At 58.7% G+C, this 115,343-nt stretch carries 104 protein-coding genes and 4 pseudogenes (1 of these 108 running past the window's edge); 29 read left to right on the top strand and 79 right to left on the bottom strand.

All coding sequences use genetic code 11. The features are described 5' to 3' along the window. From panC to K5E40_RS02105, 14 genes are all read right to left on the bottom strand, one after another. Nucleotides 1-481: the 5' portion of a pantoate--beta-alanine ligase gene (gene panC / locus K5E40_RS02170; RefSeq protein ID WP_032904506.1), read on the bottom strand. It extends 404 nt beyond the left edge of the window; the window shows 481 of its 885 coding nt (coding positions 1-481); the start codon lies at nt 479-481; the stop codon falls past the left edge of the window. Between the two features lie 4 nt (nt 482-485). After that, nucleotides 486-1,037, bottom strand: coding sequence for a glutathione peroxidase (locus K5E40_RS02165; RefSeq protein WP_020300770.1), 552 nt, complete (start codon nt 1,035-1,037; stop codon nt 486-488). Between the two features lie 24 nt (nt 1,038-1,061). Next, nucleotides 1,062-2,186, bottom strand: a complete 1,125-nt coding sequence (locus tag K5E40_RS02160) for an acyl-CoA dehydrogenase family protein (protein WP_221729438.1) — start codon at nt 2,184-2,186, stop codon at nt 1,062-1,064. Between the two features lie 42 nt (nt 2,187-2,228). Beyond that, nucleotides 2,229-3,029, bottom strand: a complete 801-nt coding sequence (locus K5E40_RS02155; protein WP_020300772.1) for a crotonase/enoyl-CoA hydratase family protein — start codon at nt 3,027-3,029, stop codon at nt 2,229-2,231. After that, a complete protein-coding gene (locus K5E40_RS02150) occupies nt 3,026-4,099 on the bottom strand; it encodes an acyl-CoA dehydrogenase family protein (RefSeq protein WP_221729437.1) in 1,074 nt (357 codons plus the stop codon). The genes K5E40_RS02155 and K5E40_RS02150 overlap by 4 nt, the downstream gene beginning before the upstream one ends. Next, nucleotides 4,099-5,247: an acyl-CoA dehydrogenase family protein gene (locus tag K5E40_RS02145; protein ID WP_020300774.1), complete on the bottom strand. Its 1,149-nt coding sequence runs from the start codon at nt 5,245-5,247 to the stop codon at nt 4,099-4,101. The genes K5E40_RS02150 and K5E40_RS02145 overlap by 1 nt, the downstream gene beginning before the upstream one ends. A 110-nt stretch (nt 5,248-5,357) precedes the next feature. After that, nucleotides 5,358-6,665: an amidohydrolase family protein gene (locus K5E40_RS02140; RefSeq protein WP_020300775.1), complete on the bottom strand. Its 1,308-nt coding sequence runs from the start codon at nt 6,663-6,665 to the stop codon at nt 5,358-5,360. 113 nt (nt 6,666-6,778) lie between these two features. After that, nucleotides 6,779-8,056 carry a cytochrome P450 gene (locus tag K5E40_RS02135; protein WP_020300776.1) on the bottom strand — a complete coding sequence of 426 codons (1,278 nt, stop codon included), beginning with the start codon at nt 8,054-8,056 and terminating at the stop codon, nt 6,779-6,781. Nucleotides 8,057-8,195: 139 nt separating this feature from the next. Next, entirely contained in the window at nt 8,196-8,699 is a 504-nt protein-coding gene (locus K5E40_RS02130) for a carboxymuconolactone decarboxylase family protein (RefSeq protein WP_221729436.1), read from the bottom strand. A gap of 1 nt (nt 8,700) precedes the next feature. Continuing rightward, entirely contained in the window at nt 8,701-9,876 is a 1,176-nt protein-coding gene (locus K5E40_RS02125) for a thiolase family protein (RefSeq protein WP_020300778.1), read from the bottom strand. Next, nucleotides 9,873-10,775, bottom strand: coding sequence for a 3-hydroxyacyl-CoA dehydrogenase (locus K5E40_RS02120; RefSeq protein WP_020300779.1), 903 nt, complete (start codon nt 10,773-10,775; stop codon nt 9,873-9,875). Before K5E40_RS02120 ends, K5E40_RS02125 begins: the two co-directional genes overlap by 4 nt. A gap of 13 nt (nt 10,776-10,788) precedes the next feature. After that, a complete protein-coding gene (locus K5E40_RS02115) occupies nt 10,789-11,640 on the bottom strand; it encodes a fumarylacetoacetate hydrolase family protein (protein ID WP_020300780.1) in 852 nt (283 codons plus the stop codon). Next, nucleotides 11,640-12,704 (bottom strand): amidohydrolase family protein, encoded by a 1,065-nt coding sequence (locus K5E40_RS02110; protein ID WP_020300781.1) that lies wholly within the window; start codon nt 12,702-12,704, stop codon nt 11,640-11,642. The genes K5E40_RS02115 and K5E40_RS02110 overlap by 1 nt, the downstream gene beginning before the upstream one ends. Nucleotides 12,705-13,050: 346 nt before the next feature. After that, nucleotides 13,051-13,782 carry a TetR/AcrR family transcriptional regulator gene (locus K5E40_RS02105; protein ID WP_221729435.1) on the bottom strand — a complete coding sequence of 244 codons (732 nt, stop codon included), beginning with the start codon at nt 13,780-13,782 and terminating at the stop codon, nt 13,051-13,053. 184 nt (nt 13,783-13,966) lie between these two features. On the opposite strand from K5E40_RS02105, the gene K5E40_RS02100 reads away from it, so the two are divergent. Continuing rightward, on the top strand, nt 13,967-15,598 hold the full coding sequence (locus K5E40_RS02100) for an ATP-dependent acyl-CoA ligase (protein WP_032904478.1): 1,632 nt from the start codon (nt 13,967-13,969) through the stop codon (nt 15,596-15,598). A 201-nt stretch (nt 15,599-15,799) separates the two neighbouring features. On the opposite strand, the gene K5E40_RS02095 is transcribed toward K5E40_RS02100, so the two are convergent. Continuing rightward, complete coding sequence (locus K5E40_RS02095; RefSeq protein ID WP_020300784.1) at nt 15,800-16,600, bottom strand: SDR family NAD(P)-dependent oxidoreductase; 801 nt, start codon at nt 16,598-16,600, stop codon at nt 15,800-15,802. Nucleotides 16,601-16,701: 101 nt separating this feature from the next. Between K5E40_RS02095 and K5E40_RS02090 the strand changes: the two genes are divergently transcribed. Next, entirely contained in the window at nt 16,702-17,442 is a 741-nt protein-coding gene (locus tag K5E40_RS02090) for a DUF2889 domain-containing protein (protein ID WP_047530986.1), read from the top strand. Nucleotides 17,443-17,526: 84 nt separating this feature from the next. On the opposite strand, the gene K5E40_RS02085 is transcribed toward K5E40_RS02090, so the two are convergent. The 4 genes from K5E40_RS02085 to K5E40_RS02070 form a co-directional block, all read right to left on the bottom strand. Further along, nucleotides 17,527-18,102 (bottom strand): aromatic-ring-hydroxylating dioxygenase subunit beta, encoded by a 576-nt coding sequence (locus K5E40_RS02085; protein ID WP_020300786.1) that lies wholly within the window; start codon nt 18,100-18,102, stop codon nt 17,527-17,529. A 95-nt stretch (nt 18,103-18,197) separates the two neighbouring features. Next, complete coding sequence (locus K5E40_RS02080) at nt 18,198-19,598, bottom strand: aromatic ring-hydroxylating dioxygenase subunit alpha (RefSeq protein ID WP_047530990.1); 1,401 nt, start codon at nt 19,596-19,598, stop codon at nt 18,198-18,200. Nucleotides 19,599-19,721: 123 nt separating this feature from the next. Continuing rightward, nucleotides 19,722-20,720, bottom strand: coding sequence for a fumarylacetoacetate hydrolase family protein (locus K5E40_RS02075; RefSeq protein ID WP_047530992.1), 999 nt, complete (start codon nt 20,718-20,720; stop codon nt 19,722-19,724). Further along, nucleotides 20,717-21,418 carry an SDR family NAD(P)-dependent oxidoreductase gene (locus tag K5E40_RS02070; RefSeq protein WP_047530994.1) on the bottom strand — a complete coding sequence of 234 codons (702 nt, stop codon included), beginning with the start codon at nt 21,416-21,418 and terminating at the stop codon, nt 20,717-20,719. The genes K5E40_RS02075 and K5E40_RS02070 overlap by 4 nt, the downstream gene beginning before the upstream one ends. A 139-nt stretch (nt 21,419-21,557) precedes the next feature. Between K5E40_RS02070 and K5E40_RS02065 the strand changes: the two genes are divergently transcribed. Beyond that, nucleotides 21,558-21,956: a Zn-ribbon domain-containing OB-fold protein gene (locus K5E40_RS02065; RefSeq protein ID WP_047538897.1), complete on the top strand. Its 399-nt coding sequence runs from the start codon at nt 21,558-21,560 to the stop codon at nt 21,954-21,956. Beyond that, on the top strand, nt 21,956-23,146 hold the full coding sequence (locus K5E40_RS02060) for a thiolase family protein (RefSeq protein ID WP_047530996.1): 1,191 nt from the start codon (nt 21,956-21,958) through the stop codon (nt 23,144-23,146). Before K5E40_RS02065 ends, K5E40_RS02060 begins: the two co-directional genes overlap by 1 nt. A 9-nt stretch (nt 23,147-23,155) precedes the next feature. Here the strand turns inward: K5E40_RS02060 and K5E40_RS02055 are convergent, their stop codons facing one another. From K5E40_RS02055 to K5E40_RS02030, 6 genes are all read right to left on the bottom strand, one after another. Next, complete coding sequence (locus tag K5E40_RS02055) at nt 23,156-23,941, bottom strand: IclR family transcriptional regulator (protein ID WP_047530998.1); 786 nt, start codon at nt 23,939-23,941, stop codon at nt 23,156-23,158. An 88-nt stretch (nt 23,942-24,029) separates the two neighbouring features. Further along, nucleotides 24,030-25,616 (bottom strand): MFS transporter, encoded by a 1,587-nt coding sequence (locus K5E40_RS02050; RefSeq protein WP_047531000.1) that lies wholly within the window; start codon nt 25,614-25,616, stop codon nt 24,030-24,032. A 39-nt stretch (nt 25,617-25,655) separates the two neighbouring features. Then, nucleotides 25,656-26,540 carry a fumarylacetoacetate hydrolase family protein gene (locus K5E40_RS02045; RefSeq protein WP_047531002.1) on the bottom strand — a complete coding sequence of 295 codons (885 nt, stop codon included), beginning with the start codon at nt 26,538-26,540 and terminating at the stop codon, nt 25,656-25,658. Between the two features lies 1 nt (nt 26,541). Further along, nucleotides 26,542-27,492, bottom strand: coding sequence for a VOC family protein (locus K5E40_RS02040; protein WP_047531004.1), 951 nt, complete (start codon nt 27,490-27,492; stop codon nt 26,542-26,544). Nucleotides 27,493-27,558: 66 nt separating this feature from the next. Further along, the gene (locus K5E40_RS02035; protein WP_047531006.1) at nt 27,559-28,317 is read right to left on the bottom strand and encodes an SDR family NAD(P)-dependent oxidoreductase; all 759 of its coding nucleotides are present in this window, start codon (nt 28,315-28,317) and stop codon (nt 27,559-27,561) included. 51 nt (nt 28,318-28,368) lie between these two features. Continuing rightward, nucleotides 28,369-28,605: a ferredoxin gene (locus K5E40_RS02030; protein ID WP_020300797.1), complete on the bottom strand. Its 237-nt coding sequence runs from the start codon at nt 28,603-28,605 to the stop codon at nt 28,369-28,371. Between the two features lie 362 nt (nt 28,606-28,967). Here K5E40_RS02030 and K5E40_RS02025 point away from each other — a divergent pair, with 362 nt between their 5' ends. From K5E40_RS02025 to K5E40_RS02010, 4 genes are all read left to right on the top strand, one after another. Beyond that, nucleotides 28,968-30,230, top strand: a complete 1,263-nt coding sequence (locus K5E40_RS02025) for an MFS transporter (protein WP_047538900.1) — start codon at nt 28,968-28,970, stop codon at nt 30,228-30,230. A gap of 28 nt (nt 30,231-30,258) precedes the next feature. Further along, a complete protein-coding gene (locus K5E40_RS02020) occupies nt 30,259-30,579 on the top strand; it encodes a 2Fe-2S iron-sulfur cluster-binding protein (protein WP_047531008.1) in 321 nt (106 codons plus the stop codon). A 20-nt stretch (nt 30,580-30,599) separates the two neighbouring features. Continuing rightward, a complete protein-coding gene (locus K5E40_RS02015) occupies nt 30,600-31,835 on the top strand; it encodes an NAD(P)/FAD-dependent oxidoreductase (protein WP_221729434.1) in 1,236 nt (411 codons plus the stop codon). 86 nt (nt 31,836-31,921) lie between these two features. Then, nucleotides 31,922-32,755, top strand: coding sequence for an oxidoreductase (locus K5E40_RS02010; RefSeq protein WP_047531012.1), 834 nt, complete (start codon nt 31,922-31,924; stop codon nt 32,753-32,755). A gap of 43 nt (nt 32,756-32,798) precedes the next feature. On the opposite strand, the gene K5E40_RS02005 is transcribed toward K5E40_RS02010, so the two are convergent. The 5 genes from K5E40_RS02005 to K5E40_RS01985 all read right to left on the bottom strand — a co-directional run bounded on the left by K5E40_RS02005 (nt 32,799) and on the right by K5E40_RS01985 (nt 37,741). Further along, nucleotides 32,799-33,149, bottom strand: coding sequence for a nuclear transport factor 2 family protein (locus K5E40_RS02005; protein WP_047531013.1), 351 nt, complete (start codon nt 33,147-33,149; stop codon nt 32,799-32,801). A gap of 23 nt (nt 33,150-33,172) precedes the next feature. Continuing rightward, on the bottom strand, nt 33,173-34,474 hold the full coding sequence (locus tag K5E40_RS02000; RefSeq protein WP_047531015.1) for an MFS transporter: 1,302 nt from the start codon (nt 34,472-34,474) through the stop codon (nt 33,173-33,175). Nucleotides 34,475-34,506: 32 nt separating this feature from the next. Then, nucleotides 34,507-35,295, bottom strand: a complete 789-nt coding sequence (locus K5E40_RS01995; RefSeq protein ID WP_047531017.1) for an SDR family NAD(P)-dependent oxidoreductase — start codon at nt 35,293-35,295, stop codon at nt 34,507-34,509. 85 nt (nt 35,296-35,380) lie between these two features. Further along, nucleotides 35,381-36,412 (bottom strand): hypothetical protein, encoded by a 1,032-nt coding sequence (locus K5E40_RS01990; RefSeq protein WP_047531019.1) that lies wholly within the window; start codon nt 36,410-36,412, stop codon nt 35,381-35,383. Nucleotides 36,413-36,463: 51 nt separating this feature from the next. Beyond that, nucleotides 36,464-37,741 (bottom strand): cytochrome P450, encoded by a 1,278-nt coding sequence (locus K5E40_RS01985; RefSeq protein ID WP_171902596.1) that lies wholly within the window; start codon nt 37,739-37,741, stop codon nt 36,464-36,466. 182 nt (nt 37,742-37,923) lie between these two features. On the opposite strand from K5E40_RS01985, the gene K5E40_RS01980 reads away from it, so the two are divergent. Then, nucleotides 37,924-38,589 (top strand): TetR/AcrR family transcriptional regulator, encoded by a 666-nt coding sequence (locus tag K5E40_RS01980; protein WP_020300807.1) that lies wholly within the window; start codon nt 37,924-37,926, stop codon nt 38,587-38,589. A gap of 101 nt (nt 38,590-38,690) precedes the next feature. On the opposite strand, the gene K5E40_RS01975 is transcribed toward K5E40_RS01980, so the two are convergent. The 8 genes from K5E40_RS01975 to K5E40_RS01940 form a co-directional block, all read right to left on the bottom strand. Further along, nucleotides 38,691-40,295 (bottom strand): NAD(P)/FAD-dependent oxidoreductase, encoded by a 1,605-nt coding sequence (locus K5E40_RS01975; protein ID WP_047531023.1) that lies wholly within the window; start codon nt 40,293-40,295, stop codon nt 38,691-38,693. Nucleotides 40,296-40,393: 98 nt separating this feature from the next. After that, on the bottom strand, nt 40,394-41,215 hold the full coding sequence (locus K5E40_RS01970; protein ID WP_047531025.1) for an SDR family NAD(P)-dependent oxidoreductase: 822 nt from the start codon (nt 41,213-41,215) through the stop codon (nt 40,394-40,396). A gap of 30 nt (nt 41,216-41,245) precedes the next feature. Further along, nucleotides 41,246-42,064 (bottom strand): enoyl-CoA hydratase/isomerase family protein, encoded by an 819-nt coding sequence (locus tag K5E40_RS01965; RefSeq protein ID WP_047531027.1) that lies wholly within the window; start codon nt 42,062-42,064, stop codon nt 41,246-41,248. Further along, a complete protein-coding gene (locus K5E40_RS01960) occupies nt 42,061-43,032 on the bottom strand; it encodes a hypothetical protein (protein WP_020300811.1) in 972 nt (323 codons plus the stop codon). Before K5E40_RS01960 ends, K5E40_RS01965 begins: the two co-directional genes overlap by 4 nt. Nucleotides 43,033-43,078: 46 nt before the next feature. Beyond that, a complete protein-coding gene (locus K5E40_RS01955) occupies nt 43,079-45,610 on the bottom strand; it encodes an RND family transporter (RefSeq protein ID WP_047531029.1) in 2,532 nt (843 codons plus the stop codon). Nucleotides 45,611-45,645: 35 nt separating this feature from the next. Then, a complete protein-coding gene (locus K5E40_RS01950; protein ID WP_221729433.1) occupies nt 45,646-46,776 on the bottom strand; it encodes a YCF48-related protein in 1,131 nt (376 codons plus the stop codon). Between the two features lie 95 nt (nt 46,777-46,871). After that, nucleotides 46,872-48,230, bottom strand: coding sequence for a DUF1329 domain-containing protein (locus K5E40_RS01945; RefSeq protein WP_047531033.1), 1,359 nt, complete (start codon nt 48,228-48,230; stop codon nt 46,872-46,874). Between the two features lie 30 nt (nt 48,231-48,260). After that, nucleotides 48,261-49,922, bottom strand: a complete 1,662-nt coding sequence (locus K5E40_RS01940) for a DUF1302 domain-containing protein (protein ID WP_047531036.1) — start codon at nt 49,920-49,922, stop codon at nt 48,261-48,263. Nucleotides 49,923-50,342: 420 nt separating this feature from the next. On the opposite strand from K5E40_RS01940, the gene K5E40_RS01935 reads away from it, so the two are divergent. Both K5E40_RS01935 and K5E40_RS01930 read left to right on the top strand, forming a co-directional pair. Continuing rightward, on the top strand, nt 50,343-51,188 hold the full coding sequence (locus K5E40_RS01935; RefSeq protein WP_047531038.1) for an SDR family oxidoreductase: 846 nt from the start codon (nt 50,343-50,345) through the stop codon (nt 51,186-51,188). 79 nt (nt 51,189-51,267) lie between these two features. Further along, nucleotides 51,268-52,152: a DMT family transporter gene (locus K5E40_RS01930; RefSeq protein ID WP_047531040.1), complete on the top strand. Its 885-nt coding sequence runs from the start codon at nt 51,268-51,270 to the stop codon at nt 52,150-52,152. Here the strand turns inward: K5E40_RS01930 and K5E40_RS34840 are convergent. From K5E40_RS34840 to K5E40_RS01890, 11 genes and pseudogenes are all read right to left on the bottom strand, one after another. Continuing rightward, nucleotides 52,142-52,516: a hypothetical protein gene (locus K5E40_RS34840; protein ID WP_232243799.1), complete on the bottom strand. Its 375-nt coding sequence runs from the start codon at nt 52,514-52,516 to the stop codon at nt 52,142-52,144. The genes K5E40_RS01930 and K5E40_RS34840 overlap by 11 nt on opposite strands. Then, nucleotides 52,501-52,968, bottom strand: coding sequence for a hypothetical protein (locus K5E40_RS34835; RefSeq protein ID WP_224788052.1), 468 nt, complete (start codon nt 52,966-52,968; stop codon nt 52,501-52,503). Before K5E40_RS34835 ends, K5E40_RS34840 begins: the two co-directional genes overlap by 16 nt. A 125-nt stretch (nt 52,969-53,093) precedes the next feature. Further along, entirely contained in the window at nt 53,094-53,342 is a 249-nt protein-coding gene (locus K5E40_RS34830; RefSeq protein ID WP_224788051.1) for a hypothetical protein, read from the bottom strand. After that, nucleotides 53,339-54,376: an amidohydrolase family protein gene (locus K5E40_RS01920; RefSeq protein WP_047531042.1), complete on the bottom strand. Its 1,038-nt coding sequence runs from the start codon at nt 54,374-54,376 to the stop codon at nt 53,339-53,341. Before K5E40_RS01920 ends, K5E40_RS34830 begins: the two co-directional genes overlap by 4 nt. Before the next feature lie 210 nt (nt 54,377-54,586). Continuing rightward, a complete protein-coding gene (locus tag K5E40_RS01915) occupies nt 54,587-55,948 on the bottom strand; it encodes a DUF1329 domain-containing protein (RefSeq protein ID WP_047531045.1) in 1,362 nt (453 codons plus the stop codon). A 27-nt stretch (nt 55,949-55,975) separates the two neighbouring features. Beyond that, nucleotides 55,976-57,642 (bottom strand): annotated as a pseudogene (locus K5E40_RS01910) (DUF1302 domain-containing protein). 64 nt (nt 57,643-57,706) lie between these two features. Beyond that, on the bottom strand, nt 57,707-59,197 hold the full coding sequence (locus K5E40_RS01905) for an aldehyde dehydrogenase family protein (protein WP_221729432.1): 1,491 nt from the start codon (nt 59,195-59,197) through the stop codon (nt 57,707-57,709). Then, complete coding sequence (locus K5E40_RS34825) at nt 59,194-59,826, bottom strand: GMC family oxidoreductase (RefSeq protein ID WP_260455479.1); 633 nt, start codon at nt 59,824-59,826, stop codon at nt 59,194-59,196. Before K5E40_RS34825 ends, K5E40_RS01905 begins: the two co-directional genes overlap by 4 nt. Nucleotides 59,827-59,919: 93 nt before the next feature. Next, nucleotides 59,920-60,825 carry a GMC family oxidoreductase gene (locus K5E40_RS34820; protein WP_260455478.1) on the bottom strand — a complete coding sequence of 302 codons (906 nt, stop codon included), beginning with the start codon at nt 60,823-60,825 and terminating at the stop codon, nt 59,920-59,922. A gap of 52 nt (nt 60,826-60,877) precedes the next feature. Further along, entirely contained in the window at nt 60,878-61,144 is a 267-nt protein-coding gene (locus tag K5E40_RS01895) for a ferredoxin (RefSeq protein ID WP_224788048.1), read from the bottom strand. Beyond that, complete coding sequence (locus tag K5E40_RS01890; RefSeq protein ID WP_052193594.1) at nt 61,083-61,796, bottom strand: cytochrome P450; 714 nt, start codon at nt 61,794-61,796, stop codon at nt 61,083-61,085. The genes K5E40_RS01895 and K5E40_RS01890 overlap by 62 nt, the downstream gene beginning before the upstream one ends. Before the next feature lie 239 nt (nt 61,797-62,035). On the opposite strand from K5E40_RS01890, the gene K5E40_RS34815 reads away from it, so the two are divergent. Both K5E40_RS34815 and K5E40_RS34810 read left to right on the top strand, forming a co-directional pair. Further along, nucleotides 62,036-62,287, top strand: coding sequence for a TetR/AcrR family transcriptional regulator (locus K5E40_RS34815; RefSeq protein ID WP_224788047.1), 252 nt, complete (start codon nt 62,036-62,038; stop codon nt 62,285-62,287). Nucleotides 62,288-62,323: 36 nt separating this feature from the next. After that, nucleotides 62,324-62,659, top strand: coding sequence for a TetR-like C-terminal domain-containing protein (locus K5E40_RS34810; protein WP_311775936.1), 336 nt, complete (start codon nt 62,324-62,326; stop codon nt 62,657-62,659). A gap of 5 nt (nt 62,660-62,664) precedes the next feature. On the opposite strand, the gene K5E40_RS01880 is transcribed toward K5E40_RS34810, so the two are convergent. Further along, nucleotides 62,665-63,576, bottom strand: coding sequence for a LysR family transcriptional regulator (locus tag K5E40_RS01880; protein ID WP_047531052.1), 912 nt, complete (start codon nt 63,574-63,576; stop codon nt 62,665-62,667). A 142-nt stretch (nt 63,577-63,718) separates the two neighbouring features. On the opposite strand from K5E40_RS01880, the gene K5E40_RS01875 reads away from it, so the two are divergent. Beyond that, entirely contained in the window at nt 63,719-64,624 is a 906-nt protein-coding gene (locus tag K5E40_RS01875; RefSeq protein ID WP_060765608.1) for an AraC family transcriptional regulator, read from the top strand. 60 nt (nt 64,625-64,684) lie between these two features. Here the strand turns inward: K5E40_RS01875 and K5E40_RS01870 are convergent, their stop codons facing one another. The 8 genes from K5E40_RS01870 to K5E40_RS01835 all read right to left on the bottom strand — a co-directional run bounded on the left by K5E40_RS01870 (nt 64,685) and on the right by K5E40_RS01835 (nt 73,703). Continuing rightward, entirely contained in the window at nt 64,685-65,611 is a 927-nt protein-coding gene (locus K5E40_RS01870; protein WP_047531056.1) for a zinc-binding dehydrogenase, read from the bottom strand. A gap of 94 nt (nt 65,612-65,705) precedes the next feature. Further along, nucleotides 65,706-66,953, bottom strand: coding sequence for an MFS transporter (locus tag K5E40_RS01865; RefSeq protein WP_221729431.1), 1,248 nt, complete (start codon nt 66,951-66,953; stop codon nt 65,706-65,708). Nucleotides 66,954-66,964: 11 nt separating this feature from the next. Next, entirely contained in the window at nt 66,965-67,786 is an 822-nt protein-coding gene (locus tag K5E40_RS01860; RefSeq protein ID WP_047531060.1) for an SDR family oxidoreductase, read from the bottom strand. A gap of 59 nt (nt 67,787-67,845) precedes the next feature. Continuing rightward, nucleotides 67,846-69,210, bottom strand: a complete 1,365-nt coding sequence (locus K5E40_RS01855) for a phosphotransferase family protein (RefSeq protein ID WP_047531062.1) — start codon at nt 69,208-69,210, stop codon at nt 67,846-67,848. A 38-nt stretch (nt 69,211-69,248) separates the two neighbouring features. After that, the gene (locus K5E40_RS01850; RefSeq protein WP_047531064.1) at nt 69,249-69,698 is read right to left on the bottom strand and encodes a nuclear transport factor 2 family protein; all 450 of its coding nucleotides are present in this window, start codon (nt 69,696-69,698) and stop codon (nt 69,249-69,251) included. Between the two features lie 33 nt (nt 69,699-69,731). After that, nucleotides 69,732-70,550: an SDR family NAD(P)-dependent oxidoreductase gene (locus K5E40_RS01845; protein WP_081089279.1), complete on the bottom strand. Its 819-nt coding sequence runs from the start codon at nt 70,548-70,550 to the stop codon at nt 69,732-69,734. Between the two features lie 64 nt (nt 70,551-70,614). Next, nucleotides 70,615-71,967, bottom strand: coding sequence for a DUF1329 domain-containing protein (locus K5E40_RS01840; RefSeq protein WP_020300833.1), 1,353 nt, complete (start codon nt 71,965-71,967; stop codon nt 70,615-70,617). A 65-nt stretch (nt 71,968-72,032) separates the two neighbouring features. Further along, on the bottom strand, nt 72,033-73,703 hold the full coding sequence (locus K5E40_RS01835) for a DUF1302 domain-containing protein (protein ID WP_032904486.1): 1,671 nt from the start codon (nt 73,701-73,703) through the stop codon (nt 72,033-72,035). Between the two features lie 231 nt (nt 73,704-73,934). On the opposite strand from K5E40_RS01835, the gene K5E40_RS01830 reads away from it, so the two are divergent. The 5 genes from K5E40_RS01830 to folE all read left to right on the top strand — a co-directional run bounded on the left by K5E40_RS01830 (nt 73,935) and on the right by folE (nt 80,616). Continuing rightward, nucleotides 73,935-74,384, top strand: a complete 450-nt coding sequence (locus tag K5E40_RS01830) for a hypothetical protein (RefSeq protein WP_076961360.1) — start codon at nt 73,935-73,937, stop codon at nt 74,382-74,384. Nucleotides 74,385-74,580: 196 nt separating this feature from the next. Further along, nucleotides 74,581-78,144 (top strand): indolepyruvate ferredoxin oxidoreductase family protein, encoded by a 3,564-nt coding sequence (locus tag K5E40_RS01825; RefSeq protein ID WP_047531066.1) that lies wholly within the window; start codon nt 74,581-74,583, stop codon nt 78,142-78,144. Between the two features lie 70 nt (nt 78,145-78,214). After that, nucleotides 78,215-79,396: an acetyl-CoA C-acetyltransferase gene (locus tag K5E40_RS01820; RefSeq protein WP_020300836.1), complete on the top strand. Its 1,182-nt coding sequence runs from the start codon at nt 78,215-78,217 to the stop codon at nt 79,394-79,396. Further along, nucleotides 79,393-80,022 (top strand): TetR/AcrR family transcriptional regulator, encoded by a 630-nt coding sequence (locus K5E40_RS01815; RefSeq protein ID WP_020300837.1) that lies wholly within the window; start codon nt 79,393-79,395, stop codon nt 80,020-80,022. Before K5E40_RS01820 ends, K5E40_RS01815 begins: the two co-directional genes overlap by 4 nt. Before the next feature lie 36 nt (nt 80,023-80,058). Beyond that, entirely contained in the window at nt 80,059-80,616 is a 558-nt protein-coding gene (gene folE, locus K5E40_RS01810) for a GTP cyclohydrolase I FolE (RefSeq protein WP_020300838.1), read from the top strand. Between the two features lie 16 nt (nt 80,617-80,632). On the opposite strand, the gene K5E40_RS01805 is transcribed toward folE, so the two are convergent. From K5E40_RS01805 to K5E40_RS01785, 5 genes are read right to left on the bottom strand one after another with little or no spacing between them, the layout of a single operon-like run. Beyond that, nucleotides 80,633-81,388 (bottom strand): SDR family NAD(P)-dependent oxidoreductase, encoded by a 756-nt coding sequence (locus K5E40_RS01805; RefSeq protein WP_020300839.1) that lies wholly within the window; start codon nt 81,386-81,388, stop codon nt 80,633-80,635. A 17-nt stretch (nt 81,389-81,405) separates the two neighbouring features. After that, the gene (locus K5E40_RS01800; RefSeq protein ID WP_020300840.1) at nt 81,406-82,458 is read right to left on the bottom strand and encodes a phosphotransferase family protein; all 1,053 of its coding nucleotides are present in this window, start codon (nt 82,456-82,458) and stop codon (nt 81,406-81,408) included. Beyond that, nucleotides 82,455-83,750 (bottom strand): acyl-CoA dehydrogenase family protein, encoded by a 1,296-nt coding sequence (locus tag K5E40_RS01795; RefSeq protein WP_020300841.1) that lies wholly within the window; start codon nt 83,748-83,750, stop codon nt 82,455-82,457. Before K5E40_RS01795 ends, K5E40_RS01800 begins: the two co-directional genes overlap by 4 nt. A 24-nt stretch (nt 83,751-83,774) precedes the next feature. Then, a complete protein-coding gene (locus K5E40_RS01790) occupies nt 83,775-84,512 on the bottom strand; it encodes an SDR family NAD(P)-dependent oxidoreductase (protein WP_020300842.1) in 738 nt (245 codons plus the stop codon). A gap of 50 nt (nt 84,513-84,562) precedes the next feature. Then, on the bottom strand, nt 84,563-86,800 hold the full coding sequence (locus K5E40_RS01785; protein ID WP_047531069.1) for a CoA transferase: 2,238 nt from the start codon (nt 86,798-86,800) through the stop codon (nt 84,563-84,565). Between the two features lie 192 nt (nt 86,801-86,992). Between K5E40_RS01785 and K5E40_RS01780 the strand changes: the two genes are divergently transcribed. Then, nucleotides 86,993-87,400, top strand: coding sequence for a VOC family protein (locus K5E40_RS01780; protein ID WP_020300844.1), 408 nt, complete (start codon nt 86,993-86,995; stop codon nt 87,398-87,400). On the opposite strand, the gene K5E40_RS01775 is transcribed toward K5E40_RS01780, so the two are convergent. From K5E40_RS01775 to K5E40_RS01760, 4 genes are all read right to left on the bottom strand, one after another. Then, on the bottom strand, nt 87,397-88,176 hold the full coding sequence (locus K5E40_RS01775) for an SDR family oxidoreductase (RefSeq protein WP_020300845.1): 780 nt from the start codon (nt 88,174-88,176) through the stop codon (nt 87,397-87,399). The genes K5E40_RS01780 and K5E40_RS01775 overlap by 4 nt on opposite strands. A gap of 24 nt (nt 88,177-88,200) precedes the next feature. Continuing rightward, nucleotides 88,201-89,232, bottom strand: coding sequence for an aromatic ring-hydroxylating dioxygenase subunit alpha (locus tag K5E40_RS01770; RefSeq protein ID WP_020300846.1), 1,032 nt, complete (start codon nt 89,230-89,232; stop codon nt 88,201-88,203). Nucleotides 89,233-89,249: 17 nt separating this feature from the next. Continuing rightward, on the bottom strand, nt 89,250-90,191 hold the full coding sequence (locus K5E40_RS01765; RefSeq protein ID WP_020300847.1) for a Rieske 2Fe-2S domain-containing protein: 942 nt from the start codon (nt 90,189-90,191) through the stop codon (nt 89,250-89,252). 122 nt (nt 90,192-90,313) lie between these two features. Next, nucleotides 90,314-90,514, bottom strand: coding sequence for a hypothetical protein (locus K5E40_RS01760; protein ID WP_128706716.1), 201 nt, complete (start codon nt 90,512-90,514; stop codon nt 90,314-90,316). Here K5E40_RS01760 and K5E40_RS01755 point away from each other — a divergent pair. From K5E40_RS01755 to K5E40_RS01745, 3 genes and pseudogenes are all read left to right on the top strand, one after another. Further along, nucleotides 90,501-90,980, top strand: a complete 480-nt coding sequence (locus tag K5E40_RS01755) for a MarR family winged helix-turn-helix transcriptional regulator (RefSeq protein WP_221729430.1) — start codon at nt 90,501-90,503, stop codon at nt 90,978-90,980. The two genes, K5E40_RS01760 and K5E40_RS01755, sit on opposite strands and share 14 nt — an antisense overlap. After that, entirely contained in the window at nt 90,973-92,154 is a 1,182-nt protein-coding gene (locus tag K5E40_RS01750; RefSeq protein ID WP_020300850.1) for an HlyD family secretion protein, read from the top strand. Before K5E40_RS01755 ends, K5E40_RS01750 begins: the two co-directional genes overlap by 8 nt. Continuing rightward, nucleotides 92,147-93,673: pseudogene (locus K5E40_RS01745) on the top strand (DHA2 family efflux MFS transporter permease subunit). The gene K5E40_RS01750 and the pseudogene K5E40_RS01745 overlap by 8 nt, the downstream one beginning before the upstream one ends. Here K5E40_RS01745 and K5E40_RS01740 read toward each other — a convergent pair. The 3 genes and pseudogenes from K5E40_RS01740 to K5E40_RS01730 form a co-directional block, all read right to left on the bottom strand. Beyond that, the gene (locus K5E40_RS01740) at nt 93,661-95,313 is read right to left on the bottom strand and encodes a methyl-accepting chemotaxis protein (RefSeq protein WP_020300852.1); all 1,653 of its coding nucleotides are present in this window, start codon (nt 95,311-95,313) and stop codon (nt 93,661-93,663) included. The pseudogene K5E40_RS01745 and the gene K5E40_RS01740 overlap by 13 nt on opposite strands. A gap of 63 nt (nt 95,314-95,376) precedes the next feature. Further along, nucleotides 95,377-95,562, bottom strand: coding sequence for an acyl-CoA dehydrogenase C-terminal domain-containing protein (locus tag K5E40_RS01735; protein WP_076961359.1), 186 nt, complete (start codon nt 95,560-95,562; stop codon nt 95,377-95,379). A gap of 228 nt (nt 95,563-95,790) precedes the next feature. Further along, nucleotides 95,791-96,969 (bottom strand): annotated as a pseudogene (locus tag K5E40_RS01730) (IS3 family transposase). A 223-nt stretch (nt 96,970-97,192) separates the two neighbouring features. Between K5E40_RS01730 and K5E40_RS01725 the strand changes: the two are divergent. Continuing rightward, on the top strand, nt 97,193-97,465 hold the full coding sequence (locus K5E40_RS01725; protein WP_081997921.1) for a response regulator transcription factor: 273 nt from the start codon (nt 97,193-97,195) through the stop codon (nt 97,463-97,465). A 435-nt stretch (nt 97,466-97,900) separates the two neighbouring features. On the opposite strand, the gene K5E40_RS01720 is transcribed toward K5E40_RS01725, so the two are convergent. The 5 genes from K5E40_RS01720 to K5E40_RS01700 all read right to left on the bottom strand — a co-directional run bounded on the left by K5E40_RS01720 (nt 97,901) and on the right by K5E40_RS01700 (nt 103,747). Beyond that, a complete protein-coding gene (locus K5E40_RS01720) occupies nt 97,901-99,163 on the bottom strand; it encodes an OprD family porin (RefSeq protein ID WP_020300856.1) in 1,263 nt (420 codons plus the stop codon). A 105-nt stretch (nt 99,164-99,268) separates the two neighbouring features. Continuing rightward, the gene (locus tag K5E40_RS01715; RefSeq protein WP_020300857.1) at nt 99,269-100,444 is read right to left on the bottom strand and encodes a 3-hydroxybenzoate 6-monooxygenase; all 1,176 of its coding nucleotides are present in this window, start codon (nt 100,442-100,444) and stop codon (nt 99,269-99,271) included. Continuing rightward, nucleotides 100,441-101,298: a fumarylacetoacetate hydrolase family protein gene (locus tag K5E40_RS01710; RefSeq protein ID WP_047531075.1), complete on the bottom strand. Its 858-nt coding sequence runs from the start codon at nt 101,296-101,298 to the stop codon at nt 100,441-100,443. The genes K5E40_RS01715 and K5E40_RS01710 overlap by 4 nt, the downstream gene beginning before the upstream one ends. After that, nucleotides 101,279-102,340 (bottom strand): cupin domain-containing protein, encoded by a 1,062-nt coding sequence (locus K5E40_RS01705; RefSeq protein WP_047531077.1) that lies wholly within the window; start codon nt 102,338-102,340, stop codon nt 101,279-101,281. Before K5E40_RS01705 ends, K5E40_RS01710 begins: the two co-directional genes overlap by 20 nt. An 18-nt stretch (nt 102,341-102,358) precedes the next feature. Next, nucleotides 102,359-103,747 carry an MFS transporter gene (locus K5E40_RS01700; RefSeq protein ID WP_081997922.1) on the bottom strand — a complete coding sequence of 463 codons (1,389 nt, stop codon included), beginning with the start codon at nt 103,745-103,747 and terminating at the stop codon, nt 102,359-102,361. A 265-nt stretch (nt 103,748-104,012) separates the two neighbouring features. On the opposite strand from K5E40_RS01700, the gene K5E40_RS01695 reads away from it, so the two are divergent. Then, nucleotides 104,013-104,759, top strand: a complete 747-nt coding sequence (locus tag K5E40_RS01695; protein ID WP_047531080.1) for an IclR family transcriptional regulator — start codon at nt 104,013-104,015, stop codon at nt 104,757-104,759. Nucleotides 104,760-104,773: 14 nt separating this feature from the next. Here the strand turns inward: K5E40_RS01695 and leuD are convergent, their stop codons facing one another. Both leuD and leuC read right to left on the bottom strand, forming a co-directional pair. Next, complete coding sequence (leuD, locus tag K5E40_RS01690; RefSeq protein WP_069551387.1) at nt 104,774-105,418, bottom strand: 3-isopropylmalate dehydratase small subunit; 645 nt, start codon at nt 105,416-105,418, stop codon at nt 104,774-104,776. A 6-nt stretch (nt 105,419-105,424) separates the two neighbouring features. Beyond that, a complete protein-coding gene (gene leuC, locus K5E40_RS01685) occupies nt 105,425-106,837 on the bottom strand; it encodes a 3-isopropylmalate dehydratase large subunit (protein WP_221729429.1) in 1,413 nt (470 codons plus the stop codon). A 291-nt stretch (nt 106,838-107,128) separates the two neighbouring features. On the opposite strand from leuC, the gene K5E40_RS01680 reads away from it, so the two are divergent. The 3 genes from K5E40_RS01680 (at nt 107,129) to K5E40_RS01670 (ending at nt 111,771) form a co-directional block, all read left to right on the top strand. Then, nucleotides 107,129-108,724: a GMC family oxidoreductase gene (locus K5E40_RS01680; RefSeq protein WP_221729428.1), complete on the top strand. Its 1,596-nt coding sequence runs from the start codon at nt 107,129-107,131 to the stop codon at nt 108,722-108,724. A 49-nt stretch (nt 108,725-108,773) separates the two neighbouring features. Continuing rightward, nucleotides 108,774-110,099 (top strand): NAD(P)-dependent benzaldehyde dehydrogenase MdlD, encoded by a 1,326-nt coding sequence (gene mdlD, locus K5E40_RS01675; protein ID WP_221729427.1) that lies wholly within the window; start codon nt 108,774-108,776, stop codon nt 110,097-110,099. A 235-nt stretch (nt 110,100-110,334) separates the two neighbouring features. After that, nucleotides 110,335-111,771 carry a carotenoid oxygenase family protein gene (locus K5E40_RS01670; protein ID WP_221729426.1) on the top strand — a complete coding sequence of 479 codons (1,437 nt, stop codon included), beginning with the start codon at nt 110,335-110,337 and terminating at the stop codon, nt 111,769-111,771. 153 nt (nt 111,772-111,924) lie between these two features. On the opposite strand, the gene K5E40_RS01665 is transcribed toward K5E40_RS01670, so the two are convergent. Both K5E40_RS01665 and K5E40_RS01660 read right to left on the bottom strand, forming a co-directional pair. Continuing rightward, nucleotides 111,925-113,400, bottom strand: a complete 1,476-nt coding sequence (locus K5E40_RS01665) for an aldehyde dehydrogenase family protein (protein ID WP_221729425.1) — start codon at nt 113,398-113,400, stop codon at nt 111,925-111,927. Then, nucleotides 113,393-114,163 carry an FUSC family protein gene (locus tag K5E40_RS01660; protein WP_409339120.1) on the bottom strand — a complete coding sequence of 257 codons (771 nt, stop codon included), beginning with the start codon at nt 114,161-114,163 and terminating at the stop codon, nt 113,393-113,395. Before K5E40_RS01660 ends, K5E40_RS01665 begins: the two co-directional genes overlap by 8 nt. Before the next feature lie 35 nt (nt 114,164-114,198). On the opposite strand from K5E40_RS01660, the pseudogene K5E40_RS01655 reads away from it, so the two are divergent. After that, a pseudogene (locus K5E40_RS01655) lies at nt 114,199-115,176 on the top strand (conjugative transfer ATPase); the annotation flags it as partial. Nucleotides 115,177-115,343: the final 167 nt, after the last annotated feature.

Raw genomic sequence — 115,343 nt, 5'->3', positions numbered from 1 at the left:
AGCGGATGACTGCCAGCTGCTGATAGTCCTTTTCCCCGAAAACCGCCACGTCTGGCTGAACGATGTTCAGCAACTTGGCAACGACAGTGGCCATCCCGTCAAAGTGACCAGGGCGTGCTGCACCGCAAAGACCATCAGACACGTTCGGCACACTGACGATGGCCTGATTGAGCATTCCATCTGGATAGATCTGTTCGACAGCAGGGGCAAACAGCGCATCACACCCGGCGTTGACCAGTCTTTCGCGATCGGCGTCGGGGGTCCGAGGATAGTTGGCGAGATCCTCATTCGCCCCGAACTGGAGTGGATTGACGAAGATGCTGGCGACCACAAAGTCGGCTCGCTGCTTTGCGCAATGAATCAGGGCGATATGACCGTCATGCAAGTTGCCCATTGTCGGCACCAGCGCGACTTTCTTGTTTTCACCTCGTGCACGCGCCACGAGCGCACGAAGCGCGCTAACCGTATCGACTGTCAGCACCACTTCACGCCTCTTGGACTAATTGAGCTTCGATTGCTTCAAGCAAACGAGGATCATCAGCCGCAATGTCCGGAGCAAAACGAGCAACGACCGTGCCCTGCCGATCAATCAGAAACTTTTCGAAGTTCCAGAGTACGTCCGTTGTGTTGTCTGACTCGATTCCATAACCCTGCAGACGCTCCCGAAAAGGGCCCTCACCCGTCGTTTCGAGTTGTGCGGCAGTCAGCTCGGCGTAGAGAGGATGCTGGTCCGCGCCGACAACCGATATTTTCGAGAACAACGGAAAGTGAATGTCATAGTTCACTGAACAGAACTCAACGATTTCCACATCGCTACCCGGTTCTTGTTCCTTGAAGTTGTTGGCGGGGAAACCCAGTATTTCCAGGCCTTGGGATTTTTTGTCTTGGTACAGTTTTTCCAAACCCTCGTATTGCGGGGTAAGCCCGCATTTTGAAGCGACGTTGACCACCAGCAGAACTTTGCCCCGATAGTCGCCAAGGGTGCGGACGCTTCCATCGATCTGCTTCAGCGAAATGTCGTAAAGGGAGTTACTCATCAGTTTGCCTCATGCAGTTGTGCTTCAAAGAGTACGGCCGATGATTTCTTTCATGATTTCCGAGGTGCCGCCATAGATGCGCGCGACCCGGGCGTCGACCCAGGCGCGGCTGATCTTGTATTCACTCATGAAGCCGTAGCCGCCATGTAATTGCAGGAATTCGTCAAGCAGCTTGCCCTGCATTTCCGATCCCAGCAGTTTGGCCATTGCCGCGATTTCCGGCGTCAGTTCACCGCGCATCACTTTGGCCAGGCAGTCGTCGACGAACACCCGCAACATGGTGGCCTGGGCCTTGGCTTCAGCGAGTTTGAAGCGGGTGTTCTGGAAGTCGAGTACCGGTTTTCCGAAGACCTTGCGCTCCCGGGTGTAGCCGATGGTTTCTTCCAGCAGCGTGTCGATGGATTGCGCGGCACGAATCGCGATGATCAGGCGTTCCCAAGCCAATTGATGAGTCAGGTATTTGAATCCCATGCCCTCCTCACCCAATCGATTGCCGACGGGCACCCGGACTTCATCAAAAAACAATTCGGCGGTGTCTTGCCCTTTCAGGCCAATCTTTTCCAGCAGACGCCCCTTGGCGAAGCCGGCTCGGTCTTCCTCAACGCAGATCAGGGTCAGTTCTTTGGCCGAAGGGTCAATCTTGGTGGCAGTGACCACAAGGCCAGCATTACCGCCGTTAGTGATGAAAGTCTTCTGACCGTTGACGATGTAGTCGTCACCATCACGCCGCGCCGAAGTACGCATGGCTCGCAGGTCGCTACCAATGCCTGGTTCGCTCATGGCAATCACGCCAATCAATTCACCGCTGACCATGCGCGGCAGCCATTGCTGCTTTTGCTCTTCGCTGCCATAGGCAACGATGTAAGGGGTGACGATTTCCGAGTGAGTGGTGAAACCTACGGCGGTGGCGTTGGCTCGCGCCAGCTCTTCGATCATCACCGCCGAGTGACCGAAGTCGCCTTCGGGGCCACCGTATTCTTCGGGCACCGTGGAGCATAACAAGCCGTTCTCACCGGCCTTGAGCCAGACTTCCTTGGGAACGATGCCGTTCTTTTCCCACTCATGCAGGTAGGGCACAATTTCGCGGTCGACGAAACGGCGGGCCTGATCACGGAACATGTTGTGGTCTTCTCGAAATACGCCACGCATTTTGCTTACTCCAGATCGATTCTTGTATTGGGCGATGGGTAATCAGCGGTCCTGGTAATTGGGATCACGCTTGTCGACAAAAGCCGCTACCGCTTCCTGATGGTCTTCGGTGTGATGTGCCAGCGCCTGATACGCCGCCGACAATTCCAGCAGCGAATCGAGGCGCATATGTTGGCCTTCGCGCAGCAGACGCTTGCACAGGCGCAACGCATGACCGGGATTACTGGCGATTCGCCGCGCGAGCGCCTGCGCTTCCGATTGCAGCGTTTCGTGGGTGCAGACTTGCTCGACCAGGCCCCATTCCAGCGCCTTGGCTGCATCGATAGCGTCACCGGTAAACGCCATCAAACTGGCTTTCGGGATACCAATGATGCGCGGCAACAGCCAGGCGCCGCCGTCACCAGGAACAATGCCCAGGCGCACGAAACTCTCGGCGAAGATCGCCTTGGGCGCCGCCAGCCGGATATCGCACATACAGGCAAGATCGAGGCCCGCACCCATTGCCGGGCCGTTAACTGCGGCGATCACTGGGATATCAAGCTCATAAATCGCCAGGGGAATACGCTGAATACCATCACGGTAGGTATTGCGCAGTTCATACGGCGAGCCGGCGAAAATGCCGCCGCGCTCGTGCATGTCCTTGACGTTGCCACCGGCACAAAAAGCGCTGCCATTGCCAGTGAGCACCATGACCCGCACCGACATATCACGGCGCAGCTCGGCGCAGAGATCGACAAACTCCTGAATCTGCTCACGCGTCGTCAGGGCATTGCGGGTATCGGGATGGTTCATGCGCACGGTGACGATGCCGCCCTCACGCTCAATCTGAAGAAACGGGCTCATACCGGATTACTCGCGAGACGGGTTAAGGGTTGTTGGCCATGGCTGGTGAGCAACGGCCAGTATCCATCACTGCCGCCCAGGCATATCTGAGTGCCTAGACGCTGACTCCAAAGGGAGGCCGAGCCGAATTCACTGCGCCACGCCCACAACCGACGGGTGAACAGATGCAGCGGATATTCCTCGGTAAAGCCAATGGCACCATGCACTGAATGGGCGATGCTGGCGCCGACGCTTGCGGCTTCTGCGGTGCTGATTTTTGCCGCGGCAATGGTCAGCGCGGCGAGCCCCGCACTGGATTCCGTGAAGGCCGCCTCGGCCGCGATGCCGGCGGCGGCAGCCTGCTCAGCGAATACTGCGAGCTGTTGTTGAATGGCTTGAAAAGAACCGATTGCCTTGCCGAACTGCTTGCGTTCACTGGCATAGTTGGCGGTCATGTCCAGTAGCGCGTGCAACGCCCCGGCGGACTGCGCCGCGCGCAGCATCGCGCCGCCCAATTCCAGGACATTGGCGTCGAGCCCGCTGGGCAACGGTGCTTGCGCAAATACCTTGGCACTAGTGAAACCCAAATCATCGCGCGGTTCGCCCGCCACATTCAGACTCAACGTCAGTTCGCTTGCAGCGCTACGCGGCAGCAGCACCACATGCGCAACACCGGCTGGGCTATTGGCGATGGCGACGACCGCTTCAACGTTGCGCCCCCAAGGGACCGAGCAGGCGGTGCCATAAACGCGCTCGCCATCAAGCACCAGATCGGAATTGGCGGCCACGCTGATTGCACCCGCCCTTCCCTCCAGGCCGGCCTTGCTCAGCAGCCAGTTGCCGAGCAAGGCCTCACCCAGTGGCGCGGGCACTGAAAAGCGCCCGGCGGCACGGACCAACACATACATATCGGCCCAACTGGCTTCAGCGCCGCCCAGCGCTTCGGATACACCCGCCAGGGTGAAGCCCGACTCGTCCAGCGCGGCCCACAACTCGGCCGGCCATTCGCCGCCTTCACAGCCCATCACGTAAGCCGGCGTCGCCAGATCGGCAAACAGGCGTTCAATCGTCGCTTCGAATATCTCGCGCATTATCGCAACCCCAGGCCGCGGGCAATGATGCCGCGCAGAATTTCGCGAGTGCCCCCGCGCAGTGAGAATGAGGGCGCCATCTGTGTCAGGTAGGCCAGCACGCGTGCATGCTCGCTGCCGCCGTCCTGCCGTGGCTCGGTTTCCAGCAACAGCTGGGCTACCTCGGGGATTTCCTGCTCAAAAGCATTGCCAAGGTCTTTCACACAGGAGGCCGCCCAGGCTGGATGTTCACCCGCCGCCAACTGTGCCGTGACCGACAACGACATATTGCGCAGCGTCAGCAGCTTGGCCGACAGCCGTCCGATCTCCCGCGCTTGTAGTGCGTCAGGGGTCTTGCCCACTGCGTCGATCAGTGTTTTCAACAACGCCATGCAACTGAGGAAACGTTCAGGGCCGCTGCGTTCGAAGGCCAGTTCAGCGGTCACCTGATCCCAACCCTTGCCCTCAGTGCCAATCAAGGCATCGGCGGGCAGCCGCACATTGTCGAAAAACACTTCGTTGAAGTGCTCGCCACCGGCCAGGTCGCGAATCGGGCGGATGGTGATGCCGGGCAGGCTAAGGTCGACGATGAATTGCGACATGCCCTCATGCCGGGCCGCTTGTTTCTCACTGGTACGCACCAGGGCAATCATGTACTGCGAATGGTGCGCGTTGGTGGTCCAGACCTTCTGGCCATTGACTAGCCAGCTATCGCCATCACGCACAGCAGTGCTTTTGATCGAAGCCAGGTCCGAGCCGGAATTGGGCTCGCTCATGCCGATGCAGAAGTAACTTTCACCCCGGCAAATGGCTGGCAGGTAGTGCTGTTTTTGTTGCTCGGTACCGAAGCGATTGATCAGCGGCCCGCTTTGCCGGTCGGCGATCCAGTGGGCCGATACCGGCGCACCGGAGGCCAGCAATTCTTCAATGATCACGTAGCGTGCAAAAGGACCCGCCTCGCCACCGCCGTAGGCTGTGGGCAAGGCCATGCCGACCCAGCCTCGCGCGCCGAGTTTCTTGCTGAATTCCGCGTCGAAGCCCATCCAGGACTGCGCACTCAAGGTAGGTGGGTAATCGGCCAGTGTGTCGAGAATGAACGCCCGCACTTCGGTGCGAAGCGCTTCCGCCTCGGGAGGAATATTGCTGTAGGAAAATTGACTGATGGCCATATGCGCTCTCTAACGCTGAACACAGGCGCAATCGCTTCGAACGAAGCGACCACAGAACGGCAACCGCTCCACAGTCGCCGTTGGCCGGCGACTGTAGGAACAGCGGCAACTTACAACGCGGTTTGCGCGTCAGCCTCGGCGAACATCGCATTGATGTCGCCGGAGGTCACCGGCTTGTTGTCGTGGCGACCGTGATCGGCACCACCCAAGCCCAGGGCTGGCTCGATGCTGACGTGCGTGGCCTGAGCCCGTAGCGCGCCGACCGTGCAGTTTTCCCGACCATGGATGGAGAACGGATCAAAGGAAAACTCACGCATGGCGTTCAGGTGAGTGACCTTGTCGATCATCTCCTTGGGCAGGTGCTGCAACCCTTCCCAAGCGGTCTCCGGCGAGTTCGGCCAGGTGCAGTCGGAGTGCGGGTAATCGCTTTCCCACGTGACCATCTCGGCGTTCAAGTAATCGAGGTTCTTCAGGCCAAAATTATCTTCGATGAAGCAGGTGATGAAGTGCTTGTTGAAGATGTCGCTAGGCATCTTCCCGTCGAAGTTGGAATTGGTCCACGCGTTATGGTGACGGTGGGTGAAGTCAGCACGCTCCAGCAAATAAGGAATCCAGCCGATGCCGCCTTCGGAAAGCGCCATGCGCAGATCCGGGAATTTCTTCCACATCGGCGCCCAGATCCAGTCAGCGGCGGAGTTGGCGATGGAAATCGGCATGGAGGTGATCCAGGCGTCGATAGGCGACAAATCCGAAGCGTGTTGAGCTTTCACGCCGGTACCGATATGACAGCAGATCACCACCTTGTTATCGCTGCAGGCTTTCCACAGCGGGTCCCAGTAATCACTGTGGATCGACGGGTAGCCATGAATGGCCGGGTTGTCCGACAGCGAAAGCGCGTGCACGCCCTGTTTGGCCAGACGCTCGACTTCGGCAGCAGCGGCTTTCATGTCCCACCACGGCACGATCATCAGCGGAATGAAGCGGCCTGGCGCAGCGTTGCACCAGTCGTGCAAATGCCAGTCGTTGTAGGCCTGGATGGCCGCCATCGACACGTCGCGATCAGCGTGTACCTGGAAACGTTGCCCGGCAAAGCCCGGGAAGGTGGGGAAGCACAATGAACCGAGCACGCCGTTGGCGTTCATGTCGTCGACGCGGTCCTTGATGTTCCAGGTGCCACGGCGCATTTGCTCGTAGCCCAGCGGCTCCATGCCGTATTCCTCTTTTGGTCGACCGACCACGGAATTGAGGCCCATGTAGCCAGTGGCCTGTTCCTCGAAGACCCACACATCACGATCACCCTTTTTGACCACATGCGGCTCACGACCCTTGAAGCGGGCAGGCATGTGGCGAGCAAAAGCATTCGGCGGCTCGATCGCGTGGTCATCGACACTGACAAGAATCAGATCTTCAACTTTCATTGTTTTCCCCTTCGCATTCGGGCTTGTTGTTGTGACTGAATCATAGTGCACATCTCGACTTAATTAAACACATTTTTTGAATGTGTTCATATTAAATCAAATGCATCCCCCCATCACTCCCACAGCACGTGCAGATAGTGCGGACCGCGCAGCTGTGCGCCGACGATCTGCGGCCCGGGTTTGTCAGGGTCGAGACGGATGTTGGGCATCAGATCGAGGATCGCATTCAGTGCGCAGTTGATCTCGGTTTTGGCCACGAATTGACCGATACACATGTGTGGGCCAAAGCCAAAACCAAACGAAGGTTTGGGCTTGCGGTCGATGTCGAATTTATCGGCGTTTTCGAATGCATCTTCGTCGCGATTGGCTGAGGTCACGATGCATTGCACCATTGCCCCTTTGGGGATGGCTACACCGCGAATCTCCAGGTCCTTGGCGGCCTGACGCACCTTGAAAGTGGCCACAGGCTCGAAGCGCACCGCTTCGTCGATGGCCTTGTTTACAAGGCTTCGGTCATTACGCACCCGCTCCAGCACATCCGGATTTTGCAGCAGCAACGACATCAAGGTACCGAAGGTGCGAGTCGTGGTTTCGCTGGCAGCCGGGAGCAGTGAGCGTACAAAAGTGGCGATTTCATGATCGTCCAGCGACCGTCCTTGATACTCCGCGTTGATCAGCCGGCTGATCAGGTCATCGCCCGATGCGCCCTCAGCGCGACGCTCGGACACCACCACTTTCACCACATCGTATAGAGCCTGAGCGGCCTGCATGGCGGCGCCGCGGGCCGCGGCGGCTTTTTCCGGATCGACTTGCGGGCCCGCCAGGATGGCCAGCGCCCAGGCCGCGTACTGCTCGATCTGCTCGGGACGATCCTCGGGAAAGCCGATCAACGAGTAAATCACCCGGATCGGAAAATACAGGGCAAAGTCCATCAGGTCGGCGCCCTTGGCCGGCACCATCGGCTTGAGATACTCCTCGCGAATCACCCGATCGATCTTGGTTTCCTTCCAGCGATTCACCGTCTCGGGCATGAATACCGGTTGCAGCAGGTTACGGATGTTCTTGTGAGCATCCCCGTCCATTGCGGTAAGGATCAAACCATCGAAAAACGCCCCCAGCCCCTCGGCGATAAAACCGCTGGTAAAGGTGCCGGCGTCACGCATGACCGCCATGACATCGTCGTATTTGAACAGTGTGAAGGTCGGCCGGCTGGCATCCAGGCCGGCAATCGACGGCACGCCCAGACTCGCCATGAAGTTGCCTTGCAGCACAGGCGAATTGGCGCGCATATCGCGGTAGGTCGCGTGCAGGTCGATATCGCTGGTACCGCGATAATTACTGGCTACATCGGTGAAAGCCTTCGTCAGGTCGTTCTGTGCCGGTGTGGACATGATCGTCTCCGCTATTTTTGTCATTATTTTTTGTCAGGCAGCTGCTGAAGGCCATACCTTCCGACTGATAATAGGCCTGACTAGATATGTATTGGACACTTATTAATATTTCGATCAACTATTTGTGCTGCGAGACGTGTCAGTAGGCCTGCTGCACCAGTGTCATGCGGCCACCCGCCAACATCAGGGCGCAGTACAGCCCCAGCTCTGCCACCTGGGCGTCAGAGAAAAACTCCCCGAGTCGCAAGAAATGCGTGTCGTCGATCTCCAGGTAATCGCTGGCAAACAATTCGGCATAACGCAACGCGGCACGTTCGACTGGCGTGAAGGACTCACTGTCTGTGGCCATGCACGCAATATCCTCTTCCGTCACTGCGTCGGACTTGCGCGCCAGTTGGCAGGCCTGGCAAGTGGTGATGCTGGCGATTTTCAGCCGCACCAACTCGCGCAAACGCTCATCAAGCAGGCTGTCGCTGTGCAGGCTCTCCATCAAACTCAGCCAGGCCAGGGCTACCTTGGGTCGGTGAGCCCAGACCTGCACCGGCGTCGTTGAACTGAGCATGCGACTGCGCTGGCCCCGCTCTACCGCGTCTTGCAACGCAGACGGCATGGCATCCAGCGGGATCAGCGGTAGGCGTGCCATCTCAATCGAGCCGTTCGATGATGGTCGCCGTGCCCATACCGCCGGCGCAGCAAATGGCTTGCAAGCCAAAACGCCCGCCTCGGCGTTCAAGCTCGTTCAACAACGTGGTCATCAATCGTGCACCACTGGCGCCCAATGGATGACCGAGGGCAATGGCGCCACCATTGACGTTCAACTTGTCGTGCGGCACACCTGTCTCCTGCATCCAGGCTAGCGGCACCGAGGCAAACGCTTCATTGACCTCGAACAAGTCGATGTCGTTGATGTTCAGCCCAGCCTGGCTCAACACCTTTTGAGTGGCAGCAATCGGGCCGGTGAGCATTAATGTCGGATCGGAACCGACGGTTGTGAACGCCACAATCCGCGCTCGAGCCCTGAGCCCGAGTTTTTTCGCGGTTTCGGCACTCATCAACAGCAATGCCGCTGCTCCGTCGGAGATCTGTGACGAGTTACCAGCAGTGATGCGGCCGGTATCCGGACGAAAACTGGTTTTAAGCGTCGACAGCTTTTCCCGCGAAGTATCACGACGAATGGTTTCATCGTGGCGCAACACAACAGCTGGCTCCGTCAGCACCTGCTCACGTAGCTCCTCGACCGCAACCGGCACTATTTCATTATCGAAATAACCGGCATCGGACGCCGCGGCAGCGCGCTGATGGCTGGCAAAAGCGAAATCATCTAGCGCATCGCGACTGAGCGCCCACTTGTCGGCGATACGCTCAGCAGCCTCGCCCTGACTGGTCAGTTCATAGCGTTGCGCTGCCATCCAGCCAAACGCCTCGCCGTGGATTTCACGGTTACTGCCCATGGGCACGCGGCTCATGTTTTCCGCGCCACCCGCCACCACGATATCAGCGGAACCCGCCGCGATAGCACCAACGGCCAAATGCACGGCCACTTCGCCCGAACCACATTTACGGTCGATGGTCAGCCCCGGCACGCTGACCGGCCAACCGGCGCCGAGCAAGGCCGTGCGGGCAATGTTGGCGGACTGTTCGCCAATTTGCGTGACATTGCCAAATATCACATCGTCGACCAACGTCGGCGACACATCGACCCGTTCCAGCAAGTGACTGAGCACCAGCGACCCGAGGTGATCGGCGCGCACGCCGGCCAGGCTGCCACGGAACTTGCCGATTGGCGTGCGTACCGCATCAACTATGACGATGTCTTTCATAACGCACTCGCCTTGAGCCCTGAACCCGGTACTTGTTTACCGTCTTCGTAGCGGTAAACCCCCTGCCCCGACTTGCGCCCAAATCGTCCGGCAGCGACCATTTTGATGATCAGTGGGCAGGGCCGAAATTTTTCGCCCAAGGTCTGGTGCAGATAACGCAGAACAGACAGCCGCGTATCCCAACCGGTCAGGTCACCCAGTTCCAACGGGCCCATCGGATGGTTGAAACCCAGACGTAGTGCCGTGTCGATGTCTTCGGCGGTCGCGGTGCCTTCCTGCAGCATCCACATCGCCTCGTTGCCCAATAGTGCGGACATGCGGCTGGTGGTCAGTCCGGGCGATTCATTGACGATGATGGAGGTTTTGCCGATCTGATCGCACAGGTTGCGAGTGCGATTCACCACTTCATCACTGGTAGCCAACCCCCGCACGAGCTCCACCAGTTTCATTTTGTGCACAGGGTTGAAGAAGTGCATGCCGATCACGCGATCTGCACACTCCACTGACGCCGCAATTTCGGTCACGCTGAGGGCCGACGTATTGGTCGCGATAATCGCGTCCGGTGCCAGCAGTGGCGCCGCTTGCGTGAGCACCGCTTTCTTCACTGCCAACTGCTCGGAGACCGTCTCAACCAGCCAATTGGCGCCACTCGCTGCTTCAGTCAAGTCGCTGCAGGTCAGTAGATTGGCCAACGATTGCTGGGCTTTTTCTTCGCTGACTTTGCCCAGGCGCACGCCATCGGCAAGGATTTTTTCGATGCTCGTCCTGGCGTTTGTCAGGGAGGTGGCATTGGTATCGACCAACAGCGTACTGAAACCAGAGCTGGCGAACGCATGCGCAATACCGGTGCCCATCAGACCCGCACCGACGACGACTACTTTTTCTTTATTGGCGTTCATGTTTGGCTCTCGATTAGGCGCGGTTCTTTTTACTGACCACATTGCGCAACGTGCCAATGCCTTCGACGCTGGCTTCGACCACATCGCCTTCCTTGAGGAACAGACCGGTGCCCATCCCCACTCCCGCCGGCGAACCCGTGAACAACACATCGCCACAGGCAAAACTCGAGCGCTGCTGGACAAAGCGGATCAGATGATCAACACCCCAGGTCATTTCGCCGGTGGAGCCGTCCTGGCGCGTTTCACCATTTACTTTCAAGGTCAGGCGCAGCGTTGGTGACCCTTGCGGAAATTCATCCTTCGTGACGATCCAGGGACCCAGCCCGGTGGTCTGATCCTGGCTTTTGGCCGCGAACAGATCCATGCCAATACCCGCCGGCCCGCTACGCTGCAGGTCTCGCGCGCTGACGTCATTGCCAACGGTGTAACCGAGCACGCAAGCGAGCGGGTTTTCCAGGTCAATCTCGTCAGTACCGATGACCGCCACCAATTCAACTTCGTGATCGAGCTCCTCAGTCAACGGTGGAAAGCGGATCGGGTCATTGGCGCCAATCAGCGCGCCATAAGCCTTGAGAAAGGCGACTGGCTGGGACGGCGCACTCAATCCAAACTCCACCAAATGCTTGGCGTAATTGGCGCCTGCCACGACCACCCGGTTGACGGGTTCTATCGGTGGCAGCAGGCGCACTTTGGAGAGTGGCAGCGCAGGCCCGGCGAAACGCAACGAACTGATGCCGCGTCCGGCAGCCACGCCGGGCGCCCAATCCTTGAAATTGCCGGAAATCGGTGTCACCTGATCTTGGGCGACATCGACCACCGCCCAAAAAACGCCCGTTTCAAAATACTCACATCGCGCCAGTTTCATCAGGCACCTACCTTGCCCAACTTGGCAGGATCGATGTGCAGCAAGCGGCATGCGTTTTCATAGCGAATCTTGCGCAAGTCGGCGTCGGACAACTTCAGGCCATGGGTCAGGTCGTGACGCACGGCATCGCTACCGCCGAAGTTGCTGCCGTACAGCACATGGTCTGCACCGATGATATCGACCAAGGCTTGGCGCATCGGTACTTCATGCAGCTCAACGTCGAAGTAGAAGTTTTTCATGTACTCGAGCAGCGGCTTTTTGTTGTATTTGACGTCGAGGTTCTCGTTGGTCTTGGCCAGACGACCGAGTTGGTACGGGACATAGCCGCCGCCATGGGTGATGTACACCTTAAGGTCGGGGAAGCGATCCAGCACGCCGCCGCAAATCAGGTTCCAGAAACAACGGCTTTCGTCGTACTGCATACCCACGATCGCGGTAGTTTCGTAGCGGTCGTCGTTGGCGTTCTTGCCCCAGGTGACCGACTGGTTGTAGCCGTGAATAAACATCGGCAGATCCAGGTCACAGAGGGTTTTCCACACCACGTCGAGTTCCGGCGAATCGAACTCCAGGCCGCCGAAGTTGGCGCCGCCAGCAACCAGACCTTTAGCGCCCAGTACGGTGCAGGCGTAACGCAATTCAGCCGCCGCCGCTTCTGGCGCATTCAAAGGCACGTGAGCCCAGAACATCAAGCGATCAGGGGCCGCGGAGCAGTATTCCGCGAGTGTCTCGTTGACGGTGCGGGCGAAAGGTACGGCGAATTCGGCTTCGGTCCAGTACATGTAGCAGTGGGATGGGACGGAAACGACCTGCAAATTCTGTCCCGCTGCGTCCATGCCAGCCAAGCGTACTTTCGGATCAGCCCAGCGCGCAAAATACTCTTCAAGCTTGGGACCCTTGCCGGAGCGCACGGCAGCCTTACGCTCTGGCGACCCAAGACCGAGAATCCAGTCACCTACACGCAGCTTGATATCGCCATCGGCGTGCTGCTCGAAGAACGGCCCCCAGTGAGGGTGCTGGTTGTAATAGCCAGGGTGCGGTGCGTGGGCGTGAAGATCGATAAGCATGTTTAGGTACCTCGAAGTTGGCACTTTTTGTTGGTTATTTGCGCGGTGCCTTCACGCGGCCTGGATCAAATTGCCGCGAAAAGGGGAAGCCGACGGCTCACTGCTAAGACCAGAGCTTAAGATTAAATTGATCATAAATCAAAATACTGTTCAATTTATTTTATTGGCGCGCGGAGAGGCCTGACCCAGAGCCCTCGACCCGAGTCGAAAAATGCTTTGCGAGGTTAAAAACTACGAGTCAGCCTTGAAAAAGAATGGAATGCAGGTGGCAGAAAATTCGCGTACGAAAACGCAAAGCCCCCGATAAACGGGGGCTTTGGTTAGCGCGATGGGTAGTTCTTTAAGGTCAGCGGCGGGTGCGCGAGGTAGAACCCATGATCAGCGCGCCCAGGAGTTTTCTCACCCGGACCGGGAACAATCGACGCCCTGCGGCTTCTGGCACGAGGATTTCGCTCAACACGTAACGAATGATCATTTCGCAGATCAGCTCACGGTCAAGACGCACCCCGAGGCGTTCGTCCCAGTCGTCGAAAACGATGCCCAGGCCATCCTGAAAGCGCACGATCGAATCGTGGAAAATCCGTCGGAAGAAGCCCAGCGCGTAGTCGGGCGCAACCACAAGAAGACGACGAGCCCGACTTTGCTCTAGATAGTTATCAAGATAGGCAAATAGCGCATTCAAGCGCGCTTCCGGATCACTGATGTGACCGAGTTCCTGGGACAGCAAGCTGTGAAAGCTTTCGCGCTTGTGGCGCGAAAAGGTGTCCAACAAGTCCTCCTGCGAGGCGAAATAGCGATAAAAGGTGCCACGGGAAACGCCCGCTACCTGGCACACATCCAGAATCGAAATACGATCCGCGCCAGACATCAGCACGACTTCTTCAGTGGCTTTAAGGATGTTGGCAATGGTTTCTTCCGAACGGCGATTCGGCTTGACCTTGGTGCCTGCCACTGAGTTGGCAGCAGCACGTCGCTCTACGGGTTTAGCCGGGCTCGCCCCTGCTTCAGATGGCGCATTTTTTTTGGATTTGGGAGCCGGCGCAGGCGCCTCTGCTTTCTTGGATGCGACTTTTGGCATGGCGTGACGGGCTCATGAAGAGTAAAGATTGTGCAACGTTACCACAGGATCTGTGCATAAATAACACTATATGTTCAACTTATTGCTAAAGACATTTGATGAGTTTGTATTTAGAATTGGATTCTCTCTTCAAAATAAAATCAGGCAGCCCGACCGGTTATGGGTGCCTAAAAGGAGAAAACTGATGGGTAGCAGTGGAAATCCAGACACCTGGACAGTGGGAGAACGAGACACTGTCATTGATGCGTTAGATCGTGCGGTAGCAAGGCATCCAGACAAAATATTGCTGGATTTCAGCGGTGAGTTATACACATATGCTCAGGTTGACTCACTTTCCACCAAGATGGCCAACGCACTTGCCACCCTGGGCGTCAAGGCCGGTGAAACCGTGCTGACGATGCTGGATAACAACATCGATGCCGTCACCACCTGGCTGGCCATCAACAAGCTCTGCGCCGTGAGTGTGCCGATCAACACCGCGCTCAAGGGCGAGTTCCTCCGCCATCAGATCGCCGATACCGGCACCTCGGTGGTGATCTGCGAAGCGGCCTACCTGCTGCGCATCACACCACTCGCCGAACAACTGCAGGACGTACACCACATTCTTCACCGTGGCACCCTCGAGGCAGTTCCTGATTGCCCGATTCGTATTGCGCCACTGGATGAATGGCGTGGCCATGACGCCACCCCACTCGCCAATAAACCGCGACCTTCAGACCTTGCCTGCCTGATTTACACCTCGGGCACCACGGGCCCTTCCAAGGGCTGCATGATCAGCTACAACTTCATGTGCAATCTGGCGCGCCTGCAACTACGTGCCGGTCCGGCCAGTGCCGACGACGTCACCATCACGCCGCTGCCGCTGTTTCACATGAATGCGCTGTGTGTATCGATCATTGCCAGCATTCTGGTGGGCGCGCGCGCCGCCATTCTTGCGCGATTCTCGGTCTCGAATTTCTGGCCGGAAGTGGAGCGCTCGGGCGCGACCATTGCCTCGATCCTGGGTGGCATGGGCGGCCTCCTCGCCCAGGCGCCAGACAACGAAGCGATGCTGCGCTGCGTCGGGCAGATCCATACCGCCCGTGGCAACCCTTATACCGAAGAAACCAAAAAGATCTGGCGCGAGCGCTTCGGCACCAAGCTGGTAGGCGGCAACGGCTATGGCCTGACCGAAGCCTGCGTTATCACTTCGCTGGCTGCCGGGGAATACGCCGCGCCCGGCTCGTCGGGTAAACGTATTGCAGATTTTGACGTAAGGATCGTCGACGACCTCGATCAGGAAGTGCCGCCCAACTCCCCTGGCGAAATCGTGGTGCGCCCGCTCCGTCCCGACATCATGTTCCAGGGCTACTGGCGTCGTCCGGAGGATACCCAGAAGCTGATGCGCAATATGTGGTTCCACACCGGCGACGTTGGCAAATTCGATGATGTTGGCTTCTTCTACTTTGTCGACCGCAAGAAGGACTACATGCGTCGCAGGGGGGAGAACATTTCCAGCTTTGAAATGGAAGCAGCCTTTGCTTCTCACCCGGCACTGGCCGAAGTGGCGGTGCATGCCGTGCCTTCAGATAAAGGCGAGGATGATGTGAAGGTGACTGCCGTGCTGCATGAAGGCGTGACGCTTGAGCCGGAGCAACTGTTCCATTGGGCCACCGACTCGGTGCCCTACTATGCCTTGCCGCGCTACATCGAGTTTCGCAGCAGCTTGCCGAAAAACCCGCAGGGCCGGGTGTTGAAGTATCTGCTGCGCGATGAAGGTAAAACCGACGCCACCTGGGATCTGGAAACCACATCGATCGTGGTGTCCAAAAAGTAACAGTACTACCTGGCATGTGTCGGCCATCCAACGCCGAAAGCCCGCTTTGAAGCGAGCTTTCGCTTCTCTTGGGCCTGGTGTCGCCTTTGTATGAGTGAGCTTGCTTGCGATGAACTCAAGGACAACGCGTTTTACAAGAACGTGCGCGTTATCGTTAACGTCCATCGCGAGCAAGCTCGCTCCTGCATTAATCGTGTGAAATCAATACTCGCGCACGGGAATGCCTTTGGGGCGGGAGTTGTAACCGGGTAGGTGCAGGCCACCGTCGACGTGAATGGTCTCGCCGGTGATAAAGCGCGACATCTCCGACGCGAGGAATACCACCACCGGGCCAATGTCGGCTTCAGGCTCGCCACAGCGGCCCAGCGGACGCATTGAAGCGGACATTTCGGCAAAGCCCGGGTTTTCTGCGGCAAGTTTGTGGAAGGTGGCGCCCATCGCGGTAGGTGCGATGGCATTGGTTCGAATGTTGAACCGCCCCCATTCAGAGGCGGCGCTGCGAGTCAGCCCGACGATCGCTGCCTTGGCCGTGTTGTAATCGCCGTGCAGCCAGGCGCCGATCTCGATATCGATTGAATAGAAGTTGATGATCTTGCCACCGCCCCGCGCTTTCATATGCGGCAGTGCGGCTTTCATCGCCCACCAGGCCGCCCACACTGTAGAGCCGAGGGTTTGCTCCAGCATCGCGTCGGTTTTTTCTTCCAGAAGGACATTAGGGGTGGGTGCAAAGGCATTGTTAACCAGGATGTCCAGGCCACCAAATTGATCAACGGCTAATTGCACGGCGGCTTCGATATCGGCCTTGCTGCACACGTCAGTCTTGATGAACACCGCTTGGGCACCCAGCGCTTTGAGTTCGGCGACTACGGCCTCGCCACTGGTGACATCCAGCTCGGCGACCACCACGGCAGCGCCCTCTTTGGCAAAGTTCAGCGCAATGCCGCGGCCGATTCCGCCACCTGCGCCAGTAATCAGCGCAACCTGTTCATTTAGCAGTGCCATAGTCACTCCACTTCTTGTTTTTTAGTGAACATTTTTGGTTATAGTGTTCAAATATAGCTTATTTCGTCAGCCTGAACAGCATTGAAACAAGGATATTGAGGATGACTGCATTTCGTCGCCGCGTAGACATCATTGCTCAGCATGCCAATGGCACGGGCGAAGTTCGCGCCGCTCTGGAAGACGACTTCCACCACTTCCGGGTGTGGGTCAGCTACCGCGCAGGTGAAGTCATCGCCATTGGCGGTGAAGCGCTGCGCTATCCCTATTCCCTGTGCCCGCAGGCTTGCAATCAATTACAGCAATTGCGGGGGATGAAGCTGGACCGGATAGCCCATTCAGTCACCCGGCAGACCGACGCCAGTCATCAATGCACCCACTTGCTCGATCTCGCGGGGCTCGCCATTGCTGCTGCCGCACGTGGCTCCCGCCAGCGCCGCTATGACATTAGCGTGGGCCAGCGCATCGACAACCGCACCCGCTCTACGTTGGTACGCGATGGCAATGAAGACCTGACCTGGGAAGTAGACGGCACCATGATCGAAGGACCCTCACCCTATTGCGGCATCAATCTTCGCGAAGGCATGGCACGCTGGGCACTGAATGCCCTCAATGAAGAAGCCGCCGAAGCGGCTCTTTTACTTCGCCGCTGCACCCTGATTTCGATGGGGCGCGCGTACAACCTCGACGAGCAGATTCATGCCCTGAACACCGGCCGCTGCTACAGCCAACAACCCGAACGCGCGGAACAGGCACTGCGCATGAAGGGTTCGACGCTGGACTTCAGCAATGAACAGTTCAAATTGTGCGCCCAGGACCAGGAGTGGCTTAGGCAGCACCAATAGTCACACGGCTCCCATATCAAAAGCCGCGCGACCATCATCCGCAAGGCCCGGCGATCCGGATTCGAACCAGACCGCCGATAATGCCTAGAGGAAGACGGCCAGATTTGGCGTTCCAAGCACCGCTTGGTCGATGATGACTTCGCGCCGCGCCAGCTTGAATCCCGCCTCACTCAGACGCAGCACATCACGCCGTTCGCCACTGATGATGTCGACATGGTGATCTTTGAAACGGCTACGGGTCAGCAGCAGGTAACTGGTCACCACAAACTCATCGCTCTTGTCGGTTTCTTCGACAAACACGTTAGTCACCAGACGTCGGGTACGCGAAGGAGGATCTTCCGCCCAGGCACTTTTGCCGGACAGGCGCAGGATTCGGCCCATGATCGAGCGGTAGTCATCGTGGTAATGCTGAACGCTGCGCACGATGGTGGTTTTCAACTCGGCGGCCAAGCGCGTCTGGCGCAGCGGCACGGTGTACACCAGGTCGGTGTCCAGGCGTTCGGCCCACTCCTGCAGGCGAATCTGGTCGAGCAGCGTGGCTTCCTCGTAGAGAAAGGTCACCACATCGTTGTAAATCGGCGAACCCACCGGTACTCGCTTGGTACCGACTGGGGAACCCGGCTGGATATCCTCCACACCGCGTTGTTGAACCTGAGCCATGAGTAACTCCTTAACTTTTATTCTTGTACTCGTGAATGCTGTTACCGGCGACTGCGGCCCGCTAGGACCGCTGTCGAACCAGGACTGGCGAACGCTTATTTCTCGTCCGATGCGGTCATCAGCTCATGCCAGTACAACCACCAGTGCCACTGGGTATCGTCCTTGGTGAAACCTTCGTTGACGATGCCGGGGCCAGGCCACCCTTCCGGTGCTCCGGTTTCAAAGACTGCCTGGTATTTCATCGTGCTCTTGCGGCCCATCGCCCCCTTGGCAGCCAGCGTCATGTGCGGCCAGGTATCGGAGTCATCCTGCTCGACCATGCCGGACGTGCCGAACAGCTGGATGGTTTGCTTGAGCATCTTGTCGCGCAGTTCCGGGGAAGCGTCTTTCTCGGCAAACACCCAGTTGACGAACTCGAGCTTGTCCGGACCTTGCGGCACGTAGGCGTGCAGGGTCATCGAGCCGACGACAGTGCCATCCGGCTGCGGAATGTAGACAAAACCGAAAAGAATATTCGGGAACATCCCACCGACTTGCGGCGGCATGCTGGTGAGCACTTTCAACTGATCTTCGGTCAAGTTGCGTGCCAGCTGTTCGACCATGTCGGCGGTCATGCCGGCAGGCGGCAATGCTTCGAGCTTTTGCTGCACACTCAACTCTGCCGGATCGAGTCCGGTGAGGCGCTTGATCTTGCGCGCCAGGTCGATGCAACGCAGCGCATGGCCGTGCGGCGAGCTGATTTCGACGCCGATCATTTCCGGGCTGAGGTCGGCTGTTTCGCCCTCGCCTTTCTTGGCGTAGTTACCCACTTCGCCTAACCAGCGGTGCAAGGTCAGTGTGTGGAAACCGTCGGCCGCCGATTGCTCGCCAGCCGTCTTCCAGTTGGCGTTAACGATAAAGCGCTGCGGTGGACCGAGTACTTCCATGCCTTTGTCGGAGCGGCAGAAGAGCATGTCGTAATACCACTTGGCATCGCCCAGGAATTCGTCGAACGATGGTCCATCGATATTCCAGGTCGCAAAGACCAGACCGCCATACAGCGTGACCCGAGCCTTTTTCAGGCCCAGTTCTTCTTTGGGCAGCATTTTGCCGTGCATGCATTCACGCTCGACGGGTGAGCCGACAAAGTCGCCATTCGGGCGGAAGGCCCAGCCGTGGTAGATGCATTTATGAATTTGTGTATTGCCGCAATCAGCGGTACTGATGCGCATGCCGCGGTGCGGGCACACATTGAGGTTTACAAACACCTCGCCCTCTTTGCCACGGGCAACAATGACCGAGTCGGAGCCCAGGTCGCGGACCATGAAGTCCCCGGAATTGGGGATCTCCGACTCGTGACCCAGGAGTACCCAGATCTTGCCGAAGATTTTTTCCATCTCCAGCTCGTAGATTTCGCGGTCAGACAACACGCGCATTTGTACTTCACGGCTGGATGGATAGATAAGGTCCGAGACCTTGGTTCCATCAGACAATACGGGGCTTGTTTTTGTTAGCATGATTGCCTCCTGATCAGAGCGTCACGACAGTGGTCGCAACGAAATATAAGACACTTTCTCTATTTATGTACATAGAATTCACTTTCTACTTGTAAGTGAATTCTTCCGTCATTCACGTATGCGTCAATCCTTGCTCGATGGCTTGCCCGCTTGAGTACGCAGCACACCAATGCCGTCGATCTCCAGTTCAACCACATCGCCAGGCTTCAAATAACGTAATTGCTCCAGGCCGCAGCCGTTGCCGACCGTGCCGGAGCCCAGAAACTCACCGGGGTACAGGGTTTCCGAGCGGGACACGTGGGCAATCACGTCTTCGAAACTCCAGCGCATATCACGGGTATTACCGCGCCCCCACTCCTCGCCATTGACCCGGGCAACCATATTCAGGTCATAGGGATCACCCAGTTCATCGGCTGTCACCAGGCAGGGCCCCATAATGTTGGCCGTATCAAAATCCTTGCTCTTGGCCGGGCCGAGCATGCCGGGCATTTCCAGGGCCTGGGCGTCGCGGGCACTCATGTCGTTGAAGATGGTGTAGCCGACGATATGCGCCCGGGCGGCCTCACGGCTGATGTCCTTGCCGCGCTTACCGATGTAGCAACCGAACTCGAGTTCGAAATCCATCGCCCGGCTGTAGCTCGGCCATTGAAATTCATCGTCGATGCCAATCACCGCGAAACGGTTGCCCTTGTAGTAGATGGGCTGCTTGTTGAAAGTCTCGATGACCCGATCGTCAGCACGAGTGTTCATCGCTTTCAGCGTGGCTTCCGGGTCTTCGGTACGTAGCGCACGCGCGCGACGGGCCGCCGCGAAGCTCTGGCGCAGATGCAATTCGAAGCAGGAACAGTCGCGCATTTGTGGAGGTGGCTGGATCGGTGCGCGCAGCTTCACGCTGGCACGCTCCAGCACCGCCGCCGAGGGTGCCTTGGTGACCAGCGCACGGGCCAGGTTCAACGCCGGCTCACCGGCCTCCACCAAGGCCAGAATGCTGCTCAATGCCACACTGTCACGACCTTCTCGCAGGCGGTAAGCATTTTGCAGATCGAGCACCTGCTGGTCCCGATTGAGCAATGCCCCCGCGCGATCAAAACCTTCGGCATCGGTATACGTCACCAGCCTCATACGCGGCCACTCACAGGCAGCAGTGCACCGGTTACCGCTGCGGCTTCGTCGGATAACAGAAACGCCACTACCGCCGCCAACGCCTGCGGAGTGACCCAGCGGCCGCTGTCGGCATCAGGCATGTCGGCGCGGTTGGCGGGGGTGTCAATGATGCTCGGCAGCACAGCGTTGACCGTTACACCACGATCCTTCAGCTCCTCGGCCAACGCCTCGGTCAACCGGGCTACACCGGCCTTGGAGGCGGCATAAGCCCCCATACCGGTTGCGGCTTTGACCGAGGCCAGCGCGCCAATGTTGACGATGCGCCCGGCCTTGGAATCCAGCAGGTGCGCCAACGCAGACTGGGAACTGACCACGGCGGTACGCACGTTCATCTGGTAAAGCCGATCCCAGGTCAGCAGGCTGCCGCCTTCGACGGTCTCCCAGGCAAAACCGCCCGCGACATTGACCAAACCGTCGATGCCACCCAAATGCGCCGCGACCTGCTCGAACGCAGCGCTGGCCGACTCGCTCGAGGTCAGGTCGACACCGCCCAGGCACAGCAGGTTTTCCGTATCCAGCAAGGCAGCTGGGGCCTCGTTGCGATCCAGCAACGCAACCCGCGCGCCTCGCGCCAGCAGAAATGTGCCAAGTGCGCTGCCGAGGGCACCAAACCCGCCGGTGACGACTACCCTCTTGTCCAATAATGATTGGAACATCGCGAAATCCTCTTGTTGTTGTTTTACGGCGCGAACGGTCGATTCGCGCCTTTGTCCAGATAAATATATGACACTTTTAGAAAATATGTACAAATGATACTGTATGACTTCAAGTCAAACACTCACCTGCGGACCGCTGATGCCTAGAAAACTGCCTGCACTCAACGCCGACAACCGCGCCTTCTGGCAAGGCGGTCAACAGGGCGAACTGCTCGTTCATCGCTGCGCGGCCTGTAGCCGGTATTTCCACCCGCCCGCCCCGCTCTGCCCGCATTGCGCAAGCTTTGACGTGGCGCCGCAAGCGGTGTCCGGCAAGGGCAAAGTGCTCAGCTTCACCATCAACTATCAGCCCTGGACCCCCGACCTGGAGGTGCCCTATGTGGTGGCGATCATCGAGTTGGTTGAGCAACCCGGCTTGCAGTTCGTGAGCAACGTGGTGGGCATGCCGGTCACGGATGTGCAGATCGACATGCCGGTACGGGTCAGCTTCCTCAATGTCGAGGATGTATGGTTACCTCTGTTCGAGAAGGATCAGTGATGTTCGATCATCGTTATGAAAAAGACGTAGCCATTACCGGTATCGGTCAATCAGAGATCGGGCGACCGTCGAGCAAGTCAGCGATGCGCCTGACCCTGGATGCCTGCCTGGAAGCCATTGCGGACGCCGGCCTGCAACGCAGCGACATCGACGGCGTGGCCTGCTGGCCGGGCGACAACAACAATGGCGACCCGTTTTCACCGGTCGGTCCCAGTGCGCTGAAGAGTGCCCTCGGGCTCAACGTCAACTGGTTCGGTGGCGGTTATGAAGGGCCCGGCCCGCTCACCGGGGTGATCAACGGCGCCATGGCGATTGCGGCGGGCCTGTGCAAGCACGTACTGGTGTTTCGCACCATCACCGAAGCGTCGGCGCGCATGGTCAACAAACAGGCCGGCGCACTGACCAATAAAACCCAGGGTCGCGACAGCAGCTACGCCTGGCAGTGGTTTACCCCGTTCAATGTGCAATCGGGCATCAACCTGATGGCGTTGTATGCCCAGCGTCACTTCCATGAATACGGCACCCGACCGGAGCAGCTGGCGCAGATAGCCCTGACGTGTCGCCAGAACGCCATGCGCAACCCTAAGGCGCTGTATCGCACGCCGATGAGCATGGACGACTACATGGCATCGCGGATGATTTCAACGCCTCTGCGCATGTTCGACTGCGACGTGCATTGCGATGCGTCCACCGCCATCATCCTGTCCCGTCGCGATATCGCCCAGGACCAGCCGAACAAACCGATCCGCATCGAGGCCATGGGCGCAGCGTTGAACCAGCCATGGTCGTGGGATCAGATCTCCCTGACCAAAATGGCCGCCTTCGATGTCGGAGAGATGATGTGGGCACGCACCGACTACACCCCGCAGGATGTTGAATCTGCGCAGTTGTATGACGGATTTTCGATCTTGACCCTGATCTGGCTTGAAGCCCTGGGCCTGTGCCCCACCGGGGAAAGTGGTGCGTTCGTCGAGGGTGGCACGCGCATCGCACTGGAGGGCAGCTTGCCCATCAATACCAATGGCGGGCAGCTGTCTGGCGGACGCACCCACGGCCTGGGTTACGTGCATGAAGCCTGCCTGCAACTGTGGGGCCGTGCCGAAGGCCGGCAAACCCGCGAACACCGCGTCAGTACGGTGGCAGCCGGAGGCGGCCCGCTGGGGGGCAGCCTGCTACTGGTTCGCGAGTAACGGCGCGCCTCAGTAGAGTACGCCGGCCACTTCGCTACAGAACTCGATCAACGCCTTGCCCAGTTCGGCAAGGCCCTCTTCGTCCCGTTGGCCACGGAACATCACTGCTGACACGGTGAAATCGATGCTGTTGGTCGGTGAAAAGACCGGCGCCGCAATCGCAAGAATCCCCCCCGAGAAATGCCCGTCGTCCATTGCCCAACCACGCTCGGCAGCCTGTCTCACTTCCTCACGGTAAACCTCCAGCGAAAGAGGTTGAGCCCAACGAATCGTCTCGAAACTGCTCTGTACTTCCGGATCGTCGAGGTCGATCTGCGTAGCGAACAACCGGCCGCTGGCGCCCATCAGAATCGGCAGACGCTGACCTTCGGCCATGTCGATACGCACATCGGTCGGGCTTGCAGCGGAACTGACAATGACGATGCGGTCAGGGCTCATTTTTCGCCACAGGGTGATGGTCACCCGCTGGCGTGCAGCCAGGTTCTGCAACAGCGGTTTGGCCATCTGAACGCGATGACCCTGGGTAACCAATTGTTCGACCAGACGCGCCAGGCCCAGGCCCACGGTGTAACGCTTGGAAAGAGCACTGAAATCGACCACCTCCTCTTGCACCAGGGTACGCAGGATGTTGAAGCAGGTGCTTGGATTGATTTTCAGTTGCCGGGCGATGTCCACTGAACGTTCCGGCGTACCCACCTGACTGAGGTAACGCAAGATGCGTATGGCGTTGGAAACGGGTTTGACGAGGGTTGCGCCGGCCGATTTGCTGCTGTCGTTGACGTCAGTGAGTTCCATGCCCGATCCAGTAACTTTAGAGTGGCGCCATTCTAACCTGAGAATGATTGGCGTTGTAAAAGTTTTATCTGGGAATTATTCGATCACTTCAATCGGTTAGTTTCACTGGCGGCTGATAGATCAAACGACGGGTTTGCAGATCTTCGCGACGAAAACGCTCGATGAGACGCTCTTGGGCATGGTCGGCCTGGGTCACCCGAACCTGTTGGCGCAAGTATTCCAGCCAGGACTCGACAATAAAGCGCTCGCTGTAGAGTTGCGGGTCCGCCATGTCGCGGTACAAACGCCAGTTTTGCGCGCCGTTGCGCCGTCGCGCCTTGCCTACCGTGTACACAGCGGCCAGAAAGTCATCGCGGTCCGGCGCAGCCACCCGGTACAAAATCTCCACCGATACCGGTCCATCGGAATGGGACACCGGACTGGCCAGCTGGAGTGTGTCGGTCAACTGCACCTCGGCAAAGTCTGCTTCCTGGCCCAGTTCCACATGGCCATTTCGGGTCAGCGCGATGCCGACCAGCAACAACAGTGTCGAGAGCAACAAGCTCTGGCTCAACCCCAGATACTCGGCCAATGCCCCCCATATCGCACCGCCGGCCGCCATCGCGCCCATCAGGATCAACACATAGACCGATGCGACCCGTGCGCGCACCCAATTGGCGGCATAGGTTTGCACCACCGTGGAAATGGTCGCGTTGACCGCCATCCAGCCGAACCCCGCCAGCAGCATCATCGCGCAGACCGCATAGCGGTTGTTGGATAGCGCGGCAGTGAGGGTGGCGAGGGCAAAGGAGATGGCGCCGCAAACCAGCAGATGACGCATGCCCAATACGCGATACAGCCGCGGCAAGCTGAGCGCAGCCAACACTGCACCGGCGCCAAGAAACGCCATGAGCAAGCCATAACCACCGGCGTCCATACCCAATTCCTGCTTGGCCACCAGCGGCATCAAGGCCCACAAAGCGCTGGCACTCGTGGTGAACACCAGAACCTGCTTCATGGCGCTGAACAGGACCGCTGAATGCCGGATATAGCGCAGGCCACTGCGCATGCCACCGGTCAGGGTTTCCGGTGGCAAGCCCACGGCAGGCGGGTTGGGAGCGATACGAAAGAGGAATAGCAGCACCGCGAACATACACAGCGCGATCACCAGAAATACCGAGGTCGTGTTCCAGTATGCAATCAGTGCACCCGCCAACGCGGGGCCCAAAGCGCGGGTGGCGTTGATGGAAATTCCGTTCAAGGACACTGCGGCCGGCACCTGGTCGCGGGGCAGTACACCTACCATGGTCACCATCCACGCCGACATGCCCAGCGCACTGCCAGTACCGAGCACAAAGGTAAACGCCAACAAGCCCCAGGTTTCCAGGTGCGCGCTGTACGCCAGCACACACAACACCAGTGCGGCGAACAGCATCATGCACTGGGTAATGATCAGCCAACTGCGACGGTCCACCCGATCGGCAATCACCCCACCGGGAAAGGCAAACAGGAATACCGGCAGGGTCACGGCGGTTTGCACCAGAGAGACCATGGCTGCCGACGTCGTCAATGTGGTCATGATCCACGCCGCGGCGACCGTCTGCATCCAGATAGCCATGTTGACCACTGCGGCTGCCAGCCATAAGCCGCGGAACGCTTTGTTGCGAAACGGCGCCCACGCCGAACCCTCGCTCATCATCACTCCTCAGCGTCTATTCCTGTCAAAATCAGCGGGTTAGTTACCCAGCGGCTGACCCAGTCGCCCAGCCGCACGTGCGGGGCAGAGCTGGCGTGGCAGAGCGACGGTATTGCGCAGTCGGCCGACGCCTTGGATTTCAGCCTCGACCCGATCACCCGGCCGCAAAAAGCGCCCGCTTTCCAGGCCCACACCGTGGGTAGAACCGGTAAACACCAGGTCGCCAGGACGCAGACTGATGCGTGCATCCAGATAATTGAGCAACTCATCCAGAGGAAAAATCATCTGCCGCGTATTGTCCTGCTGGCGCAGTTCGTAGTTGACGCTGAGGCGTATATCCAGCGCCGGTTGCCCCATTACGCCCAATTCGTCTGCCGTCACAATCCAGGGACCTACCGGAGTAGTGCGGTCCATGGCTTTCTGGGTCAACAAGTCCAGGCGGCCGATCTGTTTACCGGCATCTCGAGCACTGATGTCATTGCCCACCGTGTACCCCAGCAGGCAGTCGCTGGCATGGGGTTCATCCAGCAACGGTCGGCCCACCACTGCGACCAATTCGACCTCATAGTCAAGCTGGGTTGTCAGCGGCGAATATTCGATCTCGTCATTGGCGCCGACCAGCGCTGACTCAGGTTTCATGTAGGCCAGAGGGTGTGCCGGCGCATCACTGCCGAGGCGCTTGAGGTGGCTGAGGTAATTGAGACCCACACCAAACACCCGACTGCCCGGTTCCAGCGGCGCAAGCAGGCGCGCAGCCGACAACGGCAACCAATCGCCACTCAGGTCCAGGGCGTCTGACGCAAGATCCGCCCCTAGCCCGGCCCAGTGGGTGAACGGCGCATCAATACGCCGCAGGCGGTCAGTTTGCGCATCCAGCAACGCCCAGAACGCTTGCCCTGCAACTTCGACCCGCGCCAGACGCATGTCAGCGCTTGGCCAGGTACGTCGGCAGGTACTCGGCGTCGAGCACTTCTTCCGGTGTCTTGACGCTGGCGCCGAGAATTGGCCCGACCATTTCGTGGCCCCACAGGCTGAGTTTTTCCGGATTCAGCTCGTAGGGATCGCCTTGCCATGGCTCGATTTCAGCAATGGTCTCGAAGGCAAACCCGGACGGATTGAAATGGTAAAACGACAGATGGGGGTCCTGAGCATGTTGGCCGAGGGTCATCATCATCGGCAGTTCACGCTGACGCACGATGTCGTAGGTCTCACCGACATCACGCACGTTGCGTACAAACAACCCGACATGCTGCACGCCCATGCGACCCGGCCCGTGGCCATACGCGATGTCATGACTGGTGTGATGGTTGAGTTTGGAGCGGAAGAATCCGGTTCGTCCTTTGCCCGCACCGGCGCCATACCAACTGAAACCCATGACGTTAAGCAGGAAGTCCTCCAGTTCTGGCGTGTAGTCCGGAGTGATCAGCACCACATGACCCGCACCTCGTTCGTCGGCAAGGAAACCACTGTGCGGACGGCCCGGCTGGAACGAGCGCGGCATCCATTTTTGCCCGTAAAACAATTCGTGCTGATACCCCACCGGGTCACGAAAACGCACTAATTCACGCACGCCACGCTTTTCGCACAGTTCAGCGTCACCGCGGGTGAAGTCGATATTGGCGGCCGCCAGCTTCTTGATACCGTCCTCGAACGCCATGCGCCCCACCGCTTCCCAACCGATGTAGACAATTCGGTCAACCTTGCCTGGATGGAAAGCGAAGCGATGGCGGCGATCATCGATTTTGAAGTACAGCGAATCGGGGTCACTCTCGGGGTTCTTGCCGATGCCAAAACCCATCACCTGCGGGCCGTACTCGCGCCACGCGTCGAGATTGGGGGACTCAAAGCCCATGTAACCGATACCGATGATGTCCACGTTATTCACCTTGTTATTGTTCGAGATGAAAGGGTGCCGGTAGCCCTTGCCAGGGCGCCGCGCGTGCTAGATCGCGAGTAACCCGCCGTCGATGACGAAGTCCGAACCGGTAATGAATGAAGCTTCATCCGAGGCGACAAAGACCGCCATCGCCACCACTTCCTCGGGTTCGCCGGGGCGATCCATCAATACCCCATCCAGCAGCATCGCGCGCATTTTTGGGTCTTCCAGAAACGGCCGGGTGCCCGGCGTCGCGACAAATCCCGGGCTCAAACTGACCGCACGGATACCGAACGGCGCGCCTTCTACCGCCAACTGGCGAGTGAAGGACACCACAGCGCCCTTGGCAGCGGAATGCGCGGAAATGCCGGCGACTTTCGAGCCACCCCACGCGGCGGTGGACGATACGTTGATGATCACTCCGCGCTGTTCGGCCAAGTGGTGCCAGGCATATTTGGTGGTATAGAACAGCAGGTCGATTTCGTTGCGCATGGTGTACTGCCAATCTTCGATCGACAGCTCGCTGACCAGCCCGAATCGTGCGGCGGAAGCGTTGTTGTAGAGAATGTCGATGCGCCCGTGTTCAGCCACGGAGGCATCGATCCAGGCCTTGGCCTGTTTGTGATCGCCCAGGTCCACGGGTGCCGAGCCATACAGGGTAAACCCCTCGGCTCGCATCAAGGCTGCCGTCTCCTCGTGGCCTTCGGCATTGAAATCGCAACCGACCACAATCGCCCCTTCGCGGGCAAAACGCAGCGCCGCCGCCCTGCCCTGGCCGCCGCCAGTACCGGTAATCAGCGCGACCTTGTTTGGTAATCGTCCCATAAGCACATCCTCACCTCAGTGGTTATCACGTTGCGGCTGACGCTCACGCCATCAAACAGCTTCGTCATCCGGGGTGATGGGCTCAAGCCAGATGGCCTCCGCAGGGCAGGCGGCTGCACCCTCACGAGCCTCCTCCTCCAACTCCGGCGGCACACGGGCATCGTCGAGGTACACCATGCCATCGGCATCAAGCTTGTACAGGCTGGGACAAATCGCAGCACACAAACCATAACCACAGCAGCGGCTTCGGTCGGCCACCGCTTTGAATTGCGCTTTTTCTGAACTCATTTTTTTCTCCTTTATCAGGTTCAGCCTCTGCAAATTATGAACACTTATTTATTTTATGTGCAATTAATTTTTAACGCGGATATGCTGAGACTCATCCGCTGTCGCTAATCACTGCCTTGGCATCAAAACGGGTGAATCGCAGCAGGATGTTGAACACGGCTGGCTTCAGAGTGATTCAACAGTGGGTGCAACGCATGAAATTCGTTTGTCCGTTAGTCAGATAGCTGCGCTGGACAAATCCGAATTTCTGATTTTATTCTGATTAAAAAACCAGATTCTGTTCAAAGAATCTGCTGGCGGTGGTCCACATCACCACTTGTAGCAGTGCTTGGCTCAACAAAACCTATAAGGAAGCCAACTTCATGCACCCGTCTAGAAACGAAGCGGCAATCGATCTGCGCGAGTTCCGCCAAAGCTGGAAAATCCTGATTTTGTCGGTCGCCGGAGTGGCCATCAGCATCAACGCCGCCCTGCTCTATGGCTTCGGCACACTGGTCGTGCCGCTCGGCGATGCCTTTGGCTGGAGCAAAAGTGAACTGCAAGCCTGCATCACCTTTCTGTTTGGCGGCGCGGTGGTGTCATTGCAGTTGGTGGGTTGGTTCAACCTGCGCTACGGCATGAAGCGCGTTACGGTTATTTCCCTGCTGCTGTTATCACTCGGCTACCTGGCGACCACGCAACTGACCCAATCGATATGGTCGATGTACATCGCCTTTGCGCTACTGCCCATCGTCGGCATGGGCGCGCTGGCGGTGACCTGGACCCAACTGATCAGCCTTTGGTTCGACAGCAATCGCGGCCTGGCGCTAGCCATTGGTCTGTCCGGGACCGGCGTCACCGCCGCCACCATCCCCCGCCTGATGGCTTGGGGCATAGAGCAATGGGACTGGCGTGCGGCCTTCGTGATTCTCGCGCTGCTCAACCTTTTGGTTCTGCTGCCGCTGATTCTGCTGTGGTTCAAGCTACCCACTGTTGCAGGTCACCGTGACGACGGCCATGTGCTGGAGCAATTGCCCGGCATGTCTTTTCGTGAAGGTATGGGCTCGCTGAAATTCTGGACCTGCAACCTGGCGCTCAGCCTGGTGATTTCTTCGATTGTCGGCATGGTCACCAGCACCGTGCCCATGCTGCAATCCCGAGGTCTGTCCGCTGGGGACGCGGCCACCATCTTCAGCTGTTTCGGTATTTCGCTGATCTTCGGCCGAATGCTGATTGGTTATTTGCTCGATCGCCTGTGGCCGCCAGCCGTGTCTGCACTAAGCCTGGTGCTACCCGCCGTCGGTTGTTTCATCTACCTGAGCCCAACCACCGAATTTGCCCCGCTCATGCTGGCGGCGGTGCTGGTTGGTTTCGGCGCCGGGGCGGAGTTCGATATTGCCGCATTCCTGATTGCCCGCTACTTCGGCCTGCGCGAATACGGCCGCCTGTTCGGCGTGCATCAGGGCCTGAATACCGTGGCCTCGGCGCTGGCCCCGCTGCTCTTCGCGTACATGCTGGCGCGCACCGGTTCGTATAGCGCGATGCTGGTGTACAGCGCCGCTTGCTGCCTGATCGGTCCGCTGTTGCTACTGACCCTGGGGCGTGTGCCGCGCTTCAATGCGCAAACCATTCCCAGACAATCCTGAGCCCCACCCAACAAGATCGGAGCAGAACATGCCCACATTGACGTTTATTGAACACAACGGCACCGCCCATCAGGTCAAAGGCGACATCGGCCAATCAGTGATGCAAGCCGCGACCTTCGCCTCGGTGCCGGGTATTTCTGCGGACTGCGGTGGTGCATGCAGTTGTGCCACCTGCCACACCTACATTGACGATGCCTGGCTGGGCAAAGTGCAAGCGGCGGAAGGCATGGAGAACGACATGCTCGAGTACGCTTTCGAGCGCCGTGACAGCAGCCGCTTGAGCTGTCAAATGATCATCAGCGAAGACATGGACGGCATGGTTCTGCACCTGCCGTCGTCGCAATTCTGAATGCGCTTGAAGGAGCTCCCATGACCCTCGCCTCAGTCGTTATCGTCGGTGCTGGCCAGGCCGGATTTCAGGTCGCTGCCTCCCTGCGTCAGGAAGGCTTTGACGGGCGCATCACCCTGATCGGCGATGAGCCAGGCCTGCCCTACCAGCGCCCGCCATTGTCCAAGGCCTATCTGCTCGGCAAGATTCAGGCGACCAATCTGCTGTTTCGTCCTGCGGATTTCTACACCACCCAGCGCATTGAACTGCTGCATGACCAGGCAACCGCGATCGACCGCCTGAACCGACGCGTGATATTGGCCTCGGGTGCTGCCGTCAGTTACGACCATTTGGTGCTGGCGACCGGCGCGCACAACCGCCCCCTGCCGGTTCCTGGCGCAGAGCTGCCGCAAGTGTTCGGTATCAAAACCAAAGCCGATGCCGACTCGCTGGCGCCGCTGGCTAAAGAAGCGCGCAACGTGGTGGTGATTGGTGCCGGGTTTATCGGCCTCGAGTTCGCGGCAGTGGCCGCTGCCCTAGGGGCTAACGTGCACGTACTGGAGCTGGGCGAGCGTCCCATGGCCCGCGCCGTTTCGCGGGAGATGTCCGAGCTGTTTGGCCAGGCACATGAAGCCTGGGGTGTGCATTTTGACTTTCGCCAAGGCTTGAGCCGCATCGACGGCGACAACGGCAATGTGTGCGCGGTGCAAACCGGTGATGGACGTGCGCTCCCAGCTGACCTGGTGGTGTTTGGTATCGGTGTGATCCCCAATGCACAACTGGCGACTGAAGCCGGTCTGGACATCGAGAACGGCATCAAGGTGGACGCCAGTCTGCTGACCTCTGACCCGCAAATTTCCGCAGTGGGGGATGTCGCCAGCTTCCCATGCCTGCAAAACAATGAGTTACACACCCGCCTCGAGTCGGTGCAGAACGCCATCGACCAGGCCCGCGCAGTGGCTGCACGCTTGATGGGCAAACCAGCGCCTTATAGCGCCCTCCCCTGGTTCTGGACCGACCAAGGCAACTTGAAACTGCAGATCGCCGGACTCTCCCATGGCTATGACAGTACCGTCGTGCTCGGTTCAGTCGAAGAACATCAAGCGTCCGTGCTGTGCTTCCGCAATGACCGTCTGGTGGCCGTGGAGTCCTGTAATCGCATGGGCGATCACATGGCGGCGCGCAAGATTCTCGCTCGCGCGCCCAAGCTGACGGCAGTCGAAGCCGCCACTGACGGGTTCGATCTGAAAGCTTGGGAAGCGGCCAACCGCGACTGAGCGTCGCACTGATCTTTCACGCCCGCTGCCGCGCCCGCCTCAAAGCTGACGCGGCATTTTTTTTGCACAACGACTGGAGCGATGCAATGAACAAAGTCTGGTTTATTACCGGTGCGGCCCGAGGCTTGGGTGCTGCGATCGCCAAAGCCGCGTTGGCCGACGGTGACCGTGTGGTGGTCAGCGGCCGGCGTATCGAACCGCTTGAAAACGTCTTCGCCGAGTACGGTGAGCGCGTTATGGCAGTGGCCCTGGATGTGACCGACGAAGCCCAGGCGCTTGCCGCCGTAGAGACTGCCGTCGCGCGTTTTGGACGAATCGATGTGCTGGTCAACAACGCCGGTTATGGCCAACTGGCGCCGTTTGAAGACAATTTCGCCAGCGACGCCGCCCAGCAATTCGCGACCAATGTGTTTGGTGTGTTCAACGTCTGCCGCGCCGTGCTGCCTGTCATGCGTCAGCAACGCAGCGGCCGGGTGTTCAACGTGTCTTCAATGGGGGGCATGGTCGGGATGGGCGGTGCGGCGTTGTACTGCGCATCCAAGTTTGCCGTGGAAGGTTTTTCCGAATCCCTGGCCCAGGAAGTGACGCAGTTCGGCATCAAGGTCACGCTGGTGGAGCCCGGGGTTTTCCGTACGGACTTTCTCGACCCCAGCTCCGCGGTCTTCGGTACCCGCGGGCTGGAGGATTACGCTGCATTCACCGCCAAGGTCAAAAGCGCTTCGGCCGCCTACAACCATCAGCAAACCGGCAACCCGGCGAAACTGGGCGATGCGCTGGTGCACCTGGCCAACAGCGAACATCCACCGTTGCGTTATCTGGCGGGCTCCGACGCTTATCAGCAGGTCAGCGACAAGCTCAACAGGATGCTCGCGGAAATCGAGCAATGGCAGCAGTTGTCCCATTCCACCGATGGCGTCTAGGCGCCGACGCGCACAGCCTTTCTGACGAGGCTGTGCGCAACGATTACTGGTTGATGAAGTAACGTACGGACAACTTTCCATCTTCGAACCGATACAACTCGATCGTTTCGATGCCACCTTCCTGCTCACGAAAGGCGTTCAGGTGATGGCACGCCGCTTCATTGCCATTGACGATGCACTGGCGCACCTCGACGCGAACCCTGGTTTGCTGCTGCGCCCACATGCCTTCCAGCACCTGCCATGCATCAGCCTGCGGCTTGCCGACGTATTCGATACTCAAGCCGTTGGGCGAGACGCTGCGATAGTGAGCGAAAAAGCCCTCTTTATCGCCTCGGTTCCAGCAGTCGATCTGCCCGTGCAGAAAGTGCTCGATGGTGTGTTTGTCCATGCTCATTTCACGTTCATCCTCAAGTGGGTTCAGGCATGTGGTCGTAGCTGGAGGTTTTGCTGACGGGCGAGGAAACTTAGCTCCATCCTCAACCACAGCAGAATGGTCGGGCCGATAATGGCGCAGCAGAAACAGCACACCAGCACGGCGGAATAGCTGCCGTACAGGTCATAAAGATGGCCGAACAGCATGGGCACCAGACCGGAAACAATGGTGATCAGGCACAGGTGCAGACCAAATATCCGCGCGTAGTCCTTCAAGCCGAAATAGCGCGCCATCAGGAATGCCGCCAGATCGAACTCAGCTCCGGCACTGGCGCCGATGCACAGGGTCGCCAGCACCAGCAACGGTGTGTTCTGCGCCCCGCCAAAGAGAAAGATCGCGCAGCCCAATGCGGGTAGCGCCAGGCTCACGGCGGCCACCACCGAAGGTGAATAGCGGTCCAGCAGATAACCCACCAACAAACGCCCGCCGATGATGGAAATACCAAAGGTGCTGAAGATCTGGCTGGCTTGCTGCGCACTCAGGCCCTTGCTTTGCAGCATCGGCACCATGTTGGTGACCATGCCGACGGTCAACGACACCGACAATATCAACGCGACGTTAAAGCCCCAGTACATGCCTGAGCGCAATGCTTGTTTGAAGGACATGCCGGACAGCTCCGGAAGTTCCTTCTGCGTTGTCGCGTCAGGACTGGCGAGCAGCGCCGGCATGCGCAGCCACATCAATGACAAGGGCAGCGTAAACAGCAAAGGCATTGCGCCCAATGCAATAAACCCGGCTTGCCAACCGTAGGCGGCAATCAGCCGCGACAACAGGGGTGGCAGAATCATTGCCATCAGCCCGGTGCCACACAAAATCACGGCCAGCGCCAGTCCACGGTTACGCTCGAACCAAAGGTTGACCAATTGCGTCCAGGTGATCGCAATGGTGCCGGCACAGATGATCGGCATGCTGAAAAACGCCAGGTACAACCAGCCGATCGAACCCTGAATCCGCGTGATCGCAAAGTAACCGACGATCTGCAGCACGATCGAAACAATCGCCACCCGGCGCAGGCCGAAGCGACGGTACAGCCAGCCGACCAGTTGCGTGGAAATCGCCACCCCGGCGAAGAGAAAGGTGATGGAGGCTTGCAAGTCGCCCCGGCTCCAGCCGAACGCCTGTTCCAGCGGAATCACCAGGGTGCCGAAGGCGTACAGCAACGCAGCGGTAATGCTGGTGCAGATGCCAAACAGGCCTAACACAACCACGCGCCAGCCGCGCTTGAACTCGGTAAAATCATTGCCAGCGTGGGCCGTGGTGTTGCTACTGCGTGTATCCGATGTCATGACCTGACTCCCATCGCGGACGTGCGACTTGATTAATGGCCCTTGAGGATTTCTTCGACCTTGGGCAACGCGATCATGGTGGCGCCGCCATCCACCAGCAACGAGGTGCCAGTGATATAGGAAGCCTCGTTGGAGGTCAGAAACAGTACGGCGTTGGCAATGTCGGCGGACTCGCCCAGACGCCCTACCGGGAAATGTGCAGCGAGTTTATGCGGCAGTTCATTGCCAAGGGTTTCGAGCATGTGGTCAGTGCCGATCAGTCCGGGCTCGACGACGTTGACCAGAATATTCATGGCGCCGAATTCCACCGCCAGGCCACGGGCGAAGGCATTCATGAAGGCTTTGCTGGAACCATAGGCAATCAGTCGAGGGGTGTATTTGCGGTTGGCTTCGCCGGACGAGATGAAAATCAGCCGGCCTTTGTCGGCGGCTTTCGACAGATAAGGTGCGCAGTCCTTGGCCAACCAGAACAACGATTGAATATTGCTGCGAACGATGTGATCAAAAGTGTCATCGGCCATTTCGGCGATCAGCCCGTGACTAGTATCGGCGGCGCAATGCACCACGATGTCCAGGCCACCAAAGTGCTCTACACCACCTTGCACCATTGACTTGATCGCCTCGCGGTCGGCGATGTCGCCACCGACCAGGCAGGCTTGCGCACCCAGGGCCTTGATCTGTGCGATCGTTTCTTCACCGTATCGAGCGGTGCGTGCCGACACCACCACCTTGGCGCCTTCTCGGGCATAGGCCAGGGCAATGGCGCGGCCCATGCCTCGGCCGGCACCAGTGACCAGCACGACTTTGTCACGGAATTTCATCGTGATTCCTCATTGTTGTTATTAGAGAGGCTACTGATGCAGCGTATGCGCCGGATAATGATCGCAACCCGGCGCACCCGGCTGATTACAGGTCCTTGCCTGGAACGTTGCGGGCCGAGCCGTTACGCCGGTCCGATTCGCCCCAGCCCAGCCAGTGCGAAGGCTCGCGGGTATCGCCAACCCGACGCCAGCGCCCTTCCTGCTGCGCCGTGATCGGGAAGCCGCCGACGAAGTCGATCATCTCGCCCTTCTCATCAGGCAAAAACTCCCACTCTTCCTTGCCTTCCAGCACGATTTTCGCGGACTTCAGGAAGTAGCTGCCGTCCTTGTGTTCGGTTTGTCCTTCGATATCGGTGGTGACCCGAACCTCGCCTTTCTCATTGTTGAAAATGGCGTAGCCCAAATGGTCGTGACCGACCATGAAAGAGCCGGTATCCCAGGTGCCGTCTTTATAAACGGTGACAAAGGACCACCAGATCACATGCTTGTTGTTGTTCACCACCAGGTCTTTCTTGAAGTGAATGGCGCCGCCTTCGGCCATGTAGAACTGGTCCAGTGCCATGGCGCCCTTGACCGGACGCCCCTCACAGACACCGGCGATGTCCCACAACTGCGAAACGTAGAAGGTGCCCCATTCCACGCCGGGTAAATACCACTGCAGTCCCGGACCGAGCAGACGCCCTTCGAGGTGAAACAGGCCTTCTTCTTTCCAGGTCAGCCGTTCGCTGCTAGCAGTGATTTCCCAGCCGTTGCCGGCTTCACCCGGTTGGCTGGCCCAGCGCGCGACATCGCCTTCCAGGCTGTGCACCGGCAGCGGTGTCAGCGCCTGGCGGGCCATTTTTTCGTGGTCCATGCGCAGGTTGACGTTATCGACGTGATTGTTCAGGTAAAAGAACTTGGTCGGGTTCGGTGTGCCGTTGGGCGCCATCAGCGAGCGGACGAAGGAATAGATATTGCCTTGCTCATCGCGCACAGATCCGAACGGCGAACTCTTGCTCAGGTGCAGGCCGAAGAAGCCGCGTTCCGATGACATCGACGCGCCTGTGACCTGGTGCGGCCCAACCAATTGTTGGAAGCCGAAATCACCGCGTTCTGGAATGGTTTTAAACGTTCTCATAATGCCCTCTGTTGTTTTTGTTGAGGCCTGGAAACGGATTTTCAGCCTGGTTCAGTCCCAGATCACCGGGAGCTTGGACACGCCGCGCAGTTGCGCACCGCCTATCAGCGGCACAGGCTCGCTCGGGTCGAGGCGCAAGTTTGGGAACAGATCGAGGATCGCGTTGACCGCGCAGCTGATCTCCACCTTGGCAACGAACTGACCGATGCACATGTGCGGGCCGAAGCCGAAACCAAAGGAGGGTTTTGGCTTGCGATCAATGTCGAATACATCGGGGTTTTCAAAGGAGTCTTCGTCGCGGTTGGCGGACACCACCATGCATTGGACGAACGAACCCTTGGGGATTTTCACGCCGTGAAATTCCACTTCCCTGGCGGTTTCGCGCACCTTGAAGGTGGCCACTGGTTCAAAGCGCGTGGTTTCGTCCATCAGCTTGCCGATCAGCGAGCGGTCGGCCTTGACTCGGTCCAGTAACCCGGGCGTGGTGAGCAGCAAGGTCATCACCGAGCCGAACATGCGCGTGGTGGTTTCGCCCGCGGCTGGCAACAGCGAGCGAGTGAAGGTGATCACCTCGTGGTCATCCAGCGTGCGCCCTTCGTACTCCGCGCGCAGCAAACGCCCGACTACATCATCGCCTTGGCTGCCCTCTGCACGACGTTGCACCACCACCTCGGCAAGCGCGTCGTACAGACCTTTGACGGCGATGCCGGCCTGACGTCGCGCTTCAACCATTTTGCTCGGGTCAATCTGGTTGCCGCCGACAATGGCCAAGGCCCACGCAGCGTATTGCTTGTACTTGGAGGGCTCATCCGAGGGGAAGCCCATCAAAGCGTACATGACGCGAATCGGCAGCTCGAGGCCAAACTTCATCAAGTCGGCCTTCTTCGCCGGCAACATCGGCTGGATGTACTCCTCGCGAATCACTTGATCGATCTGGGGGCGCCACTTGTTCACGGTCTCCGGCATAAAGGCCGGTTGCAGCAAGGCGCGCACCTTGCGGTGCTCGTCACCGTCCATGGCAAGAATGATCAAACCATCGAAAAACGCTCCAAGACCTTCGGCAATAAAACCGCTGGTATAGGTCGCACCGTCGCGCAGAACAGTCATTACATCCTGGTATTTGAACAAGGCGAAGGTCGGGCGAGTGCCCTGCTGGGTGCCGGCATTGGTCGGCACGCCAAACTGGGTGATGAAGTCGCCTTCATAGATGGGCGATTTCAACCGTTGCTCGCGGCACACCGCGTGAATATCCAGGTCGGTGCCGCGATACATTTCCGACACAGCGGAGTATGCGGTTGCCAGGTCCAGTGCTGCGCTTTCGTTGCTCATCAGGAGCTCCTGTCTTGTTTTTATTCTTCTTGCACACCAAGATTACCCGGCTGCCAACCCATGGTATGTGGTTGTGTCTGCCCCGGTAGTCCGCTTCGTTTGACTCGGGGTCAAACGAAGGCCCCCGGGGAAATGCTTCAAGGTGTGAATAACCTGGCCAAAACTGGCATGAGGAGGACGAGGTGGCGGTAAAGGCAGGAGAAGGTGGCGAACAGGGCAAACGCAATACGATGAATCGCCTGCTCGCGGCAGCGCGCGTGGAGTTCGCCAGAAAAGGCCTGGCTGGTGCGCGAGTGGAAGAAATTGCCCGGGAAGCCGGCGTCACCAAGCAGCTGGTCTACCACTACTACAACTCCAAGGAAGGCCTGTTTGTAGCGGTACTGGATGAATCCTCGGACAACATCATGTCCGAGCTGGTCAATCTCAATGTCGAAGAGCTTTCACCGCCAGTGGCGATGCGCGCCGTGCTCAACCATTTTTTCGACCAGTACCGTCTGGACCCCTTCCTCGGCAGCCTGGCGCTGGAAGGCATTCGCTACCATGACACCCACGAAACGCCGCGTAACCACTTTCTGGAAATGGCACCGAAGCTGATTGCCAAGCTCGATGCGATTCTGTTGCGGGGGGCGGCCAGTGGTGATTTTCGCGCAGACATCAACCCGCGCCTGTTGTTGGCCAGCGCTTCGCTGGTGACTACTGGCTGGTTTACCAACCGCTATTCGATGTCGGCGCTTGCCGGGCTGGATACGGACTCGGAGCAAGGCATGGCCACGTGGCGGCAGTACTCGGCGGATTTTGTGCTGGCGAGTATTTCGCTGGGGGCAGAAAAAAACGTCGACGGCGTTTAAGCACCGTTCACACACTCTCGCCCAATAAGCTTTCCCTGTGGGAGCGAGCCTGCTCGCTCCCACAGTGGGTTCTCTGTTGGGCTTGGAATCAGCGACCCGCTTCAGTCAGCCTTTTTACGCAAATACTTGCTCACCCGCTTGGCCGCCAAGCGCCCGGCCATGCCATTGACCCCGCCGCCCGGATGAATACCGGCACTGCCCAGATACAACCCCGCCACAGGCAAGGTATCGCCGCCCAAACCGTACGCCGGGCGCATGGTGCTCGAGCGCATCGAGGTGGTGTCGATATGCACCACGCAGCCATTCACCGTGTTCAAGCGCGCAGTAAAATCCGGAGCCGCCTCGATGTGTCGGCCAATCACCTGCCCCTCGATCCCATCGATGTAGTCATACAGCTGTTCCTGTACCTGATCAGCCACCCGCTCACGCAGCGCGTCCCAACCTTCATTGGGATTTACCGGCATCACCGGCGGATAGATGTACAACACATCCTGCCCGGCTGGCGCTTGTGAAGGGTCAGCCGAACTCGGAGCGGCGACGGTGATATAGGGCAATTTCGGTACTTCGCCACGGGCGCAGGCGGCGAAGTTTTCCAGCACGGCTTCTTCGGTGCCGATCAGCATGACGGTTTTACGCAAATCCACGCCATCGCCGCGAATGGCAGCGAAACGTGGCACAGAAATCTGCCCACGCAAGGCAACATCTATCTTTAGTGGCCCCGAGCCTTTGCCGTTGGCCGGCGCCATGGCGATGCGGGTCAACAGGTGTTTGGGAATCTCGCCGGGGGTAACCATATCCAGCGCCGGCTTGGGGTGGCAGCCAGCAATGACTGCCCGTGCGGTGAACTGACGACCATCCGCCAGTTTCACGCCTTTGATCAGACCGTCCCTGGCAACGATTTCACTGACGCTGGCCGACACCAGCACTTGCCCGCCCAGCTCTTCCAGTCGAGCCTGCATGGCATTGCTCAACTGCTGCATGCCACCCAATACCCGGCCCACGCCAAAACGATGGAGGAAACCAAGCAAGGCGTAATAGATGCCACCGCCATCGGCGCTGATGTCCCCCGCCAGGCCAGTGAGTGCGCACATTGCGGAAATGGTCAGCGGGTGTTCGAAGCGCTCACGCGCCGCCTGCAATGCAGAGCCCGTCATCAGCGCCATCAATTCGGGTTTCAAGGCTTTGTGTTTGATCGCGGTGCCAAGCATTTTCAGCTTCACGCCGAGGTTCGTTTTGGCCGGGTCGACACGCATCATCGGCAGCGCGATATCGAGGAACATGTCGATGACTTTCATGAACTGCAGAAACGCCTCGGCATCCTTGCTGCTGAACCGGCGGATCTCGGCGGCGGTTTTCTCGCGATCGCGCCAGAAGATCAGCGATTGCCCATCCGGGTGCAAGTACACATACCCCGGCGCAAGCTCTATCGATTTGAAACCGTGTCGATCAAGTCCCAGTTCCGCTGGTACATGGGAATGCACGCGCATCGACATCATGTCCAGGGCACAGGGATGAACCAGATGCTGCGGCGCTTCGGGTATCAGGTAACCCGAGGAGGCCATCCCGCCGACCTTGTCCAATGCCTCCAGAACCAGCACCTTCTTGCCTTCCAGGCCCAGGTAGCAGCCAGCCGAAAGGCCATTGGTGCCACCGCCGACGATGATCACATCAAAATCCGTAGTGCTCGCATTTTGGTTCTGGTTCATCAATTAATTCCAAGTCGAAGTTCAACCACAGCGGCACGCGGCGGCTATGGCGGCAAAGATCAACCGCGGCGCACCGCACAGGGTGCGCCGGGCAAGGGTTACATGCCGGTGCGACCCATCTGCGCAAACAGCGCGCGCATCGCCACCAGGGAGGGGGTGTGGCTGCTGAAACCGCCGTCGGCGACCAGCGTGGTGCCGGTGACGAAGGAGGATTCGTCACTGGCCAGGAACGCCACCACATCGGCAATCTGCCGAGGCGTGCCCAGCTCGGCAGTGCAGTGGTTGTCGCGCAGGATGTCGAGCAAGGGTTCAGGCATGGCGTGTTCCGAAGGCGCCAGGCCGATCTGCACGGCGTTGCCGCGAATGCCTTGTTTGCCGTATTGCGAGGCGACCATGCGCGGCAGCATCATCAGCCCCGCCTTGGAGGTGGCGTAGCCGGTCAGGGACATATCGCCCTGCATGCCCAGACCCGAAGTGGCGAAGATAATCGAGCCCTTGCCGCTCTCCAGCATGACCGGAATCACATGTTTGGTGCACAGCACTGCGCCGCGCAGGTTGACGGCGATGGCCCGGTCCCAGGCCTGCATGTCGAGGTTGACAAAATCGCGGTCCAGCTGACGTTGCTCGGCGTTCAGGATCGCCGCGTTGTTGTGCAGAATGTCGATACGGCCAAAATGCTGTTTAACCTGAGCAACCATCGCCCGCACGGCGTCTTCCGAGGACACGTCAGTGGCGATTGCCAAGGCTTGATGACCCTCGGCGAGGAGTGATTGGGCCACGGCTGTGGCCCCCTCGAAATTGATATCGACCACCGCAATACTTGCACCATGCGACGCCAGCACCCGTGCGCACTCAGCGCCCAGGCCGCCACCGGAGCCGGTAATAATGGCCACTCGCCCTGCCAGTTTTCCTGTGCTCATGTTCTATTCCTTATTGTTTTGGGTGGCGCTTTACTCGCCGGTAAACCGCGGTTCGCGCCGCTCGCTGAACGCCTGGGCTGCCTCTCGGGCATCCTTGGTCGGGGCCAGCAAGGCGAACAGATCAAGCTCCAGATCCAGGCCACGCTTGAGGTCCATGTCCAGTGCCGCCCGAGCCGCTTGTTTGACAAAAGCCGACGCGGTGGGTGGTTTGCTGGCGATGCGCTGAGCAAAGGCTCGCACTTCGTCCACCAGGCTGGCATTGTCACTGGCCAAGCGACTGACCAGGCCAATGCGCTGCGCTTGTTCGGCGCCCACCCGGTCTCCAGTGAGCAACATGTCCAACGCCTGGCCCGGTGCAACCACTCGGGAAAGCCGTTGCGTACCACCGCCGCCGGGAATCAGCCCCAGGCCGGTTTCCGGCAGGGCGAACACGGCATCGGGCGCGGCGAAGCGGATGTCACACGCCAGCACCAGTTCCAACCCACCGCCCATGCAATAACCATGAATGGCAGCGATCACCGGTTTGCTGATGCCATCCAGCGCTTCGATCCAGCGCACCTGTTCCATGCGCTGCCGCACTTGCAGGCTCGATTCCGGGCCACGGCGCTCCTTGATATCAGCACCCGCACAAAAGCCTCGCTCACCTTCCCCGCGAATCACGATCACGCGAATGTCCGGGTCTTGCTGCAACAGCGCCAGTGCTTGCGGCACGCCCTGACGAATATCGTCGTTGATGGCGTTGATCTGCCGGGGCCGGGTCAGTACCACCCAACCCACCATGGCATCACGCTCAAGGCGCACCGCATCGTTGATCAGCACGGGAGACTGCGGTTTTTGCGCTGTGCTCATACAGGGCACTCCTCGAACTCGAAGACCTGGCCATTGAGTTCTTGTGGGTCGATCTTGATCAACGCACGGCCGCCGACGGCCTCTGAGGATTCGATCCACTGGAACCGCGTGCCGCGTGACCGCAGATCCTCGGCCTTGGCAGCCAGATCGTTGACACCGATGCGGATGTAGTACGGACCCGGCCCCCAGTTATTGACGTAGTGGCCGGCGTCGGTGTTCCAGTAGGTCGCCTCGAGCACATCGAGGGTGGCACTGTTCGGCACGGTGAAACCCATACGCGCACGGCGGTAACCTTCGCTGCCGATGCTCTCGACCGGCCCGCTCGGTTCCCAGTCGAGGTTGGTCGAGACCTTACGCAGGGTTTCATCGAGGTCGCGTACCAGGAAGCCACGGGCGGTGACGCGGACCATGTCGCCGGGCTTGAGATCACGCGGCTGCATCGGTGGCAACTGATAGGTTTCCGGCGGCATCTGCAAAGGCTCGGTCGGCATGATCTCAATGCACAAACCGCCATCCACAGTGGGTTGGTAATACGGTTGCTCGGGAGTAGCACCCAGCCACAAACGGTCGAACGGCATTTCCGGGGTGCGCTGCGCCATGCGGAACGGCAAGCGACGACGCATCAGTTTGTCTACCAGCGCGTCGAACTTGTCCCCGTGCAGGGCCAGCACGATGGAGTGCGTGATCATCGGCCGATGATGCCCCTGGAAATCTTTCAGGCTTTCCAGAAAGTCATGGAACAACGGATCACCGGGGTTCGGCCGATCCAGGTGCCACTGCGGTTCGATGCGCGTAGGCGACACCGCGAGGGATTTGTGTACCCGCAGGAAATGCGCAATGTACGGGTGATTATCGAACGCCTGGCGCCAGCGTTCGTGTTTGTAGATGCCGAGCTTGTCGACCAACATTTCCGTCATGCCGTCCGGGTCCGGAACCATCATGTCGGCACTCATCAATAACTCGAACATTGTTCTCTCCTTGCAGTTGCCAGCCAGGTCTGTGCCCGGCTATTAGTCAGCGGACACGCCGGGGTAAGGCGAGCTCGGTCAATAGGGGTGTAGGTGCGCTGGCCGCGGGTTTGCGCGGTTCCTGTTGCGCGCGCGCGTCCTCCAGATCGAGGGTCACGCCGGCCTTGGAGTTGCCTTTCGGGTTGAGCAGGTAATGCGAGAGTGCCGGGATCAGCACCAGCGCACCGAGCATGTTCCACAGGAACATGAAGGTCAGCAGAATGCCCATGTCCGCCTGGAACTTGATCGGCGACCAGGCCCAGGTAATCACCCCGGCGGCCATGGTCAGGCCAACGAGGGCAACGACACGACCGGTGAAGTCCAGCGAGCGGCGATACGCAACCGCCAGGCTACCGCCACGTTCCTGCACCGCCAGTTGCACACTGAGTAGATACAGCGCGTAGTCCACGCCGACACCGACACCCACGGCGATCACTGGCAAGGTGGCTACTTTCAGGCCGATCCCCAACCAGACCATCAGCGCCTTGCAGATGATCGTGGTCATCAGCAAAGGAATCAGCGCCACCAGGGTTGCGCGCCAACTGCGGAAGGTCAGCAGGCAGAGCAAGGCCGTAGCGCCATACACGGCCAGGTACATGGTGATGATGCCCTTCTCTACCTCAATGTTAGTGGCAGCTTCGATCCCGGCGTTACCCGCAGCCAGGAGGAACTCCACAGGCTGTTCAGCGCCAGCGACCGTGTTGTTTTCCTTGGCGAATTCTTCAGAGACCTTCAATACCCGGCTCAGGGTGTCGGCTTTGTGATCGGCCAGATAGGCGATCAATGGAGTGACCGAGCACTGCTGGTTGGTGATCCCCGGAGCAGAAATCATCGCCGCGTCCACCGCCGAGTTGGTGATCGCCTGGTCACGGCTTATGCTCAGCCATTTCGGGCTGCCTTCCGCCATGCCGGAGCTGATCATCCGCACGGTTTCGGCCAGCGACTGGGTCGTCTGTACACCGGGCGTCTGGCGCAGCCGCCAGGCCAGTTTGTCCATGCTTTGCAACGACTGGTATAGACGGCAACTGTCTTCATTGGTCTTCATGATGACCACGAACTGGTCACTGGAAAGTCCGTAGTGACTAGTGATGTAGGCGTTATCGCGGTTATAGCGCGAATCCGCACGCAACTCCGGCGCACCGGGATCGAGGTCGCCCACCTTGAGATGCATCATCACCACGCTGCCAATCAGCGTCACCACCAGCGATACGGCAATCACCGCCGTGGCCATCGGCCGTTCCGTGAAGCGATCCAGGCCGCTCCACAGACGCCCGAGAAAACCCCGGTTTTCTGCGCCGGCCTGATCTTTGGCGATGGCGATACGCGCGGCTTTCTTACTGACGCCCAGGTACGACAGCGCCACCGGAATCAGCAGCAGTTTGGTGAAAATCAGCACGGCGACACCGATGCTGGTGGTCAGGGCCAGGTCGCGAATCACCGGAATATCAATGATCACCAGCACGGCAAAACCAACGATATTGGTCAGGAGCGCAGTCAGGCCTGTGAGAAACAAACGGCGGAAGGTATAGCGTGCAGCGATGTATTTATGGGTGCCACGGCCAATGTCCTGAAGAATGCCGTTCATTTTTTGCGTGCCATGGGAAATCCCGATGGCAAAAATCAGGAACGGCACCAGGATCGAGTAAGGGTCCAGCTCGTAGCCGAGGATTTGCATCAAACCCAGCAGCCACACCACCCCCGCCACCGCCACGCTCACCAGCAGCAACGTGCTGCGCAGGCAGCGGGTATAGAAATAGACGAACAATCCGGCGATCAGCACCGATGCGCCAAAGAACAGCATGACCGAATACAGGCCGTCGATCAGGTCGCCCACCAGCTTGCTGAAACCGACAATGTGGATGCCAACCTTGTCACTTTCCAGCGAGCGAATCTGCGCTTCCAGTTGCTTGGAAAAATCACCGTAATCCAGGGGTTGTCCGGTCTGCGGATTGGTATCGAGCAGCGGCGCGACGATCATGCTCGACTGGCCGTCGTTAGCCACCAGGTTGCCAATGATCCCGGAGCGCATGATGTTGCGGCGCAAGGCCTTGATCGACTTGTCGCTGCCGTCGTAATCCGATGGCATGACCGCACCGCCATCAATGCCCTCCTCCGTCACTTCTTTCCAGCGAACGATGGGCATCCACAGCGATTTCATCCAGGAACGGTCGATTCCCGGAATCAGGTACAGGGTGTCGTTGACCTTTTGCAGCGCCAGCAGATAGTCGGCGTCGTAGATATCACCGGATTTGTTTTCCACCACGACGCGAATGCTGTTACCCAGGCCTGGCAACTGGTTTTTATAGGCCAGGTAATTCTTGATGTACGGGCTGGAGCTGGGAATCATTTTCTCGAAGCTGGCATTCACCTGAAGCCTTGTAGCAAAGAAGCCCAACACCACGGTGGCGAGCAAGCAGGCAACGACAACCACCATGCGATGACGGAATATGACCCGTTCAAACCAGCCACCGGAGTTTTTGTCAAAGTCCTCCAGGTTGGCAATCACTGGCATCCCGCTGTTGAATTTTTGCTCGACCATTTTTTCTTTCTCGTAGGGGAATCGTGCCGAGGGCTTTAGTTGGCCTGGGCGATATCGATGACCTTGGCGCCGCTGAAGCGCGTGACAAGCAGGCTCCCAGCCTGTTTGGTGGCACTGGCTGCATACACCTCGCCTACCCGCGCATCTGCCAGCGGGGTGACCTGCAAACTCTGCCGGTCAACACTGACCAGTTGCCCACCCTGGCTCACGACGATCAAGGCATCACCCTGCTCGACAATGCTGACCAGGCTGCTATTGAGATTGGTTGCCACAGGCTGCCATTGCTGGCCGTCATCACGGCTGGCAAACAGGTTGCCGCGCAGTCCGTACGCCAGCAGCAGACCGTCGAAGGCGCGGACGCCAAAGTAAGAGCCGGTGTAGGGCGTATCGATTTTCACGAAACGTTGTTGCTGACCATCCAGCCGCAGCAGCAGACCCTGCTCACCGCCGATGTAAAAAATGCCCGCATGTTCCGCCAGGCCATACAGGTGCATGCGCCGATCGTTGTCACTGCGCTCGGTCCACGGCTGCCAGTTCTGGCCGTCATCCGTGCTGTGCAACAACATGCCGAAGGCACCCACTGCAAATCCGTTGCCGTGCTCATCGAACATCACATCGAGAAAGGGTGCGGCCAATACGTCCGGCGTCGCCGAGGTACTGGCGGCCATCGCTACTTCCTTGAGCATCTGGGCGGCGACTTCATCGCCTTGTTCAGCGCGAGGGCCGTAGTAAGCGTTAAGCAAGGTCAACAGGCGGCGCCCGTCGAGTTGCACTTGCCAGCTGTCACCGCCATCGGTGGTGTGCATGACCACCGCATCGTGACCGACGATCCAGCCATCACGCTCGCCGCGAAACCGTACTTGCACCAGATCGCTAGACACCGGGCTAGCGACCTGTTGCCAGGTGCGGCCTTCATCGGTGGAGCGCTGGATCAACCCGTGCAGGCCGACGCCGATCATCGTGTTGCCTGCCGTGGCGACCGACAGCAAAGGTGCGGGCAGGTGTTCATCGACCCGCTGCGCCGGCACGTCGAGCGAATCGGCCGACAACGCGACGGCGCTGTAGGCAGGCGTCGTCAGCAATGAGCTCGCGCCGACCGTCAACGCGACAGCCAGGAGCAGGCGCGAAGTAGAAAGAAGAAAAGAAGCAGGGCAAGGGCTAGTCATTATTTTTATTCCTTAACCATCCCGCGTGGCAAACCCACCTGTTCTGCCTGCCCGGCTTGATGCGCAAACCGGCAGGCAGGACAGGTGAAATCACATCAGCGCTGGGTGACCCGAGCCACAATGGCTTCAGGATTCATGTCACGCTCGGAGAGTGGTTTGTCGATGAACTTGTAGCCGCCTTTCAAACCATCGTTGAGCAGCGCGTACATGCCTTTGTTGAAGTCATACACGACGTTTTTCACGTTGTAGGGAATGTTTTTGTCGTAGAGCTGGACGCCGCTGAGGAAGATCGAGCGATACAGCGCGCCGCTCTTGTCCCAGGCGTCATACAGGCCGATGCCGAAAGTATCTTCATCCAGGTAGTAAGTGCGTTTGCTGTAGACGTGGCGCATGCCCGGCTTCAACGTCGCTTCCACGACCCACACCCGGTGCAGCTCCCAACGCTCGTTCGCCGGGTTGGCGTGGTGCGGCATGAACTGATCTTCCTGCTTACCGACGCCAAAGTAGAATTTGTAAGCGTTGTAGGGGATGTACATTTCCTTGCGACCAACCAGCTTGTAGTCAAAGCGGTCCTGGCTGCCGGAGAACATTTGCAGTTCGTCGAACAACGTCACACCGCCCTGGCTGGCCACGGGTGTATCGAATGCAAATTCCGGTGCCAGTTTTACCCGGCGCTGGCCTGGGGAATAACTGAACGAACGACGGGCCTTTGCCAACGGATCGAGGAAGTCAGTGAGCACCACCACTTCACCGGAGCGCCGGGCCGGATAGTCATTGCGTGAGAACACCCGTGCATACATCAGCGGATCGCGATCCGTTTGAGTCACCTGGTAGTACGGAGTTTCTTCGAACGTCGCCTGTTCGGCGGTCTTGGTGATCGAGCCGTTGGCGTCGACTACCCAGCTATTGGACGAAGACGTGGTCGAGTAGCCGGTGCCTATCTTGTAGCGCACCTGTTGGTTCCACATCACTTCGTTGCCGGTCTTCGGGATCGGGAACGGCAAGCCGCCACGGCAGGACGGATCGACCGCCAGGCCGTCTTTCTGGATCTGGCAGCTGCTGCCATTACGCACGGTGGCATCGAGTACGGCCTGGGGATAGGCCGTCGTACGGTGGCTCGGGTAAATGTCGATGTAATAGGTCGGGTACTTCTTGATCAGGGTCTTTTGCCCTTCACTGAGTTTGTCCGCGTACTGGTCGACGTTTTTCGCATCAATGCGAAACAGTGGTTTTTCATCCTTGAACGGGTCGACCCAGAACCCGCTGTCCGGTACGAAGCCGGCCGGTGCCTTGGTCAGTCCGCCGTCATAGGCCGGAATGGTGCCCTCGGCGTTCCCCGCCTTGATCGCCCCGAACGGGGTAAGCGTTTTACCCAGCTCCGAAGCGTCACCGGCTGCCAGGGTGTAGGTGGCCATGCTCATCAGGGCAATGGATAGGGCAAGTTGTCGTTTCATGAACACATTCTCCGATTCTTGTTGTATTTGTCAGAAGGAGGTCTTGAAGGTAAACGCCAGCCACCCGCGGTCGGTACCACCCACTGGGCCGTTACCGGCCACGGTGCCGTTCGCCAGATTCTTGGGTTGTGCCTTGGTGTCGGCGTAACGCAGCCCGAACTCATAGAGTTGAGCGTAGGTAGCTTTCAGCCCGATCGAGTAAGACAGCGCGCCTTCGTTCCCGCCACCCGCCGTGGGCGCGTTGCCATGCAGACCGTAGTTAACGGTCAACGGAACATCCAGGTCCCAGGACGGAAAGATCGAAATGTACTGTGGCGTGTAGTTCACGGCAACGGCGTAGTAGTTCTTCGACGAACAGCCATCGGACTCGCTGCCCGAATCTGGAATGCCCGGGGTTCTGCCATTGGTGCAGGCCGCCGTACCGACGCCCTTGTACAGTTCTTCATGTTCCGTCACGCGTTGCAAATGGCTGTAGGCGAATTCACCGACCAGCGTGGCGTTATCCGAAATGAAGTTACGTGGCACGCCGTAAACGGCGTTGGCAATAAAGTGGATCGTGTCACCGCGAGGACCTTCATCATCCAGAGCGCTGACACCGGTGGCGTTCAACGCGCCGCCCATGCGGTAGGACAGCTCGGAACCCACCGCCACGGTATTGAAGACCCGGGCGAAGCTGAGGCCCGCGAGCTTCACGCCACGTGGGTAAACCACGCGATAGGAACCCAATGCCGCTTTGACCTGCGGAGCCAGCCAAGGCTGGTAGTCGTCGAACTGACGGTAGTAGGCGCCGAAGGTCGATTCGATTTCTTCGACGTTGAGTTTGCCCATCACACCCCAGTTCTTGCCGTCACGACCGAAGCGCGAATCCTGACGCTGCAGGGTGGCGCCGTTGGCGGCCAGCGGCAGCTGGTCCGGACCTTCGAACAGTGGGTCGGCGCCGCCGAAATAGGTGCCACCAAAAGGGATACGGGTTGGCTCCCACTCATAGAAGTATTGAGCAGCTACCGAGAGTCGGTCGGTAACTTGCGCCTTGGCCGACACTTGCCCGACAGGCAGGAACACTTCCTTGGTTTCGATACCCGGGCTGGTGGAGGCTTTAACGCCATCGCTCGGAGCTTGAGAGTAAGACACGGCGTGCGCGCCAAAGAGCAGGCCTTCACCCCAGTAGTTGGTATGGCGACCGACTTTCACGTTGACCGGCGTGTCGCCGATGTTGAAGTTGCGCCAGACGAACGCATCGAGAATCTCGCCCGAAGGCCCGTTCATGTAGCGATCGACTTCACTGCTGTACTTGTTGTTGTGATAGCTGGTGGCGTAACCCGGGATGTTACTGCTCACCGTATCGTCGTGGTACGCCTGGTCAAACCAGGCGGCAGCACTGAGTCGTGCACCCCAGTCGTTCAGGTAGGAAAAGTCGAATTCACTGAACAGATCGAGACGATTTGTAACAATATCGCCTTTATCGAACTTCCCGTCCGACTCGTCGTAGTTCGGCGTATTCATGATGCGGTGGTCTTGACTGTCGGTCCGCATACCCAGGTTGTAACGGACCGTATTGTCCCAACGCACGCGGTAGTCTGGGTTCGACATGTCGAACGAGGCCGCCATCAAACCCTGTGCACTGCCAACCATCAACAGTGTCAGCGCACCTTGAGTCAGCACCCGCCGACCCTGCTTGGTCTTCTGTTTCATACACACTACCTTTTATTTTTATTGTTCAGTCGTTATGTGCGTTCAAGCAGTCATTGCAACGATCTGCAAACCCTACAGGATCGTTGCAAGTCTCGCCTGGACAGTCCGCTCAAGAGGCCTGGCACGCTCCAGGACCACTTTCCTCCTCAGCTGAAAGCCACCGTAACGGATCAGAGCCAACAATTCCACATAAAGATTTCAATTCTATATACAGAATTTCTAACCCGTTTCCCTGGAGGGAAGTTTCGGCCAGGGGCGATGCCAGGCTAAATACTGCACACAAAATACATAAACGTTCAAATAATCTTTGACGCTTTTCACCTTTGGGCTTTCAATAGCTCCGACACACCCCTTGAATTCGGCGTGTCCGGCATGAAAAACGGCAGTTGAACCGGCAGAAAAAAAACAACAGGAGCCAGCATGAACATTGATTTGAGTGGCAAGCGCGTAATCATTACGGGCGCGTCCCGGGGCATCGGCCTGGCCATCGCCCGGGCGTTCGCGGCGGAAGGGGCGCGCGTAGCGATTTGCGCCCGCAGCGAGTCAGCCGTCCGCGAAGCCGGAGAGGAGCTCTCGCAGCATGCCCAGGCGGTCATAGCCCGTGCGGTCGACGTCACCGACAGTGATGGTGTCAAAGCTTTCGTGGCGGAAGTTGCACACGCCTGGGGCGGTGTCGATGTGCTGGTGAACAACGCCGGTCAAGGTCGTGGCGGCAATCTCGATACCCTGACACCCGAGGTCATCCTCGAACACGCCAACATTCTGCAGATGGGCCACTTCCGTTTCGTCCAGGCCGTGGTGCCGTTCATGCGCGAACAGCGCTGGGGGCGAATCATCGAAATCAATGCCCTCGCCGGCGCGATTCCTACGCCCGACGGCATTCCTTCGGTGATCAACCGCGCATCGTGCATCGCCCTCTCCCGCTCTTTGGGCATGTCGCTGCCCAAGGACAACATCCTGGTCAACAGCCTGAACATGGGCTGGATCGACACCGGCCAATGGGACCGTCACTACAAGGAAATGGGGCCGGGTGTCAGTCGTGAGGAGTTCGATGCCATGGTGATGAAAGTCGTGCCGCTCGGGCGCTACGGCAAGCCAGAAGACGTGGCGGGCATGGCACTTTTCCTAGCCAGCGAATATGCCAGTTTTATCAGCGCGGCCTCGATCGACATTGCCGGCGGTATGGGCGGCCAGATTGCTTACTTCCCGACCCTCAAGCGGGATTTCGCCGTGGCCATCGCGGCACGAAACGCTGCCAGCGAATAACGCGAGCATTCACTGACTGCCGTGAACGCGGCAGCAGTCCTGGTGCGCTCTGCGCGCCCTCAACGTTGGCGCGTCCTCGATGAATCTGCTGATACCTGTCCTCGCCACACTGATCTGGGCTGCCAGTACGGTGGTCAATCGCCTGTCGGTCGGGGTGATCGACCCGGCAGCCATTTCCTTCTATCGCTGGCTGATCGCGTTGCTGGTGTTATCGCCGGTGTTGTTGCCCAGGGTCTGGCGCTTGCGTCGGCAGATTCGGCCGCACCTGCCAAAGCTCGGGGTGCTGGGGCTGCTCGGCATGTCGCTGTACCAATCGTTAGCCTACTTCGCAGCGCACACGATCAGTGCCACCTCCATGGGCCTGATTCTGGCGACCATGCCGCTGCTGACCGTGCTCCTGGCCTTTCCGGTGCTCAATACGCGACCGACCGCGACACTGCTGGTCGGCGCGCTGATTTCATTTGCCGGACTGATCTGGTTGCTGACCGCCGGCGACTTGTCTTCGCTGTGGCAGCATGGCGTTGGCCAAGGCGAACTGCTGATGTTGCTGGCGTCGCTGTCGTACGCGCTGTACTGCGTGCTGGTGAAGCGCTGGCAGATTCCCCTGCCGACCTGGGAAAGCCTTTATGTACAGATAGCCTGCGGCACCTTGCTGCTGGTGCCGCCCTTTTTACTGGCACCGTCGATTGCCCTGACCGCCAGGAACATTCCGCTGGTGCTGTTCGCCGGCCTGTTCGCCTCGGCGTTGGCCCCCGGTTTGTGGATGCGCGGCCTGCAGACCCTTGGCGGAGAGAAAACCGCGGTTTTGATGAACCTAGTGCCGTTGTTTACCGCGGTATTGGCGATTGTGCTGCTTGGGGAAACCTTGCACCTGTACCACGCCGTGGGTGGCGGATTGATTTTGCTGGGGATTGGATTGGCACAGTGGAAACCCGCGCGGGTGCTGGCTCGGATCACGACCTGAGCGACACGCGCTGGCCTTGCTCATCCTCCAACAGGTGCTGATAGGCTGGCGTCAACGGCCGGGCGCCCTGCCCCAGGGTCGACGTGCGGCGCTGCTTGCGCCCGTGGGTGAGCAAACGCACGGTATCGAAATCTTTGGCGGCGGCAAAAAACCGCTCCACCATCGGTAACCCGGTCTGTCCCCAGTCATCCATGTTCGACATCCAGGTCTGCATGCCCCAGACCGGCCAACGCCGCAACTGCTCCCAGGCGGCGTCCTGGCCCAGCACGCCTTCGGCACCGAGGCTGGTCAGTTTATCCCGGTACACCTCTAACAGGCGCCATGCATCGGCGCGACGCTCCGCCACGGTCAGCGCACCCAGCATGAAGTACGTAACGTCGCGCCATGGCCGGCCGTATCGGGCGAGTTGCCAATCCATCCAGACCCACTGGCCGTCGCTGCGTAAAAAGCTGTTGCCCTGATGGGAGTCCCATGGATCATACAGCCGGGTGACGTCTGCTCCAGTTCGAAGGCAGCCAGTTCGTCAAAGGCATGGCTGAACAACTCCGGTTTCTCGTACATCCATGTCGGCAACAGTTGCTGGTATTCCGGTTTGCGCAGATTGACCTTGATGTAGTTGTACATGCGCAGCAGGCCGTCGCTGTCCACCGGGTTGTCCATCGACTGTGGCAGCCAGCTTTGCCTCTGCAATTGCCGACTGTTCCAGGTTGCCGCGTGCAGCGTCACAAGTGACTCCAGCCCCCGGGCGACCCCGTCCATACCGAGGCGATCGGTGCTGTGACCGAAATGCCCGACGGCCAGGCCGAGGTCTTCCATCACCACCACACCACGAGCACCGCCATTGGCGTCCCAGTCGGTGAAATAGAGGGCTGGCAGCGCCGCGTCGGGCCATAAAAGCGCGCTTCCAGCTCACAGATATCGCCGCTCTCGAAACCCTCGGATCAGTTCGACTTCAGGCACACATGCGGCGGAATGCCCGCACGCTGGCCGACCTCGTTCAACTCGAGTCTGGCGCGGAGTTTGGTGGTGTGGCCGTTACGGACCTCGACCACGGTCAACGCCAAGACCTCGATGCCTGGGTAGCGCGGCTGTAATAACTGCGTGAGCCACGTCGCATTGACCTCGCCCAGTTGCCGAGGCAGGCGCCCGCTACACTGCGGGTATGGCCGCCCCAGCGGGCTAGCCGTCACGGCGTCAGCACCCGACCAGCGTTGGCCGGCACCTTCAGCTTGAGCAGTTCGATCGCGTTACCGCTGCGAATCCGCTCGCGGTCTTCAGCGGACAAGCCGATGCCTTCGGTCAGATCGCCATGGTCATACGCACCACCAAAGTTGGTGCCGTACAACAGACGCTCCGCGCCGACCACCTCGGCGACACCGCGGCGCAAGCCGGGCGCATGAACGTCAAGGTCGAAGTAAAAGTTCTGCAGGTAATCCATCAACGGTCGCTGGTTGCGCGAGTCCGGTGCCATGGCCCGGTTCAGTTCGCTCAGGCGTCCCAACTGGAATACCGCCATGCCACCGGCGTGGGTGATGTAGGTTTTCAACGTCGGGAAAACATCCAGTGCGCCGCCGCAGATCAGGTACCAGAAGAACAGCGTTTCATCGACGCAGTCACCGACGATGGAGGTGGTTTCGAACTTGTCGTCGGTGTGTTTTTCGCCCCAGTAAATCGACTGGTTGAAGCCATGCACCATGATCGGTACATCCAGCTGGGTGAGTTTTTCCCAGACGGGGAACAGGCGTTCGTCGTGAGCCTCCAGACCATTGAAGTTGGCCCCGCCGACGCACACACCCTTGGCGCCCAACTGAGTCACCGCGCGTTCAATTTCCTTCGCAGCGTTTTGCGGGTCCGCAAGGTTGGCGTGGCACCAGAAATCGAAGTGGTCGGGATCAGCCCGGCAAAATGCCGACAACTCGTCGTTGCAAATGCGCGCGTATTCATTGGCGAAATCACCCGCCCAATACATAAAACAGTGAGACGGCGTGGACATCACCAGTTTGTCGACACCCCGCTCGGCCATTAGCTTGCGACGGCTGGCGTGGCTCATACGCGCGAGGATATTGGCCTGCGCTTCGGCATCCGTCGCGGCTTTGGCCGGTTGCTTGGTGCCGAGGGAAAAATGCCCCACGGTCAGCCCCTGCACTTTCATGAATGGCCCCCAGAACTCGTGGCGGTTCAGCATGCCCTCAGTCAGCAAGTGGGCGTGGACATCAATCAGCATGGCGTTCTCCTTGTTGTAATTAGCCAGCAGACCGAACGACCCGCTCGCAGGGCATTCGGATCAATTTAAGGGATAACTGCGCCTCCAATAATATAAACACATTTCTAATATGTGTTCATTTAAATATGAGTCGCAGGGCTACCTTTTTATAAAATCCGCACAAAAAAAAGTGGCCCTCTCAGGCCGCAAATGCGTGTCCACTCGATGAAATCAGCGTTGGGTCTCCTGGGAAACAATCGACTCAGGTTTCATGTCGCGCTCCGATAGCGGCGCATCGTGCACCCGATACCCGCCCTTGAGGCCATCGTTGAGCAATGACCACATGCCTTTGTTGAAGTCATAACTGACGTTTTTCACCGTGTACGGCAGGTTTTTGTCGTACAGCTGCACGCCGCTCTGGAACAGCGCGCGATACAGCACCCCGCCCTGGTCCCAGGCGTCATAAAGGCCGGCACCAAAGGTGTCTTCGTCGAGGTAGTAGGTGCGCTTGCTGTAGACGTGGCGTTTGCCCGGTTTCAGAGTCGCTTCCACCACCCACACCCGGTGCAGTTCCCAGCGCTCGCAAGCCGGGTTGGCATGATGCGGCTTGAACTGTTCTTCCTGGCCGCAACTGAAGTAGAACTTGTAGGCGTTGTACGGAATGTACATCTCCTTGCGGCCCACCAGTTTGTAGTCGAAACGGTCCTGGCTACCGGAGAACATCTGCAATTCGTCGAACAGGTTCACACCGCCCTGGTTGGGCACCGGCGTGTCGTAGGCGAACTCCGGCGCCAACTTGATGCGGCGCATCCCTGGGGTGTAGCTCCAGGCACGCCGTGGCTGGCTTTGCGGGTCGAGGTAGTCGGCGAGGATGATCAGTTGCCCGGCGCTGCGAGCCGGGTAACTGTCCAGTGCCCAGGCGCGGTAGTACAACTGCGGATCGCGATCGGCCTGTTGAGTCTGGTAGTACGGCGCCTCTTCCATGGTCGCGGACTCGGCGGTCTTGGTCACCGAACCCTGGGAATCTACTACCCAACTGTTGGACGATGCCGTGGTGGTGTAACCCGTGCCCTTGTAGCGCAGTTGCTGATTCCAGATGACTTCATTGCCGTTTTGCGGCAGCGGGAACGGCAGCCCTCCTCGGCACGCCGGATCGACCGCGAGGTTGTCCTTGGTCGTGCGGCAGTTGCTGGCGTTGCGCTGCGAGGCATCGAGCAACGCTTGCGGGTACGCCGCGGTGCGGTGGGTCGGGTAAATATCCAGGTAGTAGCCGGGAAATTTACTCAGCAGCATTTTTTGCCCGCCGCTCAAGCGGTCGGCGTACTGCTCCATGTTTTTCGAGTTGATCCGCAGCAGCGGTTTTTCATCCTTGAAGGGGTCGGCCCAGAAGCCGCTGTCGGGCTTGAAGCCAGGCGGACTCTGCGTCAGGCCACCCGTGTACGGAGGAATGCTGCCATCGGCATTGCCCGCGATAATCGCACCGAATGGCGTCAGGGTTTTACCGATTTGTGCAACCTGGTCGGCCGGTGCCGCAGCCAGGCTGGCGGTGGCAATGCTCAACAGCGCCACCGCCCATGGAAATTGTCCTTTCATAAACAGGTACTCCGCTTCTTGGCTTTTTTAGATGGAGGTTTTGAAGGTAAAGGCCAGCCAGCCACGGTCGGTTCCGCCTACGGCGCCGTTACCCCCGACGGTGTCCCCGGGAATGTGCTTCGATTGGGCGTGGGTGTCGGAGTAACGCAAGCCAAATTCGTAACGCTGGGCATACGTCAGCTGCACGCCGGCAGACCAGGTCAACGCGCCTTCGTTACCACCGCCGGCGCTGGCGGCGTTGCCCGACAGGCCATAATTGACGGTCAGCGGCACGGTCATGTCCCAAGATGGAAATACCGACAGGTATTGCGGTGTGTAATTGACCGCGATGGCCGCGTAATCTCGGGTCGAACAGCCGTCGCGTTTGTCCCCTGAACCGGGCGTGCCGACTCGTGGATCGACACAGTTGCTGCTGTTCTCACCCAGGTAAAGTTCTTCGTGCTCGGTTACTTTGCGCAGGTGGCTGTAGGCGAACTCGCCGATCAGCGTGGCGTTGTTGGCGATAAAGTTACGCGGCACGCCATACACGGCGTTGGCGACGAAGTGGAACGTATCGCCACGCGGCCCTTCGTTGTCAGAAGGATCGACGCCGACCGCATTCAACGCACCGCCCTTGCGATACGAAATCTCGCTTCCGATCGACACCGTGTCGAGCACAGTCGACAAACTCAAGCCGACCAGTTTGACGCTGCGTGGGTACACCAGACGGTAGCTGCCGGTAGCGGCCGAGACTTCTGGCGCCAGCCAGGGTTGGTAGTCATCGAACTGGCGGTAATACGCGCCCAACGTCGATTGAATTGCTTCAACGTCGTACTTGGCCATCAGACCCCAGTTGGCGGAGTCGCGACCGTATTTCGATTTCTCCCGGTTAAAGGAAAAACCCGGGGCTACCGGCAAGCGGTCCGGGCCTTCGAAAAACGGGTCCGCCGCGCCGAAGTAGGTGCCGCCGTACGGGATACGGGTGTAATCCCATTCGTAGAAATACTGCGCGGCCAGGGTCAGGTTGTCGGTGGCCTGGGCCTTGACGGAAATCTGCCCGATGGGCAAGAACACTTCCTTGGTTTCGATACCTGGACTGGTCACCGCCTTGGCCCCATCAAGTGGTGCTTGCGAATAGGAAATCGCATGGGCGCCGAATAGCAATCCCTCGCCCCAGTAATTGGTATGGCGGCCGATCTTGACGTTCACCGAAGCATCGCCCAGGCGCAGGTTCTTCCAGACAAAGGCATCGAGAATTTCCCCCACGGCCCTTCGACGTAGCGCTTCACTTCAGAGCTGTAGTGATCGTTGTCGTAGCTGGTCTGGAAGCCGGCAACATGACTGCGCACATCGTTATCGTGGTACGCCTGGTCATACCAGCCGGCAGCGCTGAGCCGCGCTCCCCAGTCCTTGCGGTAGGCAAAATCGAGTTCGGTGAGCAAGTCGATGCGGTTGGTGACGATGTCGCCCTTGTCGAACTTGCCGTCGGATTCATCGTAGTTGGGGTTGTTCATGATGCGCCGGTCCTGGTCCTCCATGCGCATCCCCAGGTTGTAGCGCAGGGTGTTGTCCCAACGCAGGTGAAAGTCCGGGTTGGACAGTTCGATCGGCGCCGCCAGCACCGCACCACCGTAACCCAACGCCATTTCCCCGACCGCCAGCAGTACCATCGCCCGCTGGGCTCGCATGCGCCCCTGTTTACTCATCTTTTTCATGCAAACCACCTTTTGTTTTTATTGTCAGTCGTTTTGGCTGCACCCCGGCCGCAGGGCGTCATGGCTAGCGCCCGATGGGGTAAATGATGGATTTTTCCTGGGTGAACTCTTTAAGCCAGTTCGGCCCGAATTCGCGACCCAGGCCTGAACGTTTGAAGCCGCCAATCGGCGCATAAGGCAGGCTGCCGCTGCCGCCATTGATGTACACGCTGCCCGCACGAACGCGTCTGGCCAGGGCGTAGGCGGTGGCGGCATCGGCCGAGGCCACGGCAGCGTTGAGGCCAAAGCGCGAATCATTGGCGATGGCCACGGCTCCGTCATCGCTGTCGAAACCGATCACCCCCCCCACCGGCCCGAAGATTTCCTCTTGGGCAATCAGCATGTCGTTGCGCACGTCATCGAACAGGGTGATGTCGCTGAAAAAGCCCTGGCTCAGGTACGCAGGCCGCCCCCCACCACACACCAGCGTGGCCCCGGCGTCGCGGCCGCTGGCGATGAAATGCTCGACCTTGGCGCGCTGGGACTCGCGGATCAGCGGGCCCATCATCACGCTGGGGTCCGCCGGATCACCGACCTTCCACTGCCCGGAAATGGCTTTGGCGCATTGCACGAATTGCTCACGTACCGAGTGATGCACCACGAAGCGCGTAAGCAACGCACAGCCCTGCCCCGCGTTGACCGCCAGCCCGGCGACGGCCCCCAAGACGGTGACCTGAATGTCGGCATCGGCGCGCACGATCAATGCCGATTTGCCACCCAGTTCCAGATGCACGCGCTTCAGGGTCGGCGCCGCTTGACTCATGATGCTCATGCCCACCGTTTCCGAACCGGTGAACGAGACCATGTCCACCCGCGGGTCGCTGCTCAGCAGGCTGCCCACTTCAATACCGCCGGTGACAATGTTGAGTACGCCCTTGGGCAGGCCGATTTCTTCAGCGATCTGACCGAACAACAGCGCCGAGTACGGGGTAAATGGCGAAGGCTTGAGCACCAGGGTGTTGCCGGCCAGCAAGGCTGGAAACACCTTGGCCAGATTGAGCAGAAACGAAAAGTTGTAGCCGGTGATACCGGCCACCACCCCAATCGCCTCACGCTCCACCGTGCCGCTGCCGAGGATCATCGGCCCGGTCGGGTTGAAGGGATTGGGATTGGCCTGCACCGGAATCTGCAGGCTGTCACTGTCCAGAGACTGCTCGATCGCGGTCAGCACATGGCCCAGCGGCATGTCCACCTGCATGGCGTAAGTCACGCCTTGCGAGCAACCGACTTCAGCAATGATCAGCGCGGCAAGCTGCTCCCTTTTGGCCACCAAAGCGGCGTGCATCCGCCGCATGTACCCGACTCGTTCGGCCATGCTCAACCACGGCCAAGGGCCGTTATCAAAGGCGTTGCGAGCAGCGGCAATGGCCGCGTCGGCGCTGTGCAGATCACCGCTCGGTGCATGACCGATGACCGCTTCGGTGGCCGGGTTGAGCACCGCTTCGCGCGGACCGTTGACACCCACCCACGCACCATCGATGTACAGCTTGTCCAGCTGGGTAAAGGGAACTCTCATGGTGTTGGATCTCCTGAGACTTTGCCGGTGATAATTTCTGCAGCGCGCATGGCAATGGCAATGGCCATGGCCATGGCTGAGGCATTGGTGTTGCCAGAAACCAGGCACGGCATCACCGAGGTGTCGACCACACGCAGCCCCTCGACGCCACGCACTCGCAGTTCGGGGTCGAGCACCGACGCGCTGTCGGCACCCATGCGACAGGTCCCCGAAACGTGATAGGCGGTCTGGCCGAAGCGGCGGAACGCGGCAAGAATTTGCGCGTCGCTTTCTACCTTCGGCCCCGGTGTCAGCTCGCCGACAATGAATGGCTTGAGCACCGGCTGTGCAGCCAGACGGCGGAACCAGCGAAACAAGGCAATCGCGGAGGTACGATCGATCTCGGCGCTCAAGTAATTGGCGTTGATCCGGGGTGGAACCGTCGCGTCCGCCGATTGAATGCGCACCTCACCCTGGCTCTGCGGACGCAGGAAATAGCCACCGATGATCAGGCCGGGCTGCTTGTCGATTTCGACTTTGTTGCCGTCGCCGTCCATGGAATAGAGGCTGACGCCGATTTGCGCGTCCGGAAGATCCAGCTCCGGGCGCGTCTTGAAGAAACCACCGGCCTCGTGGGCGGCATGGGTCATCGGTCCCTTCTTGCGCAAAAAGTATTGGGCCACTGCACCGAGTAACCCAATCCCATGGAAGCAGTGATTGAAGCTGCCACGGGTGACCCGGTACTACATGGCCATGTACACGTGCTCACGCAGGTTGCGCCCGACCTCGGGGGCGTCGTGCAGCACACTGATACCCAGCGAGTTCAACAATGCGGCCGGGCCGATGCCAGACAGTTGCAAGAGCTTCGGCGATTCAATGGCACCGGCGCACAACAACACCTCGCGCCGCACGTCGAAGCGTCCCTTGCCGGCATTGTTGTTGACCAGCACGGCACAGGCACGGTGATTGCTGAACTCGATGCGTTGCACATCCGTGCTGGTCATAACAGTCAAGTTCGGGCGTGTACGCACCGGGTCGAGAAAGGCTTTAGCTGCCCTGAATCGCTGGCCTTTCCAAGTGGTTTGCGGCTGATAGCCAAAGCCACCCTGGGTGACCGAGTCGATATGATTAGTGTCTTCAGTACGCGCCACACCCAGCTCACCGGCCGCGTTGATGACGGCATCGCACAGGGCGTGGCCCGACGGGTGCACGGTGACTTTGAGCGGGCCACCGACTCCGCGCCATTGGCTCTTGCCCAACTGGTGGTCTTCGAGGACGACAAACTGCCGGCCCATGTCTTTCCAGCCCCAGCCCGCGCAGCCTTGCGCTTCCCAATGGTCATAGTCGGCTGGCGCTCCGCGCACATAGACCATTCCGTTGACCGAACTGGAGCCGCCGATTGTTTTGCCCTTGAGCCATTGCTCGTCGGTCATACCCTCGCCGCGTGCGGCCTTGTAGCTCCACACATGCGGATTGCCAGGGCAGAGCAGTTTGCCAATGCCACGGGGCATGGCAATCAACGGGCTGGTGTGATCCGGTCCGCTCTCGATCAGCAGCACCGAAACGGTCGAGTCGGCAGACAAGCGATTGGCCAGGATGCAGCCGGATGACCCCGCACCGATAATGATGTAGTCGTAGGTTTTGCTCATTGTGGTTCTTCTTTCGCTGGTTGCTGTAAGCCTTCCATCTCCAGGGCGGTACTCACCGGTGTTCGTCGGATGTATCGCGAACCTCGATGACCCGTTCCGGGCAGGCACGGGCACCGCGTTTTGCCAGCCCCTCTTGCCCAATCGGCACACTGAAGCCGCTGCTGGCGATGTAGCCGTTGTCATCGAGTGGATAGAGCGCGGGCGCGACGTTGTTGCAGCGGGCATGACCTACGCAGTCGGAGTTGATGCCGAGCATTTCATCGTCCGTCAGCGGCCGACCGTCGATCTGACTGTTCAGCAGATAGCTGGTAGAAGTCATCACCGGGATCGGCACGACGCTCGGCGATGTGGTTGCGGATCCAGGCGGTGATCGCCCCCGCGTTGTCGGTCACCGTTTGCAGGTCGACGCTTTTGATCAGCGTCTGCGTCCAGTGCTGGAACAATGGCCGGTCTTCCAGCGGCCAGCCCATCAGGGTCAAGAAGATCAACGTGGGAAACGGTTTGGCGAACGCTTCGTTGAAATCGCAACGACCGTCGGCTTGCACCTCGTCAATCAGCTGGTTGGCCAACTGGCGAATGTTCTGCTCCAGCGCGTCAACCTTTTTCGGTGTGAACAGCGGGTTGAGCAATGCGCGATATTTGGCGTGTTCAGGTGGAACGATTTCCAGTGGCGCCAGGCGCCAGCTTTCCCCGAGCAACATCGCGTAGGGTGTCAAGCCGACACTGCTGAAGGTCTGAGGGTCTTGCAAAATGCGCCGCAGGTCCTCGGCACGCCGAGGTACCCAAGTGCCGGGTAAAAAGCCCAGACGTGGAATCCAGAAAATCGGTGGGGTCGTCTGGTGCAGTTCGGCGGCCCAGGTGTAAGCATTTTCACCCTGGGCGGTGAGCTCTGCCCATAGATCGAAATCGCGGACAAGGTGCTTGGGAATGTGCGCAGGAACAGGTGCAGGCGTTTCAGGAGCGTTATTCATTATTGTTCTCCAGGTCTCTATCGGACTGGAGAAACGGTAAGGCCGCAGGAACAAAGCCACAACGAACAGAAGCGCAAATCTGTACGGCACAAACGGAATTAATTAACACTTTCACTTAAAATGTTCTAAAACCAACCCTACTGGTGCAAAACATCCTCTGTCATTGTGTGCTGATCACCGCCGAGAAGCTCTTGTACCCGCCGTCATGAAACCAATAAAAAGCGCTGCCGAGGTTCAGAATGTCTCACCTTGCTTCCGTGCAAACAGCCGATAAAAATCACGCCAGTCAACGCCACGCCTTGCGTTCCCAACGCACCCGGGAATTGTTGCTGGACCACATGTATCGCCTGGCGCTGGAGAAGGGCTACGAGGGAATTACGGTCCAGCAAATACTGGACAGTACAGGGGTCGCGCGCTCCACCTTCTACGCGCACTTTCGCGACAAGGAGGACCTGATCGTCGCCGGGTACGAAGCCATTGGCGTTCCCTAGACCAAGGTCACCGAAGTCGATGGCGACCGCCGTGTCCTGCTGGATGTTTCGGCCTGGCTGTTCAGCGCCACCGAACGTCATGCGGCACTGACGACGGCGTTCTTCAGCGGCCCGGGACAGAACGTGATTCTCGCGCACCTGGAAAACATCTTGATCATCCAGGTCCGGGAACACTACCGGAAACAGGGTCTGTACCAAATCGATCAACTGCGTGGCGAGGCCGCCGTGCGCTGTTTCGTCGGTGCCTTGGTGGGGCTGTGGTTGTGGTGGGTGCGCCACGACTATCCGAACCCGGCGCGGGAAATGACCGAAACCTTCGACAGCTTGATGAACAACGGCACCTGGCCGCCTGACAACAGCGTGCGCCAGTAGCGGGATCAAGAGGCGCAGGCCATGATCAGAAACTGCCGGAATGCCTGGGCCGGCGCCGACAAACAGTTATCTGGCAGCCAGATCAGCCCCAGTTCCATAGGTGGAATCACGTCCACCAACGGGCGGATTTCAATCTTTTTGCCTTCCAGGGACCAGGCCCGGTAGAGCATGTCCGAGAGAATGGTCACACCGAAACCATGCCCCACCAGCCCGCGCAACGCCTCCATGGAAGAGGTGCGAAAAGCCACCTTGGGTGCCAGTCCGCGGGATTCCCAATAGCGCATGGTGGAGGTCTCCCCCTCATCGACCGTGGCCAGGATGTAGGCATGCTCGGCGACGTCTTCGAGATTGATCGATGTGGCAGACATCAATGGGTGCTGACTTGCCAGCCAGAGTTGGCGGCGCGAACGAATCAGCACATGGTGAGCAAAACCGTGCAAGTTAGGCGTGTTGGAGACAATCGCCAGGCCCAAGTCGAGGTCGCCATTGCTCAGGGCTGCTTCAATGCTCTGGCGGTCCATGTCGATCAGGTCGATCTCTACCTGAGGGTAGCTACGTTTGAAGCGTGCCAGCAGCGCTGGCAGAAAGTAGCCGAGCACCGTGTAGGAGGCACCCACACGCACGGTTCCTTGCATGGCGTGGCCGAGAAACAGCGGTTCACTGAGAGCGTCCTGCAGCGTGTCGAGAATGTGCCGCGCATGCTGGGAAAACTTGTTGCCTTCAGCGGTCAGCGCCACGCCATGGGGCAAGCGGTCGAACAAGCTGACGCCCATGGACTGTTCCAGATGCAACACCGCCGCAGTAATCGCCGACTGCGATACATGCGCCTTCAGCGCCGCCTGGGAAAACTGGCCGGCGTCGGCGGCGGCAACGAAATAGCGAAGTTGACGCATGGAAATATCTTTGCCTTTCGTCATCTGATTTTCTGATACCTGCCGCCTGAATATATGAAACAGCTCGGTCTACGGGCTGGTTACACTCGAGACCGGGTAGCTGCCCTGACGTATCGTTATCCTTCGAATTTCAGCGCCAATAATAAAAATGGCTGAAGGTTGAAAAATGAACGCGATCCACTACAGCGAGTACGACTGTGAAGCGTCAGGTAATTTCCTGACAGAAGCTTCATTGGCCAGGCAAGGCTTCGACATCCGGGTTGAACACGCGCAATGGTCCAACACTGGCACTGCCTTGATAGAAACCGGCGACAGTTGCCTGTTGCGCTTGATGCTACCTGCCAGCTCGCAGATCAAGCCTAACTGCGGCGGTTTTTCCAGCCACGGTGCGCCCCAATTCCAACCCCTGGGCAAGCTATTGTTCATTCCCCACGGCACCGAGTTCCACCTGCGTCACGATGCCGGAGAGCAAAAGGCCCTTGTGTGTCTATTCGACCCCTCCTCACTCGGCGTCCTGGGCAGCTATCGCTGGAACTGGCAGGACAACGTCAGCGCAGCCATGCTCAATCTGCAAAGCGGCTACTTGCACGCCTCGTTGCAACGGCTGGCCGAAGAAGTGGCCAACCCCGGCTTCGCCAGCGAACTGCACACCGAGTGCCTGCTCACCAGCATTGCCCTGGACCTGCGCCGCGAATTTATCGACGCGCCCGACGAAGCGAGCAGTGATTCACTCAACGCTGAAAAACTCAGCCCCCGGCAACTCAACATCCTGCGTGAACTGCTCGACAGCGCCAGTGACGAAGGCCGCTCTCTGGGTCATCTGGCGCGGGCCTGCGAGCTGCCGTTGCGGACCCTGTCCAGTCGCTGCAAAAACACCACCGGCATGACCTTGCGCCAGTACGCGGCGCAAACTCGCTTGCAAAAAGCCGTGGCGTTATTGGCTGACCCACGATTGCTGATCAAACAGGTGGCCTATCAGGCTGGCTTCAACAACGCCGCCGCTTTCAGTGCCGCATTCCGTAAAGAGCTCGGTGTCACACCCGAGGAATTTCGCCACCAGCGCCAGCGCTGACACTGAACCTGTGGCGAGGGAGCTTGCTCCCTCGCCACAGGTCGATCAGCGATACAGGCCTTAACGACGAATCGTGGCGGTAATTTTGGCGTGCGGCCCATTGACCTGCGCGGCCCAGGCTTGCGCCGCCTGATCGAGTGTGAAATCCAGGTAATCCACCTGAATCTGCTGCTCTTTGGCGATCTTCAGCAGACGCAGCCAGATCTGTTCACGGTCTGCGGGCGGACGCTGGCCAGTGCCGATGCACGACAAGTTGCGAAACAACAGATCGGCAATATCCAGATTGAGCTGACGACCGGCCCCCGTGCCAATGGTCATGATCCGGGCACCCCAATTGGTCGCTTTCAGGGACGTCAACATCGGTTGACCGCACACGAGATCGAGCACCACATCAAATCCACCATCGGCCGCGTCTTTGAGCGCAGCGACATCATCGCTGCCACCCAAGGTCACCACTTCATCGGCAAGACCTCGCGATTTCAACCGGCCCAGCGCTTCACCGGACCGCGCAGCACCGACCACCTTGCCCGCACCCAGACCGCGCGCCAGTTGCAGGGCGATCTGACCCAGAGTGCCGGTGGCGCCCAGGATCAGCACCTTCTCACCCTTCTGAATCGCGGCTTTTTCCAGGGGCACGATGGCGCCGGTCGCGGCGATGCCCATGCTGATCGCGGTTTTATCGTCCACGTCGTCTGGCACATTCCATACTTCGGCTTGCGGCACCAGGGTACGCTCTGCCCAGGCACCAAACGGCAACACCGAGCGCTCGCCGAAATACACCCGGCGGCCATCCGGCGCACGGCCAACGCCTTCGCCGCGAATGACACAGGGATATTCAACACCCAGACGGTAGGCGCCGAGTACATCCCAGCCCCCAAGGCCAGCGGTATCGACATCGATCAGCACCGAGCCGTCTTGCGGCTGCGGATCACGAAACTCGCCCACTACCGGCGGCGCATTGCGCTCGGAAATGATTGCTGCACGCATGGCATTCTCCTTGTTTGTTTTATTGTCAGGCTGCACTTGAAGTAATAATTGAACATTAATCTATTATTTGTCCATATTTACTTCGGCAGCCTACTCAATTGGCCGCCAACGGCTCGGACTGATATCGCGGATACCCACCCAACGTCAGGAGTAGCAAGGGGCCGACCACAAAGCAGATAAAACTGAACAGCAGCATGGCCGAGTAGCCACCGGTGAGCTTGAACAGCCCGGCGAACAGTAACGGCGAGATCGCCGCACCTGCGGTAATCAAGCCCAGGTGCGCGCCGAACAAACGGCCGTAGTCGCGCATGCCGAAGTAACGGGCAATGAGGAAGGCAGCGATATCGAACTCGGCGCCGGCACCCACGCCTACCAACAACGTGGCGAGGGTGTACATCGCAATACTGGAATCCCCATAGGCAAAAATGCCGCAGGCAAATGCCGGCATCAGCAGCGCCACAGAGGCAACACCGGGCGCCCACAACCGGTCAATCAGGTAACCCACCAGCAGCCTGCCAAGAATCAGCGACACGCCGAAGCTGGCGAAAATCTGGCTGGCCTGAAGGGCGCTCAGTCCACGGTCCTGCAGCAACGGCACGATGTTGGTGACCATGCCCACCACACACGACACCACCAACGTCATCGACAGGTTGCACACCCAGAACCGCCATGAGCGCAGCGCCTCGCGCAGTAGCAGCCCACCGGTTTGTTCACTGGCGGCGGGGCGTTGCGCCGAGTGGGCGCTGACATCGGCAGTCGGCAACAACCAGCGTAAGGCCAACGGCAACGCCAGCAGTACCGGCAACACGCCCAGCGCGAGGAATCCCGCCTGCCAATTCCACCGGCTGATCGTCCAGGCGGTGATCAACGGCAGCATGATGGCCGCCAGTCCGGAGCCACTGAGGATGATCGCCAGCGCCAGACCACGGTTGTCCTCGAACCACAAGTTCACCAGGTGCGACCAGGTCACCTGCAACGTACCCAGCCCGGCTAGCGGCACCAGGAAAAAGCCAAGGTAGAGGGTCCAGATCGAGCCATTGATACAGGTCAGGGTGAAGACACTCAGGGACAACGCCAGCAGCGACAGCAACGTGACCCGGCGCGAGCCGTAGCGCAAGTTGAGCCAGCCGGCCAATTGCGACGCGACGATGGTGCCCAGCGACAATGCGGTGATTGCCGCCTGCAACTCCGCCCTGCCCCATCCCATGGCCTGTTCCAGCGGAATCACCATGGAGCTGAAGCTGTACAGCAGCAACGAGCTGGAACTGGTGGCGACGCCGACCAGCGCCAGAATCAATACTCGCCAACCGAGCTTGAATTCTGCGTTATCAAAGCCTTTCATGGTGTGTGACCTCAGTCGTTGCCGATAAACACAGCCGCTTCCGCGCTCTTGCTCAGCACATGAGCACGGCGTGCCGGGCCAGGTGCATTCGCGACTTGGGCAAGGGTGTCTTCGGGGTGAATCAGCGTTGGGCCATTACTCAGTTGCTCAAGCGCCAGAAGCGCCAGGTCTTCAGCCTTGGGCAAGGTCATGGTCAGGGCGTCGGCAATGTTCAGTTTGACCATGGCATCGCGCATGGTGGGTGTGTCGACGGTGCCGATGAGCAGGTTGAGCACATCGACGCCAAGGTCTTTCCACTCCGCCCATAACGATTCGCCGAGGTTCAGGGCAAAGCCCTTGGTTGCGGTGTACATCGCCAGTTTGCGAATTCCCCCCAAGGCTGCCTGGGAACCGACCAACAGCAAGCCGCCCTGCCCGCGCTCCAGCATCGCAGCGCCAAAGGCGTGGCTGCATTGCATCACGGTCAAGCAATTGAGGCGCAGCAAGGCGCCCCAGTCCTCGGCCGAGGTATCGAGAAAGCGTGTGATGTAAGGATCGCCACCCGCGTTGTAGATAAAAAGACCAACTTGCCGATCACCGACAGCTGCGAGCAAACGCTCACAGGCATCGGGTTGAGAAAGGTCCTGGATCACCACCAGCACTTCGATGGCGTAACGTTGCTCCAATTCGCCTTTCAATTGCGCCAGGGTGCCGCCACGGCGCGCCACCAGCACGCAGTTGAGGCCACGCTCGGCGAGGGTACGGGCAAACGCCGCGCCCACTCCATGGGAGCCACCGGCAATCACCGCCCACGGACCATAGCGATGCAGGAAGGCATCATCAGAAACAGACATAAGCACTCCGAAAACGAAGGCCCGGCGACCAGCCACCGGGCGAGAAAGGTTTCACCCTGTCAGGCGACGGGTGGCAGGTCGATGTGGCTGGCGGAGGCGCCAATGGCGGTGCTGCCGTAGACCAGAACACGTCGTTCGATTTGCGCCATGAACAGGCGCAGCAAGGGTTCGTCGTATTCGGGCCCGGCGCTTTTGACCAAGGCTTCCAGCGCTGCATCAATCTCGCTGTAGTCACTGAAAGTGCGGTCGAGCAGGACTTGCGCCTCCTGTTGTTCCAGCTCGCGCAAACGCAATTCCATGGCATCGCCACGGCCCAGGTACTCAACCAATTTGCTCACTGCGCGCAGGTTGGTTTTCTGGAAGTCACTGCCGACTTCCACCTGCGCCAGGGCATCGCCGAGCATGGTCAGCAACTGCGCATTCGGGCCGCTGCTGACAATCTCCAGTGTTGGCGTTTGCAGCGGCACACCCATGGCTTCGGCCAGCGCATGCACCACTACCCGGCGCAACGCGATATCAAACTCGGTGTAGATGTCGTGCGGGTCGCCTGGTTGTGGCGTGGCCACCGATGCCGAGAATTGCATCGTGCTGACGGTGGCGAACAGTGCGGTGTGGTAACGTACGACATCAGGGTCCGCCGGCTCGCCGGTCACTTGCTGATAGTAGCGATACAGGTCCGCGAAACTGTCTCCGAGCGGCTCGTAATTGTCGCGCATCCGCGCCGAAGCCAGGTCAGCCAACGGATCACCAATCATGGCGAATTCAAAATCGTAGAGACCCTGCACCTGTCCGTTCTCGAACAGGTACTGCCCCGAGTCGTACTGAACGAAAGCAGGCTGGGTACGGTGCTGTGGCACATTGCGGCGCAACCAGCCGAGGGCGAATTCGGCCAGAGGCTGAGGCCTGGTTTTATTGCGCGCATACAGCGGGTAATAGGCTTCCAAACCTGCGAGGGTAATGTCCTCGGCACTGATCGGCAGATGAATGCCCTGCGCAATGAAGGGTTGCAACGGCAGTTGGTGCATGCGCGCCATGGCGTCGACCCATTGGCGTGCGACGGCATGGCGTTCGGCATTGCTGTTCGCCGTGCTGACGTCACGACTACCCGGCACCAACTCCATGACGATCGCTTGCGGGTCTTCGCAGAAGCCGTAGATACGCGGCACCGGCACGCCTTGCTGACCAAGCAAGGTGAGAATATCCGCCTCCCGGCGCAGCTCCGGGAATGGACTGACATCACCGCCGCGCTCGCCACGGATATGCAGTTGAAGGGTTTCGCCATCGCGTTGCAGTTCAAGGTTCCACGCCGGGCGCCAGCGCAGCAGGCGTTGCATGGCCGTGATGTTCCCGCCCAGCAGCCCTTCGACAAAGGTGCGCAGCTTTTCTTCGACTGGATCAACAGTCGCATTTATTGTTGTTGGCATACGGGGTCTTCCTCAGGCGCTGATGTCCAGCGCCGCTCTCAATGGGTGCTGGTGCTACCAGCGTTCGGCCCGCCTACCTGCTCCAGCGGCACGCCCTTTTTCTTCGCTAGGTCGGCGGTGTCCAGGTACTCGCGCCAGGCACAGATCAGTCCGTGTTCGTCCAGCTCATACACCGCCACCATCGAGTGCGGCATGGGGACGCCGTTGTTGACGCAGTAATCGTCGCGTTCGGTCATCACCACGCGCTCCGAAGAGACGATGTGGCGCGTGGTGCAACGGTTATGCGTGACATAACTCATCTGTCGCTCTATCTCCCGGCGTAACGCGTCGCGCCCCCGGATCACAGGACCACCGGGCACCCACAGTTGCCAGATGGCGTCGTCGGCGAAGGTGGCCATAATGCGTTCGATATCGGGGCGGCTGCCGTCGCGGCCATCGCCCCAGGCGGCCAGCATGTCGAGGATGAAGCGTTCCTGTTCGAGTGCCATAAAACGGGCTCCAGTGCAGTGAATGGATCGGGATCAGACCGAGGCCTGGGGCAACAGGAAATTGCGCACCACCGGCACCATCGGCGTGCCGCAACTCATGCCGCCGTCCACGCGCATCAGCGTGCCGTTGACGTAGGCGGCGTCGTCGCTGGCGAGGAAAGCGGCCATGGCGGCGATGTCTTCCGGCTCGCCCAGTTGCGGTACGTTTTGCAGGTCGAGAAAGGCCGACTTCATCGCCTCGTTGGCCCAACTTTCCATGGCTGGCGTGCGAATCACTCCCGGCAGGATGCCGTTGCAACGAATGCCGCGTTTGCCAAAGGTGGCGGCAATGCTTTGCACGTACCAGTTGAGCGCGGCCTTGGAGGCGCCGTAGCTGAACTGAGAAATTTCGCCGGCAATCGAGCTGGTGGACGAGGTGAACAGAATCGAACCGCTGCCCTGGGCGAGCATGTGCGGCAAGGCGTATTTGCACGCCAGCACGCCGCCCAACACGTTGACCCGCATGCAGTTGTGGAACAGCTCGGTGTTGAAGTTGATGAAGTCGATATCGCGGGTTGTGGCCGGGTTTCTGTACACGGCGTTATTGAACAATACGTCGATACGACCGAAGGTCTCGACGGTCTGCTCGACCATCTGCCGCAAGGCGTCTTCCTCACCAACATCCACTTGCATGGCCATTGCCTTGGCACCTATTTCAGCTGCCACGGCCTGCGCCGATTCGGCGAAAAGGTCGGTGACCACTACCGTGGCGCCCTCCCGGGCAAAACGCAGTGCCGAGGCGCGGCCGATGCCACTGCCGGCTCCGGTGATCACGCAGACCTTGCCGTCTAAACGTTGCACAATCTCGCTCATAAAAGGGTCTCGGGACGGATAAAAAAATCGGCGCCCGTGACGAGCGCCGAAAAGGAGCATGAGGTCAGCGGGTCTGGCCACCGGCGATGGTCTGCGGATTGGCTTCACGCTCGGCGACCGGTTCCTGGCGGTAGCGCGTCGGGCCGTTGCCGAACATGCCGTACTGGTCACGGGTGAAGTCGTACAACGAGTAGGAATCCTGTTGCGGGTTATTGGGAATGCCATAGGCCTCGATGTTGTATTGCGAGCCGGTACGGAACAGTGCGCCGCTGTCGTCCCAGGCGTCGTAGACCGCAGCACCAAAGGTGTCCTCGTCGATGTAGTAGCGACGTTTTTTCTGCGCGTGGCGGACGCCGTCCTTGCGGGTCGCTTCCACCACCCAGACACGGTGCAGCTCCCAGCGTTCACAGGCGGGGTTGATGTGTTTGGGCATGAGTTTCTTGTCCATGTCGCAACCCCACTTCAGCGTGTAGTTGCTGTAGGGAATGAACATTTCCTTCTTGCCCACCAGCTTCCAGTCGAAACGGTCCATCTTTCCGGAGAACAGGAAGATTTCGTCGTAGAACGCGACCCCGCCGAACGCCGAGTTGGGGGTGTCGTAGTTGAATTCCGGAGCCTTGCGCACGCGGCGCTGGCCGGTGCTGTAGCTCCAGGCATATCGAGAGTCAGCGACCGGGTCGAGGTAATCCCAATACCCGGATGCCTGCCCGGCCGTACGGGCCGGCGCAACGATGCGCGACCATATACGTTGGGCGATTTTCGGATCACGCCCGGGAACGTCCATCTGGTAGAAGGGTTTTTCGCCGGTGGACCGGTTGGTATTGGTCAACGTCGCATGACCCTCATTGACGACATAGGCACTGTGGTTCCAGTCCCAGCCATTCACACCCTGGTAGTTCAGGATGTAGTTCCACATCAGTTCCCGGCCATCTCGCGGCAGTGGGAACGGCAGACCGCCCCGGCAGCCTTCGCTGATCGACAGACCGTCGTTCTCGGTCTTGCAGTCCTTGCGGCCAGCATTGCGCTGGGTGGCAGCAAGAAAATTCGCCGGAAAGGTTGCTGTCCGGTGGGTGGGGTACACCTCAAGGTAATAGGTGTCGGGGTTCTGCTTGAGCAATTGCAGTTGTCCGGCTGCCAGTTGGTCGGCGTACTGATCGGCGTTGGCTGCGGTAATGCGCAAGCGTGGCTTTTCATCGGCAAACGGGTTGGGCCAGTTGCCGTCGCCTGGGACCAGCCCGGCCGGGACTTTTAAACCACCGTCGTAGGCCGGAATGGTGCCAGCGGCATTGCCCGCGACAATCGCCCCGAACGGCGTGAGTCTGCCGCCCAGATCGGCTGCGGTAGAGGTGTCATCAGCGACTGTCGCCCCCGTCAGAGCAATGGCCACCAGGCCTATCGCATAAGAATTGACCGTCATTACGTTCTCCATTCAGATGGGTGATCGCCGAGTCCGGTGATCACTGCAGTGCAGTTCAGGGCGGTTCAGAACGCGGTACTGACCGTCAGCGAGACCCAATTGCGGTCGGTCAGGCCAACGTCGCCGGTTCCCCCGACGACTGTTTTGCCGACACCGGCAATATCGCCATATTTGCGTTCGCTGCCGTACCCGATGTACGACAGGGTCACGTCAGTACGCTCGTCGTAGGTGCCCTTGACCCCGGCTTTCCAGGTGTATTTGCCTTCGTTGCCCCCGCCCGTTGCGGCATTGCCGCTGACGCCGTAATCCACGCTCATCGGGGTGGAAATGTTCCAGCCGGGGAACACCCCCAGCCATTGCGGTGCAAAGCTCACGGCCAGGCCGACATAATTTTTGGTGGCGCAGCCGTAGTGCTTGTCCTGCCCCTCCGGGCAGCCGCCATAGCCCTCGCCTTTGAACAGTTCCTCGTGCTTGGTCACCCGTTGCACATGACTGAACGCCATTTCGGTGATCAGGCTGCCGGTGTCGAAGTAATCAGTGCGCGGCAGCAACCACAGGCCGTTGACCACCATGTGCCAGGTGTCACCGCGAGCGCCCTGGTTGTCGGCAGTGCTGATGTTGCTGGAGACCAACGAGGTGTTCTGGCGATACGACAGGTCTACGCCAAGGGAGCCGCCACCCAGCACCGGACCTGCGGAGTAACCCAGGCCATAGAGCTTGACGTTCTCGGCGTACACGTAACGGGCGAAAGTCGGTGCCACTTGCAGGCCCCACGGGTTGTAGTCATCGAATTCGCGATAGAACGCGCTGACCTCCGAATGCAGGAAGTCGAAGCTATAGGTGCCCATCACGCCCCAGTTGCCCCTGTCCTTGGGTTTGACCGGGTCAATCAACGGCCGCGAAACACCGCTGAACAACGGCAAACGGTCCGGCCCTTCCAGGGCGACGTCGGCGGAAGCCAGATAGGTACCGCCTTCAGGTGCGCGCGTGGTGTCCCATTCGAAGAAGTATTGCGCTGCCAGCGACAACTTGTCGGTGACCTGAGCCTGGGTTGAAATCTGCGTCAACGGCAGGAAGATTTCACGGGTCTCGGTTCCTGGGTTGCTTACCGCTTTGCGCCCATCCAACGGTGCTTGCGAGTAGGACACCGCATGCCCGGCAATCAGCAGGCCGTTGCCCCAGTACACGGTATGCCGGCCGGCACGCACGCTGACCGGAATCTCGCCGAGATCGAAGCGGGTAAACGCAAAGGCGTCCAGTAACTCGCCGCTAGGGCCACGGTGATAGCGCTTGGTGAAGCTGGAGTATTTACCGTTGTTGTAGCTCGGCGTGCTCGTACCGGGAAACGCACCGGGGTAGTAGACATTGCCGGGGCTGGTTTCGACGTCGGTGTTTTCGTAAGCCTGGTCGTACCAGCCCGCGCCGCTGATGCGAAAACCGTTGTACTGCTTGTACGCGACCTCCATTTCGCTCATCACATCGACCCGATTGGTCACCACATCGCCCCGATCAAACTTGGCGTCGGACTCGTCGTAGCTGGCGTTATTGGCCAACGCGGAGTCGCGCCCCTCGGCCCGTATGCCCAGGTTGTAACGCACGGTGTTGTCCCAGCGCGCGGTCCAGTCCGGATTGCCGGTATCAAACTCGGCGGCCTGCACAGCGCCAACAGTCAAGGCACACCCGGTCACGCTGAACCAGACAGCCAGGCTTAACGGCTTTAGCTTTGCGTCGATCATCAACACTCCCATTACTTTTTTATTGTTGTTGGCAGCCGAAGCGTTGGGCCGTCTGGACCGCGCCAATGAGCGCTGATCCGTGGGCTTTCGGTATGGACTGAAGTAGACGGGACGGGGAGGTTTGAGACAACGATTGGGAGTATTGCTGAAATGCATTTTGGTATTGGTCAAATACTCCCGACCTATACTCAAAGGCCCTGGATTGTGCTTTTTTGAGTACAGGAGGTGACCATGAAATCGGGAACCCAGACAGCGGCACTCCTAGCCGCTGCGATAATCGTCGGCTGTACGAATTCATCAAGCCAGACAGTGACTGTTCCCTTGAACGCTACACCACGCAACGGCGGTCAGATCGCCAATACAACGCTGGCCGTTCAGGGCAATGAGACAGCGTTTTCCTTTGTCGTCAGTGGAGTTCCAAGCGGCACTCTTCGGCCCTTGAATCTCTACACGTTTATCAACAAAGGCAGCTGCGAGCGGCCCGGGTCTGTCGCCTATGCAATGAATGACCGGATCAATACCAATCGCATTTCTGCAACGCGCGGCTGGACCTATTCACGAAGTGCGCCAGTGGCGCTGTCAGAGCTGCTTTCTGGTGGATATTACTTAGTGGTAAGGACCACACCGGCCGATGGCAACGTGGATATTTTCTGTGGGGATATCAAGCCAGAAACAAGGTGAAAATGACACCAGACCGGTAACCGGCTTTATCTACAACAGCGTGAAGAACAGTGTGCATACCGGTATTTGAATAACCGATACCGCCCCATTGTTTTTGTGATTTTACGATGGCAAAACCGCTCCCTAGACTCCAGCCAATAACTAGGCAACGCCGCTCTCCTGGCGCCGCCATGACAATAAAGCCTGGAGGATGAACATGAGTGTGCCCCCATCTCTGGATGACAAATACGTCCAGCACACTGGAAAAATCTTGCTCACCGGCATTCAGGCGCTGGTGCGTCTGCCACTGATGCAGCGCCAACGCGATCTGGCCAATGGTCTGAACACCGCCGGGTTTATTTCCGGATACCGTGGCTCGCCGCTGGGTGGTTTTGACCAGGCATTGTGGAAGGCGCGCGACTACCTCAAGGAACACCACACGGTGTTCCATCCAGGCATGAACGAAGACCTCGCTGCTACCTCAATCTGGGGTACGCAACAGGTCAATCTCTTCGAAGGCGCCACCTACGATGGCGTGTTTGGCATGTGGTACGGCAAGGGGCCGGGCGTCGACCGCTGCGGCGATGTGTTCCGCCACGCCAACGCCGCCGGCACCTCGCAATTTGGCGGTGTGCTGGCCATTGCCGGAGATGACCATGGCGCGCGCTCCTCCTCACTACCGCACCAGACCGAGCACATTTTCAAAGCGGTGATGATGCCGGTGCTGGCGCCATCGGGGGTGCAGGAATACCTCGACTACGGCATGCATGGCTGGGCCATGTCGCGCTATTCCGGCTGCTGGGTCGCCCTCAAAGCGGTGGCCGACACCGTAGAGAGCGCGGCCGTCGTCGACATCGACATTCATCGCGTACAACCGATCATTCCCGATATCCCGCTGCCCGAAGGTGGCTTGAATATCCGTTGGCCAGACCCGCCCCTGGCACAGGAACAGCGCCTGCTGGAACACAAGCTATATGCTGCCCTCGCCTATGCCCGGGCCAACCGCCTCGACCGTGTCGTGATGGACTCAGCGAAAGCGCGCATCGGCATCATCACGTCAGGCAAATCGTACCTCGACGTTTGCCAGGCACTGAAAATCCTCGGCATCGACGAATCACTCGCCCAGCAGATTGGCCTGCGGGTCTACAAGGTCGGCATGGTTTGGCCGCTGGAGGCTGAAGGCGTCCGGCAGTTTGCCGAGGGCCTGGAAGAAATCGTGGTGGTGGAAGAAAAACGCCACATGATCGAATACCAGTTGAAAGAAGAACTCTACAACTGGCGCGAGGACGTACGCCCGCGCATCGTCGGCAAGTTTGACGACAAGGGTGAGTGGAGCCTGCCGCACACGGGTTGGTTGCTACCAGCCATCAACGACCTGACCCCGGCGATGATCGCCCGTGCGCTGGCCAAGCGTATTCTGCGTCTGCACCAAAGTGGCCCGCTGCAAGTGCGCCTGGCCGTGCTGGATGCGCAACTGGCTAGCAAAGACCAATTCAGTAACCTGATGGAACGCGTGCCCCACTACTGTTCCGGTTGCCCGCATAATACATCGACCAAAGTCCCGCAGGGCAGTCGCGCACTGGCGGGCATTGGCTGCCATTACATGGCCGCCTGGATCTACCCGCAAACCCAGACTTTCAGTCAGATGGGCGGCGAAGGCGTGACGTGGATCGGCCAGGCACCGTTCACCACTACTCAACATGTGTTCGCCAACCTCGGTGACGGAACCTATTTCCACTCCGGCATTCTCGCGATTCGGGCTGCCATCGCGGCCAAGGTGCAGATCACCTACAAGATTCTCTACAACGACGCCGTGGCCATGACCGGCGGCCAACCGGTGGACGGCAGCCTCAGCGTGGCGCAAATCAGCCGGCAACTCGTTGCCGAAGGCGTGCAGCGTGTGGTGGTGGTCAGCGAAGATGTCGAGAAATATCAGCACATCCATGAACTGGCAGACGGCGTGCCGGTGCTGCGTCGCGACCAGATGGACGAAGTGCAGGAACAGCTGCGCCAGTTCCAAGGCGTATCCGCAATCATCTATGACCAGACCTGCGCTGCGGAAAAACGTCGGCGTCGCAAGCGCGGCAAGTTCCCGGACCCGGCACGCCGGGTTGTGATCAACGAAGCGGTGTGTGAAGGCTGTGGCGATTGCAGCAGCAAATCCAACTGCATGTCGGTGGTGGCGGTGGAAACCGAGTTCGGCCGCAAACGGGAAATCGACCAGTCCTCGTGCAACAAAGATTTCACCTGCCTTAACGGCTTTTGCCCGAGTTTCGTCACGGTCGAAGGGGGCTCGTTGCGCAAACCCAAAGCGCTGGCAGCCAAAGCGGATGAATTATGGGCATTGCCCACGCCATCAACCGTTACGCTGGATGAGCCCTACAGCATTCTGGTGACCGGCGTGGGTGGCACCGGCGTGGTGACCATCGGCGCCTTGCTAGGAATGGCAGCGTTTATCGAAGGCAAAGGCACGCTCAATCTGGACATGGCCGGCATGGCGCAAAAAGGCGGCGCGGTGTGGTCGCACATCCGCATTGCCGCGCACCAGGATCAATTGTTCGCACCCCGTATTGCCGAAGGTGAAGCAGCCTTGCTGTTAGGCTGCGATCTGGTGGTCAGTGCCAATACCGAAACCTTGTCCAAGCTGCGTCAAGGCGTTACCCATGCGCTGATCAACAGTGAAGAAACCATCACCAGCGCATTCGTGCGGACCTTCGCCCAACAGGCGGAAAGCGGAGATTTGCTGAAGCACCCGGACCCGAAATTCCACACCCACAACATGTCGGCACAAATCGCCGAAGCGGTTGGCCATGCCCAGGCGGACTTTGTCGACGCGAGCAAAATCGCCACGGCATTGACGGGCGATTCGATTGCCACCAACACCTTCATGCTCGGCTACGCCTACCAGAAAGGCTGGTTACCGGTGGGCGAAGCCGCGCTGCTGCAGGCTATCGAACTGAATGGCACTGCGGTGCCCTTCAACCTCGCCGCCTTTGCCTGGGGCCGGCGCAGTGCCGAAGACTTGCCACGGGTCTTGCGCAAACTGGAAGCAGGTAAAGTGCAGAACACAGATCGCTTGCTGTCGCAAAGCCTGGAAGAAACACTGGCACGACGCATGGCATTTCTCACGGCGTACCAGAATAAGGCTTATGCCCAACGTTACCGGCAACGAGTCGAGCAATTCATGAAAGCGGAAACGGCGCTGCTCGGGCAACCGGGCAAACTGTCGGCAAGCGTCGCCCGTTATTACTTCAAAGTGCTGGCCATCAAGGATGAATACGAAGTGGCACGCCTGTTTACCGATGGCCAGTTCCTGGAAAAAATCCAGGCTGGCTTCGAGGGCGACTACCGCCTGCGTTTCCACCTGGCGCCACCGCTGCTGAATGATAACGGCAGCGGCCGTGAGCCGAAAAAGCGCAGCTTCGGCCCGTGGATGCTGCAAGGCTTCAAGCTGCTGGCTAGGTTCCGGTTCCTGCGCAACACCTGGGCCGATCCGTTTGGCCACACTCACGAACGCAAGGTGGAACGTGACTGGCTGGCCAATTATGAACGTGTCCTCGACGAAGTCTTGATGGATTTGACCGCCGACAACCTGACCCTGGCCCAGGACCTGGCACAGCTGCCAGACAGCGTGCGCGGTTATGGCCCGGTCAAGGAGCGCTACCTCGTTCACGCCCAACAGCGTCAGGCGCAATTGCTTGAACGGTGGCGCGATGGCTCGAACGCGCAGTTCCACGATGCCAGTCAGGCCGGCAGCAAAATAGCCGTTACCCAACTGTAAGCCCGAGTGTGGCAGGCGTCGGTTGCCTGAAAAGGCACCACGCCGTATCCACCGAAAACTGGAGCACAGCATGCATGAAGTCGTGATAGTCGCCGCCACCCGCACCGCCATCGGTACCTTCCAAGGCGCATTGGCCACCACCAGTGCCGTGGAATTGGGCAGCGTGGTGGTCCAGGCGTTGCTGAAAAAAACCGGGATTGACGTCGACCTGGTCGATGAGTTGATTTTCGGCCAGGTGCTCACGGCCGGGTGTGGGCAAAACCCGGCACGCCAAGTGGCGCTGAAAGCAGGCCTGCCCCATAGCGTATCGGCCATGACCCTGAACAAGCTCTGCGGCTCCGGGTTGAAATCCGTGATGCTGGCGGCTCAGGCGATTCGCTGTGGCGATGCCGAGGTGGTGATTGCCGGCGGCATGGAAAACATGAGCTTGGCTCCCTACACGCTGGCCAAAGCGCGCACCGGCTTGCGCATGGGTAACGCGCAACTGGCCGACTCGCTGCTGCAGGACGGCCTGATCGACGCCTTCCACGACTACCACATGGGCATCACTGCGGAAAATCTGGTCGACGCTCACAGCCTGACCCGTAAGCAGCAGGACGCTTATGCCCTGCGTTCGCAGCAACTTGCCAGCGCAGCCATTGAGGCCGGCCGTTTTGTCGCGGAGATCACCCCGGTGCCGATTGCGCAGCGCAAAGGCGAGCCGCTGCTGTTTGCCGTGGATGAGCAACCTCGCGCGCAAACCACTGCTGTCAGCCTGGCTGGGCTCAAACCAGCCTTCAGAAAAGACGGCAGCGTCACCGCCGGCAACGCCTCGACAATCAATGACGGCGCCGCTGCAGTGCTGTTGATGAGCGAAGACAAGGCCAGGGAGTTGGGCTTGCCCGTTCTGGCAAAGATCAAGGCGGGTGCGTGTACTGGCGTAGACCCGGCGATCATGGGCATCGGGCCGGTGTCGGCAAGTCGCAAGTGTCTGGCAAAAGCCGGTTGGAGCCTGGCTGAACTCGATCTCATCGAGGCCAACGAAGCGTTCGCTGCCCAGTCGTTGGCGGTGGGTAAAGAGCTGGGTTGGGATTTTGACAAAGTGAACGTCAACGGCGGCGCCATTGCCCTCGGTCACCCGATTGGCGCTTCGGGTTGTCGTGTGCTGGTCACGCTGCTGCACGAAATGTTCAAGCGCGACGCGAAAAAAGGCCTGGCGACCTTATGCATTGGCGGCGGCCAGGGCGTCGCCCTGTTGCTGGAACGTCCATGATTGGCGCCCGCCCCGCAACGGCCGCCGGCCCTCAGCCGCGCTGGCATGGGCAGCCGGATGGCGATGTCGGAACCCACGAATTGCTGTACCACACGGCGCTCAGATTATTTGCCGAGCATGGATTCGAAAGTGTCAGCCTGCGCCAATTGGCAGCCGCAATGCATTTGCAGCCGGGATCGCTGTACAACCACATTGAAAGCAAGCAGGCGCTGCTGTTCGAACTGATCGAGACGCATGAAAGCGATCTTCTGGCGTTACTGCAAACCAAGGTCGCGCGTCATGCTGAGGGTCGGCTGCAACTGCAACGTTTTGTACGTGTGCACCTGCAGTTCAACAGCTTGCACGATCAGCGCCACACGCTGACGCGCATGGAATTTCGCAGCCTCAGCCTGGAGCAGCGCGAACGCGTCGAGCAACTGCGCGACACCCGCACCCGGGACCTGGAAAACATCCTCAGCCGTTGTGGATTGCCGGCCGGCCAGCGCGCACCGATGGCGCTGGGCATGCAAGCATTGCTCGATGGCGTGGTAGCCGGTTACCCGCAGGATGCGCGGCCTCCTCTGGAAAGTCTGACGAGTCTGTTTACCAGCATGGTGCTGACCGGTTTGAGCAGGCCGCTGGCTTAGCTGCTCCCCTTACATCACTAACAATAAGGTCGATCGATGAACGAAGAAATGACGAAAAATTATCGGGAAATTCTCCAGCACGTCGGTGAAGACCCACAGCGTGAAGGCCTGCTCAAGACTCCGGAACGTGCAGCGAAAGCCATGCGTTATCTTTGCCATGGCTACCGGCAAACGCTGGAAGAGATCGTCAACGGAGCACTGTTCGAGTCGGATAACGATGAGATGGTCATCGTTCGTGAAATCGAATTGTATTCGCTGTGTGAACATCATCTCTTGCCATTTATTGGCAAGGCTCATGTTGCCTACATACCGACAGGCAAAGTGCTCGGATTGTCGAAGGTCGCGCGAATTATCGACATGTTTGCCCGCCGCCTGCAGATCCAGGAAAACCTCACCCGGCAGATTGCCGATGCAATCGCCCAGGTCACCAATGCCGCCGGGGTGGCCGTGGTGATCGAGGCGAAACACATGTGCATGATGATGCGAGGTGTGGAGAAGCAGAACTCGGTGATGAGTACTTCAGTGATGCTTGGCGCCTTCCGCGAGTCGTACAACACCCGTCAGGAATTTTTGCAGCTGATCCGCAGCCGCTAGGCGCCCCACCTTCAACTCAACTGAGCATCAGCATCCCGCCGTCAATCATCAGCGTCTGCCCGGTGACAAATCGAGAACCTTCTCCGGCAAGAAATACCAGCACTGGCGCCAGATCCCGGGCCGGTTCACCCAGTTGTCCGCCGATGGGCACTTGCCCTGCCATGTACGCATCGTGCTGCTGCAGTTGTTCGGCGCTCATGCTCGCGCGAGTCGCCTCGTACATCGGCGTCCACATCGCCGGGGCGATAGCGTTGACGGTAATGCCCAATGGGCCCCACTCCCGCGCCACCGTGCGCGTCCACGCCAGCACGGCCCCCTTGCTGGCCGCGTAATGGGCTTTGCCGGGCTGTCCGATGACGCCTGCCCCAGAGGCGAAGTTGATGATCCGCCCACCGCTGCCCTTCAGCAGCTCATAGGCCGCGCGGTTGGTCAGGAATGTGCCACGGGTATTCACCGCAAAGACTTTTTCCCACTCGTCCAGCGTGATGCTGTCGGCACTGGCATTCGGCGCGATACCCGCAGCATGTACCAGCACATCCAGACCATTGAGCCGTTCGTTGGCCCAGGCGAAAGCGGCGTCCACGGATTGGCTGTCAGCGATATCGCAGACTCGTGTATGCGCCCACCCGCCACCGTCCCCCGTCATCGAGGCGGCTTCGCCCAGGTCGAGGCTGACGACATAGGCTCCCTCCTCCACAAATGCTTTGACCACTGCCGCGCCAATACCCCTGGCGCCCCCCGTGACGATGATGCGTTTACCGGCCAGCTGCATGGGCTGTTCCTCTGATATCAGACTGTTTGATCGATGCGCTGCAACGCCGTAGCGAACAGACGCAACGCTGAGGCGTGGTGTTTTTCACCCGAGACCATCGAGGCTTTGCCCGCACACGCACGGGCGTAACTGACTTCGAGAAAGATGCCGAGCTTGAAGCCGGCCAACACCAGGTACCAGGTGAAGTCCGCCAACGAGCGCGAGCTGCCGGCGCGGTAATGGGCGACCAGTTCGTCGCTGCTGCAAAAGCCTTCCCAGGGGCGAACTTCAATGGTGCCGGCACCACGACCATCAGCACCGGGCCAGGTGACTACCAGCCAGGCAAGGTCGAGCAACGGATCGCCGATGGTCGCCAGCTCCCAATCGACAACTGCGGCCAGTTCCGCGCTGTCGTGGCGAAACATGACGTTGGACAAGTGAAAGTCACCATGCTGGATACCGGTCTGGAACTGCGTCGGGTAATGCTCGCTCAACCAGTTGGCCAACCGGGCAAGTCCCGGCAGACCGCTCGCGCCCGGCCAACCGGGGTAGTCTTTGACGCTGTCCAGTTGCGCCAGCCAACGTGAGACCTGGCGTTGATGAAAACCTTCGGGCCGCCCAAAATCCCCCAGGCCCACCGCCTGATAGTCGATTTCTCCCAGACGCAATAACGCGTCCACCATGGCCAGCCCCATACGTCGGCGCATTGCTGGCTGCTGCGCGTGCGGCGTCGGCAAACCTGCCGCGCAGTTGGGATTGAAGCCCTGTACTGGTTCCATCAAATAGAAACTGGCGCCCAGAACGTCTTGGTCGGCGCAGTCGGCTATCAGGCCGGCATGGGGCACCGGCGATCCGGCCAACGCTTTGAGCAACCGTGCTTCACGGGCAATGGTTTTACTGCCGACTTCGCGCAACTCCCTGGAAGGCCGACGCAATACGAATTCGCGCGTGCCACGCCGAAAGCGCAGCAACAGATTCTGAGTGCCTCCGGTTAATCGCAGTGGGGCCTCGATGGAGCCACTTTCCAGACCCTTTGAGTCCATCCATAGAGCCAGGCGCTCGAGTTCGACCAGATCCTGCCAGTCGTTCATGCGTCGTACTCGCCCAGACTGGCCAATGCATCGGCGTATTTTTCCCGGGCTCGGGCCGCCGCGGTGGGCCGGTGGTAATCGGGGAACAGTTCGTCGCAGGGTTGATAATCGCGTAGCAGTTGTTTGGCGACCGTGATTTTGTGCACTTCGGTGGGCCCGTCGGCCAGCCCCATCTGGAAGGAGCGGACGATGTACCCGGTAAACGGCATTTCTTCGCTTACCCCTAACGAGCCATGTACATGCAGGGCGCGCGCGGCGATGTCATGCAGCACCTTGGGCATGGCGGCTTTCACCGCAGCGATGTCTTTGCGTACCCGTTTGTAGTCCTGATACTGGTCGATGCGCCATGCCGTGCGCATGACCAGCAAACGAAATTGTTCGAGCTCGATCCACGAGTCGGCAATTTTTTCCTGGACCATCTGCTTGTCCGCCAGGCGGCTGCCCTGGGTACTACGCGACAGGGATCGTTCACAGAGTGCATCCAGGGCTTTCTGCGCTTGGCCAATCACCCGCATCGCATGGTGCACGCGGCCGCCACCCAGTCGTACCTGGGCCACGACAAACGCCTGACCGGGCGCGCCGAGCATGTCGCCAGCAGGCACTCGCACCTTGTCGAACGACAGGTAGGCATGGGTTGCGGCCGGGTCATCGGCGATACCGACGTTGCGGATAATGCTCACCCCCGGAGCATCGGCGGCAACAATAAACATCGACATGCCTTCATACACCGACACGTTTTTATCGGTGACCGCCATCACGATATAGAACGCGGCGTAGCGGGCATTGGAGGCAAACCATTTTTCGCCGCTCAGCAGCCAGTCATCACCCTCACGCACCGCTTCGGTGGTGAACACCGCAGGGTCCGCGCCGCCTTGGGGTTCGGTCATGGCGAAGCAGGACACGATATCGCCGTCGAGCAAGGGTTGCAGGTAGCGCTGCTTCTGCGCCGGCGTGCCGTAATGGGCGAGGATTTCACCGTTACCGGAGTCCGGTGCCTGACAACCAAACACAATCGGTCCGAACAGCGAGCGGCCGAGAATTTCATTGATCAACGCAAGGCGCACCTGGCCATACCCTGCCCCGCCCAGTTCCGGGCCCAGGTGACAAGCCCACAAGTTGCGCGCCTTCACCTGCGCTTGCAACGGTTTGACCAGTTGCTTGAACAGCGGGTCGTGGATATTCCACGGGCTGCCCAACACGTGGTCGAGAGGCTCGACTTCCTCACGCACGAACTGCTCGATCCAATCCAGTTCCACTTGAATCTCGGGGTCGGTCTGAAAGTCCCAGGCCATGGTGTTTCTCCTAGCAAATAGCGATCAGGCCAGCAGCATGCCGCCGTCGACCAATAGGGTTTGGCCGAGCACATAGCTGGCCAGCGGCGAGGCGAGAAACAGAGCCACATTAGCCATGTCCTGAGGCGTGCCGAGGCGCCCTTGAGGAATGGCGCGCAGCGCACCTTCCAGGCGTTTCGGGTTGCTGGTGGTCACCCGTGTCAGCTTGGTTTCCACCAGCCCCGGGGCAATGCCATTCACCCGGATACCATCACGAGCCCAGGCTTCGGCCAAGGTGCGAGTCAGCCCGAAAGCGCCGGTTTTCGAGGCGTTGTAGGCAGGGTTGCCACGGGTAGAATGGAACGCTGCTGCCGAACTGACCGTGATCATCGAACCCTTGGCTTCCATCAGCAGCGGGTGAAATTTCTGCGCGCAGACCATCAGGCTGGTGAGGTTGATGTCGAGCACGCGCTTGAAGCCCTCAGCGAGGAATTCCTGACGGTCGTAGAGCACCGTGCCTTGCGCTTGCACCAACACATCCAGACGGGTGAATGGCACACAGACCGCTTCGATCAACGCTGCATCCGCGACGTCGACCTGCGCGTAATGCAAGCCTTCAAGGTTAGAGTCGGGTGAGTCGTGATAGGCCGCCGCCGAGGCACGCGTACCCCAGACATGCACTTCGGCACCGCGCTGGCGAAAGTTCTGCGCAATGCCATTGCCGATGCCACTGGACCCGCCGACTACCAGCACGGTTTTACCGCTGAAATCCAACTCGTACATGGGTATTCCTTGTGCTTGTCGAAAAATGCTGCCGGCCAATAGGCCCACCGTTACAGCGCCACCAGGCCAGCCGAGGCCAATCGTTCGAGCTCGCTGCCGGTAAAGCCGAGGCCTTCCAGAACTTGCCGGGTATGTTGGCCGAGGGCGGGCGGTGGGCGCTGCAGCGATAACGGCAAGTTGCCGAAATCCCAGAACGCGCCGATCTGTTGCAAGTCGCCGTAAACAGCATGTGAGTAATGCGCGTGCAGACCCGCGGCGGCGTGTTCGGGGCTGTCGAGAAAGGCATCCATCTGCGCCTCCAGGACGGCCTGCGCAGGAACTTGCACTTCAGCCAATGCTGCGAGCGCCGCTTGCCGGGTAAGACCTGCAAACCAGGTTTCGGGCTGATCACCCATGAGCGCCTTGAAACGCTGCACCTCATCCGGTTGCAGCGCTGCCACCACCAGCCAGGCATCGCTACATAGATACAAACGGTGTGCGTCACTCACACCAGTCTGTTGCGCATCCATATGTTCGATTGGGGTCAGGCTGCCGTCTTCAAGCACCACCGCTTCGCTCATCGATAGCAACGTAGCGCCCAACAATGACGAGCTTACCATTTGCCCGACGCCACTGCGGTTGCGCTCGTACAATCCCAGCAGCAAGGCATAGAGCGAGGATAAACCGGCAAAGAAATCGCCCACGCCAAAACGCAGCCACATCGGCGCCTGCCCCTCCCCGCCCTGCTCCCTCTCCCAGCCGCAGGAAGCCTGCATCAATTGGTCAAAACCCGGCCAATCCGCGCGCGGTCCGGTCGGTCCGTAGGCACTGACATGGCAATACACCAGCTGCGGGTTGAGCACTTTGAGGCTCTCGTAGTCGACCTTGAGTTTGCGTGCGGCCGGCAGCCGCATGTTGTGGTGAACAACATCGGCCCAACGGGCCAACGTTTCTACGGCGGGCTCGGTTTGCTGATCGCCCAACTGCAGCGCTACCCCCAACTTGCCACGCTGGGTGCCGCTGAAAATCCGCTCCAGGCGGCGCATGGCATCGCCTTTGGGCGCTTCGACTTTAATGACTTCGGCGCCGAGGTCCGCCAGAAGCATGCAAGCAAACGGCCCGGCCAGGTAGGCGCCCAGATCCAGTACTTTCAGACCGTGCAGCGGAGGCAAGGGCGCCGGGCTCGACCTGGGCACTTGCGAAGGGATCACAGCATCGGCGCCTGACAGTCCGGCGTTCCCCTCACCTGCCAGAGGTGCGCTACCGCCAACTCGTGCGGGTGGCTGCACCTGCCAGGCAGGGCCTGGTTGCAGGGTCTTGCCCAATTGCACATCGTCGACTTCAACCACATAACCATTCAGGCGTGCTTGCTCGTCGAAGTAGATATCGCCAAAGGGAGCGGCAATTTGCGCGGCCACGTCGTGCTGCCAGAAATGCTCGACCCAGTCCTGTGCCGGCCGTGTGGCAATGATCGCCTTGTTGGCGCCGAAGTTTGGCGCCACATGGCTCGATGGCCACAGCGCGTTCAAGCGAGCCACTTCGGTTTCGCCGAGCTCACTGAGTGCCGCGGCCATCCACGGGGATTTGTCCGGCGAATAATGCACATGCAACCAGCGGCCATCAGCGCATTGGTGCAACGGAATAGGAATGTGTTTATCCAGGCCTTTGGCAAAGGCCTGCGTCGGCGTTTGCGCGCGGTTCCAATGCATGGTCATTGGCACCAAGGCTGCCTGAGCCAAACTCGTATGAGCGATACCGCCGCAGCCGTCACGTTCGCGTGCAAGCAACCGCGCCATCACCCCAACCACGCACAACCAGCTGGCCAGCCAATTGGCAAAGGGCATGCGCACGAATACCGGGCCGGGGCGATGCGCCGGTTGCTCGTCCAACAGGCCAAGGCGCGCCAGGATCAAAGTTTCCCAGGGGATGGCATTCGCCAGTGCATGCCGTTGGGGCCAGCCGCTAATTGCCGAGATAATCAAGCGAGGAAAGTCTGCAGCGAGTTGCGCGTCGGCCAGACCATGGGCCTGCGCTACCGAAGGTGTGAAGTCGTGTAGCAGCACATCGGCGCTCGCGAGCAGAGAGTTTAGTTGCTGACGATCTTGGGGATTTTCCAGACTGAGGATGACACTGCGCTTGCCACGGTTAAGCACAGCAAACAGCGCCTGTTTCTCTCTGGCGGGGTTGGCGGGTGGCTCGATCATCACCACTTCGGCACCCGCTTCGCAAAGATGCATGCCAGCGGCAGAGCCGGCAATGCCGGAACACAGACTGATGACGCGAATTCCTTCGAGGATTGCCTGGCTCATTCAGCACCTGTCTTCTTCTGCGCTTAGCGTTTTGCAGCAGAGCTGCAGAACGAATCCATGGCGTTACCCTAAGCGATCAATGATAAATTCCATAGATAGATTAGTATTCCGAATATAGAATCATAAGCAGGAATATGAACAGCAAATAACAATTCGTCTAAATATCACTAAAAGCCGATCAGGGGCGTTGCGATGATCCTGCGCATGGACCACTTCACCATCGTCACCAACCAACTGGAGGCGACACGGGATTTCTACGTGGAGGTACTGGGTCTGGTCGACGGGCCACGCCCGCCCTTCCCGGTTCCCGGCTTCTGGCTGTACGCCCGGCAACAGCCCGTACTGCATGTGGTGGGCGTATCACAAATGCCGGAGCCGCGACGTGGCGTGCTCGACCATATGGCGTTTCATGCCCAGGGCTTGCAGAAAATGTGGACGCACCTGGATGAGCACGGCGTGCGATTCAAGGTGATCCGTGCTCCCGGCGCCGATCGCACGTGGCAGCTGTTCATGCAGGACCCCAATGGGGTTGAAGTGGAGTTGGATTTCGACGCCAGCGAAGTGCTGCCCGCCGACTGGAAGGAACGCCGGGGAAGCTAAATCAATCCAGCATAACTGCCGCCGTCGATCTGCAAATTTTGCCCGGTGATATAGCCGGCTTGCGCCGAACAGAGAAATGCGCAGGCGGCTGCCAATTCGCTCGGCTGGCCAAATCGTCGCGCCGCTATCGGCTTGAGCATTTCCACCCGTGCTTGCTCAAAACTGAGCTGGCGAAGCCCCGCCAGCTGCTCGGTCATAAAGCGCAGACGGTCCGTCTCAATGCGCTCCGGCAGCAGATTGTTGATCGTTACATTGTCCCGTGCCACTTCGACCGACAGAGCTTTGCAAAAAGCGGTCAGCCCGGCACGTGCAGCGGTGGACAAACCCAACGGCAAACGCGGTGACTTGACCATCGCCGAGGTGATATTGACGATGCGGCCGAAACCTCGCGCCCGCATACCGCCGATCACAGCCTGGATAAGCAGAATGCCTGAGAGCATGTTGGCCTCAATGGCCGCCATCCAGGCCGCGTGATCCCAATCCTCCAGACGACCCGGCTCTGGGCCGCCGTTGTTGGTCACCAGAATGTCGACTACCGGGCACGCGGCCAACAATGTCGCACGCCCGGCAGAGGTGGACAGATCCGCCACCACCGTGCGGGGCAGCCGGCCAGTGCCGAGAAAAATGTCCTGCGCGGTTTGCGCCAGGGTCTCGGCATTGCGGCCGTTGATCAGTATCTCGCAACCCTCCTGCGCCAATGCCAGCGCACAGGCTTTGCCAAGCCCTCGTGAAGACGCGCATACCACCGCCATGCGCCCGCCAATGCCCAGATCCATAGCCGTACTCCTTGCGTGATGGGGTCAGTCTTTCATGCCCAACAACGTGCTGATATCGCGTCCGGGTTCAGCATCGCTGCCGTAGGCGAACTGACCGGCGCGCTGGCGTTCGACCAGTTGTTCCATCTGGTAGCGATAACGAGTACCTGGGGTATCGAAACGCGAATGCAGGTCACGTCGCTCATCGGTCTCGAAATAGCGCTGATTTTGCGGACGCACCACCGAGTTGTCCTGGGGCTGGATGATGTAGTTGATGCGCGGCATCACGTAGCGAAACGGTGACGGTGCAGCGGTGGTATTGAACGTGACGTCACAGCGCGAGCGATGCTTGCCCACCGGCAAGAACGGTTGCAAGTTAGGAACGTCATAACCGGGACGAAATCGCGGGTAGGAGATGCACACATTACTGCGCAAATGGATGTGCAGCACCGCGCGAAAATCCTGGTACTTGGCGCGCACCCCGCCGACCCAACGCATGATCGGCGCCACTGATTTTTGTGCGACTGTACGGGTGCGGGTCACCGTTTCAGAGGTCCATTGCACCTCGACCTCGTCCGACTCGCTGATGCCGTCGCCGATGGTATTGGCATGCAGGAAATCGGCGTGGGTCAGGTCAATCAGGTTTTCTACAGAGAGCGCAGAGGTCGCATCGAATCGCACGGTGCGCTGGGTGTAGCCAGGAAGACTGCCGTCTTGCGGCAGGAACGGGATATGCGGCAGCAGCAATGTATCGGCGGCATCCGGGTTGCCGTACCAGACCCAAATGTAGCCGTAACGCTCGACCAGCGGATAAAACCCGCTGCCGCCAGTGAATGCCGTCAGCACGCACGTATTTTCACGCAGACGATAGGGATGGAATTCAGCTGCTCTCGGCTGCCCGTTTTCCCGCCACAGGTAATAGGGTTGGGCATGAATGATTCGACGAATTGGCTGGGCACTGAGGTCGCGACTATGGGAGACCGGAAACCAGGTGTCACGCAGGTCATAGTTGATCGGTGTCCAGTCACCCCGCACTTTGCGCGACGGAGTATCGGTAGAGGAAGGCACGGAATGCATGGTGAGTTCTCCTGTGCTCAGACGATCGCGCTTGCGGGAATCAGATGCGGTCGGCGAAAGGCACGCAGGTCGCGGGATGGGGCTTGCAGCAGGGCCGCGACGGCTACGCCGTCAATCAAGTGGTTCACCCGGAACGGCGACCTGCTGAATGCACGGGCAATACGCCAACGCAACGGTGCCTTGGCCGGCACGTGCTCAGTCACGAATCCTCGCCAGCACAGGCTGGTGGTGCCACGGCGGTTGGCCCCGGTTGCGATCATCAGGGTAACGAGCGGCATTTCTTCTTCGTTGAGCAAATCCACCCGAATACTGCCGCCGCTCAGGGGTACTGCGGTGCGCACAATCAAGGGGTAGTCCACCACAAACTGCGATGGCAGAAATTGTGTGGACCATACCGCACCGCGCTCCAGAACCACGCGGCCCTGCTCTCTGCGTAGATCGCCAAGGAAGAAATCGGTGAGGCGCACATGGGTAAAGCCGAGCAAGCATTCCGGGCCGTCGAGCATCGCCGCCAGATACTGGTCGTGACTCATGTTGACGACGGTGGAACCGGTAAATTCGCGACCGCTTGGCCGGTAATCGCTGCTGGGGAGCTCCCCTTGCGATGCGCCCTCACCCAACCACACATGGACGAAGCCATTGGCTTCGCTCACCTGAAAGGCCCGCACGGCATAGCGTGGCGGTACGCGCTCATCATCATTAAGGTTGGGAATTTTTGTACAACCGCCACTGGCACCATCGAAGGTCCAGCCGTGGTAACCACATTGCAAACCAGACTCGACAACTCGTCCCAGAGCCAACGGCACCCGCCGATGTGGACAACGGTCTTCCAGAGCAAAAGCCTGCCCGGCTGCGTTGCGGAACAGGACCAGTTCCTCGCCACCAAAGGCCACGGCCAATGGCTTTTGATCATTCACAGCCTCGGAAAGCGCCATGGCCCACCAGCCAGGGGTCGTCATCGGTTTGCCTCATTGTTGTTGTGTTTTTGGGCTTTTGTTTGCAATGCAATCAACGCTAACGGTAGCGGTACAATGCTGTGATGGCAACCATAAGTAAACATTTTAATGATTTATGTTCATACTCATAAAAACCTATCTAGAACCCAGAAATACTCCGAACACTGCTCAACAAAACGGATTATCAGCCAAATAAATCGCTGAATATGAACATTCTTAACTTTAATGCCCATTTTTCCTTGAAAAGGATCAGCAGAAAACCTATAAGCCTGATCACCATGAGCATGCTCATTCACTTCAGGTGCGTTGACGATGACCCAATCCATCCTCGGCTTTGTCCTCCATGACGTTGCCCGTTTGATGCGTAAACGCTTCGAACAATGGGCCCGCGCAGCCGGTCTCATGCGCTCTCAATGGCAAGTTCTGGCCAAACTGTCCACGCATGAAGGCATTCACCAGAAGGGTCTGGCCGACTTGCTTGAAATCGAGTCGGTCACGCTGGTGCGCTTGCTGGACAAAATGCAGGAGCGCGGTCTGATCGAACGTCGCAACCGCGCCACCGATCGCCGTTTTTCCCTGTTATTTCTCACTCCGGATGCCCATCCGCTGCTGCAATTCATGCGCACCATTGGCGAGCAGACTCGAGTGGAAACCATGGCCGACTTTTCCGTTCAGGAGCACGATCAATTGCTGCAGTACCTCGAACGCATGCGTGAACACTTGCTGACGGCTTGCAGCCAGCCGGTGGATGAGCCCACTAACTGCGCGGCAGACGAGGTGACGCATGGCTGAGTCCACATTGCAGCGTCATGCGGTGCAGGCAGAAGCCCGTCCACTCGACCCACTGGCGAAACCTGAAGCGCAGGCGCCTGAAGCTCCCACCCTTGATCGTCATGGGCCAGAATCCTCCGGCGCTCCACGGCAACGCTGGCGCGTCGGCCTGTTTTTGCTGGCGCCGATTGTCGTCGTGGCCTGTGGCGCCTGGTATGTGTTGGGTGGCCAAGTGGTCAGTACCGACAACGCCTACGTTCAGGCCGAACGGGTGGGCGTTTCGACCGATGTGGCCGGGATCGTGGCGGCCATTGAGGTCAGTGACAACCAAGTCGTGAGCAAGGGCCAAGTGTTATTTCGCTTGAAGCCAGAACCCTTTGAAATCGCCTTGGCCAGTGCCAGCGCGCAACTGGAAGGCGCGCGCAACCAGATCCTTTACCTCAAGGCCAGCTACAACCAGTCACTGGCCGAAATCGCCCAGGCTGAAGCCAGGCTGCCCTACTACCAGACCAATTTCCAACGGCTGGAAAAACTTGTCAGCGTTGCCGCCGTCTCCAAGACAATCTACGACGACGCCCATCAGGACCTCGACAATACCCGCCAGCAGGTTTTGGTAGCCAAGTCCCAGGCTGCTGCGGCATTAGCCCAACTGGGAGGACGGCTGGACAGGCCTCTCGAGCAACATCCCTCCTACTTACAAGCACAAGCAGCGCTCAATGAAGCCGAACGCAACCTGCGTAACTCGGTGGTGACCGCCCCGTTCGACGGCGTGGTGACCAACGTGGACTCGTTGCAAGTGGGCGCCTACCTGCAACCCCCACAATCAGGCTTTAGCCTGGTGTCCAGCGAACACCTATGGGTGGCTGCCTCGCCGAAAGAAACCGAGCTGACCAACGCTCACGTCGGCCAGGACGCAACCATTGAGGTAGACACTTATCCCGGCGTGACCTGGCACGGCACCGTGGAAAGCATCAGCCCGGCTTCCAGCTCCAGCTTTTCGCTACTGCCGGCACAGAACACCACGGGCAATTGGGTGAAGGTTGTGCAGCGTATTCCGGTGAAGATCCGTATCGACGATGCCGTAGGCAAACCCGCGCTGCGCCACGGCATGAGTGCCTTGGTAGAGATCGATACCGGAACCGCCCGTGGTCTGCCGAAACCGCTGGCCAACCTGCTCGCCCGCCATCATGAGTGAAGTAACTGGGCCGCTGCCACCTTCGCCGCTACGAGTACTGATTACGCTGTGTGTGGTGCTGGCAGTGGTCATGCAAGCCTTGGACACCACCATCGCCAACGTCGCCCTACCCTATATGCAGGGCAGTGTGTCGGCCAGTGCCGACCAGATTAACTGGGTACTGACTTCCTACATCGTCGCCACCGCCATCATGACGCCGCCCTCGGCATTCCTTGCCCGACGCTTCGGTCGCAAGCGCGTATTGCTGTGATCGATCTTCGGTTTTGTATTGGCGTCGGTGCTCTGTGGCATTGCCCGGTCCCTGGAAGAAATCATCCTGTTCCGTTTACTGCAAGGGCTGGCAGGGGCAGCACTGGTGCCGTTATCGCAAGGCATTCTGCTGGATATTTACCCGCAGAAAGACCGTGGCTCGGCAGTGGCCTTGTTCGGCGTGTCGGTGATGGTTGGTCCGGTGCTGGGTCCGATGATCGGCGGCTGGCTAACAGAACACCTCAGCTGGCGCTGGGTGTTCTTCATCAACTTGCCTATCGGATTGCTGGCCTTTGTCGGCATGATGCGCTTCATTCAGGAAACCCCGGCCGACAGAACCGCCCGTTTGGACTGGCTAGGCTTTGGCTCGCTCAGCGTGGCGATCCTGTCGATTCAATTGTTCCTCGACCGCGGTGAACAGCTGGGCTGGTTCGATTCAGGAGAAATCATCCTGGAGGCGCTGGTGGCCGCCATCGCTTCGTACATTTTCATCGTCCACACCTTCACCCACGACAAGCCCTTTATCAGTCTGAAACTGTTCAAGGACCGCAATTACTCGGTGGCGGTCGTGTTTATCTTCATCATCGGCATTACCTATTTAGCGTCATTGGCGCTGATGACACCCTACCTGCAAACCCTGATGGGTTACCCGGTGCTCACCGCCGGCATGGTCATGGGGCCACGCGGACTGGGGACCATGCTTAGCATGTTCCTTGCCGGGAAGATCATCGGCAAAGTGGATATTCGCTGGATACTGTTTTGCGGTTTGTTGCTGTCCGCCTGGTCGATGTACATGATGACCGGCTGGACGCCGGCAGTGTCCATCAACACCATCGTGTACGTCGGCTTTATTCAGGGCGCGAGCCTGGGTCTGTTGTTCGTCCCACTGACCACCATCGCCTTTACCACCCTAGCGCCGCATTTGCGTGGCGAAGCCACTGGTCTGTACAACCTGTCACGCAATGTCGGCTCAAGCGTTGGCATCTCGATCGTTACGGTGCTGCTGGCTCAAAACACTCAGATCAATCATGCCGAAATCGGCGCATACGTTACGCCGTTCAACCGCCTGTTCGATGCCTGGCCTGTAAACAACCAACTCAATCCATTAACCGCCGGCGGGCGTGCGGCGCTGGATGGCATGATCACTGTGCAGGCCAGCTGGGTGGCCTACCTGGATGACTTCAAGCTGCTGATGTGGTTATCCATTGGAGTCATACCCCTGCTGCTGATATTCAGGACACCGAAGTCTCAAGCAAATCAGGCCTCGTAGCGAAAACGTCCCACTGCTACATTCAGCTCATCGGACAGTTCGCGCAAAGACACCACAGCTCCGGACACCTGATGAGTGATCGCATCGCCCTCGCCGGCCATGCGTGCGATGTGCTCGACGTTGGCAACGATGCCCCGCCCACCCTCGTTCTGCACGCTCACCGCATCGGCAATCCGGTCCACCCCACGCGTGGAGTCGCCGACCAGTTCCGCTGCCTGTTGCAGGGTACTTTCCAACTCACTCAGCAGTCGGCCGCTGTCGTCCAATGCCACCGTGCCGGCGCGCAGGGCTTCGTCGACCACCTCGGACTGGCTCTCGAGCTTTACCGTCAACTGGTTGATCGAGTTGGCTGCCAGCGCAGAGCGTTGTGCCAGATTACGCACTTCGTCCGCCACCACGCTGAAGCCGCGTCCACTCTCGCCAGCCCGTGCCGCCTCGATCGCCGCATTGAGCGCCAGCATGCTGGTCTGCGCGGAAAGGTCCTTGACCTGACCGATGCTGGCGGTGATCGCAGTAGTGCTTTCGACAAAATCGCCCACCGAGCCACGGATGGCGGAGAATGCATGGCGCACGCTGTCGATTTTCTCGAGCAGTCGCGACAAGGCCAAGTGTCCATCCTGCGCACCGCGCAAACTGGCTTCGGCGCAGCTGCGCAGGCTTTCAGCATGACTGGAGATTGCCGCAATCCCGTCGCTCATCTGCTCGATGGTCATCGACACCGCGCCCACCGCACCGGCCTGCGCCGTAGAGCTTTGCGCCACACGCGCCGAAGCGCCCACCAGCTCCTCTGCCGAGGCGCCGACCGATGCCGCGACTCCGGCTACCTTGCGCATTGCCTGCTGGAAGCTATCAATGAGTTCGTTGAATGCCTGAGCCGTGTGGGCAATCTCGTCTCGACCCATGACCCGCACGCGTCGGGTCAGGTCGCCATCGCGCAACTCGATCGAAGCCCTCTCGATTTCCCGAATGGGCCGGATGATTTGCGCACGCAACAAAAGACTGACTAACACAGCCAGTAAGCTGCCACCCAGCAGCACCGCGACGAGCATCCGTGAGACCTGCTGTTGTGTTGCGCCCGCCTCAGCGAAGGCGCCAGAGGTCAGCTCGGCTTGTAGGCCCAACAGCCGGTTGAATTGACCTTGCAGGCCATTGTTGTCGGCACGCACCCGACCCAGCAGCGAGGCAGCCTGTATCTGGTCACTCAAAGCAGTGCGCTTGAATTCGGCAAGCCCCTCGCCGACCACTGCGGCCTGCTCCTGCACCGCTTGATAGAGCGCTCTCTCCTCTTCGCCCAGGCGAGTTTCACGAGCCACCTTGTCCAGCCCGGCACGCATGTCGTCAACACTGGCCTGCATATCTTCAAGATATGACTCAAGGTCTTCCGCGGAAGCTTGCCCACTGGATTCAAGGATGCGCGCGCCTGTGGCATATGCGCCGACCATCGCCGCCTGCGAGGCGGCCGAGGTTTCTAACACTTGCCGATATTGCTGGAAACGCAACTGGTCGATTTCCTCGATTACCGCTTGTTGCTTAGCCAGCCCGCGGTAGGCCAGACCCGAGACAACCAGTAGAGCGAGCACAAATAACCCGGGCAGCACGAGGAGCTTGGCGCCGATTGAGAAGCCTTTCAGAAATGACATGTTGGTTACCGTTTTTGTTTTTATAGGGCGTGAATAGGCAGGCAATTTATCCTGCATTATTCTTTATACAGTATTTAATTCTATTATCAGAACAATATTAAAAGTTTGATGTCCCGCCATCGTGCCTTGCCTCCGCCCTGCAACTAACGCCTGGCGTAACCAAAGCCAGCCAACCAGCACTGGAACGAACAGGCCCAGGTAAGCAGCGGCATTGCAAAGACCAAGGTCAGGTTCGATACCGCCCCCCACAGAATCGCCAGTGCCTTGATTAATTCCGCCGCCAGTACCGATGAATGCCGCAGCCCTGCGGCTTCATCGAGCCTGCGGCGACCTGCTCAGCCGTAAGCGAACGTCCATGTGAGGCTTCCAGCAAGTGCTTACCTATTCAGGCGAGGGAAAGTTTTTCAATGAAGGCCGGGAATTCCGCTAAATGCGGAGTCACCGGGCAAGCAGGGAGGAACCCGCACCCTGTAGTGGTCAACTAATTCCGGACACCTCGATAGGTGATTTTGACGCCATCGCCCGTTCGTAAACGGTCGGTGGCAGATATCCCAGTTTCGAGTGCAGCCGTTCGTTGTTGTAAACCCAACGATGTACTCAGTGATGTCGCGTATCGCCTCGGCATGGTTGGCGTAATCACGTCGCCATACCCGCTCCATTTTCAAGCTCAGAAAGAAGCGCTCCATCACTGCGTATCCCAGCAGTTACCTTTACGGCTCATGCTTTGCTGCATGTCACTTCTTGCCAGTAGCGCTCTGTAGCTCGCACTCGCGTACTGGCTGCCGCGATCCGAGTGGGCGATCAAGCCGGGTGGCGGTTGACGTTGAGCAACCGCCAGCTGCATTGCACTGCACACCAGTTCAGCGGGCATGTTCGGCGCCATTGACCTGCCCACTACCTTGCGTGAGAACAAGTCCAGCACCACAGCCAGATACAACCAGCCACTGCGGGTTCGGATGTAGGTAATGTCTGCTACCCAGGCCTTGTTCGCCGCCTCGGGTTCAAATTGGCGGTTCAATACATTTTCAGCAATCGGCAGGTCATGTTTGCTGTCGGTGGTGTGCACAAATTTACGCTTCCAGGCCGAACGCAGGCCGTTGACGCGCATCATGCGGCGAATCTTGTAAATGCCTACTTCCATACCCTTTGCGCGTAACGCTTTACGCAATGGGCGACTGCCATAACAGCCGCCACTTTCAGCAAACGACGCCTTGAGTTGCAGAGCAACGGGGCAGATCGATGCAGGAGCCTCTGCGCGCTTGTTGGCCTCGTAGAAGCCGGATCGACTAACCCCCAACAAACGGCACACATACGCCACCGAACAAGCCTTCTGTTGCAGCTGGCGAACCAAGCGGTACGTTACTTCAGCTCGCGGGCAAAGAAGGCGGTGGCTTTTTTTAATACATCGTTATCCATCTTGAGCTGACGGTTTTCTTGCTCCAACTGGCGAATACGCTGTTGCTCAGAGGTCAGCGGCTTGCCGATCCCGGCTTGCCCCAACTTCTCGGCCTCATACTGTTGTAACCAGCGTCGAACGGCCGTATCACCAATATCAAGATCACGACAAACCTGTGAAACACTCAGGCCCTGGTCCTTGATCATCTTTACAACTTCCAGCTTGAAGCTGTCGTCGAATACTTTGCGTTTGTCGGTCATGGAGAACTCCTCAATAGGTGTATTTTCCACCTATCGGGGTGTCCGGGGAAATTAGACCACTACACCCTTCACGTAACGACAAAATCGACGCTGCCTGGTGTCCCCAATTGCACCACTACTACGCCAACGAGCGTGACATAGACTGCAGCGCATTGTTCAGAACACCCATCCCGCACTGGTCAAGTGGTTGCAAAAGATCGCAAGCGAAACGACCAGGCCGGCCATGCAGGCCTCGCTTCACTCAGGTCCGGTTGTGCGCCCGGAGCCCCCTCCAAGCTCTGCTTCACCCAGCCGCCTGCTCACACCCAAGGAGCGAGCAGTCTTGCAACTGCTCGCTCGCAACCTGTCGAACAAGCAGATTGCCCAGGCGTTGAATGTCGCTGGAGAAACCGTGAAATGGCACTTGAAAAACCTCTTTGGAAAATTCCAGGCGAGTACTCGCAAGCATGTCGTGGATCGCACCTACATGTTGGGTATTCTCGAGTTGACTGGCTAACGCCAGGCCTTTGGCCCCTTTCTTCCAATCCCCGCTCTCACAGCCCCCCTGTCTCGATCCACGCCTCCCCCTGACGACGGGGGTGGCCGGCTGTCCTTGACGCAATAGTCTTAGTTCCAGGTTGAGGTTCCGCTCCTGAATCGGGTTAGCCCGGTTGGTATAGCGATGTGTAATTGAAACAAGAGACTTGCCGGCGCGTGCCGGCTATCCACGCACCAATGGTGTCCCGCTACCACATGGACGCGAGCTGTTCCGATGGTGTTGCCGCTGACCGAAAACTGACCCAGTAAAGGCTGATCAGTTTTCAATCAGCGCCAACGCTATGAGCGACTGAGGTAGCAATAGCCCACGATCAGCACGCAGATGAACAGATTAAGATCAATTGACGGACGACATATTTGGTCATTGGCGCGCAGGGTTGGTAAGAGCGCAAGGCTATAGCAGCTTCCAGGTATAACTGAGAACGACGCGATACTCGTCAATATCAGTTCTGTAATTAGACCGCGCTACGGCATCGCGAAGCCTGATACCCAATCCCTTGACAGGCCCGCTCTGGAAAACATAAGACATATCGATATCGCGTTCGCTATCCTTACCCTCATAGCCGCGCCCTGTCTCAACATTGTTCCCCACAACGTATCTAGTCGAAAATAGGAGGCCCGGTACACCCGCCGCAGCGAAGTCATAGTCGTAACGCACCTGATAAGACACTTCGTTTTGTGATGAGAAGTCATAAGTAGGTAGTTCATTGGCCAAGGGCGCTATATTGGCGAACACCCGGGGGAACGCGGTGTTACCGTACATTCTTTGGTACCCTACGGTCACAGCATGCCCGGATCTTGCCACCCCAAGGGTGCCATACAAAGCCCGATTATCGACCGCCCCTATTAAATGATCACCATCTTCCACAGCATCATACTGTGCCAACGTACCGGTCACCGACCAACGCCCTACTAACTGCTTATGCTTAATGCCAACATAACTCTGTCGGTAAATGTCCTCCAGTTGGGCGTACCAACCACTGACAGTGGTACGTGACTCATTAAAACTATAGTCACCGCCCATATAATTGAAGGCATCACTGGACGCTGTGCGTTGCGGAATATAGCCCAACATCGCGATCAACTTTTCGTCACCGGCTTCATTTCGTAGACTAGTCGATTTGATTCGCCCGCCTTGAAGGGTCAGCCCAGTAAGTTCGCTGCTCGAAAAGGAGGCCCCCTGATAGGAAGGTGGAAGCAAACGAATATCGCTGAAGGGCAAGACGGGAATGTCTGGTTGAAGTTCACCCAGCCTCAGTTCGGTTTTAGAAAACCTGGCTTTTAAGGTTGGCCCTACGCGACTGTAATCGTCGGCAGGAGCCCCGCTATCCTTAATAGGCAGCAAGCCCGTCCCTACCCGTCCAGGGCCACTATCAAGCTTGAGGCCCAGAGTGGCAATCGCATCAATACCAAAGCCGACCGCGCCTGGGGTATAACCTGATTTGAAATTAAGAATGAAGCCTTGAGCCCACTCTTCTGCCTTGGGTTTCTCGGCCCCGCGAATATCTAAATAGTTACGTTGAAAGTAGTAGTTTCTGGCCTGAAGTGTAGCGGTCGAATCTTTGAAAAAATCGGATTCCTCAGCCCATGCCAAGCCTGGCGTACAAAAACACAGTAACGCCGGCCACACGAGCGGGCCGCAATTTTTGTAGTACATGATTTCACCCTTTTTATTTTTATAGAATGATCATTGCGTACAGCAGAAAGCGACGATCAACCCGGCAACGTGAGCACGTTGAATAATTGACCGTCACTGGGAGTTCTAAATTATCGCGTCATATAACCAGGTGAGACCGGCATATGCTTGTTCAGGGGTGCGTGCGGCGAGCATACCGTTACGCAGTTCGGCTGCCACTCCTTCGGCATGGTAGAACTCTCCATGAACACGTGCCATCACCTGGCAACGGCCAGTGCGAAGGTATCGGCGAGCCTGATATGCCTTAAAAGCTGACTCAAAATCACCCTGACACTTTTCGATTTCCTGTGCGAGTACGACGCCATCTTCCATCGCCATACACGCCCCTTGTGCAAGGTATTGCAACATGGGGTGCGCGGCATCGCCCAGAAGCGTGGTACGTCCCTCACTCCAGTTTTTCACGGGTTCACGATCGCACAATACCCACATCCGCCAGCTTTCAATTTTGGACAGGAGCGTTTGTACGGTGTCACACGTGCCGGCAAACCGACGGCGTAATTCTTCAGGGTCTCCCTCGGTGTTCCAGCCCTCTACATAGCGGTCGCTGTGGAAGACTGCGACCAGGTTGAATAGTTTTCCACCTCGAAGCGGGTACTGGACCAGGTGGGACTTTGGCCCCCCCCAAAGAATCATCGAGTTGCGTCGAAACTCAAGCGGCACGTCCTCAATGGGCAACACCGCCCGGTACGCAATGTGCCCGGAGACCACAGGCGCACCGTCACCGACAATTTTCTCTCTGACTTTCGACCACAATCCATCTGCGCCAATCAGTGCGCAACCCCGAATGGTTTCACCTTGGTCAGTGGTCACGCACACGGACAGGCCATCATCTTCGTAGCCCACCACTTTTGTGGCGATCCTGAAGTCGACATCAGCGGACTCGCGACACGCGGCCAGAAGAACCGAATGCAGGTCCGCACGATGCACCAAGGCGTAGGGATACTTGAAACGTTCCCGAAACGCTGCGCCTGTCGGGATGGTGGTAACCACCTCAGCGCTGACACTGTCCATGAAGATCAAATCATCGGGTAACACGGTCAGTTCGCGTACCTGATCAGCAACGCCGAGCGTCTCCAACACGCGAAAACCGTTAGGACCCACCTGGATCCCCGCACCGACTTCGCGAAACTCTTCGGCCTGTTCGATTAAGAGCGTTTTGAAGCCCTTATGTGAGAGTGCCAGCGCTGCTGCCAGACCGCCAATGCCCCCCCCAATGATTACAATCGGATCTTGTAGGCTCATGACGACACGACCTCGACAACAATTTCACCAATCCCTTCAATTCGTGCTTTGATCTGATCACCGTGAACAATGGGACCCACACCTTCGGGCGTTCCGGTGTACAACAAATCACCCGGCTCAAGTGTGTAATAGGTCGAGGCGAATTCGATCAGCTCTGCCACGTTCATGATCAAATCCCGTGTATTGGCGTGCTGGCGTTTCTCACCATTAACCTCCAGCAGCAACTCCAAGCCCTGTGGTTCGCTGAGCTCATCAGCCGTGACAAGCCATGGCCCCAACACCGAGTAAGTGTCCAACGATTTGCGCAAGCTTCGCTCTTCAGGCCCGCGGATCGTGATGTCCAGGCCAATGCTGTATCCGGCAACATAGGCCAGTGCGTCTTTCGCCTTCACATCCTTGGCACGCTTGCCAATAACAGCGACTAGCTCGATTTCGTGATCGGTACGGCGCTCTGGAAGATTAATCACAATCGGTTTACTGACACCGATCAGCGAGCTGGTAGCTTTCAGGAAGAGGCCCGTCTCCTGAATTTTGCGGACATTGGCACGTGTAAACGTCTCCGTGTCTGCGATGGCTTCATCAAGGTGAGCTTGATAGTTGACAGGCGCAGCCACAATTTTGCCTGGGTTACCGACGGGGCTAAGCAGCTCGACATCGCTTAACTTGAAGACCGCTGCGCTTCCCTTGGCAAGCGAGATTTCGGGGCGTAGCTCGGCCAGGTTAGCGATCAGCAGGTCATGGCGCGGAAACGGATAACGGGCAGGTGACAAAATACGCAGTGCTTGGGAAACGTCATAGACAATGTCGCCCTCAATCAGGCCCAAACGGTTATCGTTAAACAGACAAATTTTCATGGTTTTCTCCTGGTGTAGTAGTTGCGCTCGGATTGATTTCGCTGCGCCAAAAACCGAGGTGTTCTTGCAACGGTCGATCGGAAAAGCTGAACAGTACGCATTGCTCGTCCGCCTCAAAACAGCGCCATGCCCAACCCGGAAGAACAAATACGTCGTCCTTGCAGGCTGTCCACGTTTGGTCACCGACCTGAACACGCAGGCTGCCTTCAACCACGCAGCAAACAGCTCCGTCGGTTTCACGAAAGCTCGTGCCCTTGAACCCTGCAGGGAACATCTGCATAAAGGCACCCATCGAGCGAATCGGGGACAGCCCATTCGTTGGGTTGGTAAACATCAGTTTGAAACCGTTGCACGCGTCCCACTCATCGACGAGCGACAACTGTTCAAGCGCTGCACGCGTGCGCGAATAGGGGTAGTGAAAAAGTGGGCTGACGGGGCCGCCGTGGGTGTCGCCCACCGGTCTCAGGCCAGCGGCGAATCGCGCATTGGAGTCGCCTGTCGGGCGTGTCAGGACCTGACGTAGATTCGGGTCATCAGCAGAGAAACCGGCGTTGAGCATTTGCACAACAGGCACATCCAGGCCATCCAGCCACATCACAGGTTCCGTGCCCTGCGCACCATGGTCATGAAAAACGTTCGTGGGCGTGATGACAAAGTCACCCGGGTTCATTAGTACCTTTTCGCCATGCACCGTAGTGAACCCACCCTGGCCACTTAAAATCAGTCTTAGCGCAGACGCCGTATGGCGATGACTGGGAGCGACCTCCCCGGGCAGGATCATTTGAATACCCGCATAGAGGGATGACGTTATCTGCGACTTGCCCTGAAACTTAGGGTTTTCTAGGACAAGCACACGGCGCTCCGCATCTTCGGCGGAGATGACCTCACAGGCCATTTTCATATTTTGGCGAATGGTTTCGGCGCGCCAGATTACGGGGTCCGCCGTCTGCTTGGGCTCGCGCGGGGTGAGCCCGCGCAATACCTCCCAGAGGGGCGTCATGTTGTCGTGGGCAATGTGATCTCTAAAGGCATTGTTACTCACAAATATCTCCTTACCTATCTATCGAACTTCGTTCAGCCGTGCATCGCTACGGTCTTGGTTTGCGGTCCGTGCGATGTGGCGACGGACGAGGGTCAGCGCGACAAAAAGAATCAACATCATGGCTGCTATAAAACCGAAGAACCGAGTGCCTGTGCTGGCAAGAATCCAGGGGCCGATGAAAGCGCTCAGCACCGCGCCCAGCCGTCCGAAAGCTGCGGGCAAACCGACGCCACTTGCACGCATTGAGGTAGGGAATATCTGCGCCGCCAGCACGAATAGGATTGCTTGTGTGCCCGGTACGCAGAGGCCGAGCAGCAGCAGGCTAACGGTGATGATAGGGAGCGAATTCGCTGCAGGTTCCAACGGCGTTACCATCAGCGCAGCGCAGCAGGCCAACGCCCCCGCCGCCATGCAGAGCATGGTTTTGCGCGAACCGAAGCGACTGAACAGCCAGCCGCCACCCACCCCTCCAATCAGGCCACCGAGGCTGAACAACGCCATACTTGCGCTGGACATACTGACGCTGTAACCGGCCTCGACGAACAGGGAGGGGGACCAGGTAAACATGAGGTAGCTAGACAGAATCACGGTAAAGAAAGCGACCGCCAGCACCCGTGTGTCGCCAGCATATTCGCTGGCCATTAACGTTCGCACCGAAGCCTTCTTGACTGCAGCCGCTTCGCCGCTGTCCTCCAACGTGGTGGTCAATGACACTGCATGCCCCAGGTGGCGAATGATGTTCAGGCACGCTGCCGGCTTGATGCCGCGCGCCACCAGAAATCTCAGCGACTCTGGGACGCCAATGATCAGCGTCAGCGCGACGATCAACGGCGCACACCCCGCAATCACGAAAAAACTGCGCCAGCCAAGGGCAGGAAGAATTTGCGCCCCTAACAGGCCAACGACGATGCCGCCAAAAGGCAACGCGCTCATCCCGATGGCGAGGGCAAGGCTGCGCCGGCGCAAAGGCGTGTACTCAGCCAGCATTGCCGTGACGTTAGGCATGGCTGCTCCCATGCCCAACGATGCAATCACTCGGCAGACGCCCAGAAAGACGATGTCATCGGCGAGCGCGCCCAATAACGTCATCAGGCCAAACGTTACGCTGGACGCGATGAGGGTCCATTTTCTGCCGATGCGGTCGCCCAACAGGCCCCCGAGGGCCGTCCCCAGTGCCATGGCCACGAAACTGAATCCCAGCACCGGTGCAAAGGCTGCGCGGCTGATACCCCATTCGGCTGAAATGGAGGACAGCGACAGGCTGAGCACCTGCGCGTCCACGCCATCGAACACCATGACGAGGGCGACCAAGAAGAGAATTCGCTTTTGATAGGACGTCCACTCTCCGTGATCGAGAATAGGGGCGATGTCGAGGACGGGGGACGATGGCTGCGCTAGCTCGCTCATGATGGAACCCTCACACCTTAAGGTGTTTTGTATTATTTGTTGTAATACGATAATTATGTTTTTTCAAAAAAATGTCAACGATTTTATCTTATGGCGCTATTTTTGTTTTTGTTCACCTCGTGGTCGAGCTTGGCGGTAACATGACGGACTCCGTCAAGCACACCTTCCTAAGGGGGCAGGGTTGATAAAGCAGCAGGTAACCGGCGCGTCAGCCATGCAAGTCTCAGGCGCAGAAGATCCCAAAGGCAGCTCCCAGGATCGCTTGATGCGCCTGCTCGAATTGTTCAGTGGAGACAGCAAATCTGATTGGTCTGTGGACGAAGCGGCGATCGAGTTAGGACTATCGGCGAGCCATACGTACCGTTACTTTCGAACCCTGTCGGGTGCCGGATACATCAGCGCCTTTATCCCGGGGCGCTACGTGCTGGGCCCAGCAATCATCGCGTTGGATAGAAAAATGCGGTTGGGTGATCCGATGATCCAGGCTGCAAGGTTGGTCATGGGTGACATGCTGAATGCGGCCCCCGCTGGCAGCATCGCGATTTTATGCCGGTACTTCCAAGAGCACGTCATGTGCGTGCATGAGGAGTTCACCACCCGTTTCAAGCAAGACATCAGCTATGAGCGCGGCCTCCCAAGGCCCCTTTACCAAGGCGCAGCCTCAAAGGTCATCCTGGCGCACCTGCCATTGCGCCAGGTCAAACCCTACTACGAAGGCGTAACGGGCGAATTCGAGCGCTTTGGCCTTGGGGCCAATTGGGCGCAAGTCAAACAGACACTGAGATCGCTGAGAAACGAGTCCGTAGTCATCACTTCAGGCGAATTGGGCAATAGCGCTGCGGGTATTTCAGCCGCCGTTTTTGACGATAAACGGGTGATCGGCAGCATCAGCATCGTGATACCCGTTGTCGATGCCTCCCCGGAAGTGAGAACACTGCTCGCGCCTATTGTTGCGAAGGCCGGGGCCGAGATGACGCAGAAAATGACGGTGTTGGCGTCTTCTGGATCATGAAATACACAACGCCGTCAGCTCTCTGGAAACAGCCAAGGCTCGGTGGCGCGTCGCTTGCTTTCGTATAAGCGCACGTCGTCGGCTTGAGCGAGCGTCAGGCTGATTTCATCGAGCCCCAACATCACGCATTTTTTGCGGAATGCATCGATCTCGAAACGGTAGATCACGCCCTCAGGCTGGGAAACGGTTTGGTCCGCTAGATTGATCTCAAGTTGCAACGCAGCATCACGGGCCGCGAGTGAGAACAGGTGATCCATTTCATCCTTGGTCAACACGATGGGCAGCACGCCGTTCTTAAGGCAGTTGCCATAAAAAATATCTGCGAAACTGGTGCTGAGCAGCGCTTTGAACCCGAAATCACGCAAGGCCCACGGCGCGTGCTCGCGGCTCGAACCACAACCGAAATTATCTCGGCACAGCAGGATTTGGGCTGATTTGAACCGGGGCTGGTTGAGCACGAACTGCTCGTTGAGCGGTCGTACCGAGCAGTCGTCCCCAGGTTGGCCTTGGTCTAGATAACGCCAGTTATCGAACAGGTAATCGCCATAGCCATATTTGCTGATCAATTTCATGAATTGCTTCGGCAAAATGGCGTCCGTGTCCACATTGATTCGATCAAGCGGCGCCGCTACTGCACAAAACTGCTTGAATGGTTTCACGGCCTTTCAACTCCTTATCTGGGCAGCGGTTATATCAACGAAATGTCCTGCCAGGGCCGCCGCAGCTGCAGTGACCGGGCTCACGAGGTGAGTTCTGCCACCCTGCCCCTGACGCCCCTCGAAATTGCGATTGGACGTAGATGCACAACGCTCCCCAGGGAGCAGCCGGTCCTCGTTCATTCCCAAGCACATCGAACAACCGGGCTCGCGCCATTCAAACCCAGCGTCGATGAATATCCTGTCCAAGCCCTCGGCTTCAGCCATGGCTTTGACCTGTCCTGATCCCGGCACCACCAATGCTTGTTTGATACGCGTGGATACTTTTTGACCGACTACAACCTGGGCAGCTGCTCGCAGGTCCTCGAGGCGTGCATTGGTGCAGGAGCCTATGAAAATCTTGTCGAGCTGGATTGAAACGATGGCTGTGCCCGCTGTAATCCCCATATAGTCGAGCGCGCTGACCAAGGCCTGACGTTTAGCGGGGTCTACTTCGTTCGCGGGGGCGGGCACCTTTTCTAGAACATCGCACACCATTTGCGGAGAAGTTCCCCATGAAACTTGAGGGGCAACTTTTGCTGCATCCAGGTTCACCACCTGTTGGAAAATTGCCCCAGGGTCGCTGTGAAGCGTGCGCCAAAACGTAGCGGCGGCCTCCCAGCCTGCGTCTCGCGGCGCATGAGGTCGGCCGTGCAGGTAGGCCAGTGTGGTCTCGTCTACACCGATCAGCCCGACGCGAGCTCCGGCTTCGATTGCCATATTGCAAAGGGTCATCCGCGCTTCCATGGACATGCTACTGACCGTGCTGCCGGTGAATTCGATTGCATGACCGGTGGCCCCCGCAGTACCGATTTTGCGAATCAAGCTCAGGGCCAAGTCTTTTGCGGTCACGAACGGCTGCAATTCGCCGTCGATCTGAACCTTCATCGCCGCCATGGGTGAAACACGCAGGCACTGGGTGGCGAGAACGTGCTCGATCTCGGAAGTGCCGATGCCAAATGCCAAGGCCGCGAAAGCACCATGGGTACTGGTATGAGAGTCGCCACAGACGATGGTCATTCCCGGAAGACTGGCGCCAGATTCAGGCGCGATGACATGCAAAATGCCCTGCCTTTGATCACCCATTTTAAAGTGGCGCAGGTTCAGGTCAGCGCAGTTACGCTCAAGCGTCTGAACCTGAATTTTCGCTACCGGATCCTGAATGCCCAGAGCCAAGTCCCTAGTCGGCACATTGTGGTCCGAGGTGGCGATGATCGTGCCGCTTCGCCAAGGGTTCAGCCCCGCTGCCGATAAACCTTCAAAAGCCTGGGGGCTGGTGACTTCATTGATCAACTGCAGATCAATGTAAAGCATCGCAGAACCGTCCGAGTCATGACGTACGACGTGCGTTTCCCAGAGTTTTTGCAGCAGCGTTTTGGGCACTGGAGGCTCCTCTTGTCAGATCGATCATTACGGACCTGCCTGGCCGGATTGTAGGCAGGCTTGCTCAGACAATATAGAGCACTTTTATCTTAATGCGCTATTTTTGATTTTTAAAGAGTGGCAAAGTACTATGTGTTGTCCAACTGTACTGTTCAGATTTGTAAAATCTGAACAGCGAAAGCGCCCGCTTAAACGATTCCTGATCTCGGCTTTTGATAGCGATGTCTGATAGGCAGTGCGCTATCCCCCCTCAATACTCATCCGTTCAAGAGCGATCCGCAGTGGGTAAATATGACAACTAAAAGCTTTGACGTGCTGATTGTAGGAAGTGGTGCAGCCGGATGCGTGGTGGCCAGTTATCTGGCCGAGAACAGTCGGGCCAGCATTGCCGTGATCGAAGCCGGCGGCAAGGATTCCGACCCGCTGATCCACATTCCAGCCGGCTTCGGCACCATCCTGGCCAAGGATAAACACGTGTGGACCCATTCCACCGTCGCCCAGCATGGTACTGAGCGACGCTTTCGCTCCGGCAAGGTGTTGGGGGGAGGCACGTCGGTAAATGCCATGGCGTATGTGCGTGGCCAAAAACGCGATTTCGATGCGTGGGACGAAGCCACCGCAGGCGACGGGGACTGGAATCACGCCAGCATGTGGCGTGCCTTCATCGAGCAAGAAAAAAACGACACGTTCCATGATGAACATCATGGCACCCAAGGCAATCTGGCCGTGCAACTGCCCAAAGGGATCAACGAACTGAACCAGTATTGCCTGAAGGCATTTCAGGAATACGGCCTGCCCTACAATCCGGATTACAACGGCGCCAGCCAGATCGGTGTGTCACCGGTGCAATCGAACATCGAGAACAGTCGCCGTTGCAGTGCCGTAGTCGCGCACCTGCGCCGTCATCTGGAGAGTGGCCGCGTCACCTTGCTGGCGAACACAACGGTCACTCGGGTGCTGATCGATAGCCACCGCGCGGTAGGGGTCGAAATACTCCAGGGCGGGACTACGAAGCAAATTCAGGGCAAGCAGGTCATACTCAGCGCCGGGGCGGTACACAGCCCGAAGGTTCTCATGCATTCCGGCATAGGCCCCAAGACCCAGTTGCAGGAATTCGGCATTGAGGTGATGGTCGATTCCCCCGGCGTGGGCGAAAACCTACATGATCACCCTATCGTACCGCTCAGCGCCTATGTGAAAGGGAACTTGGGCTATCAAAGCGTTGCCCAGGGCCTTGGGACGCTGAAGGCAGGGATCCGCTACATCCTGACCAAAGACGGCCCGGCCGCAGGCAGCGGTATCGAGACGGTCAGCTATTGGGATCCCCTGAACTTACAGGGCGACCCTACCGTTCAGTGCTATCACGTACCAATCATTTCCAAAGACGGCTTGAGCCCTACCGGTACGCGCCCCGGCGTGACCTTCGAGTTAGTGGTGCTTCAGCCTAAAAGCCGCGGCTGGGTACGTTTGGCTGACGCTGACCCTACCTCTATGCCGCTGATCAACCCAAATTTCATCGGCCACGAATACGATTTGAAAGTGGCCGTTGAGTCGGTGAAAGCCATGCGCCATGTCCTGACTCAGGAATCGCTAGCGCCGGTGATCGACGAAGAGGTCTCTCCGGGTCCCAGCGTGCAATCCGATGAGCAGATTGGCGAATGGGTCAAACGCGTCGCCACCACCATGTGGCACCCGGTCGGCACCTGTCGTATGGGCAAGGACGAAGGTGCCGTCGTTGATGGTCGCCTGCGTGTGAAAGGCGTGGAGCATCTGCGTGTCATCGATGCCTCGATCATGCCCAACATTACTAGCGGCAACACCAACGCGCCCACTCAGGCGCTGGCCCTGCACGCTGCCAAAATGCTCTGTGAAGATTACTTTCGCTGATCTGCGTGACGCTCATAAACATCCACTGAATTCGATAAGGTGACAACCCATGAACTATCCAAGCTCCGAGTCCATCGATGCAGTATTCGAGTCGCAGCGTGCCTATTTCGCCTCCCGCCAAACCCACCCCATCGAGTTTCGCAAACACAGCCTGGAGCGCCTGAAACAGGCAGTGCTCAATCACAAAGAGGCGCTGTACGTCGCACTGGACGAAGATTTAGGAAAACCCAAGGCCGATGTGGACCTCGCGGAGATCGGCGCAGTCCTCCACGAAATCGATTTCGCCCTCGCCCACCTTGACGAGTGGGCGACACCAGAAACGGTACCCACCGCAGACCTGATTGCGCCGTCCCAGTGCTATGTCGCGCAAGAGCCCTTTGGCGTTACTTACATCATCGGGCCGTTTAACTACCCCGTAAACCTGACGCTGACGCCGCTGATAGGCGCAATCATTGGCGGCAACACTTGCATCCTTAAGCCCTCCGAAACCACCCCCAACACTTCACTGGTCCTCGAGAAAATCATTCAGGAAGCGTTCTCTCCCAACTACATAGCTGTGGTTCAGGGTGGACGCGATGAGAATACTCACCTGCTGAGCTTGCCGTTCGATTTCATCTTTTTCACGGGCAGCCCTAACGTCGGCAAGATAGTGATGCAGGCAGCCGCCGCGCACCTCACACCAGTGATCCTGGAACTAGGCGGCAAGTGCCCTTTGATTGCCCTGGCCGATGCCGATGTCGATCTGGTGGTGTCGCAGCTGATGTTTGGCAAGTTCATCAACAGCGGCCAGACCTGCATCGCACCGGATTACTTGTACGTCCACAGCAGCATCAAGGATGAACTGCTAACTCGCCTGACGCAGCGCATTCAGCAGGACCTGCCTGACATAGGTTCCACGGGAAAAGTCGTCACGAGCCAACAAGTATCGCGTCTTCAAAACTTGTTGAGCAAGAGCGCGGGCAAGGTGCTGGTCGGCGGCGATGCAGACCCAGAACGGCGCGTATTCAGCGCCACCGTGGTCGACCAAGTGCAATGGGACGATGCCCTGATGGCCGAAGAGCTGTTTGGGCCCATTTTGCCGGTGCTGACGTTTGATTCGGTGGATAGTGCGGTCAATCTCATCAATCAACATCACGCCAAGCCACTGGCCGTTTATGTGTTCACTGGCAACACAGCCAATGCCAAACCCGTCATCGACCACATTCAAGCTGGTGATGCTCAGGTCAACGGCGTGCTGGTGCACGCGTTCTCCCCATATCTGCCGTTCGGTGGGGTGGGCGCTTCAGGGATGGGCGAATATCACGGCCGATACAGCTACTTGGCCTTTACCCACAAAAAGTCTGTACGGATAGTTGAATCTGGCAAGCCGGTATAAATTAAACAGCAACAACGCGAGACCGGGCAAGGTCAACGGCAGGCATGCTTTGCAAGCCTGCCGTGATCGCAAGACTACAAAAACCATGACGAATTCAATAAATTAAACTGCGTGTACCTCAGTACCAACACTCTATAAGAATTCGTACTCGCAACCCGGAGACAGCAATAAACCCAACGGCTAGCATTCTCTAAACCTTTAAAAAGTCACCCCTATTAGCCTTGGGAGATATAGCATGTGGAACAATAGCAGCCCCTTTTTACAAGGTATTCGCCAACCCCTCTCCAACGAGATCATCGCCGATGAACTTCGCATAGAAGGGACTGTGCCACCTGGACTGGAGGGCGTTCTTTTTCGAACCGGCTCCAACCAGCGTTGGGAGCCTGCCCGCCCTGATCGGTACCACTGGTTCGACGGCGATGGCATGGTTCATGGGTTTTATATCAGCAATGGCGCTGTCAGCTACCGCAATAAATGGGTGCGCACCGAGGGTTTCGAGGATGAAGAAGCAGCCGGCAGATCGCTCTACAACGGTATCTACGGGTCCTACGAAGTAGCTCAAGCGCAGCTGGAACAGGGGCCCGCTACCGTCAAGCAAGTCGCCAACGTCAACGTCGTGGAAATCGACGGGCGCGTATTGGCTCTGCAAGAGGCGGGCAGACACTATTATGAACTTGACCGAAACACCCTGGAAACCATCGGCACCTTTGATTTTCACGGTGCAATTGATGCACCGGTTACCGCGCATATCCATACCGACGCTGCAAAAAATGAAATACTGTTATATACGGTCGAACCCGAAACCCGCCGGTTCGTCTGCGCACTGGCTGACAGGCAAGGGAACATCCTGAAACAGCACGTCGTTACACTCGACGCCCCCGCCTACATTCACGACTTCATGTTTACTGAAAACCATTTTGTCTTCTTCTTTGGGCCCATCAACTGGCATCCAGAATCATCCGACCGAGTCCCTGCAGGCAAATCGGCGTGGACGTTTGACCCAAAGCTGAGTAATCGAACCCTGGTGGTCCACCGCCAGACCGGTGCAACTCAATGGTTCACCGATGAAGCGTACCAAACCACACACTTCGTCAACGCCTACGAGGAAGATGGCAAAATAATCGTCGACGGCTGCGTCAGTGACCTCCAATTTGTCGATGACATAAAAGTCGAGAATTTCTTCCCGTTTCCGTTTCCTGACACTGGACGCTCGCCGTTTACACCTCCCGTGCTGTACCGCTGGACCTTGGATCTCGATGCCGGTCGGATGACACGAGCACGTGTCGGAGATTTCTCCGTCGAGTTTCCCAGGATCAACGAAAAACTCCTGGGTGCAAAACACCAATATGGCTACTTTGCCGGGGTGCATCAGCCCAAAAGTGACAGCCACGATTTCAACTGCCTGATAAAGCATGACTTTATTTCCGGCAAAACCGAGTATCAAACGCTGGAAGGTGACAGGGACGTGTCCCCTGCCGAGCCGATATTCGTGGCCAAACCCGATGCGGTGAGTGAAGACGATGGCTGGTTGCTGGTCGTCTGGTGGGACCCGCAGACAAACAAAAGCGAACTGGTGATCCACGACGCGAGCGACTTCACCGGTGCACCATTGGCACGGGTAAAGCTGGATCATCATATCCCGCTGGGTTTTCATGGGAACTGGATCCCCTAACCCACCGGTAGCGTTCTAGCCGGGCGTCCTAGCAACAGCGACGCGCAACTGACTGCCCTGCAAATAACGTATCGCTGCGGGCAGTCTTTGTATGAAGGAACGCCCCTTGCGAGGGGCGTTCATGCCATACGATCCGTCCACCAAACCCTGACCTTAAAACGGATAAGCGCGACGTTTGTGTTGCACCGAGATCCAGTGATCGCTGGTCAGCTCCGCGATGATCCATTCGCTGTTGAAGCGACCGATACCGCTGTTTTTCTCGCCGCCAAACATGTTGTTCGGATCATCATTGACCGAGATGTCATTGATGTGAGTCATGCCGGCTTCGATCTGTTGAGCGAAACGCAGGCCCCGACCTTCATCCTTGGTGAACACCGCAGAAGACAAGCCGAACTCGGTCTGGTTGGCCAACTCCAGTGCATGTGCCTCGTCCCGCGCAGTGATGATCGGCGCTACAGGACAAAATTGCTCAGCCTGGGCCAGGTCACTCATGTTATCGACATTGACGAACACATGAGGCGGCAGTACCTGCCCCTGTGCAGCACCACCGAGCAGCAACTCGATACCTTCGGCTTTTGCCGCTTCGATACGGGCCACTGCACCCTCTAACTGACGACGGTTGATCAACGGGCCGATAACGGTGTCTGCCAGGTTCGGATCGCCGACCTTGAGCTGGCGCACACGCTCGACAAAAGCTTCGACGAAATCTTTTTGCAGCGAGGCGTCGACGATGATGCGGTTGCTGCTCATGCATATCTGCCCTTGGTGCAGGAAGCGCCCGACGACCGCAGCATGTACCGCCAGATCCAGATCCGCGTCATCGAGCACGACACACGGCGCGTTACCACCCAGCTCCAACCCTACGCGCTTGAGCGTGGGGCCAGTCACCGCCAAGGCACCGATATGCCGCCCAACGCGTGTCGAGCCGGTGAACGAGATGAATTTTGGAATCGGATGCAAGGTGAACGCATCACCCAGGTCAGCCACATCGCCCACTACGATGTTGAGGATGCCAGGGGGGAAGCCTGCTTCTTCGTAGATCTTGGCTAACAACAAGCCGCCAGTGACGGGCGTATCATCGGCCGGTTTGACCACGACCGCGTTCCCCAATGCCAGCGCGGGAGCGATCGAGCGGTTGGACAGATGCAGCGGCCAGTTCCAGGGGCTGATGACCCCTACTACGCCCAATGGCTTGCGATAGACGCGGCTTTCCTTGTCGGGGGTATCGATGGGCAAAATTCGGCCTACCACCCTCGAAGGCATCGCCGCCGCGGTGATCATGGTCGAACGTACAGCCGCCCATTCGATCTCGGCTTTGGTGCGCGTGCTACCGGACTCACGAATCAACCAGTCGACAATCTCTTCGTGGCGGGCGTCGAGCACATTCACCGCGCGCATGAACAACGCTGAACGCTCACCGGGCAGCGTCAACGCCCAGGCCTTTTGTGCGATGGCGGCAGCCTGGTAGGCGGCATCGAGATCTTGAGCATCGCCCAGCGAAATCTCGGTCAGCAGTTCGTTGTTGTAGGGGTTTCGGTTTTCCAGAACTTTACGGGTACTGCCGGAGCGCCAGGCGCCAGCGATGTATTGGCCAGTAAAACCCTGCCACAGTGGTGGACGGTCAGACATGAGTATTCTCCGTTGATTCAAGGCAGTCAGCGCCTGGGATAGTTGTGTTTTGCAGCGTGGCAACCGCGTGGGTCACCCCGTGTTGATCAGCCACGCTGAGGGGAAATTTCTCGGCCCGGCCCTCAGCAACACGCTGGGCCATGGCCGTGCATTCGAATGCGCTCAACAGCAGCGTCGAGGCGCACTTCTCGATAGTGATCAGCCTCACCAACAGCACTGTGATTTGCCCATAGAGGCGTGACCGCATGGCGGCACTAGGCCCATTCGATATCTTTAGGGTCAGGTTCGCGATGCGTACTGCCAGGCGTTTACCCTCACTGCCAGGCGAGGAAGGCACTAACCATCGGTAGGTCAGTAACGCGGTGACTACGCCCCCCAGGATCGCAACCATCTGCAACAGCGAATGTTCGATGCTGGTGTCCGTACTCAGGCTGGGCTGGGCGATCAACAAGAAGGTCATGTTCAGATCGATCGCCAACTTCGCCGTGCTGGGCCGAGCCATCAGCCACGCGCCGGCCAGCAGAAAAGGCGCAATGACCAAGGCCAACTGCCAAGCGCTGGCGACATGAGGCAACAACCAGAACCGGCAACTCAGGCCCAATACGGCGCCCACGCAGGAGCCCACCAGTACATCTTTCAACGCAGCATTAGCATGGCTATGGCTGGAAAACAGCGAGGCGAACAACACCGCCGTCATCACCATCATCGGGCCATCCGCCCAAGCGAACGCCCACCACAGCGTAGTGGCGATGAGCAGCGCCACCAACGGCCTGGCTGCCGCCAGGCAAGCGCCCCGCCAATATGAACGGTCATCTGCTGTTGTTCGGCCCCACCGGCGCCGGCAAGTCGGCCACCCTGGTTACCCTACTGATGCAGGTCATGGCGGTGTACCGCCCTCGCTTGTTTATCGTCGAGGCCGGCAACTCATTCGGCTTGCAGGGCGACTATTTCGCGACACAAGGTTTCTCGGTCAACAAGGTCCAATTGAAACCTGGCGCCTCCGTCAGCCTCGCCCCGTTCGCCGATGCTTGGCGCCTGGTCGAGCAGCCGGATCAGGTGGCGAGTCTGTCGATCGATGAGCTGGACGATGAGGTGGTAACCAGTCGCGAAGACCAGCGCGATGTTCTCGGCGAACTGGAAATCACCGCCCGGCTGATGATCACCGGCGGCGAGGCCAAGGAAGAGGCGCGCCTGAGCCGGGCCGATCGCAGTCTGATCCGCGAGTGCATTCTGGATGCGGCGCAGACTTGCGTCACCGCGAGCCGTCAGGTGCTGACCCGCGACGTACGCGACGCCTTGCTGCGCGTCGCCGCCGACCCGCACTTGCCGGAGAAACGCCGCGAGCGCGCCCAGGAGATGGGCGAGTCCATCGACCTGTTTTGCCAGGGTTTCGAGGGCGAACTGTTCGATCGCGAGGGCACGCCTTGGCCCGAGAGCGATGTGACCATTGTCGACCTGGCCACTTACGCGCGCGAAGGCTACGAGGCACAGATGTCCATCAGCTACATCAGCCTGATGAACACCGTGAACAACCTTGCCGAGCGCGACCAGTACCTGGGCCGACCGATCATCATGGTCACCGACGAGGGTCATATCATCACCAAGAACCCGTTGCTGGCGCCGTTCGTGGTCAAGGGGACGAAGATGTGGCGCAAGCTCGGCGCTTGGTTCTGGCTGGCGACGCAGAACCTTGCTGATTTTCCCACGGCTGCGCAGACCATGCTCAACATGATCGAATGGTGGATTTGTTTGAATATGCCGCCGGCGGAGATTGAGGGTAAGCGTCTGGCCAAGTCACCTTCAAAACTCCAGCATTAAGGGCGATGGTGTCCGCGTATTTTTAAGCGGACGCGATCGCCCTTAATCGCCAGGATTTTCATGCGCCAACGAAGCTCTTATCCCAAACCGTTCAAAGCCCAGGTCGTTCAGGAATGCCTTCAGCC

It is taken from the genome of Pseudomonas baetica, assembly GCF_019733355.1.
Classification (GTDB): Bacteria; Pseudomonadota; Gammaproteobacteria; order Pseudomonadales; family Pseudomonadaceae; genus Aquipseudomonas; species Aquipseudomonas baetica_A.
Note: the sequence above shows the minus strand (reverse complement) of the source record. Positions and strands in the feature narration are given on the sequence as shown.

Coding starts and splice junctions, on each gene's coding strand:
- K5E40_RS02165 (WP_020300770.1), bottom strand. CDS start 1,037: ATGAGTAACTCCCTTTACGACATTTCGCTGAAGCAGATCGATGGAAGC.
- K5E40_RS02160 (WP_221729438.1), bottom strand. CDS start 2,186: ATGCGTGGCGTATTTCGAGAAGACCACAACATGTTCCGTGATCAGGCC.
- K5E40_RS02155 (WP_020300772.1), bottom strand. CDS start 3,029: ATGAGCCCGTTTCTTCAGATTGAGCGTGAGGGCGGCATCGTCACCGTG.
- K5E40_RS02150 (WP_221729437.1), bottom strand. CDS start 4,099: ATGCGCGAGATATTCGAAGCGACGATTGAACGCCTGTTTGCCGATCTG.
- K5E40_RS02145 (WP_020300774.1), bottom strand. CDS start 5,247: ATGGCCATCAGTCAATTTTCCTACAGCAATATTCCTCCCGAGGCGGAA.
- K5E40_RS02140 (WP_020300775.1), bottom strand. CDS start 6,665: ATGAAAGTTGAAGATCTGATTCTTGTCAGTGTCGATGACCACGCGATC.
- K5E40_RS02135 (WP_020300776.1), bottom strand. CDS start 8,056: ATGTCCACACCGGCACAGAACGACCTGACGAAGGCTTTCACCGATGTA.
- K5E40_RS02130 (WP_221729436.1), bottom strand. CDS start 8,699: ATGGCACGCCTACCGCTGATCCCGCTGGATGCCATGCCGTCTGCGTTG.
- K5E40_RS02125 (WP_020300778.1), bottom strand. CDS start 9,876: ATGAAAGACATCGTCATAGTTGATGCGGTACGCACGCCAATCGGCAAG.
- K5E40_RS02120 (WP_020300779.1), bottom strand. CDS start 10,775: ATGAACGCCAATAAAGAAAAAGTAGTCGTCGTCGGTGCGGGTCTGATG.
- K5E40_RS02115 (WP_020300780.1), bottom strand. CDS start 11,640: ATGAAACTGGCGCGATGTGAGTATTTTGAAACGGGCGTTTTTTGGGCG.
- K5E40_RS02110 (WP_020300781.1), bottom strand. CDS start 12,704: ATGCTTATCGATCTTCACGCCCACGCACCGCACCCTGGCTATTACAAC.
- K5E40_RS02105 (WP_221729435.1), bottom strand. CDS start 13,782: ATGCCAAAAGTCGCATCCAAGAAAGCAGAGGCGCCTGCGCCGGCTCCC.
- K5E40_RS02100 (WP_032904478.1), top strand. CDS start 13,967: ATGGGTAGCAGTGGAAATCCAGACACCTGGACAGTGGGAGAACGAGAC.
- K5E40_RS02095 (WP_020300784.1), bottom strand. CDS start 16,600: ATGGCACTGCTAAATGAACAGGTTGCGCTGATTACTGGCGCAGGTGGC.
- K5E40_RS02090 (WP_047530986.1), top strand. CDS start 16,702: ATGACTGCATTTCGTCGCCGCGTAGACATCATTGCTCAGCATGCCAAT.
- K5E40_RS02085 (WP_020300786.1), bottom strand. CDS start 18,102: ATGGCTCAGGTTCAACAACGCGGTGTGGAGGATATCCAGCCGGGTTCC.
- K5E40_RS02080 (WP_047530990.1), bottom strand. CDS start 19,598: ATGCTAACAAAAACAAGCCCCGTATTGTCTGATGGAACCAAGGTCTCG.
- K5E40_RS02075 (WP_047530992.1), bottom strand. CDS start 20,720: ATGAGGCTGGTGACGTATACCGATGCCGAAGGTTTTGATCGCGCGGGG.
- K5E40_RS02070 (WP_047530994.1), bottom strand. CDS start 21,418: ATGTTCCAATCATTATTGGACAAGAGGGTAGTCGTCACCGGCGGGTTT.
- K5E40_RS02065 (WP_047538897.1), top strand. CDS start 21,558: ATGCCTAGAAAACTGCCTGCACTCAACGCCGACAACCGCGCCTTCTGG.
- K5E40_RS02060 (WP_047530996.1), top strand. CDS start 21,956: ATGTTCGATCATCGTTATGAAAAAGACGTAGCCATTACCGGTATCGGT.
- K5E40_RS02055 (WP_047530998.1), bottom strand. CDS start 23,941: ATGGAACTCACTGACGTCAACGACAGCAGCAAATCGGCCGGCGCAACC.
- K5E40_RS02050 (WP_047531000.1), bottom strand. CDS start 25,616: ATGAGCGAGGGTTCGGCGTGGGCGCCGTTTCGCAACAAAGCGTTCCGC.
- K5E40_RS02045 (WP_047531002.1), bottom strand. CDS start 26,540: ATGCGTCTGGCGCGGGTCGAAGTTGCAGGGCAAGCGTTCTGGGCGTTG.
- K5E40_RS02035 (WP_047531006.1), bottom strand. CDS start 28,317: ATGGGACGATTACCAAACAAGGTCGCGCTGATTACCGGTACTGGCGGC.
- K5E40_RS02030 (WP_020300797.1), bottom strand. CDS start 28,605: ATGAGTTCAGAAAAAGCGCAATTCAAAGCGGTGGCCGACCGAAGCCGC.
- K5E40_RS02025 (WP_047538900.1), top strand. CDS start 28,968: ATGCACCCGTCTAGAAACGAAGCGGCAATCGATCTGCGCGAGTTCCGC.
- K5E40_RS02020 (WP_047531008.1), top strand. CDS start 30,259: ATGCCCACATTGACGTTTATTGAACACAACGGCACCGCCCATCAGGTC.
- K5E40_RS02015 (WP_221729434.1), top strand. CDS start 30,600: ATGACCCTCGCCTCAGTCGTTATCGTCGGTGCTGGCCAGGCCGGATTT.
- K5E40_RS02010 (WP_047531012.1), top strand. CDS start 31,922: ATGAACAAAGTCTGGTTTATTACCGGTGCGGCCCGAGGCTTGGGTGCT.
- K5E40_RS02005 (WP_047531013.1), bottom strand. CDS start 33,149: ATGAGCATGGACAAACACACCATCGAGCACTTTCTGCACGGGCAGATC.
- K5E40_RS02000 (WP_047531015.1), bottom strand. CDS start 34,474: ATGACATCGGATACACGCAGTAGCAACACCACGGCCCACGCTGGCAAT.
- K5E40_RS01995 (WP_047531017.1), bottom strand. CDS start 35,295: ATGAAATTCCGTGACAAAGTCGTGCTGGTCACTGGTGCCGGCCGAGGC.
- K5E40_RS01990 (WP_047531019.1), bottom strand. CDS start 36,412: ATGAGAACGTTTAAAACCATTCCAGAACGCGGTGATTTCGGCTTCCAA.
- K5E40_RS01985 (WP_171902596.1), bottom strand. CDS start 37,741: ATGAGCAACGAAAGCGCAGCACTGGACCTGGCAACCGCATACTCCGCT.
- K5E40_RS01975 (WP_047531023.1), bottom strand. CDS start 40,295: ATGAACCAGAACCAAAATGCGAGCACTACGGATTTTGATGTGATCATC.
- K5E40_RS01970 (WP_047531025.1), bottom strand. CDS start 41,215: ATGAGCACAGGAAAACTGGCAGGGCGAGTGGCCATTATTACCGGCTCC.
- K5E40_RS01965 (WP_047531027.1), bottom strand. CDS start 42,064: ATGAGCACAGCGCAAAAACCGCAGTCTCCCGTGCTGATCAACGATGCG.
- K5E40_RS01960 (WP_020300811.1), bottom strand. CDS start 43,032: ATGTTCGAGTTATTGATGAGTGCCGACATGATGGTTCCGGACCCGGAC.
- K5E40_RS01955 (WP_047531029.1), bottom strand. CDS start 45,610: ATGGTCGAGCAAAAATTCAACAGCGGGATGCCAGTGATTGCCAACCTG.
- K5E40_RS01950 (WP_221729433.1), bottom strand. CDS start 46,776: ATGACTAGCCCTTGCCCTGCTTCTTTTCTTCTTTCTACTTCGCGCCTG.
- K5E40_RS01945 (WP_047531033.1), bottom strand. CDS start 48,230: ATGAAACGACAACTTGCCCTATCCATTGCCCTGATGAGCATGGCCACC.
- K5E40_RS01940 (WP_047531036.1), bottom strand. CDS start 49,922: ATGAAACAGAAGACCAAGCAGGGTCGGCGGGTGCTGACTCAAGGTGCG.
- K5E40_RS01935 (WP_047531038.1), top strand. CDS start 50,343: ATGAACATTGATTTGAGTGGCAAGCGCGTAATCATTACGGGCGCGTCC.
- K5E40_RS01930 (WP_047531040.1), top strand. CDS start 51,268: ATGAATCTGCTGATACCTGTCCTCGCCACACTGATCTGGGCTGCCAGT.
- K5E40_RS34840 (WP_232243799.1), bottom strand. CDS start 52,516: ATGCTGGGTGCGCTGACCGTGGCGGAGCGTCGCGCCGATGCATGGCGC.
- K5E40_RS34835 (WP_224788052.1), bottom strand. CDS start 52,968: ATGGAAGACCTCGGCCTGGCCGTCGGGCATTTCGGTCACAGCACCGAT.
- K5E40_RS01920 (WP_047531042.1), bottom strand. CDS start 54,376: ATGCTGATTGATGTCCACGCCCACTTGCTGACTGAGGGCATGCTGAAC.
- K5E40_RS01915 (WP_047531045.1), bottom strand. CDS start 55,948: ATGAAAGGACAATTTCCATGGGCGGTGGCGCTGTTGAGCATTGCCACC.
- K5E40_RS01905 (WP_221729432.1), bottom strand. CDS start 59,197: ATGAGAGTTCCCTTTACCCAGCTGGACAAGCTGTACATCGATGGTGCG.
- K5E40_RS34825 (WP_260455479.1), bottom strand. CDS start 59,826: ATGACCCATGCCGCCCACGAGGCCGGTGGTTTCTTCAAGACGCGCCCG.
- K5E40_RS34820 (WP_260455478.1), bottom strand. CDS start 60,825: ATGAGCAAAACCTACGACTACATCATTATCGGTGCGGGGTCATCCGGC.
- K5E40_RS01895 (WP_224788048.1), bottom strand. CDS start 61,144: ATGACTTCTACCAGCTATCTGCTGAACAGTCAGATCGACGGTCGGCCG.
- K5E40_RS01890 (WP_052193594.1), bottom strand. CDS start 61,796: ATGAATAACGCTCCTGAAACGCCTGCACCTGTTCCTGCGCACATTCCC.
- K5E40_RS34815 (WP_224788047.1), top strand. CDS start 62,036: ATGTCTCACCTTGCTTCCGTGCAAACAGCCGATAAAAATCACGCCAGT.
- K5E40_RS01880 (WP_047531052.1), bottom strand. CDS start 63,576: ATGACGAAAGGCAAAGATATTTCCATGCGTCAACTTCGCTATTTCGTT.
- K5E40_RS01875 (WP_060765608.1), top strand. CDS start 63,719: ATGAACGCGATCCACTACAGCGAGTACGACTGTGAAGCGTCAGGTAAT.
- K5E40_RS01870 (WP_047531056.1), bottom strand. CDS start 65,611: ATGCGTGCAGCAATCATTTCCGAGCGCAATGCGCCGCCGGTAGTGGGC.
- K5E40_RS01865 (WP_221729431.1), bottom strand. CDS start 66,953: ATGAAAGGCTTTGATAACGCAGAATTCAAGCTCGGTTGGCGAGTATTG.
- K5E40_RS01860 (WP_047531060.1), bottom strand. CDS start 67,786: ATGTCTGTTTCTGATGATGCCTTCCTGCATCGCTATGGTCCGTGGGCG.
- K5E40_RS01855 (WP_047531062.1), bottom strand. CDS start 69,210: ATGCCAACAACAATAAATGCGACTGTTGATCCAGTCGAAGAAAAGCTG.
- K5E40_RS01850 (WP_047531064.1), bottom strand. CDS start 69,698: ATGGCACTCGAACAGGAACGCTTCATCCTCGACATGCTGGCCGCCTGG.
- K5E40_RS01845 (WP_081089279.1), bottom strand. CDS start 70,550: ATGAGCGAGATTGTGCAACGTTTAGACGGCAAGGTCTGCGTGATCACC.
- K5E40_RS01840 (WP_020300833.1), bottom strand. CDS start 71,967: ATGACGGTCAATTCTTATGCGATAGGCCTGGTGGCCATTGCTCTGACG.
- K5E40_RS01835 (WP_032904486.1), bottom strand. CDS start 73,703: ATGATCGACGCAAAGCTAAAGCCGTTAAGCCTGGCTGTCTGGTTCAGC.
- K5E40_RS01830 (WP_076961360.1), top strand. CDS start 73,935: ATGAAATCGGGAACCCAGACAGCGGCACTCCTAGCCGCTGCGATAATC.
- K5E40_RS01825 (WP_047531066.1), top strand. CDS start 74,581: ATGAGTGTGCCCCCATCTCTGGATGACAAATACGTCCAGCACACTGGA.
- K5E40_RS01820 (WP_020300836.1), top strand. CDS start 78,215: ATGCATGAAGTCGTGATAGTCGCCGCCACCCGCACCGCCATCGGTACC.
- K5E40_RS01815 (WP_020300837.1), top strand. CDS start 79,393: ATGATTGGCGCCCGCCCCGCAACGGCCGCCGGCCCTCAGCCGCGCTGG.
- folE (WP_020300838.1), top strand. CDS start 80,059: ATGAACGAAGAAATGACGAAAAATTATCGGGAAATTCTCCAGCACGTC.
- K5E40_RS01805 (WP_020300839.1), bottom strand. CDS start 81,388: ATGCAGCTGGCCGGTAAACGCATCATCGTCACGGGGGGCGCCAGGGGT.
- K5E40_RS01800 (WP_020300840.1), bottom strand. CDS start 82,458: ATGAACGACTGGCAGGATCTGGTCGAACTCGAGCGCCTGGCTCTATGG.
- K5E40_RS01795 (WP_020300841.1), bottom strand. CDS start 83,750: ATGGCCTGGGACTTTCAGACCGACCCCGAGATTCAAGTGGAACTGGAT.
- K5E40_RS01790 (WP_020300842.1), bottom strand. CDS start 84,512: ATGTACGAGTTGGATTTCAGCGGTAAAACCGTGCTGGTAGTCGGCGGG.
- K5E40_RS01785 (WP_047531069.1), bottom strand. CDS start 86,800: ATGAGCCAGGCAATCCTCGAAGGAATTCGCGTCATCAGTCTGTGTTCC.
- K5E40_RS01780 (WP_020300844.1), top strand. CDS start 86,993: ATGATCCTGCGCATGGACCACTTCACCATCGTCACCAACCAACTGGAG.
- K5E40_RS01775 (WP_020300845.1), bottom strand. CDS start 88,176: ATGGATCTGGGCATTGGCGGGCGCATGGCGGTGGTATGCGCGTCTTCA.
- K5E40_RS01770 (WP_020300846.1), bottom strand. CDS start 89,232: ATGCATTCCGTGCCTTCCTCTACCGATACTCCGTCGCGCAAAGTGCGG.
- K5E40_RS01765 (WP_020300847.1), bottom strand. CDS start 90,191: ATGACGACCCCTGGCTGGTGGGCCATGGCGCTTTCCGAGGCTGTGAAT.
- K5E40_RS01755 (WP_221729430.1), top strand. CDS start 90,501: ATGACCCAATCCATCCTCGGCTTTGTCCTCCATGACGTTGCCCGTTTG.
- K5E40_RS01760 (WP_128706716.1), bottom strand. CDS start 90,514: ATGGATTGGGTCATCGTCAACGCACCTGAAGTGAATGAGCATGCTCAT.
- K5E40_RS01750 (WP_020300850.1), top strand. CDS start 90,973: ATGGCTGAGTCCACATTGCAGCGTCATGCGGTGCAGGCAGAAGCCCGT.
- K5E40_RS01740 (WP_020300852.1), bottom strand. CDS start 95,313: ATGTCATTTCTGAAAGGCTTCTCAATCGGCGCCAAGCTCCTCGTGCTG.
- K5E40_RS01725 (WP_081997921.1), top strand. CDS start 97,193: ATGCAGGCCTCGCTTCACTCAGGTCCGGTTGTGCGCCCGGAGCCCCCT.
- K5E40_RS01720 (WP_020300856.1), bottom strand. CDS start 99,163: ATGTACTACAAAAATTGCGGCCCGCTCGTGTGGCCGGCGTTACTGTGT.
- K5E40_RS01715 (WP_020300857.1), bottom strand. CDS start 100,444: ATGAGCCTACAAGATCCGATTGTAATCATTGGGGGGGGCATTGGCGGT.
- K5E40_RS01710 (WP_047531075.1), bottom strand. CDS start 101,298: ATGAAAATTTGTCTGTTTAACGATAACCGTTTGGGCCTGATTGAGGGC.
- K5E40_RS01700 (WP_081997922.1), bottom strand. CDS start 103,747: ATGAGCGAGCTAGCGCAGCCATCGTCCCCCGTCCTCGACATCGCCCCT.
- K5E40_RS01695 (WP_047531080.1), top strand. CDS start 104,013: ATGCGCCTGCTCGAATTGTTCAGTGGAGACAGCAAATCTGATTGGTCT.
- K5E40_RS01680 (WP_221729428.1), top strand. CDS start 107,129: ATGACAACTAAAAGCTTTGACGTGCTGATTGTAGGAAGTGGTGCAGCC.
- mdlD (WP_221729427.1), top strand. CDS start 108,774: ATGAACTATCCAAGCTCCGAGTCCATCGATGCAGTATTCGAGTCGCAG.
- K5E40_RS01670 (WP_221729426.1), top strand. CDS start 110,335: ATGTGGAACAATAGCAGCCCCTTTTTACAAGGTATTCGCCAACCCCTC.
- K5E40_RS01665 (WP_221729425.1), bottom strand. CDS start 113,400: ATGTCTGACCGTCCACCACTGTGGCAGGGTTTTACTGGCCAATACATC.